We start from the raw sequence: 115,343 nt of genomic DNA, 5'->3' as shown, positions 1-115,343 counted from the left end.
ATCAAACCAATCTATGAAGCGTACCCACCTCGCCTTATGGCTCGCCCTGGCTGTATCGATCCCTGGCCTGGCTCAGCAGCACTCCGAGCAAAAGCATGATAAATACGTCTGGCCAACGGATGAGCAGGTCCGGGAAAAGCTCGATACCTGGCAAACGGCTAAATTTGGTTTGCTGATGCACTGGGGTACGTACAGCCAGCGGGGCATTGTAGAATCCTGGTCGCTGTGCCCCGAAGACGAAGGCTGGTGTGAACGAAAAGGCCCCACGGCCCAGAACTGGTTTGAGTATAAGAAAGGATACGAAGCGCTGCAGACGACCTTCAACCCCGTCCGGTTTAACCCCGACCGCTGGGCCGATGCAGCGCGGAAGGCGGGTATGAAGTATATGATCTTCACCACGAAGCATCACGACGGGTTCTGTATGTTCGATACGAAGCAGACCGACTATAAAATTACCAGTACCCAGTCGCCTTTCGCCACCAACCCGCGGAGTAACGTTACGAAGGAGATTTTGCAGGCCTTTCGGCAGCAGGACTTCATGGTGGGCACCTATTTTTCCAAACCGGACTGGCATAACGAGCATTACTGGTGGCCGTATTTCCCGCCCAAAGACCGCAACGTGAACTACGACCCCAAAAAATACCCCAAGGAATGGAGCCAGTTCAAAGAATTCACCTACAACCAGATTCAGGAGCTGATGACGGATTACGGGAAGGTGGATATACTCTGGCTGGACGGAGGCTGGGTGCGTCCGTTCAATACCATCGACTCGACCATCAGCTGGCAGCGGACCATTCCCTACAACCAGGATATCGACATGACCCGCATTGCCGCCGATGCCCGGAAGAAACAGCCCGGTCTGCTCGTCGTGGACCGAACGGTGTCGGGTGAGTTCGAGAATTACGTAACCCCAGAACAGCAAATCCCGGATCAGTACATGCCAATCCCCTGGGAGACGTGCATGACCATGGGCGATAGCTGGTCGTACATTCCTAAAGAAAACTTCAAACCAACCCGGAAGCTGGTGCAGACCCTGGTCGATGTAGTGGCCAAAAACGGAAACCTCCTGCTCAACATTGCCCCGGGACCCGATGGCGAGTGGCACGAGGAAGCCTATAGTCGCCTGGCGGAGATCGGGACGTGGCTGACGGTAAACGGCGAGTCGATTTACAATACCAAACCACTCGCTCCGTACCGGCAGGGCAAATGGGCGTTCACCCAGCGGGGGGCTACTACCTACCTGTCGTATCTGCCCGAAGAATCCGAAACGCAGCTGCCGGCCAGCCTGGCCCTACCGCTGGCCCCCGCAAAGTTACTGACGCTGCTGGGGGTTAAACAACCGCTAACCTGGAAAAAAAACGGACAGGAAGCACAAGTAACTATCCCGGAAAAAGTACGCCAGCAACTTGCCAACCAACCCGTATGGGTATTTAAGCTGGGCTGATTAACCCGGTCAACGTCGTTCTGCCGGGTAGTAGCCAGTCGCCTGTTCTGATTCATCACGAGTCTGTCTGATCGGCTGGTCGAGGGCTACCCGTATCCATTATTTGCCGATCAGGACCCTGAAATTGCTGTTTACAACCTGATAATAAATCGATGAAATCCATTAAACACTCACTGCTGGCGTTGCTGCTGGCGGTTCCCTGTTGGGGCCAGGCTCAGACCCGGTACGAGCTGAAAACCGGCTGGCAGTGTAGCCCCATGGCCAAAACGAAAGAGGACGGAACCGTTCTCTCGTCACCGGCCTACCCGCTGGCGGGCTGGATGCCCGCCGTTGTTCCCGGAACCGTACTGACGACCCTGCTGGCCAACAAGCAGATTCCGGATCCATTCTATGGGATGAACAACGAAAAAATACCGGATGTGTATCACGTTGGCCGCGATCATTACACGTACTGGTTTGCCACCGATTTTCAGGAGACCGCGAAACCGGGCGAGCAGGTCTGGCTGAACTTTCGGGGCATCAACTACAGCTGCGATGTGTACCTGAATGGGCAGAAACTCACCATCCGGCCCCATACGGGGATGTTTCTTCGCAAAACGTTTAACATTACGCCCTACCTCCAGAAAAGCGGCAAAAACCGGCTGGCCGTAATCGTACACCCGCCCGACCCGGTAGGCAACCCGAACGGCGGCCAGGGGGGCGACGGAACGATAGCCCGGAATTTGGCCCATCAGTACGTGGCTGGCTGGGACTGGATTCAGCCGGTTCGGGATCGGAATACGGGCATATGGGACAAAGTCACTATCGAAAAGACCGGGGGCGTCAACCTGAAAAATCCGCATGTGGTGACCAGCGTACCCGGTATACGCCAGCCCGACGGACCGCAGCAACCCGCTCTGGTCGGTACGTCGGCCGAGCTGGAAAACCCGACAACCGTCCGGCAGGAGGGGACATTACGGTTTACGATCAATGGCCAGACGGTGTCAAAAAAGGTAAGTCTGGCTCCTGGTACGACAACAACGGTTCAGCTTCCGACCCTCACTCTGGCTAACCCCCGGTTGTGGTGGCCGGCGGGCTATGGCAACCAGCATCTTTACCCGGCTACGGTTCAGTTCGTTAATGGAACGCAGCGGGTTCTGGACGAGGAAACGATGCAGGTCGGCGTTCGGGAAATCCAGACCGCCTGGAATAATACGACCCGGAGTCGGCAGATTAGCGTAAACGGGCAGAACGTATTTATCAAAGGGGCCAACTGGATTATCTCCGACGCGATGCTGAGGTTTTCGCCCGAGCGGTACAACGCCGAAATACGCTTCCACCGCGACATGAACCTGAATTTGATCCGGATCTGGGGTGGGGCCCTGACCGAGCGACCGGAGTTCTACGAGGCCTGCGACCGGTATGGACTGCTGGTGATGCAGGACTTCTGGGGGTCGGGCGATTGCAATGGACGATGGGTCGATCCGGCCAAGAAAGATGACCAGTGGACCCGAAGAAAATACCCCGACGATCATGGACTTTTTCTGACGTCGGCTATCGACCAGATCAAGATGATTCGGAATTACGCATCCCTCGCTATGTGGTGCGGAGGCAACGAGATCACCCTGCCCCAGGACATCATGACGCCCCTGCGCGATTCGATCCTGCCCAAACTCGACGGAACGCGCTGGTTCATCGACTATTCGAACTCCGACGAGATGTCGTATAATTTTCTGGGCGGCAACGGCGACGGACCCTATGGAATTCAGCCCATCGAGCGGTTCTGGTCGTACCGGACCTGGCCGTTCAACTCCGAAGTCGGTTCGGTTGGCGTCGGAGATTATACCTCTCTGGCGCGCTTTATACCGGCCGAGAATATGGTTTCTCCCGTCTATCGTCCGTCCGGGAAGAGCCAGGTCGACTCGGTCTGGAACTACCATAAATACATCGGCTACGATGCCTCGATCGACCCCTACGGCGCACCTGCCGACGTTCGTGACTTTGCCCGCAAGGCACAGCTTGTGAACTACGATCAGTACCGGGCGTTGATGGAAGGATTCAGCGCGCACATGTGGGACTGGTATACCGGCACCATTATCTGGAAAACGCAGAATCCCTGGACCTCGCTACGAGGGCAGATGTACGATTACTACCTCGATCCCAACGCAGGACTGTACGGTCTGCACAGCGGAAGCGAGCCCCTGCACATCATGTACAACCCCGTCGACAGTATGGTGATGGTAGCGAATAATACGTTCAGGTACCACCGGGATATGATGATGGTTATTCAGGTCTACGACATGACCGGCAGGGACTCCACCCTGACGCAGGTCTTCTCGGAGATAGGCCCGACGCTGGTTCGGCCGTACGTGCCCATTGGCCGCACCATCAAGGCCCTGACGAAGGAGAAAGGAGCTTTTCTAAGGCTCCGGCTCCTTGACCTGAACCGGCAGCCTCTCAGCGAAAACATCTATTGGCTGCCGGATGCGAAAGGAAATCATTCGGGTTTGCAGCAACTGACAAAAGCGTCTGTTCAGCTTTCAGCCCGACAGCTAGCCCCGGGCCGGGTAGAGGTGACGCTGGCAAACCCTGCCGGCGGGCCGATGGCATTCTTCAACCGAATCTCGCTGGTTGACGCGACCACGAAAACGAGGATGTTGCCGGTATTTTACAGTGACAACTACCTGTCTGTACCACCGGGAGAGAAGAAATCTATAACGGTAGAGTATACTCCCACGACCACCGCACCCCTGGTCTCGCTGGAAGGCTGGAATGTGCCGGAACAGTTTACCCCGATACAGCGGTAGCTCGTCGTTGATCGTAACCCTAAGTCGCCCGGCCGATCCCACAGGGTAGATCAGCCGGGCGACTTAGGGTTTTCCCTGAATTTGTGGTTGATAGGGTTTCCTATATGATCCAGGGGCGAACATCATCCTAGTTTTGCTTCGTAAAGTTCTATAAGCGGGTAGAGTGGTAATCAGATGGTCGTATAGTCGGGTACCGGGTAAAATCAGGGCACAGCCGAACGACAAGAAATGGGTTGTAGGCTGATAATCAGTTTTTACACCATGAGTAAAACCGACAAAACCAGTGGCTTTCCAGTAAGCCATTAACCTTGCCCACAAATTGCTGTTAACCTCCCCTATGCTCAGGATTTTAGTTGCCGTAAGCCTATTTGTAGGCAGTTTATTTCGGATCGAGCCCGTATCGGCACAAACCGTATCCGAAGCCATTCGCCTGAACCAAATCGGCTTTTACCCCAATGCTCCTAAAGTAGCCATTATCGTGGCAGCAACGGGTGGCCCGTTTCAGGTGACCACCGCCGATGGCCGCAAAGTCGTTTATTCCGGATCGCTGAGCGAGTTGCGTACCAACGCTATATCCGGCAAAACGGCTCGTTCGGCCGACTTCTCGGCCCTGCGCACACCCGGTACATACGTACTCGTGGTTCCGGAACTGGGCAAATCCTATCCGTTTGCCATCCAGGCCAATGTCCATCAGAAGCTGGCTGCGGGCGCGATTAAGGGCTTTTACTACCAGCGAACCGCTATCGATCTGCCCGAAACCTACGCGGGTATCTGGCACCGCCCGGCCGGCCATCCCGACACCCGGGTGCTGATCCATCCGTCGGCGGCATCGGCAACCCGCCCCGCCGGAACGACGATTTCGTCGCCCCTGGGCTGGTACGACGCCGGTGATTACAACAAGTACATCGTCAATTCGGGTATCACGATGGGGACCCTGCTGTCGGTATACGAAGATTTCCCGGACTTTTGCCGTTCGATGGCCGTTTCCATCCCTGAACGCACCAACCAACTTCCCGACCTGCTCGACGAGTCACTCTGGAACCTGCGATGGATGCTGACTATGCAGGACCCGGCCGACGGGGGCGTTTACCACAAACTGACCAATGCCCGCTTCGACGGAATGGTCATGCCCGACAAAGCCACCGCTGACCGCTATGTGGTGCAGAAAAGCGTAACGGCCGCGCTCGATTTTGCGGCCGTCATGGCGCAGGCCGCCCGGGTTTTTAAACCGTTTGCCCGCGAGCTTCCCGGGTTGGCCGATTCCTGTTCTGCGGCAGCTATCAAGGCCTGGCAGTGGGCCAAACAGAATCCCGACGCCCTGTATAATCAGGATGCCCTCAACAAGTCATTCGAGCCCGACGTCGTTACGGGTACCTACGGCGATCGCTCGGCTGCTGACGAATGGATCTGGGCCGCGGCCGAGCTGTACCTGACCACGAAAGACGATACCTATTACACCGCGGTGAACCTGTTTCCTGACGAAAACACACCGCTTCCATCGTGGCCCATGGTCCGGACGCTGGCCTATTATTCACTGGCTCGCCTGTCGAAAGAGTTGACGCCACGGGGTCAGCAGGACTTGCCCAACGTAAAAGCCCACATCCTGCGACTGGCCGATCAGCTCCGGCAGGATCGGGACAAGCAGGCCTTCCAGACACCCATGGGCAAGTCGGCCAGTGACTATATCTGGGGTAGCAGCGCCGTAGCGGCCAATCAGGGAATAGCGCTCATTCAGGCATATCGGCTCACCAGCCAGGTTGAATACCTCGATGCTGCGCTGGCCAACATGGATTATCTGCTCGGCCGGAACGCCGTCGGCTATTCATTCGTAACGGGCTTCGGGAGCAAAACGCCACTGCACCCGCACCACCGGCCCTCGGTAGCCGATGGGATCGACGCGCCGGTACCCGGCCTTTTGTCGGGGGGCACCAACGCCAACGCGGCCCGGCAGGACAAATGCCCCGGCTATACCACCACCGTAGCCGATGAGGTTTTTCTGGACGCCGACTGCTCCTACGCGTCCAACGAAATTGCCATCAACTGGAACGCGCCCCTGGTTTACCTGGCAACGGCGCTGGAAGCCCTGCAGAAAAAACGGTAAACTGGCTGGCAGAAGCGACTTTCAGGCTTATAGGTCTGCCATTATCTCTACATGTACGATGATGAATCGATTGGTGTTCTTTGTGCTGCTGCTGAGCAGCGTTCCGGGTCTGGCGCAGGTTCGTCTGGCGCGGCTTTTTTCCGACCATGTTGTTTTGCAACGGGGGCAGCCTCTCCCGGTATGGGGGTGGGCAAAGCCTGCCGAAGCGGTTACGGTGACTATGGCCGGTCAAACGCAGAAAGCAAAAGCAGGGCCTGATGGCAAATGGCGGGTCACTTTTTCTCCCCTTCAGGCCGGTGGGCCACATACCCTGTCCGTTACGGCCAAATCGGGCAAAGCTGCAGCCTCCGATGTGCTTATTGGCGAGGTCTGGATCTGCTCGGGACAGTCGAATATGGAATGGCCCGTACGGCAGGCCAACAACTACGCGGCTGAGAAGAAAATGGCGAACTTCCCCCAGATTCGTCACTTCCGGGTCGAGCATGAACTGGCCCTTACCCCGCAGGCCGACCTGACCTCCGGGGCGTGGAAAATCGCTTCGGCCGAGACCGTGGGTGACTTTACGGCCATTGGCTTCTTCTTTGCCCGGGAGCTGAACCAGTCTTTGCAGGTTCCGATCGGGCTGCTGCATTCATCCTGGGGCGGCTCTCAGGTAGAGGGCTGGATCAGTAAAGAGAGTATGCTGACCAGTGATGAACTGCGGAGCTACGCCCAGCATCTGCCAACATCCTGGCGGGAGGCCGACAGCCTGGTAGACGTCAAGCTGCGGACCCAGCTGCTCGGCACCGCCAAAAAACCCACCAGCGCCGATGAACAAAAGTACCTGACGCCCGACTACGACTTTTCGCGCTGGCGGAAGACCGACGCGCTGGGTCAGTGGGAGTGGAAAGACATGCGCGGTTTCAAAGGACAGGGCTACATGACCCGCGCCGTTGACATCACCGACGATATGGCCGCCACCGAAACAACCCTGGCTCTGGCCGAAAATGACAGTCCTGTCGAGGTGTTTATCAACGGCAAGTCCGTGGCCCGGGGAGTGGTAACGGGCGTTCGGAAAATTACCCTACCTGCCAACACCTGGCGGGCGGGTACGAACCGGATTCTGGTCAAACTGGGTAACATGGTCGATCCGGCCTGGTACGGCCCTGGGCTCAAGGGGTCGGCAACGGATCTGTACGTTGATGGGGCGGGTCAGCGAATTGGTCTGTCGCGCGACTGGCAGATCATGCCCGCCTTTGCCGAGCCGTATGAATACAAGCGGTTTATGAACAACGTGGGCGTAAGTATCTACAACGCCATGATTGCGCCACTGCTACCGTTTGCGGCAAGGGGGGTACTCTGGTACCAGGGCGAAACCAACGCGGGCCGAGCGTACCAGTATCGGCAAACATTTCCGTTGCTGATTCGGGACTGGCGGCAGAAGTTCAACCAGAATCTCTCGTTCTACTTCGTGCAGTTGTCGAGTTACGGTGCCAATCAAAGCAGCAACCAGGGCAGCAACTGGGCTGAACTCCGGGAAGCCCAAACGATGACCCTTAGCCTGCCAAAAACCGGCATGGCGGTAACGACCGACGTGGGCAACCCGAATGATATCCACCCGACCAACAAACAGGATGTTGGGCATCGCCTGGCGGTGCTGGCGCTCAGGAATGACTACGGACAGGCCGCGCCAGCGGGTTCTCCCCTTTACGATGCCGTCACCTTTGCCGACGGCAAGGCTACCGTCACCTTCAAACAGGCCGAAAAGGGGCTACTAGTGAAGGATAAGTACGGGTATTTGAAAGGCTTCGAAATTGCGGGCGACGACAAAAAATTCTATTATGCCCAGGCTCATATTCAGGGCAATACCGTTGTTGTATCGCATCCGGCGGTTCCGAAGCCCGTTTCGGTACGCTACGGCTGGGCCGACGCGCCGGAAGAGGCTAACCTCTTCAGTGCGGATGGGTTTCCCGTTAGTCCCTTCCGCACCGATACCTGGACGCCTATCACGGCCAATGCGACCTTTAACTGATAAGACTGGATCAAGAACAACTGTCCACACGACTAAACGGCATCGGCTGCCGTAGCCGGGCTGAAGGCGTGGCAACATCCGTACGCTGTACAATCGACGTATTTGCTTTTCTTTATGTATAAACAATCACTGCCCCAGCTGCTTTGCCTGCTGATCGGGTTTACCATGTCGTTCAGCGGCTTTGCCCGACCCCGGCCCGAGCTCATCGACAAAAAAGCGACCCCAGAAACCAACGCCCTGGTTCGAAATCTGCATAAACTGGCCAAAAAGCACATCCTGTTCGGTCATCAGCACGCTACCGAATATGGGCATGGCTGGGTGGGGGAGCCGAATCGGTCGGACGTAAAATCAGTCGTCGGTTCACACCCGGCCGTTATCGGGGTCGATTTCAGCGGATTGTCGGGCCGGCCACCCCAGGTGATCGAAAAGAACAAGGAACAGCTCCGCCGTCAGATCGTCGACACCTACAACCGGGGTGGGGTAACAACGGTTGCCTGGCATTTTTCTAACCCCGTAACTCCCCAAACCGGCTTCTACTGGAACGATTCGATCACGGCCCCGGCGGTCAGGCATCTGATTCCCGGTGGGTCGCATCATGCCGAATACAAGTCGATCTTACGGACGGTAGCCAGCCTGGCCGGTTCAGTGACGGGGGCCGACGGGAAACTGGCGCCGATGTTGTTCAGGCCCTACCACGAATTGGACGGGGGCTGGTTCTGGTGGGGTAAACCGCATTGTACCAGAGAAGAGTTCACTTCGCTCTGGCGCTTCACTGTCTCCTACCTGCGGGATAGCCTGCAGGTGCACAACTTCGTCTATGTGTTTTCGCCCGATTGTCTGTACAAAACCGAAGCGGAGTACCTGGATCGGTATCCCGGCGATGAGTGGGTCGATATGGTCGGGGTGGATAACTACGCTGATTTTGGCCGAAACGGACGGTATAACCTGGCGGCTGGCCTGGCCAAGCTCAAAATCGTGTCCGACTACGCCCGCAAGGCTGGCAAACTGGCAGCCTTTACCGAAACGGGGCTGGAGTCGATTCCGGATACCACCTGGTGGACCTCTGCATTACTGAAAACGCTTATCGCCGAGAAAATGCAGCTCGCTTACGTGCTGGTCTGGCGTAACGACAGCCGAAGTCCAACCCATTATTATGCGCCATACCCGGGTCAGGGGAGTGCAACTGATTTTACCCGCTTTTACCAGCACCCGTTCACCGTTTTTGAAACCGATTTGCCGAGGCTCTACCGCCGAAAGAAGTGGCTCATCTTTTGATAGTCAAGGGATAAGCCTGGGCGGAACGGGTTGATGAGAAGACAACCCTCGAGGGTAGTGTTGCGGAGGTAAGTAGGAGAAACTGAGATTAGCCCTTTATTGCTACATTGCCTGTCGACAAACCCTTATTAATTCCTCTCTATGCGTTTTCAACCTGCTCCAACCCGTTATCAGTCGATGACCTATCGGCGGTGTGGGCACAGCGGATTGCTTTTGCCGGCCATTTCGCTCGGGCTCTGGCAGAACTTCGGCCATGTCGACAGCCTCGAAAACAGCCGTCAGATGGTCCAGCGGGCGTTTGATCTGGGCATCACTCATTTCGATCTGGCCAATAACTACGGCCCGCCACCGGGTTCTGCTGAAGAAAATTTCGGGCATATCCTCTACCACGATTTACCCGGTTACCGTGATGAGCTGGTTATTTCGACCAAGGCCGGCTATGGCATGTGGAATGGTCCCTACGGCGACGGTGGTTCGCGCAAATACCTGATCGCCAGCCTGAACCAGAGCCTGAAACGGATGCATCTGGAGTATGTTGATATTTTTTACCACCACCGGCCCGACCCCAATACGCCCCTCGAAGAAACCATGTCGGCACTTGATCAGATCGTCCGGGAGGGCAAAGCCCTGTACATAGGCCTGTCGAACTACAAACCGGCCGAGACAAAGAAGGCTATCGACATCCTAAACCAGCTCGGTACACCCTGTCTGATTCATCAGCCGCGGTACTCGATGCTGGATCGGTGGGCCGAGGAGGGGCTGCTCGACGTCCTGGAGCAGGAGGGGGTTGGCTGCATTCCTTTTTCGCCCCTGGCGCAGGGTTTGCTGACCGACAAATACCTGAGCGGTGTACCTGCCCATTCACGCGCGGCCCGAAACGGTTCGTTACCCGAGCACAAACTAACCCCCGAAATTCTCGAGTTGATTGGCCAGCTGAATGAACTGGCCCAACAACGCGGTCAGACCCTGGCCCAGATGGCCATTGCCTGGTTATTGAAAGACGAGCGGGTAACCTCGGTGTTGATAGGCGCCAGCCGGCCCGAGCAGATTACGGATTCGGTTCAGGCGCTGGCCCATGTAGCCTTTACCAACGACGAGTTGGCCGTGATCAACGGGTTGCTGACGGTGGCCTGACCGAACAATACGTTTAACCGGTTTTATAACAGCACCGGTTAGTAGCGACCAGAGCATTCAGGCTTTTCTCCGAAATCAACCGACTGTCGGCCCTGAACCGACTACCGACAGCTGTACTCAATGACTAAACTCTTTGTGCGGGGACTGTTTTTGTTGGTCGTTCAAACGACGGCGCTAGCCCAAACTCCGCCTACCGCGCTCCGCACCGACCTTCTGTTGCATACCGACCGGGTTTGGCAACAGGGTTTCCTGACGAACCTGACGCTTACGACCGCCGATTCCATTCGTTTTCCGGGTCAGTATGCGCTCATCCGTAGTGAACGTCCGGCGTTTAGCTGGGTAGTGCCGTCGGGTGGCCAAACGGCCTACCAGGTGCAGGTTTCGACCACGCAGGCCGGTTCTGCCGACGTTTGGGACTCGGGCAAAGTTATAAGTCGTCAGAGTGTAAGCGTCGTACTAGGAGGAAACCCGCTCGATACCAGTCGGGTCTATTACTGGCGGGTTAAAATCTGGAATGAGCGTAATCAGGAAAGCAACTATTCAGCTCCGCGGGCGTTCCGAACAGCATCTCGCCTGGCTCCCTACGAAACACCGTACTACCCGCTCACCCGGACCGTTGACCAGCCCCGTCCACAGCCTACTACCACCGACCGGCGACGGTTGTACGATTTTGGGAAAGCTACCTTCGGTCAGGTCAGACTGACGGCTACGGCAGCCACCGATCAGGATTCGGTGCTGCTTCATATTGGCGAAGCCCTAACGCCCGACCGTCACGTCGATTCCAGGCCCCGCGGTACCGTTCGATACCGCCGAATCTGGCTACGATTGCAGAAAGGGACGCACGAGTACGCGGTTCAGTTTTTGTCGGACAAACGCAATACCGGACCCAAAGCCATACGCATGCCCGACTACATCGGCGAAGTGCTGCCCTTTCGCTATGTGGAGGTCGAGTTGCCGAACCTGTCCGTCAGGCTCGATCAGCTGGTGCGGCACACCATCACGTACCCGTTCGATGAAACAGCAACGACATTTACGTCTTCGGACTCGACCCTCAACCAGATCTGGGATTTATGTAAGCATACCATCCGGGCAACTACGTTTACGGGCTATTACGTTGATGGTGACCGGGAACGGATTCCCTATGAGGCCGATGCGCTGATCAACCAGCTCTCTCATTACGCTACCGACGCGGAGTTTACGATGGCCAAGCGATCGCTGAACTATCTGGTCTTTCATGCCACATGGCCTACAGAATGGTCGTTGCAGAACATCCTGATTGCCTGGTACGACTACCTCAACTCGGGCGATATCAGAACTGCACAGGCGTTGTACCCTGACCTGAAAGCCAAGCTGCTGCTGCCGCTGGCCAGGGCTGATGGGCTGATCAGTACCCGAACCGGACTGCAAAACGAGGCCTTTCGGCAATCCATACATTATGATACCTTCGATGGTCGTTCTACCATTCAGGATATTGTCGACTGGCCGCAGCAGGGCGTGCTGGGGCTCGGAAAAAAAGAAGCTGGCGAAACCGACGGATTTGTGTTTCGGGATTACAATGCGGTCGTAAATGCCTTCCATTACCAGGCTTTGGGTTATATGGCGAAGCTGGCCAGCGAACTGGGTAAAAAAGCCGATGCTGCCTTTTTTCTTGCCCGAATGGAACAGGTGAAGCGGGCTTTCCGGCAAACGTTTGTAGAACCCAAGTCGGGCCTGATCCGCGATGGAGAAGGAACCGATCACTCGTCGCTGCACGCTAACATGATGGCGCTGGCCTTCGGGCTGGTTCCTGAAAAGCATCAACGGGCCGTGCTGCATCATATCCGATCCCGCGGGATGGCCTGCAGCGTTTATGGGTCCCAGTTTCTGATGGACGCGCTGTACAACGCCGGCGAAAGTGCCTACGCGCTGGCGCTGCTGACCGCCACCGACGAACGGAGCTGGTATAACATGATCCGGACCGGGTCTACGATGACAACTGAAGCCTGGGATACGCGGTACAAACCCAACCAGGACTGGAACCATGCCTGGGGAGCCGCACCCGCCAACATCATCGTTCGTAAGCTAATGGGAGTCGAAGCCCTGAGCCCGGCCCATGAACAGATCCAGATCAAGCCCCAGCCCGATACGTTGAAACAGGCTGAACTTCAACTCACCACCCTGCGGGGGCCGCTGGCGCTCAGTTTCCAGAACGAGTCGGATCAGTTTGATTTGCGGCTTACCTTGCCCGGAAATTGCCGGGCTATCGTTTATTTGCCCCGTAAATCCGCAAAGGGGGAGGTCTGGCAGGATGGCAAACGGATCAAAGCCGTATCGGCCGGTAATTCCTGGAAAATCGACGATGTACCAGCTGGTGCGTATCATTGGGTCGTCAGGTAACCACTTCTTATGCCTGTCTGCGGCTTTGTGACGAAAGAAATAACTATGCAGCATACACACACACCAGAGACCGCCCCACAGACCGCATTCGAAAGCCGGTATGCCTCCTCGCCAGCTGAGGTACAGGGTATGAACACGGCGCAGCTCCGTCGGCAATTTCTTATACAGGACCTGTTCGTTCCCAACCAGTTTCGCTGGACACTCTCGTTCTTCGATCGATACCTGACGGGCGGAATACTACCCATCGATGGGTCCTGCCCGCTGGTAGCACCCGAACAGCTGAAAGCTGCTTATTTTCTGGAACGCCGTGAGCTGGGCGTAATCAACGTAGGCGGGCCCGGACGGATCATAGCCGACGGTACGATGTACGACCTCGGTTATAAAGAGGCCCTTTACCTGGGCAAAGGCACCCGCGTGGTTGAGTTTTCGTCGATGGATGATCAGGCGCCCGCGCGGTTTTACCTCAACTCGACGCCCGCTCACCAAACCTACCCCAGCCGAAAGATTGCCCGGGCCGATGCCAACCAGCTCAATCTGGGAAGTGTTGATACCGCCAACGAACGGACCATCAATCAAATGCTGATTAATCAGGTGTTGCCGACCTGCCAGCTACAGATGGGAATGACCGAACTGAAAACCGGGAGTGTCTGGAACACGATGCCCGCCCACGTTCATGACCGGCGGATGGAAGTGTATTTTTATTTCGAAGTGCCCGAGGGGCAGGCCGTCTGTCATTTGATGGGCGAGCCTCAGGAAACCCGGCATATCTGGGTGCATAACGAAGAGGCTGTAATCTCGCCAAACTGGTCGATCCATGCGGGCGCCGGTACATCCAATTACACCTTCATCTGGGGTATGGCCGGCGAAAACCTGGATTATGGCGACATGGATTTCTGCGCCATCAACGAACTGCGGTAAACCATCCGGCACCTGATGTATGGCAAAGCCAGCCGAGGGATGGCTGACTGGCTCTGCCGGTTGGGCTCAGTCGGGCATTTGCTGAAGGTACGTTTTCCTCGTTTTTTTCTTGGTATAAAACTGGGTGGTTTCGAGCGTTTCGTGACGCAGGTGCTGTTGCACGTGCTCAAGACTAACCCCTTCTTCGAGGAGGAGCTGACCCACCGTATGGCGCAAACTGTGGGCCGACATTCCGGTGCGTTTCAGGCCATGCTGATTCAGTTGTTTATCAACGATGTAGCGGATCTGATGGGTCTTTAAATCCTGAAAAAGGAACTCTCCGCGCTGGTCGGGCCGGATGGGCCATCGGCCGGCTTCGGTTAGGTATTCCTGCATAATCAGCCGGCAGCCGGCGAAGAACTTGATCGCCTTTTTCGTATTTCGGCCTTTACCCAGAATGTGTAACTGCTGCCGGTCGAAGTCCAGATCACTGAGCCGGAGTCGGGTTACTTCTACGGTGCGCAGGCCTTCCAGACCCAGCAGGGCCAGGATCGCTTTGTCGCGGGGGGAGGTTACGCCGGCCAGCAACTGCTCGCGTTCATGGGCCTCCAGACTGTCTTTATAAAACGTCCGCTCAACGGCCAGCCCCCGCACATCCTGAATATCGCGCAGGCTGTTGAGCTGGTCGGTGTTTAGTTGCAGCGGCTCCCGTTGCCGAATACACCATACCGCCAGTTGTTTCAGGGCCGACAGGTATACATTCACCGTAAACGCCGAGTACCCATTGTCTTTCAGGTACTGAACAAAGTCAGATACGGTTTGCCCGCTCAACGAGGCCGAGTGGCCGGATTGCTGCTGATTGTCGACGTACAAAAAAAAGGCATTCAGTGCTTTGGTGTAGGTTTCTTTCGATCGATCACCTCTCAGGTTCTTGGCTTCCCGGATGAATCGAAGAATCAGTTCGTTGGCAGCTGCGGGTAGTTTAGCGGTTTTGGGGTCGGCCATGACGGTGGGCTGACCCATCGACTGGTAAAACAACAGAAACTTCCGAATGGGCGAAACGCGGTTGGGAGGCAGATCGGCCGTATAACGGGCAAAACTCATTCCATCGATGCTAAAATCCTGCTCCAGACAATATAACAGGTACGATTTCGCGTGTCTGGGATAATTGCTGGAGGCCGGGAGGTCGGCCGCAAAATAGCGGATGAGCTGACTGACCGTATACCGGGTGCTGGCCTTCCCGGGCGCTGCACTGGCAGCCGCCCGCACTACCCGGACTGACTTCGACGATGGATCCGTCATAACCTCTTTTACCTGCGTTGACATCTCAGAAATGACCGGACGGGCGTCGGCTTCCACAAGCGGCTTCGGAACGGCGGGACAGCTTCAGGCCAACCGCCCCGTGAGCCATGCAACGCCCGTTCTGGACGAAGATACGGGTTGATTGTATACGGCCGTCACAGTCCGCAGAATCCCGTTACACCGCCGACTGACGGGCCGTTCCTGGTCCGGGCATCCTATGGCCCCATGCGCTAGTTTATTTCCCTCTTGCTGGCCTGCTTTGGCCGGCCCGGGTTGAATTCCTCACTTTGTACTGTATTCTCCGCTGTTTATACCGCTCCCGTCAGCCTGGCAGCCCGTAGGTTTGCTCCTGCAATTCGGGTTGTTTTAGTTGGTCTGGCTAACAGGCTGTTACGCTCTTAACCTACACTGCTGACGTAATGGGCTGTAGACGCCGACTTCTGGTTTCATTGAATTATCAACTTATAACCTCAAAAACATGAGCAAGATCACTGTGAGTGACGGAACCGAGATTTTCTACAAAGATTGGGGAACCGGTCAACCTATCGTTTTTCATCACGGCTGGCCGTTATCGAGCGACGACTGGGATATCCAGATGATGTTTTTCGTCAGCCAGGGCTTTCGGGTCATTGCCCATGATCGTCGGGGGCATGGCCGATCGTCCCAAACATCCGAGGGGCATAACATGAAAACGTACGCAGCCGACGTAGCCGAGCTGGTTCAGTTTCTCGATCTGAAGGATGCCATACACATCGGTCACTCGACGGGCGGGGGCGAGGTTATCCGGTATGTGGCTCAACATGGTCAGGGGCGGGTGGCTAAGGCTGTGTTAGTCAGTGCGGTAACGCCAATTATGGTACAAACGGAGACTAACCCCGAGGGTATTCCGATGTCAGTTTTTGATGAAATCCGGGAAGGTACGGCCAACCATCGTCCGCAGTATTTTCATGATTTTACCCTGCCTTTCTACGGCTATAACCGGGAGGGGGCTACGGTATCGGAGGGCATTCGGAACAACTGGTGGCGTCAGGGCATGATGGGCAGCGTTAAAGCGCATCACGACGGCATCAGGGCGTTTTCAGAAACCGACTTCACCGAAGACCTCAAAAGCGTGGACATACCGGTGCTGGTGCTGCACGGTGAAGATGATCAGATTGTTCCCTATGAGCAGACAGCCGTGAAAGCGGCTAAGCTGTTAAAGCAGGGCAAACTGATCACCTACCCAGGCTTTCCGCACGGCATGCCTACGACCGAAGCGCCTACCATCAACGCTGATATACTGGCCTTTATCAAGTCGTAGTGGGCCTGTACATCAAACAAAGCTGTCATGAGCGCCATGGCAGCTTTGTTTGTTTCCTGTTAAACGGATATCATCACCTGCACAGCTGCGAGACCGAACTTTGGCCGCGGCATGTTGCTGACCACACTTGAGGGTAAACAATTGATGACAATGCATAGCCACAAAACTGTCAATAAGCGTCCTGCAAACCCTGTATCTGTTTGAGGCTGACCCATAAGACAATGAGCAGGTATCGGCAAGTGGTTTGCCCCGACTGCCTACTCCTCTGAAAATGGAAGTAACTTCGCTGATTTTAGCCCCAATGCAGGTTACTTTTGTTCGTGAAGTTTGTTAGTGCTACAGGCAATGTAGCCTAATTGATCAGACGTTCATATCAGAACAACATGACAGCCATGCGGATATTTTTTACGGGGGGATCGGGAAAAGCAGGAAAACACGTAATTCCTTACCTGCTTGACCAGGGACATCGGGTAATGAATGTAGACCTGGTCCCGTTGAATCATCCGGGGGTCGACAACCTAATCGCGGATATAACCGACTCTGGGCAAATTTTCAACGCCATGAGTTCCTATGCGGGGCTCGACGAGCTGGAGCCGGGCAACGGCGTCCCCAGGTTTGATGCCGTCGTTCATTTTGCTGCCGTACCCCGAATCCTGATCAAGCCGGATAACGAAACGTTTCGGGTCAACACCATTGGCACCTATAACGTGATTGAAGCGGCTGTAAAACTCGGTATCCGGAAAATAATTATTGCTTCCTCCGAGACCACCTACGGCATATGTTTTTCAGACGGCAAAACCAATCCAGGCGTTTTGCCACTAGAAGAGGATTACGACGTCGATCCGATGGATAGTTACGGATTATCGAAGGTGGTCAACGAAAAAACGGCGCGGAGCTTCCAGCGACGGTCTGGTGTCGATATCTACGCACTTCGGATCGGGAACGTGATTGAGCCCCACGAATATGCTGAACTGTTTCCGTACTACCTGGCTAACCCTGAGGTGCGACGCCGGAATGCTTTCTGTTACATTGACGCGCGTGATCTGGGGCAGATTGTGGATTTATGTTTGCAAAAAGACAACCTGGGTTTTCAGGTGTTCAACGCAGGGAACGATCATAACGGGGCCGTTATCAGCAGCAAAGAACTGGCCGAAACCTATTTCCCGGGTGTACCGATTGTTCGGGAACTGGAGGAAAACGAAGCCTTATTTTCGAACCGAAAAATTCGGGAGGTGCTTGGTTTTAAAGAGCAGCACAACTGGCGTAAATACGTCAGGCAGAGCGACTAACGGTCAAACTGCATGTGTCGCCGTTGGTATTTCAGCGAACAGGCCATTCTTCTACTGCGCCACCCAGCCACCATCTACCGAAAAGCAGGCTCCAGTCACGTAGCTGGAGGCTGGGCTGGCCAGGAACAGCGCGATGCCACCAATCTCATGGAGCTCACCCCAGCGTCCCAGCGGAATTTTAGCGATGAAAGCCTGGTACTTCTCGGGGTCGTTCAACAGCGGGAGGTTTATCTCGGTGGCAAACGGGCCGGGTAAGATGGCGTTGACCGTGATGCCTTCTTTGGCTACTTCCATGGCTAAGGCCCGGGTCAGCTGTAAAATAGCGCCTTTGCTGGTGGCGTAGGGCGTTCGTTCGGCAAGGGCCGTTAGCGCCAGCATCGACCCCATATTGATGATGCGCCCGTAGCCGTGCTGTTTCATGATTGACGTCACCTCGCGGCAGAACAGCCAGGTGCCGGTTACGTTGACCTCCTGCACTTTTTTAAAATCGTCCAGTGAAAGGGTCTCAATGGCCCCCCGAATGTTGATACCTGCTGAGTTGACCAGCACGTCGATCTTGCCAAACTGGTCAATCGTTTGCGCCACAGCGGCTCGTACGCTTTCTTCATTCGTTACGTCACAGGACGTGCTTAAGCACTCAATTCCGTAAAGCGATCTGAGTTTTTCAGCTGCCTGCTGGTTGGTTGCTTCGTCGCGGGCCGCAATCATAATGTTGGCTCCGGCTTCGGCCAGCGCCTGGGCCATGGCCAGACCCAGACCGCGGTTGCCTCCCGTTACCAGCGCTGTTTGACCGTGAAGCCGGAAGAGGTTTAAGATGCTTTGTTGGGCAGAACGTTGTTCCATCGCTATGATTCAGGGTCAGGCTGGTTAGTCAATGCAGGTAAAGTCTGAAGAGTTGGGGCAGGGTTTCTGTTACCCATCGTCAAAGATACTCCGGCCAACTCACCCAAAGAGAACCTCGTAAACGAAAACAGCAACCTTTTATCCTGGGGATCCGGGATCCTGTTCAGTTCTGCTCATGTCAGCGCGGCATTACGGCTATTAGCTCTGCAGTAATGACCCGATCAACAGCCTGGAATTTGAGTAAAATCTGTACTCAATAATGTCCGGGAAAGGATAGAGGGCGCCCTACCAGCAATGTTACTTGGGGGTAATAGCGATGGCTATTTCTAGTCTTTTGGATCAAGCACTTTTACTATTATTGGTTGATAGTCAGCGTGTTTTATGGAAAGGTATGTGTTTGCCCCATATCAATTAGCTCAGCCGGTGAACAAAGCCAAATGGCGTTCGATGAAGTTTTATTCGGGGCTGTCTTAACCTTACACCAGTAGTAAAGGTTAGTATAGGCATAAACCAAACGAAAATGGCATCGGGTATTTTTGCAGTTCTGGATGATATAGCCGCCTTAATGGATGATGTTGCCCTGGCAACAAAGGTGGCAACCCGCAAGACCGCCGGTATCTTAGGCGACGATTTAGCTGTGAACGCAGAAAAAGCCACCGGCTTCCTGGCCGACCGGGAACTGCCAATACTGTGGTCGATTACGAAAGGGTCTTTAGTCAACAAGCTGATTATAGTGCCGATCGCTCTGCTGCTAAGCGCTTTTTTTCCGATTGCCATTACCGTTATTCTGTTGCTGGGCGGCTGTTACCTGGCCTACGAGGGGGCAGAGAAAATAATCCACTACTTTGGTAACCTGATTAGCAAACAACCACATCCGGTCGAGGAGGCCAAACAGGCCAAGCCAGCTCCTGATCAGGAAAAAGAAAAGGTAAAATCGGCCATCACAACTGACTTTATCCTCTCGGTCGAGATCGTCATTATTGCGCTGGGAACGGTTGCTGAAGAAGAATTATCGATCCGCATTATGACGGTGTCGGCAGTAGCGTTACTGGCTACCGTTGGCGTGTATGGTTTCGTGGCGCTGATTGTACGCATGGACGATGCGGGCTATAAGCTCATTAAAGGATCGTCGGGTAAGGGCTTATTGTTTACACTGGGTAAGGGGCTGGTTGGGGCGCTACCCATTATCATCCGGATATTGAGCGTAGTGGGTACATTAGCGCTCATCCTGGTTGCCGGCGGCATCTTCGTACATAATATCCATTACCTGCATACGCTTTTCCCAAACATGCCGGCAACCCTAAAAGAATTTGGGATTGGATTGGTGGTAGGGTTAATACTGGTGGGTCTATTCTCGATTGTCCAGTCATTTCGAGGATCCCCTAAACCAACCGCTCCGGAAAGGAAAGCTGAAAGTAACCTTCAGTAAGGCAGTAAGGACGTATTTACAGCGGGTAAAGCCCATTCGTCAATTTTACCGGGAAAAGTCGTACCCTCACCCGGGTAGCCGACAATGAACACTATCTCTGGTAGTTACTGATTTCCGTGGCCGTTTTCTGGGGGAACCAGCTTCTAGCCCCTAGCCCCGTGAGAGCTTGTTTGGGAAAGGTAGTTGTTAACTTTAGTCGGCTCGAGTGGAGGTGTTTCATACCCCTGCTATCAAGATAACTTATTGGTATTCAGATCTGAGAGCGTTTGGCTTTGGTTGGTTAGCCTCGACGGACATAAGGACAAACTACCCGTTTCGCCCGGTACCGATCATTTCTCCGCTAAATTTGTACCCGAGCAAGACGGCGTATATACGCTGGCAATCGGACACGCAGCCAAGGATCTGGGCGGCACCACCAAATACCAGTTCAACGCGACTGCAGCTGTCACGGTAGGCCAGCCCAAATCAGTTGCTGCAGCTACACCAAACGAACTCAATATCGCCGTTGGTCAACCCGGTGTCGGTTATAAAGTTGGGCAACCGGTTTCGCTGGCGGCTGTGTTCAAAACAAAACCAGCTGAAAAACTACAGATCGCGGTACACTCACCAACCGGCTGGAACCGCGCCATCCAAACCAATGCAAACGGACAGGCCGAGTTTACTCCGCTCTGGCCCGGTACCTATTACCTCGAAGGGAGCCAGAGTGAGAAAGAAGCCGGTGAGCAGGGTGGTAAGCCATACAAATCTGTTTGGCGCTGCGCTACCTACATTCTTGAGGTGTGTGACTAGTTGGCGATGAGCGACAGGATGCCTGTCTAAGGACCGGCCTGACCGACGGTAGGTCATCGGGTCTGGAGAAACCAGTTTGTACACCAGTTCTTCAGACCCGATGGTGAAATAACCTTTCTTACGTGGAAAATGGCTATTTCACCATTTGTCGCAAATCATCATTTACGAGACGGTGAAATAAATGGATTGACGTTTAAAACAACTGGCCGGATCGATCCAAAAAAGGAGCGCCCGCCCTCCGGTCAGGTTATGTCAGGAGGATAATCAGAGAGCAGCAGATTCAGGGGCGGGATAGTAGCTGAGCGATCGGAAGTACGTCGCCGTTCCGGATTACCTGATCCACGTTTAGTGCATCGCGGATATTACCGAGCGGGTCGCCGTCGACGATGACGAGGTCGGCCAGTTTGCCCGGCTCAACCGAACCAAGATCGTTGCTGACGCCCACCGTTTCGGCTGCCCAGAGGGTAGCGCACCGAAGGGCCTGATAGGGACTTAGCCCGGCGTCGACAAAAGACTGCAGTTCGGTATGCAGGCTGTAACCGTACGGAACAAACGGGCTATCGGTACCCGTGGTCATGTGCGCGCCGGCGTCAATCAACGCTTTAACCCCCTGTTGTAATTTGCCGAAATTGGCCAGATAGCCTGGGTTGATTTTAGCCATCTGAGCAGCTCCGGCCTGGAGGGCGTTGCTATAGTCTTCGGAATAAAACGCCTTGTATTGCCTGTTCTCGTAAAACGCCGGGTCTTTGGCCGCCATCGAGAAAAACCCACCCTGCAGGGATGCGGTCGGGGTAATGTTCATTCCTGACCTGGCAATCAGCTGGATCACGTCCTGGTAGCTTTTGTTCATGGCCGTGATCTTCGGTGAGTATCCCCGACGACTGGTGCCCCCAATGTGCTCGACCGCATCGACATCGTACCGCATGGCCGGGAATATCTCGTGGGAAGAAACCGGAATTCCGTTGGCGTGGGCAAAGGCCGTGATGCGCTGCTGCATGGCATCCGGCATACGGACGTAGGTTTTAATAAGGTCGTAGCCCAGTCGGACGGCGCGGGTAAGCTCCCGGTCCAGCTGCTCATCGGAGTTGATACTGGTTGCCGCTCCGTAATAAATGCGAGTGCCGTCGGTCAGACCACCAGTAAAAAACTGGCGCGGACCCGGTCGGATCCCGCTCGCCCACGATTCTTTACGTTCGAGCGCATCGTACGGGTCGGCGCCGGGTTCGCGAACGGAGGTGATGCCGTACGACAACCAGAGCCGCCCCATTTTTTCGCCCGTCATGGAGTGCTGGTGCGTGTGCATTTCGAACAGGCCGGGGATTACCGTCTTGGTCGATGCATCGATGAACGTACCGGGTCGATTGGCCTGATGAGGCAGTATGGCTTTGATCCGGTTGCCCTGAACAAGAATGTCAACGTTCCTGATGTAGCTGTTCGACCGACCATCAAACAGGTTGCCGGCGTGGATAACAAGCTGGCCAGTAGGTATTTTAGGCTGCCAGGTGAGGTCCATCGGGATCGTTTCTGTTTGTCCGGTTGCTACGGTCACCTGTTTCAACTCATCAGTGGCCAGATAGACCAGCTTTCTTGAATCGGCGGTCCAGCTGGGTACTTCGGCTTGTTCGGTCGTTAGTTGTCGGGGCTTTCCCGTGGGCGTACCGTCGGGAGCCACAGCGGTTACCCACAACAGGCCATCCAGCACATAAGCCATCTGCATGCCATCGGGCGACCAGACCGGCCCGTTTTTACCGCGGGTTCCCAGGCTATGACCCGGCGCGGGAGAAACATACCGGTCATTTTTACCGTCGAGGGAGATGAGCAGTACCTCACTTACGCCTTCCCGATACCGGGACGAATAGGGGTGCAGAGCCGAGACGGCCAGGGTTTTACCATCGGGTGACCAGCTCACCTGACTGGGCACAAACAACGATTCGTGGATCTTACGGGTTGTAGGCACCGTAACATCGGCCGTGTAGGTCACGTCGGCCGTGTAAAGGGTGCTGCGCCCCCACGCATTACGCGGATCAGCCTGGTAGAACGCTACTTTACTACCATCGGGCGACCAGGTTGGGTAATTTAAATCGTCGGCCATGTCGACCAGACATCGATCGGTGCCGGTTTTCAGGTCGCGGATCCAAACATCCATCGACCCGTTTCGGTCAGACACATAGGCCAGTTTGGTCCCGTCCGGCGACCAGCTGGGCTCCACATCGATGGCTGGTCCCGACGTGAGCGCGTGGGGCTTTTTGTTCCCTTTGGTCAATAACCACAGATCGCCCAGGGCTGCAAAGGCGATCTGGTTGCCATCGGGTGAGACCGCCGGTCCTTTGATGCCCTTAACCGGCTGCGGTTTGGGCGCATCGAAGTCGTACGTTTTCCGCTTGTAGCTCGTGCGGGGAAGGGTGATGACCACCTGAAACGGAATGGGTAGGGCGGGTCCGTCGAGTTTCCGCCGTTTTAGTAAGCCATCGGCCGTGTACAGGTATTCGTTCGCAGAAAACCAGCTCAATCGAAAAGGAAAAACATCTTCTGCCGGCGCTGTCTGCAAAGCTGGTTGACCCGTTGCCAGGCTTACTTTTTCGAGTCCGCTCTGAGAACGGGTCAGCGCGTTGTAAAAGAGATGAGAGCCATCGGGTTGCCAGGCCAGACCGGCCAGTTTTCCTTTCGACGCCGAGACAAGTTTTTCGGTCCCACCGGTTGCTGATACGGTGTAGATCCCAGGCGCATCGGTCCGATCGGAGATGTAAGCAATTTGTTGACCGTCAGGCGAATAGGCCGGATTGTAATCGTTGCCCGAATCGGTCGTAAGCTGCGTCAGTTTTCCATCGGCGAGCGTTAACTGCCATATGTCGTAATTGCCACTACGATCGGATGCGAACACGAGCCGTTTCCCATCGGGCGACCAGTGGGGCTCCCGGTCGTCATAGATACCGGACGTCAGCTGCCGGGGTTTACCGCCCGCTCGGTCAACAGTCCAGATATGATACCGACCATCCCAAAAAGCATGAAACGCAATCTGTTTTCCATCGGGCGACCAGCTCGGCTGACGGCAGTCGCCCAGCGCATCGGTCAGGGGTTTGGCGCGCCCTCCGGCGCTGGGTAGTAGCCAGATTGTGCCCTGTAAATCAATAGCGATCAGTGACTTGTCGGGCGATATATCAGCGGCCATGTTCGTTCCTTCGGTGACGGTTACCTGAATGGAGTCGGTCATAAACCACCCCGAAGGCCCGGCATAGGTCGCCATAACTCCAGACAGGAAAAAACCGGCCGTCAGCCATCGATGCAATAGGTTTTTCATTTATTTGGGATTACTGGCAATGGGCGAATATTCCTTGATCAGATCCAGCGGAGTGGCCTGTACTTTTTTGTAGTACTCAGCCCACTGTTTGCTGAAAAACTCATTTGTTTTCGCAATCGTCTCCCGGGTCAGCCCTTCTGCCTGGTCGGTTAGCTGGCTCTCCGTTTGGGTCGGTGGCGCGGTCCGGCGGCTAATATATGAACTGGCTTCCTGAATTTTCATGATGGGCGTAAGCATATATACCCGGCCAAAGCCTTGTCGTTCAGTTCGTTTCCCAACAATGCGTTCGCGAACTACCTTCAGCGAATCCTGTATTTGCGCGGTTGCTTTCCGTAGGTCATCGTATTGCGGGCCTTTCTTATCCTTTAGGCGTGATTTGATCGATTCGGTGGCTTCGGTGGCTTCCTGAATCTGACTCGTCAGCGCGCTTAGCTGGCGAATATTCTTGTTTAGCCGTTCCTGCAGGGCCCGGCGGGCCATAGCAGCTTCTTTGTTGAACGGAACCCGGGGATCGGGTAAAACCGTGACATAGGTCGAGTCGGCCGCCCCCCTGTAGGTGACTACCGCCTTGTACTTGCCGGGCATAACCGGATCGCCGGAGGGTTCGTTACCCCCGCGCCGTGGACCGGGCATACTGGGCATGGCCACAGCGGTTTCGGTCAGATTCCAGTTGATACGCTGCACACCCAGGGCCGTGTCGGGAGCCTGTTTCAGGGTGCGTACCAACCGGTTACTTTCGTCGTACAGACGCACAAAAACCGAATCTATTTTGCTGCGAGCCGCCACAGGACCAGTGGCTGACGCGGTCAGCGGCAGGGTAGTCGTGGGCTCGTCAGAAGCTGTAATGACGGCTGGTTTTTTCCCCTTTACGGCGGCTGTTGTCGGGGCCGGTTTGGCCGAAACGGCTTTTGGGGCAGGCTTGAGATAATACAGCAGGGTGGCGCCGGCCGGTCGGTTGGTTGCCTGGTACAGATCTTCGGCGTCTTTTCCATAGCCCTGAGGGCCTTGATAAACAGCATGATAAGCGGCCGATGGCTCGAAGGCCAGTACGGGTTTGTCGAGTAGGGAGCTGCCGGTGGCTGCCAGCTGGCGTAAGGGGCGGATGTTGTCCAGTACATAAATCGACCGACCGAACGTGCCAATGACCAGGTCGGCCTCCCGCTCCTGTATGGCCAGGTCCATCACGGGCGTTGCGGCTGGCAGGCCATTGTCCCATTGGGCCCAGGTTTGTCCGGCGTCGATGCTGACCCATAAGCCATGCTCCGTGCCCGCAAAGAGCAGACGTGGCTCGGCGGGATCCTGCAGGAAACAGAGTGCGTAGCCCTTCGCCTGCTTTTCGCTCAACAAGCGGGTCCATGTCTGCCCAAAGTCCGTTGTCCGGTATATGTAGGGCGACAAATCGTTGCCCATGCGGTACAAGTTGGCAACCACAAACGCTTCCCCAGCCTTGTGGCGGGATGCCGTAATCTGGGCAACCCAGGCTTCTTTGGGCAGGCCCGGCAGGCGGCTGCTGAGGTTGGCCCATGTTTTTCCTCCATCCTGCGTGAGCTGCACGTTCCCGTCATCGGTGCCAACCCAGATAACCCCCGCCTTCAGCGGGCTGGGCGCAATGGTCAGAATGGTATTGTGGTTCTCGGCCTGGGTGGCATCGATGGTTAACCCACCGCTATCGTCCTGTTTCTGGTGCGCCGGATCGTTCAGGGTCAGGTCGGGCGAAACGGTTTCCCAGGTCATGCCTTTATCGGTTGACTTGTGGAGAAACTGACTGCCCGCGTAGATCGTCTTTTTATCGACAGGGTCCAGCGCAAAGCCGGTGTTCCAGTTGAATCGCAACCGGGTATTCATGTCGCTGATAATGGGTTTTACGAAAGAGGCCCCCCCGGTTTTCTTATCATACCGGATGATGTTTCCTCCCTGCGACATGGCGTACCCGTACCGGGAGTCCTCGCCATCGGGGATCACATCGAACCCATCGGCCAGAATCAACGCCTGCCAGTGGCTGTTTCGGATACCGCCCGTCTGGAAGGTGTAGGCAGGTCCGGTCCAGGAGCCGTTGTCCTGTAAACCACCGTAAATGTTGTAAGGAACTTCATTATCGACGTTTACATGATAGAACTGACCGACCGGAATGGCCTCCGGATTGGTCCAGGATTTGCCGTGGTCGCGGCTGATGGCCAGGCCGCCGTCGTTACCTTCGATAATAATATCCGGATTGGTGGGATGAATCCAGAAGGCATGATGGTCAGAATGGACCTGATCGGGAGTGGCCAGCACGGTAAACGTTTTGCCGCCATCTTCACTGACCGACAGCGGGGCACTCAGTTTATAGATACGCGTTTCGACCAGCGGATCGACGTAAATTTCATTGTAATAAAACGGCCGATCGGTCGCTACCGTGGGGTCGTCAGTAACCAGGGTCCATTTCTCTCCCCCATCGTCGGAGCGGTACAGTCCGTTTTTTGGCGCTTCGACCAGCGCGTATATTTTGTTGGGTGAGCTGCGGCTGATGGCTAAGCCCAGCCGACCGAAATCTCCCTTTGGCAATCCGTCGCTCTCGCCTTTTTTCTTCCAGGTTTTGCCCCCATCGTAGGTGATGAACAAGCCCGAGCCGGGCCCACCCGACGTAAAATCCCAGGGCGTCCGGCGATGCTGCCACATGGCTACGACCAGCTTGCTTGGGTTTGTAGGGTCCATGACCATTTCGGCAACACCGGACTTTTCATTGGTGTACAATACCTTCTCCCAGGACTGACCGCCGTTCGTTGTTTTATAAACGCCCCGTTCGGGATGCTCGCCGAAGGGAAAACCGATCACGCCCGCGTAGACCACGTCGGGGTTTGTCGGATCGATGATCAGGCGATGGATGTTGAACGTCTTCTCCAAACCCATTGACTTCCAGGTCAGACCACCGTCTATACTTTTGAAAATGCCCCCGCCCATGTTTACCGAATTACGCGGGTTGCCTTCACCGGTACCTACCCATACCACGTTCGGATTATTTTGCTGGATGGCGATAGACCCAATGTTTAGGGTAGGCTGATCATCGAATACGGGTTTCCAGGTCCCCCCGGCATTGGTGCTTTTCCAGACGCCCCCGGAGGCTGCTCCGACGTAGATAATGTCCGGGTTACTCACCACGGCATCGATAGCCGTAATACGCCCGCCCATGACCGCCGGGCCAACGCTTCGGGCTTTCATCTGTTTCAGGGCCGCCATAGGCACCGGCTGCGACAGCGCCACACTGAGCGGGAGTAGGGCGGTCAGGAGTATATGGGTTATCTTCTGGTTCATGATCGATTGGGTTAGGTTAATTACTTGTAGATGGCCAGCGCATCGAAGGTGCCGGGTACCGGTTTAGGGCTGTTGGGATTCGAGTTGAGTTCGTTCTGCGAGTAGATAAAACGCCAGGGAAGCTGGGTGCCGTTGTTCGGCGTGAGCTTGATACCATAGGGTTCATTACGCGTACGGCGCTCATCGTTCCAGCCGATATGCTGGCCGTAAAAAGACACGTACCGCTCCTGCAGAATTTCACGCAGCAGGGCGTTGTCGGCGCTGATGTTGTCTTTATTTTCGATGCCACCTGCGGCAAAATCGGCCGCTACGAAGGGCTCATATTTAAAGTTTCCTGATGTCAGGTAGGTCGAGTTGATGTAGCCGCCGGTGTTTAGAAACGCCCGGTAGCGGTTCAGGTGGTCGAGCGCCACCGCAAACCCTTTGCCCGACCGCAACGCCATTTCGGCCAGCGTCAGCACGTTCTCCTGATATGTGACCATCGGGAAGCTGGCGTTACGGGCAAAAAAACCGCTGGCCGTGGCCGTACTGGAGGTATTTGGCTCAATGCGCCCGGGGGTGTTGACCCCGTTCTCGAGGTAATAGAACCGGAAACGGGCAGTCTCCACCGTTTTCGCATGGCCCCGATACGCAGTGCTTGTAGGATTGAGCAAGCCCACGTTATAGGCGCCAACGGCAAAGATGTCGCCCAGCCGCTGGTTAGTCAGAAACGAGAAATAATGATTTTCGTTGACGCTGGTCGTGATACCGTGCGGAGCATAGAGCGAGTTGGCAAAGACGCTGATGCCATTCTGAGCGGCCGTATAGGCGGCTTCGTATTGTTTGGTGTCGGTGAGCATTCGGGCCTTTAGGGTGTAAGCTACCTGTTTCCATTTGGTAGCATCGCCCCCGAAGTGGATATCCTCAGCCCCAACGGTGCCGATACCCGCGTCCAGATCGGCAATGGCTTCATCGACAAGCGTAAGTAGTTTGGTATAGACTTCGGCCTGGGGTTGAAACTTCGGATTTGGAAACTTGATGATGTCGCCTGCTTCGTCGTAGGGAATATCGCCCCAGAGTTCGGTGCCCGTTGCCAGGGCGTTGGCCCGGAGAATTTTGGTGATACCGACCATGCGCCGGTTACCCAGTTCGCCCGCTTTCTGAATGGCAATCAGGGCGTTGGCATTGGTGGCCTGAAAGACCAGGTTCCAGTCGGCGTCGTACACCCCGGCGCTGACGTTGTAATTAAAGTAGTCTTTCCACTGTCGGTCGGCGCCGGTGGTATAGCCACTCCAGATGGTTGTTAGCCGGCTGGCCATGCCCTCCTGGGTGGCGATGTTGGCTAGTTGAGTACCGGTGAACACCAGGGAGGCTGGAGCGCTGGTCGGGTTATTGGGGTCTACGTTCAGCCCATCGACAATAGACTGGCAGGAGACAAACAGCAAAAAGAAGAACAGGCTAAACGCGGAAATGAGTTTATAGATTCGATTCATGATCGTCGGAGTTAAGATGACAGGGAGGAAAAAAGGCGCAGCCGCTGTAGGCGATCCGTTCTTTCAGCCTAGTAATTGATCTTGATGCTGAACAGCAATGATTTGGTGTTCGGGCTGTTGAAGTAATCCTGGCCCCGCGAGTTGCCCGTGCCGTTAAGTCCGGTTTCGGGGTCGATCCCCACTACATTCGTCCACAGGATGGGGTTGCGGCCGGTCAGGGTAAAGTTGATCGACTGCAATCGGGTTTTCTGGCGGAAACTGGCCGAGTTGAGCGAATAGCCGACAGAGACTTCGCGCAGGCGGGTCCAGCTGCCGTCGGAAATAAACTGCTCAACCAGCGTGCTGAACCCGCCCCCAATCGAGGTATAGTAACTTTCGTCCAGCAGTACCGGGCCGGCACCAAAATCCTTGATGGCCCCCCGAACCGTTGTGCCGGCCGCAATGGTTTTGCCCGCGTAATTTTTGAGCGGCTGCCCCAGCGTTACGTCATACCCAACGTCCTGATGGGTACCGAAATGGTACATCACTCCGCGGGTACCGTTGTAGAAGTCGCCACCCTGCGAGGTTTCGAACAGGACGTTGAGCGATACCCCTTTGAAGGAGAGGTTGGTGCCGAAACCACCGCGCCAGTCGGGGTTAGGATCGCCCAGCACCCCAAACGAAGAGGCAATCTGTGGGAATCCGTTGGCGTTGAGGACGAGGGCGCCCGCTTCGTTGCGCTGGTATACGCCACCGTAGAGTGATGACATGGCGTAGCCCACCTTGGCAACGGTACTGGCCGTGCTGCTGAAACCACCCAGGGTGATATTATCCGTACCGGCCAGGTCGAGCACCCGGTTTCGGTTCCGGCTCAGGTTGGTGAACAGGTTCCAGTTGAACGAGCCGCGGCTCATGACGTTGTAGTTCAGCTCCAGCTCCAGCCCCTTGTTTTCCATGGTACCGGCGTTGGTGTATTTCTGGGTGAATCCGGTCGAGCCAGCCGTGGCTACGTCGAGGAGCAGGTCTACGATTTTGTTCTGGTAATAGGTGAACCCGACCGAAAGCTTGTCGTTCATGAACCGCAGATCGGTCCCCACCTCATACTCTGTTTTCCGCTCCGGACGCAGGTTTGGATCTCCCTGCCGGTTGCTCTGGACAAAGGCCCCGTTTCCGTAGCCGGTGCCGCTAACCGGACCACCCCAGCTCCCGAACGAAGCGTTGACGAAGGTAGTCGTGTTCCGGTAGGCGTCAGGCTGCACCCCAACAGTACCGTACGAGGCCCGCAGTTTGCCAAACGACAGAAGCTTGTTGCTGCTCAGGAGAGGCAGCTTGGTAAACTGCCAGGCTACATCGGCCGAGGGATAATAGAACGTCGACTGCGACTCGCTGCCGAAGGTAGACCCGGCCTCACCCGCCAGCGAGGCATTGACAAACAATTGATCGAAGAACCCCAGGTTCAGCGACGAGTAAGCCCGGGCCGTTCGGCGGTGGGTGGTGGTGTTGTACGGTACGCGGTTGGCGGCCAGTGCGTTGGTAAAGTTGGGTGGTGCGTCGGGAATGATAAAGGTGTTCAGTGTCCCGCCCAGGCTCAGGTATTTCCGGTCGTTGATGTTAAAGCCCAGGATTAATGTGCTGGTGATGTTTTTCCCGATGTCCTTGAACACGCGGCCGATGACGTCCATGTTCATCTCCGTCTCTTTCAGCATCTGTTGTTCAAGGCTTCCCAACCCGCTGTTGACGGCTGATGAAACCGGAGAGTTGGTAAGACGCAGATCGGTATAACTATCCAGCCCGCCCCGTGCGGTAATGTCGAACCAGCTGGCCGGGGTGATCAGCAACTCGGAGCTAAGAATGAATCGATCCACCTCGGTGGTGTTGGTCATTTCGTTGATAGCCCACAATGGGTCATTGTACACCGGGTTGGCGGAAGCGCCCAGGTAATTCCGGAACGAACGCTGGCGATTCGGGATGGGGCTGGCGGTGGGTGATGCGAAATAGTTCCCCTTATAGCCGCGGTTATCGTAGTCGGGGGGTGTTCGCAGCATACCGATATAGAGCCCGGCAACGCTGTTGCTGCGCTGTACCCGATTGGAGGTAGTCCGGGCGTAGGTGGCATTGGTAGTAGCCTTAAAGATGTTGTTGAAACGCCGTTCGGTATTGAAGCGGACCGTTGTGCGCTTATAGTCGCTCTGCCCGTTCAGAATTCCCTGCTGGCGCAGGTCGCCGACGCTCAGGTAGAAGTTACCCTTGTCGTTGCCGCCACTAACGCTCAGGTTGTTATCAATGTAGGTACCCGTCCGGAACACCTGATCCCGCCGAACGTCGTTGAATGTTTCTCTGGAGTTTTTCCGGATGATCGGGTAAAAGATCTGACCGTTATCCGCTTCAAAGCGGGGTCCGTTCTGGTTGACCTCATCCGCGGCACCCGACCGGTCAGCAATCCGGTCTCCCCAGGTAAACGAACCTGTTGGGCTGTAGACCCCGCCTGCTCCCTGGCCGTAGGTGCTTTGCATGGGGTGTAACAGATTGGGCTGGTCAAACGACACGGCCGAGGTCAGCGCAATGTTCACCTTATCGGTATTAGCGCCTTTTTTGGTGGTGATTACGATAACCCCATTGGCCGCTCTGGACCCCCACAGGGCCGCTGCCGATGCCCCTTTCAGGATCTGCATGGACGCGATATCATTCGGATTAATGTCGTTCAGGCGCGACTGCTGGGAGACTCCGGCTACCCCATCGCCCAGGGTGGAGTTACTGATAGGAATACCGTCGACGATAACCAGGGGCTGGGTCGACCCCGTAATGGTATTCTGACCCCGAATCTGGATGTAGGAACCGGCGCCCGGATCACCGGCCGAACGGGTGATCTGCACACCGGCTGCTTTACCGGCCATACCGTTGATCACCCCTGTTTCGCCCGAGCGCACAATGTCTTTCGCATCTATTTTAGCGGCCGTGGCACCCAGTTTATCGGCGTTTTCCTTAAAGCCCAGGGCGCTTACCACCACCTCAGAAAGGGAGGTTTCGCCGGGAATCAGTGAAACCGATATCGTGCTTTGATTACCAATGACCACTTCGGTCGTTTTCATGCCTATGAACGAAAAAACCAGCGTTCCGGCCGCATGTTCAGTGGGGATTGAGATGGAGTAATTGCCTTCGCTGTTGGTGGATGCGCCAATGGTTGTGCCTTTAATGGCCACGTTAACCCCAGGCAATGCGCTATTATCTTCGGTAGACAGGACTCGTCCTTTCACCACCCGACTTTGCGCAAGAAGAGGACTCGATAAACACGAGATAAAAAGCAATACAAAAAGTATGAAGACTTTTTTCATCGTAGAACAGGAGTTATAAGGTTGATTCAATGAAAACTGGAAGTTCCAGGGCAGGACCATGTGGGCTGGAAAAAGCACAAACCAGCCCTGTCCAAGCCGGATAGGCTTGGTAGCGGGTGAAAAAAAACGTAACGTAAGGGCAGACCAATCCCCGACCCCAATCGGCAACGCGAGCAGGGGTTTTGTCACGAACAAACCGGGCTATCAGCTCAACAGGATCGTCGTGAGAAGGGGCAATCGTTTGTGAATCAGAGTTTTGCTTTCTTCAGTGCGGCTAGAATAAAGCAACTGTCGTAAAAGGTGAAAGACGTATTCGACTAACAGTATGTCAAATATACTGTTCCCTATAGGCTTGTCAAGTACTTTCCGTATTTAATTTGTTTTTAATGCCAAAATACTATATATTATACTATTAAATTCGGTATTAGTTAAAATATAATTCTACGATGAGGTACTTACGCAGAATATAGTATTGTACATATTGACTCAGGTTCAGGTTTTGGTGACTACACCCCTGCTCGGGGCAAGCGGTTACAGCAGAGTACCCGGAGTTTGGTTCCGTTGCTGTAATCCAAACAAACGATGGGCGGTAGCGTATCGACGGTTAGAACCTGCCTCGTAGGGAGATAATCAGGTTGCGGCCCGCAGCGGAAATACCTGAGCTGTAGGGCCGGTAGCGCTGGTCGGTGATATTTTCGAGTCCTGCATTCACCGTGAGGTAGCGGTTAAGGCTATACTGCCCTTTTAGGTTAAGCGTATACCAGGCTGGTGTATAAGGCTTACCCATCGCATCGAGGGCGTACATATAGTCTTTACCTAGTTCTTCCTGGGGTAGCTCCGCATTCGTTACCGCATCATTATATACGGCATACACTTCGAGCCGTAGTTTCCGGGTTGTATAACTCAGGCGGGTTATGCCAAACCAGGGAGCCGCGTGGCGCAGGGGACTAGTCGTGCCATCGTCCAATTCCTCGTCGCCTTTCTGATACGTAAACTGGGACGACAGGCGGAGGCCAGCCGGTAAACTGAATTCCAGCCCGGCCTGCAGGCCATAGACCCGCGCTTTGGCTGCGTTCTGGATGGCCTGTACCTGGCTAAGTTCACCGTTATAAACGATGCTGTCCCGGCCGTTCAACCTGAAATTGCGCCGAACCAGGGCATTGTCGAGCAGGGTATAGTATCCCGTGACATCTACTTTCAATAGATTGCCGATGAGCTTAGCCGCACCCACTTCTGCGTTATAGGCATATTCGGCACTGAGCGACGGGTTGGGAATAACCACGACCCCGGGCGCAGAGTCGAACACTTTGCCAATATCATCGACATTGGGCGACCGGAACCCGGTTGACAGATTGGTGCTGAGCGTCCAGGTATCCGAGGGCAGATAAACCAGTCCCAGGCTGCCCGTTAATGCGCCGTTATTCAGCCGGGCGGAGGTAAATGGAAACGGATAAAAATCGGTTTTGAACTGGGAGTTCAGCTTGAACTGGTTGTAACGCAGGCCCGATTGCAGGGTTATCCGGTCGTTCAGTTTTAGCTGGTAGGTAAGATAAGCTGCGTAGGATGCCCAGTTTGACGCCGGATACCGGGGGGCGCCGGCCACGGTGCTGTTCGTTTTGATGTTCAGGGTGCTGGCCGTTGAGACGACGTCGTTGTACACGGCTTCGAGTCCGTAAAATACCCGCTGCCGATGGGTGATGCGTTTGTCAAAATCAAGGTTGGCCGAAAGCGCCTGTACCTGCTCGCGGGTGGTTCGTTGCTGCGCGTCGTTCAGATCCCGGTCGATCCGGCTTTCTTCGAAGTACTGATGGGCCAGCCGGACGGTCAGCTGGTCATATAGTGTATTGGCCGAGGTCTGACTGACCGTCAGATTGTTCATCATCCAGGTTTGGGGGCCGTATTTCCAGTCGGCCGAGCGGGGCAAACCCCGACGATAGCGGAGTAACCGGTCGTACCGGGCATAATCGGAGGTAGTTGAGTAATGAAATCCGTAGTTGATATCCCAGCGATCCGTTGGCCGGAAGCGAATTTTCTGCATGAGGTTGATCTGCGAATACCCAGTAGGCCGTTGAACCCGCGGGTCCGAGTTAAGAACAACCCGATCTTCGCCGTTGATCCGGTCAACGTATTCGGGGCGTAAATAATCGGCTGGTCCGTGGCTGCCCATGCGTAAATCACCGTAGGTGTTATGGGATACGCTGCTCAGTAAGGCCCATTTTTTCCAGCCGAGGCTAACATCGGCATGGCCCGTTTGCTCGCTGTTGGCCGACGAATACCGCAGGGCTGCCCCTCCGGAAACGGCAGGGGTGGTGCCGGCACCCAGCTGGGGCGTCAGGGTGTAAAAGCTCATCACTCCGCCGATGGCGTCGCTCCCGTACATGACCGAACCGGGGCCGAACAGTACTTCGGTATTGGCAATGGCGTAGGGGTCCAGGGAGATCACATTCTGCAGGTTACCACTGCGAAAAATGGCCGTGTTCATCCGCACACCGTCTACCGTAATCAGCAGTCGGTTCGTTGAAAACCCACGGATCATCGGACTGCCTCCGCCCTGCTGGCTTTTCTGGATAAAAACCTCTCCTGAAATACCCAGCATATCGGCCGCCGTTTGCGGATTCTGAAAAGCCACATCCCGGGCTGATATTCGGATGATGCGGGAAGGAACCTCCCGGCTCGGCTGCCGCCACCGGTTGGCGGTTACCACAACCTGTTGCAACGAAACCGGCGAAGCCTGCAGGTACAGGCTCGGGCCACGTTTCGCTAACTCATCGTAACTCAGCGTCTGCGTCGGATAGCCCAGGGTTCTGATCTCAATAGTAGAGGCTCCTTTGAAATCGGCCAGATCAACGCGGCCCGCGGCATCGGTAACGGCCGACGTTTTACGGTCGGTGCTGGATAGCGTTACGCCCTCCAGCGGTAAGGAGTCAGCCTGATCCCGTACTATGATTGCCTGTGCCTGGCAAAAGAAGGGAGCGCTAATGAGTAAACAACGAAGTAAAGGGTTCCGCATACACTGACCGGTCTAACGAGGAAGTTGAGGAGGGAAGTAGGACTTAAACCAATAAAATTTGGCTTTATTTAAAAATCTCATATTGTTAACCCTACTTTTGCAAAGTATACAAAATAATCATTGTATTGCGTGCGGTTTCCAGCAAAATGATACCGAAAATTACGTTCGCTTTACTAACCTAAGCTTTATGTATAAACCCTCTACTTTCCTCGCCGGAGCAGTTGTCAGCGCTTTGCTGCTCGTACAGCCGGTCATGGCCCAGCGAAAGGCTAAATCGAGTCCCGCAGTTAACAGACAGCTATCCGATAGTCTGTTCAATGGGCTTCGCTGGCGCAATATTGGCCCATTCCGGGGCGGGCGTTCTCTGGCAGCAGCGGGCCACCCCGATCAGCCGCTTACCTATTATTTCGGCGCTACAGGCGGGGGTGTCTGGAAAACCATAGATGGGGGCGCCAACTGGATGCCTGTTTCGGATAGTGCCTTTCAGTCCAGCTCGGTCGGGGCCGTAACGGTGGCTCCCTCCAACCCGAACATCATTTACGTCGGTATGGGCGAGGCCGACATCCGAAGCAATATCGCCAATGGGGACGGGGTCTATAAATCGACCGATGCCGGAAAAACCTGGAAGCATATGGGCCTGAAACTGGCCGATGCGATCGGGAATATTGAAGTACATCCGCAAAATCCGGACATAGCTTACGTGGCTGCCCTCGGCAATCCGTTTGCTCCCAACAAGGAGCGGGGTGTTTTCCGAACGACCGATGGGGGTAAAACCTGGAAACATATTCTGGCCAGAAACGACAGTACGGGGGCAGCCGTAGTAGAGCTTGACCCCAACAACCCCTCTATCGTTTATGCGTCGATGTGGCAGGCTTACCGAAACAGTTATAAGATGAGCAGTGGTGGGCCGGGCTGTGGGCTGTACAAATCGACCGATGGGGGCGATACCTGGACAAGTCTGCACACACGGCCCGGTATGCCGAAAGGGTTACTGGGGAAAATCGGTATAACCGTATCCCCAGCCAACTCGAACCGATTGTACGCCATGGTCGAAAACGCCAAGGGCGGACTGTACCGCTCCGATGATGCCGGCAACAGCTGGCAGCTGATCAATGAGGATAAGAACCTCTGGCAGCGGCCGTGGTATTACATGATGCTGGCGGCCGACCCGCAAAACGAAAACGGCCTTATTGTCCTGAACGTGAACGCGCTGAAGTCGTACGATGGGGGCAAAACCTTTCAGCGGATTGCGGTTCATCATGGCGACACCCATGATATCTGGTGGAACCCCAACAATCCGCAGAATTTCATCATTGCCGATGACGGAGGGGCCGAGGTAACCTACAATGGCGGGGCCACTTTTTCGGACGTCGATATCCCAACGGCCCAGTTCTATCACGTGTCCATTGATAACGATTTCCCGTATAATCTTTACGGTGCCCAGCAGGACAACTCCGCCATCCGGATTGCCAGCCGCACCACCGACAATGTCATTGGGCCTAGTGCCTGGTACTCGGTAGCCGGCGGAGAATCTGGCTACATCACGTCGGACCCGAACAACCCGCTGGTGACGTTCGGCGGCAGCTACGACGGGCTGATTACCCGCTACGACAAAGCCACCGACCAGAACCAGCGGATCAATGTCTACCCCGATTATAGCATGGGGGCTCCGTCGTCTGATCGGAAATACCGGTTTCAGTGGACCTTTCCAATTGTTTTTTCCCCGCACGACAGCAAAGCGCTCTACGTCACCTCCCAATATGTGCACCGCAGCATGGACTACGGGCATTCGTGGGAGGATATAAGCCCTGACCTGACACGCAACGACCCGAAAACCCAGGGCGACACGGGCGGCCCCATTACGAAAGACAACACCGGTGCGGAGACTTTCCCGACCATTTTTACCCTGGCTGAGTCGCCGGTAGAGAAGGGCGTTTTCTGGGCGGGTTCCGACGATGGACTGATGCACATCAGCCGCGATGGGGCCAAAACCTGGCAACCGATTACACCGCCCGGTTCGATGCTGCCCGACTGGGCGATCATGAGCATGGTTCACCCGTCCGATCATACCACCGGCAAAGCCTACCTGGCGGCCAAACGGTACATGTCGGGCGACCGGAAGCCGTATCTGCTCAAAACAACGGATTACGGTAAAACCTGGACGCTCATTACCAGCGGCATTCCGTCCGACGAATACTGTCATGTTGTTCGGGAAGACCCCAACAAGCCTGGGTTACTGTATGCGGGCACTGAACGGGGGGTGTATGTGTCGTTCAACGATGGCGGTTTCTGGCATAAACTGTCCATGAATCTGCCCGTTACCCCCGTCCGCGATCTGCAAATCCACAAGCGGGATAAAGACCTGGTGGTAGCTACTCACGGCCGGTCGTTCTGGATTATGGACGACATAACCCCCCTGCATGAACTGGCCGATCAGCGCGACGGACTAACCGGCAAGACGGTGCATCTGTACAAACCTCGCCCGGCTTATCGGATGGATGGCGGATCGCAAACAGCTGAGGAGGGGGAGCCCGTCGATCAGGGCGAAAACGCACCAAACGGTGTACTGGTCCGATACTACCTGAAAAACAAGCCCGATAAAGAGCTGAAACTGCTGTTCATGACCAATGCAGGCGATACAATTATCACCTACTCCAGCCTGAAAGACAAGCGCGGTCAACCCCTGAAAGTGGCTAAAGAGTTCTACGACGATCCCGGTCAGAAACGACCCGGAAGCGCGTCCGCACGGCCAGGCATGAACGTCTTCGTCTGGGATATGCGCTATCCGGATGCGACACCGGTTGAGGGAACGAATGTGATGTGGACAGGACGGGGGACAGGGGCTAAGGTCGTTCCCGGGGCGTATAAAGTTCGGATGCTGCTGGGCGACTCGCTGGTTGCCGAACAACCGATCGAAATACGGAAAGACCCGCGCTTGCCGATTACTGACGCCGATTACAAAGAGCAGTTTGAGCTATTGATGAAGATAAACAGCAAACTGTCCGAAACCCACAAGGGCGTCAATCAGATCCGTCAGATCAGGAGCCAGATTAACGGCTACATGAAAGACGTTAAAGACCCCAAAACGGCTGAGAAGTTCAAAAAAGTGACCAAGCCGATGCTCGAGTCACTGGATGAGCTGGAGTCTACCCTGATGCAGCCCAAGTCGAAAGCAATTCAGGATGCGCTGGCTTACCCGATTCGGTTAAATGACAAACTGTCGGGAGTTGGCTCGGTCGTTTCATCGGCGGAGACCAAGCCGACAAAGTCCTCCTACGTGGTATACGAAGCTCTCGAAAAGCAGGTAGGAACGGCGCTGGGTAAGTTAAAAACAATTATTGAGCAGCAGGTGCCCGAGTTCAACCGGATGGTAACCGAACAGCGAATCCCAGCCATAACACCCTAGCGGACCGGCTTATTTCTTCCGCATACAAGTCCTTTAGTATGGCGACCCGATACCGTGGAACCCGAGCGTCAACGGTGCCGGGTCGCCATACTTATTTGCTGCATAAGCTATTCGTAAGTTAGCCAGGATACCCATATTTGCGGTAGAGTTTTAACCATTCAAGCGTATGAATATGCCGCCAGCTCCTCTTCCCAGCTACTCCGATCACGAACCCATTGAGCTGTTTCGGTATCTACGGACTTTAGTCGATGCTGCCGAACAGGCCTCATCCCCTTTCCCGAAGTTCGCCTTAGTGGAAGCCTACTGGCACATCGGTCGCATCATCGTTGAGATTGAGCAGGCTGGGCAGGCGCGCGCTGACTACGGCATACACCTCATCGAATCCCTATCGGAACAACTAACGCAGGCGTTTGGTAAAGGGTACAGCTTGCCTAATATGTGGCGGTTCAAGCAGTTTTTTCTGGCGTTTCCAATTCTCTCCACAAATGGGAGAGAATTAATAAACCTCCGACAGCATCTTCGAACGGAATTAACCTGGTCACACTACCGGGTGCTAATGCAGCTGGAAAACCTCCAGGAACGGTCATTTTACCTCAACCAGGCGGCTGACGAACGGTGGACGGTGCGGTTTATGCAGCGGCTGATTCGTACCCGCTATTACTACCAGGTAGCTCTGGGCGACACCAGGTTATTGCCTGGCTCGCCCACTGGTAATACGATCGGGAAGACCAATACCCCTACCCTCTCGGCCGTTGGCGGAACGACCCGGACCCGACTGGCCAGCATCAAAAAAATTATGCTCGACCGCTACGTTGGCTTCGCTTTTGTAGGGCAGCGGCAGTTTGTTTCCGTCAACGGGCAGGACCACTGGGCAGAACTGGTCTTCTTTAACTACTTGCTCAATCGATTCGTCCTTGTTCAGCTGGGTGAGTTTGGGCCTGTCAGTCAGGCGGCCTTTGTCCAGTTGATCGATGCGTACTGTAGCAGACAACCGCCCGGCTTTACAAACCTGCCCATAGGACTCCTGGTCAATCAACAGGGGCAGATTAAGCACCTCACGAGTAGCCAGGAACAGGGTTTGTCGCAGGATGACAGCAGCCGCCTACCGGTCAGTTTTGCCTGATTGACACCAATCAAGGTCGGGCAAAACTAAGCCCTACTCCATTTTCAGGGTTTCGACCGGATTTGTTTTTGCTGCCTTCATGGTTTGAGATCCAATCATCAGCAAGGCGATTACCCACACCACCAGCAAGCCCCCCAATAGCTCGATAAGCCGGGTAGGGTTGTGATACGGGAAGTTGGCGAGCACAAACCGCTCGAAGAACAGGTACGTAATGGGCAGGGCGATAAGCGCGGCTATCGACAGCTGAACCAGAAAACCACGGCTTAGCAAATAGACAAGGCTTCCCGAACTGGCGCCCATCACCTTCCGTATACTGATTTCCTTGAGCCGGGTTTCTGTCGTGAAGGCCACCATGCCAAACAGGCCCATGGATGCGATCGAGATGGCCAGTATCGACAGAAAGCCAATAATCTTGATCATGGTCGAGTATTCACTGTACGCTTCTTCAATCGCTTCGTCGTACAACTCAGCCCGAAACGGATGAACCCGGTCGATTTTTTTCCAGGTCGACTCTATTTTAGCCCGGGTTGCCGGCAGGTCAGCACTTTGCAGTTTAACATTGATGATGGATCTGTCGCCGGGGGTCCAGGGCATGAATGCTACCGGCTCGATGAGATTGTCGACCTTACCGTAGTGAAAGTCCCGGATGACGCCCACGATTGTCATCCGGCGGGTACCGCTGAAATTGGTGAACGTGATCTCCTTCCCGATGGCCTGGTCCGGGTTGTCTGCAATTTTCAACCGCTTCAGCACCTGCTGGTTCACGATCACTTCCGTAGCGGCAGCGGCCGTTGCCGGTCGTGCCTTGAAGTTCCCCCCCGCCAGCAGCTTATGATCATGCAGCACCATATACTGTTCATCGACATGATTGGTCAGGACCAGCGCCGAGTCACGCGAATCACTGTATTTCATAAATCCGCCCCAGGCATTGCCCACGCTCGTCACGATCAGGGACCTGGATATGGCCGCTACCTCGGGCATTTCGCCCAGTTCCTTCATCAGCGCATCCGGTTGATTACCCTGCATATCGATGTTCAGAATGTTGTCGGTCCTGAATCCAAGGTCGAAAGCGAGGATATCTTTATACTGCACATAGCCAATGGCGGTTGCGGTGATAAAAATCAGGGTAAGCGTATACTGAGTAACAACCAGAGCGCGTCTGAGCGGTACGTGCCTGAAGAGGTTCACCGATGAGACATTACGGAGTGCGTTGATGGCGCTGACTTTGGAGAAGAACAGGGCTGGCAGAAAACCGGCTATAACCCCAACAGCAACCGAAAAGAAAACAAACGCCACGACCATAGACAGGGTAAGGTCAAGCTTTACCGTGCGCTGCATCTCCGGCGCCAGGCTGATCAGCTGTGGCCGCAACAGGAAAAACAGGAAAAAGGAAAGCAGCAGAGCGGCCAGCGAAATCAGGATGGCCTCGGTCAGAAATTGCTGCCAGACCTGGTCTCTGCCGGCACCGATGGCTTTGCGGATACCCACCTCCTTGAAGCGTCGCATGGCCCGGGCAATCGAGAGGTTGGTGTAGTTGAAACAGGCCGACAGGATTACCACCAGCGCCAGCCCGCCCAGTATCCACAGTACCGCCAGAGGCATGTGTGGACCCACGGAGCCCGGCCCCCCTTCGGACTGACGGAGGGTTTCACCAACCACGATGCTGTACAGGGGCAAAAGCTCAAGCTCGATGCGGGTGTTTTCCTGGGCGAGGTTTTCCGCCTTCGCCAGGGCGTCGAGCTGGGATTGGATAGAGGCCCTATCTGCATCCTCAGGCAGCAGCAGGTACACGTAATTCGACGACATGCTTGTCCATTTCCTGAAGTCAGCGTTGTTCCGGTTGAGTTGCTCGGCCGTTGACAGGGAGACCAGGGCCTCGAAGCTGATGTGCGAGAAAAAGGGGACGTCTTTCAGGATGCCGGTAACGCGATAACTCAGGGTATCGAACCGGATCGACTTGCCCAGGGCAGATTGGGCTCCGAACAGCTTTCTGGCCGCGGTCTCGGTAAGAACAATGGAATACGGCTCGTTCAGGGCGGTGGCAGGATTCCCCTCAATCATCGGCAGGGTGAAGATGTTGAATACCGATGGGTCAGCCCAGAACCCTTTGACGGGCAGCACATTGTCGCCAACCCGGGCATCCTGTGAGAAGTCGGTACGCAGGATCGCCACGTCGTCGACGCCGGTCACTTTCTGCCGAATCAGCTTGCCGGTCTTGATGGAGGTAGTACCAAACTTGCCAGCCTGTTCGCCGTTGAAGGTCGCCACGCTGGTAATCCGGTAGATGCGATCGCCGTTTTCGTGGAACCTGTCATACGACCACAGGTCCATCACAAACGCAATGAGCAGCAAGCCTACCGACATACTGATAGCGAGGCCAATGACGTTGAGGAACGAGAACAGCCTGTTGCGCAACAGGTTGCGGCTGGATGTTTTGATGTAGTTACCGATCATGCCAGCAAGATTACCGGGTAACTACATGCCAAATGAAAAAATGGGATGAAATGGGTTAAAAATGGGACGAAGGTCGAAACTCGTTTCTGACACGCACCCATTCGTGTCTGTCCGGCCAGGCCGAACCGGCCTGACTATTCAGAACAAGCCTGCATATTCGGTAGGCATTGCGGTTAACGGCCTGATCCGAATGTCCTTAAAAAACACTTCAGCCGCTTCACTCTGCAGCTGAATTCGCCCTTTTCGCATGGGAACATCCTGCCCATTCTCGTTGGTATACCGGGAGTCTTTGAGAACCATAACCACGTGCCCGTTCACAATGTGCAGACTTTTACCCGCGACGCAGATCAGCTCCAGCTTCGTCCATTCGCCGGGTGGGCTTTCGTAGTTACCAGACCGGAGGCAGTAGGCCTCACTTCCTTTTTTGAAGGCCACAAAGGGTTGTTTGTCATCAGCAACCCGATTCATCACCCCCTCCGATTGGTAGGCACGAATATCGATGGCGGAGTTAGCCTGGCACCAGTAATCGCCCATGTGTCCTTCCATAATCTGAAATTCCTGCGACAGCATCCAGGACCGCCAGTATTCTACGCCCGCTTCGCCGATAGAATGGTAGAGGATGCCCGAATCCCGCAACTTGGTGAGCCGGGGTTCGTGTTTCTGACTACCCCACTTGACCTGCAGTATGAGATGATAATTTTCATACGAGTCCCGGGTGAACAGGCAACCATACTTCTCCCCGCTTATCCGTAGAACAGGCCCGCCGGGGTCATTGATGATCGAGAAAACCCGGTTGTCGTCTTTATTGTAACCAATGGGTTGGATAGGTGATCCCGACGCGTCTTTTGGTACATTTCCATTATAGTCGGGTCGATGCGCAAAGCTTAGGTAATTCTCCCACCTGGACAGGTTTTTATCCAGCAAGGGCACCCACTCATCGCGTGTATTCAGAGACGGCAAAGAGCCAAGGGCACAAAGGCCGATAAGCAGTGTAGTCAAAAATTTCATAAGCATGGAATCGTAGCGGGCGATCTGCAGACGATACGGCAAACCTACGCCCGGCCTTAGTTGGGGTTATGGTAAAAATCCATGCTTTATTGGTAGGTTTACGTCTACCCCCGACCTGCATGAAACGCTACATTCTTCATACCCCGTTTAACATCTATCATTTTGAGGCAACTACCTGGCAGCATGCGGTCCATAAGCATACCTACTTCGAGATCATTTTTATAATCAGGGGGAACGGCATTCACACCATCAACGGCAATACCTTCGACTATACCGAAGGGGATGTCTTCTTACTGGGCCCCGAAGACTACCACGGTTTCGTCATCCGGGAACCTACCGAATTCTGCTTTATTCGCTTCAACGAATCGGTATATCGACACTCCTCCGGCGAAAAAGACAACGGCTGGCAATCCATCGTAAAGACCTTGCTCTCCACTTCTTCCCAGAGTCGCGGCACCCTCGTTGCCGACAAACAGGAGAAGCAAAAATTACACAACCTGCTGGCTGTTCTGGAGGAGGAAAACAAACGGGATCAGGCGCCCTACTTTACCATCATACGAGATAGTCTGTTACGGAGTATGCTGATGATCCTGGCCCGCAACCTGTTCAGCCAGACACCCGCCAGAACCCAGACCAACGACTCGGCAGAAGCGATCCTGATGTACATCCGCCAGCATATTTACCAGCCTGATAAACTAACCATCGACCACCTGGCCGATGTGTTCATTACGCTCCCGCATACATCAGCCTCTTTTTCAAGAAACAGACGGGCGAATCCCTGAAGCAGTACATTGTGAAACATAAAATAAAACTCATCGAGGCCCGCCTGCTATACAGCCCGTTGACACTGGCCGAGATAGCCGATGAGTTTGGCTACACTGACGAAAGCCATTTTTGTAAGCAGTTCAGGAAGTATACGGGCCAAACACCCGGCTCTTTCCGGAAACGAACCTGACGGGAAGCCCCAAAAAGAGTTTGTCAGGCCAGAACGATTCGCCGGGGCGCCATGTACTCGCCATAGTCTTTGATGACCTGGCGTAAGATGTCCATATCACGCGGACACAGATGGGCAAACTCGTTCCAGTTGGTCAGGATTAGCTCGGCCGGCATATCGACCACGGCGACAATGCAATCCCAAAAAGCGTCCCAGCTCACGCCATACCAGTCCGGGAAGCCCAGTCTTTCTTTGACAAGCCGGTGAAAAGCGGATTTAGTATGTATACCTGTTAAATCTATAATCATGATAGATATGTAGAATTGCGTCGATCCATTCTGTCGACGCCATAATTGGTCCGGCGTTTAAGAATCAGGTAGGGTTGACGATGATAAAACAATACAGACCTTTTTTAATCTCACACGTTGGCTCGTTGCTATCAACTTACCGCTTGTCGGTTGGAGAGCACCGGCCTAAGTCGCTGGATCTGTATTAGCAACTGCAGATGGTAAGGCCGGGCTCGCTAGCGAGGTCAGCAGAGCTCTTCACCGGGAAAAGCATCTGATCAACTCCGGCAGGCAAACTATCGCGCTACGGTTGGTTTTGACCCGCGCTAACGGCTAATTGACTGTAGCCAAACCGATAATGATAAAGTAATCCAGATAAAAAAGTAGGCAGTAACGAGCTTTTCGGTTAGTAATGTATCAAAACTTACGGATCACCGTTGGGTTGAAAAACAAAAAATCACACTAGGTAAACTGACTCTATTCTCTGGATATCTATTTAAATGGAGTGAGTAATAGCCAGATCGATAAATACAGCACAACAGGCTTATCTAAACAAGTCTATTGTTCTGTATTTACACAATAAAACCAACACGAAAGTAAGGCAATTATCTAGGTTAACATGTAAAGTGAAAATAAAGACAATACATAATACCGCTCTTGCTTCTTAGTATATTCACAATAGGTTACCATTTTATTTTTAACTGAATGTGTCAGTTTTTAACAACACTACTGTAGCAGGACCGATTATCGGATGAGCTTACCTGCGGCACAAAATTTATCTACACTTTAGCTTATACTTTTTCAGCGCAATTATAATGAGCATAACTATACGCAACCATCGCCTGATCGAGCAGACTGATCAGAAAGAGTAAAGCGGCTCTATCTCCCTACTTGTTCAGGGACTTGACCAGGTTGTCACTGAACAGACCCGATTTCGTTACCATGGGAACAAGGCATCTGGTTAACTAATCTGTTGCATTCCCCTTGTAACAACGCCATCGTATTGCCGAAAAGCGAGTTTGTGTCTAGTAGAAAAACTCTTAAATGGCTTAAAAAGGCACTTTATATGATTAATTTTATAAGAATGTAACATAGCCAATTGAACGTGTAACATGCACGTGTCTCATATAGCACTATGCTAATATACTTTTGACCTCGGGTTTCGGGCAGGATAGTCTGACAAGCCAGCGAAATAAGGTAATAGTAAGATTTTGTAAGACTTACCCGATTCGTTAGCCTCCACATTTTATAGACAAGGGTTGTGCTGCTCCATAATTGTGTCATTTCAACACATAACCAGACAGACCTGTATTGCTGTACCCTAACTACAACCCGGAAAAACCATTGAACTGGATTTTTTTTTGTAACGACTATCTAATTAACTGCGCTACTTATTATTTGTTTTTGATAGAAAATTGACCTGTCAAAATATCGCATACATGAATTAACTACCCGGTTACATGTAGCTTCCTATTCCATTACTACATAATCGTTCCAAACCAATAAACCGATCGCCTGACAGTCATTTATTTCTATGACTTTGTGTATTATTTAATTTATTAACTCCTAAACCCAACCTCTTCTATGCGACTAATCAGCCTTACCATCAGATGCATCGTTCACATTGAACAGAGCAGAAAAAAGTCACAGAGTTCTGTTTGAATTAATCAATATATCCGATCACTGTAATTCAACGGAAGTGAAATGATCAAAACTATACAGTACGCAGTCCGATTTCCAAGAAATGGAGTGCAGAAAACCCGACTGATCGCTTTTTTAGCCTTGTGGATCGGCTTGATTCTGGGCAGCCAGGTAGCGCTGGCGCAGGAAAGTCAAACGGTTAAAGGGGTCGTTCTGGATGAAAACCAGAAGCCGCTCTTTGGCGCCTATGTGATCCTGAAGAATACGATGACCGGAACCACTACCGATGTCAATGGGGAGTTCAGCCTCAGGATTCCGGCGGGTAAACAAACCCTGGCGGTCTCTTACCTGGGATCGAAAGCGCAGGAAGTGGCTGTAGATAAAGGGAGTAGCCTGAAGGTCGTACTGACCGGGAGCGACATCACCCTCGATGAAACGGTTGTGGTCGGCTACGCTCAGCAAAAAAAACAAAGCGTTGTCGGAGCCATCTCCCAGACCACGGGTAAGGTGCTTGAGCGTGCGGGAGGTGTCTACAGCGTAGGGTCTGCCCTGACGGGTAACGTACCGGGTGTCATCACCACCTCCAGCACGGGTATGCCCGGCGAGGAAGACCCGCGTATCCTTATTCGGGGGTTGAGCTCCTGGAACAATAGTTCGCCCCTGATTCTGGTCGATGGGATCGAGCGGCCCATGAACAGCGTGGATATCTCATCGATCGAAACGATTTCTGTCCTGAAAGACGCGTCGGCAACGGCCGTTTTTGGGGTAAAAGGTGCCAATGGGGTTATTTTGATTACCACCAAGCGGGGTAAAGAAGGCAAAGCGACCATCAACGTGCGGGCCGATTATACCCTGAAAGTACCCTCGGCATTGCCCAATAAGTATGACTCCTACGATGCCCGAAGCATCCGGAACCGGGTTATCGAAAACGAGCTGGGGCTGGAGTCGGCGGGCTGGGCTACCTACACGCCGTACGAGATCCTCGATAAATACCGGAACCCGGCCAACCTGGCCGAAGCCGAGCGCTACCCGAACGTAGACTGGGCCAAGGAGATGTTCAAGCCGGTTACCAAGTCGTACAGCGCCAACCTCAACGTGTCGGGGGGTACGTCGTTCGTCAAGTATTTTGCATCGGCGGATGTGCTGATGGATGGCGACATTTTCAAGGAATGGAACAATAACCGGGGCTATCAGGCAGGCTACGGGTTCAACCGAGTCAACGTTCGGACCAACCTTGACTTTCAGTTGACGCCCACTACCCTGCTCATCACCAACCTGTCCAGCTCAAACGGGGTGAAGAAGAGTCCGTGGGGCGCTACCGGTGGGGAGTACGATATGTGGCAGGGGGCGTATGGCGTAGCACCCGATGCGATGCTGCCCCGCTACTCCGACGGCACCTGGGGGTACTACGCCCAGGACCCGGTAGCTGCCACCAACTCCGTGCTGAACCTGGCCCGCAGCGGGATCATGAAGCGGACTACCAGCCGGATCACCACTGATTTTACCCTGAATCAGGATTTGAAGATGGTCATGAACGGTCTGAGCACGTCGGGTACGGTTTCGTGGGACAACACCTTCGTGGAAAGCCAGCGGGGTATCAACGATCTCTACAACGATCCGCAAACCAAGTGGATCGATCCCGCTACCGGCGAGTCGCGCTACCGGTTCACCTACGATGCGGCCAATATGTTCGACTTTCAGGAAGCCATCCGGTGGGCTCCCCAGGCGGGCACGATGGACAACGGGGCTACGTACCGACGGTTGTTTTACCAGCTCAAGCTGAATTACAACAAGACCTGGGGTAAGCACACCGGCACCGCCATGGGGCTGTTCAGCCGCGAGGACCGGGCGGCCGGCAGTGAGATTCCCAACTACCGCGAAGACTGGGTATTCCGTACCACCTACGACTATGCGGGTAAGTATTTCGCCGAAGTGAACGGCGCCTATAACGGATCGGAAAAGTTCGGCAAAGAAAACCGCTTCCATTTTTTCTCGTCGGGTGCGGTCGGCTGGCTGTTGTCTGAAGAGGCTTTTTTCAAGCGGGCCAAGTTTCTGGATCTGCTGAAACTACGGGTGTCGTACGGGAAAATCGGGGATGACAATATCAACCAGCGGTGGCTGTACATGACCCAGTGGGCCTATACCGGACAGGCCAAAATCGGGGAGAACAACTCCGACGTGAGCCCCTACGTCTGGTATCGGGAGTCATCGGTAGGGAACCCATCGGTACACTGGGAAACGGTAACAAAAACCAACCTGGGAGCTGACTTCTCCCTGTTCAACGGCACCGTTTCGGGTAGTGTCGATTATTTCAACGACTACCGAACCGATATCCTCATCGCTGGCGGGTCGCGCGCGATACCATCTTACTTCGGCACCAACGCCCCCGTCGCGAACCTGGGTAAAGTTCGGGTGAAAGGGTACGAGCTGGAAGTAAAGGTCAATCACCAGCTCACCAACGGCATCAGACTCTGGGCCAATGCCAACATGACCCACGCCAAAGACCGGATCATCGAAGCCGACAACCCGAGCCTGCTGCCTGACTACCGCAAGAGCGAGGGCAAACAGATTGGTCAGACCTACTCGTACGTCAGCCACGGGTACTACAACAACTGGGATGAGCTGTATGCCAGCACCGAACAGAACACCAACGACCGGCAAAAGCTACCGGGCAACTTCCAGATCGTCGACTTCAACGGCGACGGCCGCATCGACACCTACGACAACATCCCGTACGGGTTTCCCGAGCGACCACAGAACACCTACAACGGCACCGTTGGTTTTGAGTGGAAAGGATTTAGCGCCTTCGCGCAGTTCTACGGCGTCAATAACGTAACCCGCCAGGTCGTTTTCACCAGCTTCGGCTCCCGGATGAACACCGTCTATGACCAGGGTGAATACTGGTCGAAGGAAAACCCGACGGCCAACTCGCCCCTGCCGCGGCTGATGACCGCCACCGACCCATCCACCTACGGCAATTTCTACATGTACGACGGGTCGTACCTGCGGCTGAAAAACGCCGAAGTCGCCTACACCTTCAACCGGGGCTGGATCGAACGGTTTGGCATGCGCTCGCTGCGCGTTTACGCCAACGGAAACAACCTCTGGCTCTGGACCCGGATGCCCGACGACCGCGAATCGAACTTTGCCGGAACGGGCTGGGCCGCCCAGGGTGCGTACCCCACGGTAAAGCGATACAACTTCGGACTAAACATTACCCTGTAACTCACGGCTGACTCATGAAACGAATAACAAAAACGATTGGCTGGCTCGGATTGGCCGCGATGCTCTTCGTGCTGCCCTCCTGTAGCGATTATCTGGACCGGGAAAATCAGTCGACAGTTTCGTCTACCGACGCCTTCAAGAACTTTATCAATTTTCAGGGCTTCGTCGAAGAACTCTATTACTGCATACCGGAGTCGTCTAAGTTCTACTGGCAGAACTCGTTCAACTGGGGCGAAGACGAAATCATTGTGGCTGGCGCGACCTGGTTCTACGGCTACAAGATCGACAACGGCGATTTCTGGGGCTGGCAGCGCGAAAACGACGGCTGGGGTGCGGGCTGGATGGACGGTCCCGGCAATACGCTCGATCAGACCAACCGCTTCAATAAACGGTTCTGGCCCCTTGCCTGGTATGGTATCCGGAAAGCCAATATGGGTCTGGAGAATATCGAACGGCTCTCCGATGCTACCCCGGAAGAAAAAAACCTGGTGAAAGGTCAGCTGCTCTTTTTCCGGGCCTGGTTCCACTTTCAGCTCATGACCTACTTTGGGGGCCTTCCGTACATCGACAAGGTACTACCCGCCGACCAGAAGCTGGACCTGCCGCGCCTGACCTATCAGCAAACCGCCCTTCGGGCTGCCGAAGATTTCAAGGCAGCCGCCGAACTGCTGCCCGTAAACTGGGACGATACGGATGCCGGTAAACGAACGCTGGGGAAAAATCAGCTGCGTATCAACAAAATTATGGCTTACGGGTATCTGGGCAAAAACTACCTCTATGCGGCCAGTCCGCTGATGAACTGGTCGTCTACGGGTAGCAAAACATACGATGCGGACCTGAGCAAAAAGGCCGCCGAAGCCTTTGCTACCCTGCTCCAGATGAGCGAAAGTGGTAAGACACACCACAAACTCGCTAATTTCTCGGAGATGTCGAGTGTGTATTACACGCTGAACCAGGGTATGCGGGTGCCGGGCTTTCCCGAAGCCATCATGCAGTCGCCGGCCTATGATGGTGGCGCTACGCGCTGGGGTCTGAACGAGCAATACGTAGCGGGGGTGTTGTTCAATGGCGGCAGTACCTGTTTCTCGCCAACGGCTAACTACGTAACCTACTACGGTATGGCCAACGGGCTTCCCATCAGGAATGCCGAGCAGGCCGATCCTGAGTCAGGCTACGACCCGACCGATCCCTGGAAAGGGCGCGATCCGCGTTTTTACAAAGACATCATCTATGACGGCGTGAAAATGATACAGGGTATTTCGGCCACCCGCGAAGCCCACCGGTACGCCAACCTGTTTACCAAAGGCAGCTACCGCGACGAGAACAACGGCAGCCGCACCGGCTATCTGAACGGTAAGTTCATTCCCCGTACGACCAACTACGACGATAACGGGCATAACCAGTCGCACTTCATTCACCTGAGTTATATGCGCCTGGCGGATGTTTATCTGATGTATGCCGAAGCGGCCCTGCATGCCTACGGAAACCCGCAGGGTGCTTATCCGGGCTACATTTCGGCCGTCGAAGCCGTCAATAAGATTCGGCGCCGGGCGGGGGTTGCGGATGTGAACGCCAAATTTCTGGGCTCGAAAGAGGCTTTCATGGGCGAACTGATCCGGGAGCGGGCCGTAGAGCTGTCGTTCGAGGGGCATCGCTTCAATGACCTGCGTCGCTGGCTGCTGCTCACCGAGCGTCCATATACGCTGAAAACGGCCCACGATTTCGATCGGGCGCCCAACGGGAAGGTGGCCAACCTGAAAGAGCGGATCATTCTGGAACGTCGCTTCAACAGCAAACACTACTGGCTACCGCTGAAGGTCGTCGACGTGAGCATGTACCTGGCTTTTCCCCAAAATCCAGGCTGGTAAACCGCAGGCTCTACCGCCTGATTGATAAAACTTTTCTAAGCCGCGTATCACCGCCAACATCCGTTTTTGTGTCTCCGGAAGGGGACACAGCAGGCCGTGCCATGACTCGAATCAGGTATGGCGGTGTTGGCAGGCTTTCCAAACCATCCTCATGAAACAGTTAGTCTACATCACAACGGTTTGTTCGTTGCTGGCACTCTACAGTGCAGGCGCCAGGGCGCAGACCAATCCGAAAGTCGAGGTCAGGTCGGTTGTTCGGAATGCAGAGGGTAAGCCTTTGCGGGGTGCCTTCATCAGCGCCAATGCCGGCCAGGTGAAAACCAAGACCGATAGTCTCGGTGCATTTTCGCTGACCCTGGCGCCCAAATCGACCGTGCTCGTATCGGCCGAGGGCTACCAGGACCAGGTTGCCCAGGCCGACACCAACATGCAGGATATCGTGCTGGCCGGTATTGACGACAACGCCAGCCTGGTTAATGTGGCCTTCCGCACAGTGCCCAAAAAAGACCTGCTGGGCGGGGTAGCCGTGGTTAATCTGCCGGGCTTGCTGCAAAAGAACTACACAACCGGCGCGCTGGACAACCTGAGTGCCTTTGCGGCCGGGTTCAACGGCAACATCTGGGGCATGGGCGAGTATCTGGTGCTGATTGACGGGGTACCCCGCTCGGCCACCACCGATATTCACCCGACCGAAATTGAGCAGATCACGGTCCTGAAAGGCGCGGCTGCCCTCGCCCTGTACGGAAGCCGGGCGGCCAAAGGGGTTATCCAGATTACCACCAAACGGGGCGTTGCCAACGAGAAACGGATCAACGTTCGGGTCAATACGGGGCTGCACGTGCCCAAGGGTTACCCGGATTACCTCGGTTCGGCCGAGTACATGACCTTGTACAACGAAGCCCGCCGGAACGACGGTCTGGAGCCCCTCTATAATCAGGAGACCATCTGGAACCATTATTCCGGTACCAATCCCTACCGCTACCCGGACGTCAACTATTACTCGCCCGAGTACCTCCGGAAAGCGTATAACCGAACCGACGCTTTCACCGAAATATCGGGTGGCAACAACCGGGCCCGGTTCTATACCAACATCGGATTTGTTCACTCAAACTCCCTGCTGAACGTGGGCGAGGCCAAAAACGACAACAATACCCGGCTCAACGTCCGCGGAAACATTGACGTACGGCTCACCGACTACATCAGTACATCGGTAGACGCCACGGCCATCTTCGGCAACAACCGCTTTGCGCATGGCAACTACTGGAGTAGTGCCGCAACCTTACGCCCCTACCGCTACTCGCCGTTGATCCCGATCAGCATGATCGAAGAAAGCGATCAGCTCACCCAGCTTCAGGTGCAGAACAGCAACTACCTCATCGATGGCAAGTACCTCCTGGGCGGCACCCAGCAGCACCTGACGAACCCCTTCGCCGACATGTACGCAGCCGGGTACAACAAGGGAACCACGCGCCAGTTCCAGTTCACGAACGCCATCAACGTAGACCTGCGTAAAGCCCTGCCGGGGCTGTCGTTCGGTACGCGCATCGGGGTCGACTACTCCACCTCGTACAACCTGTCGTTCAACGATCAGTACGCGATTTATGCGCCGACCTGGAACAGCTATGCCGGGAACGACATGATCAGCAGCCTGCAGAAGTTCGGCGAAGACCGCAAAAACGGGGCGCAGAACGTCAGCAATAGCTGGCGGCAACAGACGATCTTCTTCTCGGGTCAGTTCAACTACCTCAGACGAATCAACAACGTCCATAACATCAACGCCATTCTGGTCGGCACCGGCCACCAGCGGGCGGAGACCAGCGTATACCACAAATCACAAAGCCACGTGAATCTGGGCTTACAGCTGGCCTATAACTATCGGCAGCGGTATTACCTCGACTTTAGCGGGGCCGTGCTGCATTCGGCCAAACTGCCCCCGGGCAACCGGCAGGCCTTCTCTCCTACCCTGTCGGCGGGCTGGCGGATCAGCGATGAACCCTTCATGGCAGGGGCGTCGTTTGTCAACAACCTGAAACTGACCGCATCGGCGGGTATCCTGCATACCGATCTCGACATTCCGGGCTATTACCTCTACAAGGGCCTCTTTACCCATGCCGACGGGACCTGGTACAGCTGGCGCGACGGCACCCTGACCCGCACTACCGATTCGCGCCGGGGCGAGAACAACGACCTTTTCTTTGCGCAGCGGAAAGATATCAACGTCGGGGTCGAAGCCTCGCTCTTCCGACAACTGCTGACGCTGGAAGCCAATTACTTCATCAGCCGGATGGATGGCATCGTGACCCAGGCGGCTTCCATCTACCCGAACTACTTCGTGACCGGTTTCCCCCAGAGCTCATTTATTCCGTACATCAATTACAACAACGACCAGCGCAACGGCCTGGATGTCAACCTGAGCCTGAACAAGCAGCTGGGTCAGGTGGCCTGGACGGTCGGCTTGACCGGAACCGTTTACAACTCGAAGGTGATCAAGCGCGCCGAAAACTACGAGAACGCCTATCAAAACCGGGTGGGCAAGCCGCTCGACGCCATTTTTGGGCTGCGGAGCAACGGCCTTTTCGCCGACGAAAGCGACATAGCCAGTAACCCCACCCAAACGTTCGGCCAGGTTAAACCCGGCGATATCAAGTACGTAGATCAGAACGGCGACAACCTGATCGACAGTCGCGATGAGGTGTACCTGGGCCGGGCGGGCTGGAATGGCTCTCCGTTTACTTTTGGTCTGCACCTGACGGCCAGGTGGAAAAACTGGACGGTATTCACCATCGCTACCGGCAACAACGGGGCCTTCTCGCAGAAGAACAGTTCGTATTTCTGGATCCGGGGCGACGACAAATATTCGGCAGCCGTTCGTGATCGCTGGACGCCCGACACGAAAGAAACGGCCACCTACCCCCGGCTCACCAGCCTCAACAACGATAACAACATTCGCACGTCGGACTTCTGGCTCTATCGCAACAACCGCTTCAACCTGGCTAAAGTACAGGTTACCTACGCCTTACCCGGCCAGGCGCTGCCCGTCAGGTTCATCCGCGATCTGACCATTTATGCCAGCGGGTCTGACCTGCTTACCCTGGCCAAAGCCCGGCAGATTATGGAAATGAACATCGGCGGCATGCCCCAGACCCGCTTCTTCAACATTGGCTTAAACGCAGCGTTCTGACCAGCTTCTTACTTTCTGGCTAGCAAAACTTATGAAAAGATACCTACCCATCCTGCTCGCTGCGAGCTTGTCGCTGACGGGCTGCGCCGATCTGCTGGAACCTGAAGTCGAGAACCTACCCGGCAAAGATGCCATGTACAAAGAGGTGACCTTCGCCCAGGGATTCCTCCTGAATGGATACACGCGGCTACCCGGTCTGCCGTTCAACGATGTGGCCACCGACGATGCCGTCAGCAACGACAAAAACAACGCATTCCTCAAGATCGCAACCGGCCAGTGGACGGCCAACTATAACCCAACCGACCAGTGGGTGAACAGCATGTCGGCCATTCAATACCTGAACACCATGCTGGCCGAAGTCGACAAGGTTACCTGGGCCACGGACCCCAGGGCAGCTCAGATGTTCAGGGACCGCATCAAAGGGGAAGCCTACGGCCTGCGCGCCTTTTACATGTTTCAGCTGTTGCGGGCCCATGGCGGCTGGGCCAGCAGTGGTGAGTTGCTGGGGGTTCCCATTCTGACGAAACCCCAGGATACGAACTCCGACTTCAACCAGCCCCGCGCTACCTTCGAAGCCTGCATGCAACAGCTCTACAGCGACATTAAACAAGCCGAAGACCTGCTGCCCCTCGATTACGAAGACGTTACATCGGCCTCGCAGATTCCCGCCAAATACAGCGGCATCAGCCCGGAAGAGTACACCCGGGTATTCGGGCAGTACTCCCGGCTTCGGCTAACGGCCCGGATCGCCAAAGCCATTCGGGCACAGGCGGCCCTGCTGGCGGCCAGCCCAGCCTACAGAACCGGCACCACCACGACCTGGATCGATGCCGCCAACCACGCGGGCGAGGTTCTGAAACTGGTGGGAGGACCGGCCAGACTAGCCGCTAACGGAGGCACCTGGTACGACAACCGCACGGAGATCAACAACCTGGGCGCGGGTATCAATCCGCCGGAGATTCTCTGGCGGGGCGATGCATCCAACAGCCGCAACCTGGAGGAGGACAACTATCCGCCGTCTCTGTTCGGTCGGGGTCGTGTCAACCCGACCCAGAACCTGGTCGACGCGTTTCCGATGGCGAATGGGTACCCCATCACGGCAGCGGCCAGCGAGTACCGGGCGCAATCGCCGTATACTAACCGCGACCCCAGGCTGCAGCGGTATATCGTGGTCAACAACAGCACCCTGGGGCCGTCGAACACGGTGATCAGAACCGAGACCGGCGCGGGTAACGATGCCGTCAATCAGATCGAGACATCCACGCGCACCGGCTACTACCTGCGCAAACTACTGCGTCAGGACGTGAACCTGAACCCGATTGGCGCCAACCAGCAGCGGCATTACACGGCCCGCATCCGCTACACCGAAATCTTCCTGATCTACGCCGAAGCGGCCAACGAAGCCTGGGGCCCCGACGGACAGGGCTCATTCGGGTTCTCGGCGCGCGACGTAATCCGGGCCATTCGTCAACGGGCGGGTATCGGTGCCAACAACGGAGATGCGTATCTGGCTTCGGTCCAGACCCAGGCCGATATGCGGCAGCTCATTCGGAATGAGCGTCGGCTGGAGCTGTGTTTCGAGGGCTTCCGCTTCTGGGACCTGCGTCGCTGGAATGAAAAGCTCACCGAGAGCGCTAACGGCATCCGGATAACGAATGGCAACTACTCCATTTTTCCGGTAGAAAACCGATCCTTCACGGCGCACATGAACCACGGGCCTATTCCGTACGGTGAAATGCTCAAATGGAAGTCACTCGTCCAAAACAAAGGCTGGTAAACGCTCCTCATAACCAATCATTTACGAAGGTGAAGAAATTACATACACTCTTACTACTGGCAGGAATGGCTGTTTTCAGCGCCTGTGAAAACCAGGAATGGGTATTCCCGGACTTCAAGTACACGACGGTCTATTTTGCCTACCAGTCTCCGGTTCGCACCATCACCCTCGGCGAAGACCTCTACGATACCTCGCTCGATAACGCACGCAAATGCAGGATCATGGCAACAAAAGGCGGGGCCTATACCAACAGCACGGACATCACCGTCGACATCAAGATCGACAATTCGCTCTGTGACAGACTGTTGTTCGGCACCAATGGCCAGAAGGTATTGCCGATGCCAGCCAACTACTACAGCCTGGCCGCCAACCAGATCGTTATCCCTAAAGGCAGCATTACGGGCGGAGTAGAGGTGCAGCTGACCGACGCCTTTTTTGCGGACCCGGCCGCGATCCGGAATACCTACGTCATACCGGTGGTGATGAACCAGGTGCAGAATGCCGATTCGTTGCTGCGGGGGAAGAGCACACTGCCGTCGCCCCGCCGGACGGTGGGTAGTGACTGGGACATTACCCCTAAAGATTATATCCTTTACGCGGTGAAATACGTGAACCCCTGGCATGCCACCTACCTGCGCCGGGGTAAAGATGTCATTGCCGGTAAGGACGGGAATACCGCCATCAGTAAAACCCTGGTGCGCCGGGGCAGATACGTCGAGAACAGCGAAGTCTGCAACCTGTCAACCCGCTCGCTGAATCAGGTTGTGTTCAGCAACTCCATCAAAGCGACCAACGGAACCGACATGCCGTTCCGGCTCATCCTGAATTTCGACGAAGCCAGTAACTGCACCATCACCACCGACGCCACCGACTATACGGTGAAAGGAACGGGGCGGTTCGTGAAGAAAGGTGATCTTAAAAGCTGGGGCAATCAGGATCGCGACGTGCTGCACCTCAACTACGAAGTCAACTTCAAAGATGCGGTCCTGACCACCACCGATACCCTGGTCGTACGCAACCGGGGTGTCGTTGCCGAAACGTTCATTCCGGTGTACCAGTAAGCCACCCTCAACCTCATAGAGCCCGATGACACCTTTGAAAACGACCACCTGCCTGGCGCTCCTGACGGTGCTTTCGGCTGCCTGTAGTCCCGACGAAACCGAATTCGTTCTGGAAAGGCCCGAAAGTGTAGCGACCATGGCACCCATCAACCGGTATAATGCCCTGAAATCATACGTGGACCCAACGGCGAACCCCAACTTTAAGTTAGGCGCCGGTGTGAGCCTGGCCGATTATATGGCCCGGGGCGTGGTTTACCGGATGATCAATAGCAATTTCAACGATATTACCCTGGGTTACGAGATGAAGCACGGCGCCGTCGTGAAAGCCGATGGCAAGCTGGATCTGACCAACGTGACCAATCTGCTCAAGGCCGCTCAGGCGGCCGGGGTCAGCGTCTATGGCCACACACTGGCCTGGCACGCCAACCAGAACGCGGCCTACCTCAATAGCCTGCTGCTGACGGGCGTCGACTTCGACCCGGCCGACAAGCGCGTAAACTACGTCAATGGCTCCTTCGAGCAGAACCAGACCGGCTGGAACTCCTGGGGCGGCTCCAGCACCCGCGATATTGTCAATACGGGACTGGTCGGCACGAAAAGTCTGCGTTTCACGCATACGTCCAAAGCAAACCCCTGGGATGCCCAAATCGCGCTGGACTTCTCCCCGATGCCCGTACCCGTGGGCGAGTACACCCTGTCGTTCTTTGTCCGGTCCGACGCGCCGGGTAAGTTTCGCTGCTCAACGGTGGGAACGGGCCCCGACGTGCAGTACCAGGCCGATGTCATTACGTCGACCACCTGGCAGTACGTAGAGTGGGATATCAAGTCGGCGGGTTCGTTACAGGCCTTGCGCTACGACATGGGCACCACGCCCGGCACGTATTACCTCGATGAGGTCCGGCTGAATCCAAGATCCACGCTCTATAAAAAACCGGTTATCCTGCAGCTGAGCGACCAGGAAAAAGGGCGGATTATCGGCGGTGCCATGGACAAGTGGATCTCCGAAATGGTTACCCAAACCAAGCCCTACGTGAAGGCGTGGGACGTGGTGAACGAACCCATGGACGATGCCAAACCGACTACGCTGAAGACAGCCGCCGGCCGCGCCCGAATTGCTACGGATGAATTTTTCTGGCAGGACTATCTGGGTAAAGACTATGCGGTCAGAGCCTTCAAGCTGGCCCGGCAGTACGGGAACGCCGACGATGTGCTGTTCATCAACGACTACAACCTCGAATACGACCTCAACAAGTGCCGGGGCCTGATCGACTACGTCAGCTACATCGAGGCCAATGGCGCCAAAGTAGACGGCATCGGCACCCAGCTGCATATGAGCCTGGATACGAAGCGGGAAAACATCGATCAGATGTTCCGGATGCTGGCCGCTACCGGCAAGATGATCAAAATATCCGAGATGGACATAGGCATCGGTACGGGTATCAAAACCCCGGCTACGACCCCCGCGCAGTACAAAGCCCAGGCTGACCTCTACGAATACGTGATCTCGAAATACATGGAACTGGTGCCCGCTAAACAGCGCTACGGCATTACCATGTGGAGCCCGATGGACAGCGCCGAAGGGTCGACCTGGCGAGCCGGTGAGCCGATCGGCCTCTGGAAACGCGACTACAGCCGCAAACAGGCCTACGGTGGTTTTGCCAACGGTCTGGCCGGTCGAAATGTGAGTGCTGATTTCAAATAACGAAACCGCGGCCGAATACCCCGGTAAAACCATAGATTTCGTCGTTCCGCCCCATGGGTGGGATGACGAAATCCTTTATTTTAGCCGATTGTATGGCTCCTTGCCCCAACCGGAAACCAGTCAACCGCTTCCGGTAAAGTGCGTTGTTCGGCGTTGGTCCTTTAGGTCTTCTTTCCACTCGCTGTCAGCAGCAAACTCAGCGTATTGTACATGGTTCGTAAGCTTTTACTCTTCGTTCTCTGGTTTATGTGGCCGTGTGTTGCGCAGGGCCAGCTGGGCAAGCTCTTCACGGTCGAAACCGGCCTGTCGGGCAGCCTCGTTACGGACATACATCAGGATCGGAGTGGGTTTGTCTGGATAGCCACCGAAGACGGGCTCAACCGGTTCGACGGGATAAAATTCACCGTATACCGCCATACCAAAAAAGACTCGACGAGTCTGCTGAACAACCAGATCCATGTGCTCTTTGCCGACAAAAACGGCCGCATGTATGTCGGTTGCATCGAGGGGCTTCAGTACTACGACCCGGCTACCGACACGTTTCACGCCATCCCCCTTATTTTGCCCAATGGCCACGCCGTCAGCGCCAGTGTATCCACGATCTGCCAGCGAAAAAATGGGGACATACTGGTGGGTACCTCTGGCCACGGCACCTTTAAACTAACCCGGCAAGGGCCACAGCTGGTTGGCCATAAGACCCAGACAAACGCCCCCAGTGAACTGATCATCCGACTGCTGGAGGATAACGAACAGAACCTGTGGGTATCCACCGAGGATAAAGGCCTCTATCGCTTCAGCGGTCAGACGGTCAACGCGTACTTTGTATCGAAAAAGTCGCAGAACAACATCATCAGCAGCATCTGCCAGGACCGATACGGGCGTCTGTTTGTGGGTAATATGAGCAGTGGTCTGTATCGCTACGACCCGGCCGGCCAAACCTTTGTTTCCATACCCTACAATGGGCAATCCGACCTGCCGGTAGCCGATCTGCTGGTCAACCAAAGCAACCAGATCGTGGTGGCCACCAGCGGTAAAGGAATGAAGTACTTCGACCCGGTTTCCAATAAAATCCTGGACCTCGAACCCAGCGTAACCAGTTTCGATTTCTCCCGGTCCAAGGTGAACACCATGCTCGAAGATCAGGCCGGCAATGTCTGGATCGGGATCTACCAGAAAGGCCTGTTGCTGCTGGCGGGCAACACCAACCGATTCGGCTACATCGGGTACAAGTCGGTCAGCCGGAAGTCGATCGGGTCGAGTGCAATCATGGCGCTGGAGCAGGACGAGCAGGGAACTGTTTGGGTAGGCACCGACAGCGACGGTCTGTACGCGCTACCGGCCGGGGGTAATGCCAGCGTTCATTACCCCACGGATAAGGAAGGCGGCACGGTACCGTCCAACATCCTGACGATTCATCAGGACTCCCAAAAAAACCTCTGGCTGGGGTCCTACCTCAGTGGCCTGTCCCGGTTTGATCGCGGCACGGGTAGAAGCGTCCCGATAGCCAAACTGGTCGACAAGCGGGGTGACAACGTACAGCGTGTGTTCAGTATTCAGGAAGACGCGCGGCAGCGGCTGTGGATCGGTACGATGGGGTCGGGTATTTTCCGGATGGATCTGCGGTCGGGGGCGGTCAAAAACTACGACGCCCTGCCCGGTCACCTCTACCGGCCCGAGTATAACAATCTGCTGAACAGCTGGATCAACTGCCTGTATATTACCAAAGATAACAAGCTCTTCATCGGTACGTTCGACGGGCTTGGCTGTCTGGACCTCGACACGGAAAGTTTTATTTCCACCCTGGGTACAAACCGGCTCATGGCCGGTACGGTCGTGTACTCGCTCTTCGAAGACAACCGGGGTATTCTGTGGATAGGTACCTCGCAGGGGCTGAAAAAGATGAACCGCTCCACGAAGGAGATTACCATCTTCGACGCCGATCGTGGCCTGCCCGGCAACCAGATCTGGTCGATCCGGGGCGATAAGATGGGCGACCTCTGGATAAGCACCAACCACGGCCTGTCGAAGATGGACGTGGAAACCAACACCTTTACCAACTTCTACTCCTCAGATGGCCTGCAGGGTAATGAATTCAGCCGGGGAGCCTCGCTGATCAGCGAGGCCGGCGAGCTGTATTTTGGTGGGGTAAACGGCATCACTCATTTCAAACCCGATGAAATCCGCGTGGCCAGCAAGCACCTGGCGGTGCAGATTGTCGACCTTTACATCCGCAACAAACCCGTCAGGAAAGGGACCCGGTCGGGCCGTTTTCAGGTGGTCGATACCACCGTTACCAACGCCCGTGAATTTAATCTGGCTCATCACGATAACTCGTTCACCCTCGAGTTTTCGACCATGGATTTTATCGACGCGGAACGGGTGGCCTACCAGTATTCGATCAACGACAACGTCTGGGAAGAACTACGGCCCGGCACGAACCGACTCACCTTCGACAATCTGTCGACGGGCAGCTACCAGTTTCGGCTCCGGGCCAAATTCAGCAACGCCGTTTCGGCCATTCGCCAGGTAACCGTCATCGTGCATCCCGTCTGGTACCTCTCAACCTGGGCCATGCTGGTCTATGCCCTGCTGACCCTGATCGGAGCCGTATTCGTGGCCCGAACGGTCAGACAACGGCGACGGGTAAAAGCGGAATCACTTGCCCACCAGCGCCAGGAGGAGATTAACGAAGCCAAGCTTCAGTTCTTCATCAACATAGCCCACGAAATCCGCACGCCCCTGACTCTGGTTGTCAGCCCGCTGCAAAAACTCATTACCCACGATCAGGATGAGGAACGCAGCCACCTCTACAGCATTATGGGGCGTAACACTAAACGGATACTGGATTTGGTGAACCAGCTGATGGATATTCGAAAAATTGAAAAGGGGCAAATGACGCTGCAACTCGAAACCGTCGAGATGACTCAGTTTACCAACGAGATCTGCCAGCTTTTTGAAGAACGAATCCATGCCAAACCGATTCAGTTCATCACCGATTTTCCGACGGCATCCATCTACGCCTGTATCGACCCGCACCACTTCGACAAGGTATTGATCAATGTACTCGCCAACGCCTTTAAGTTCACTCCGGCGGGTGGCCTGATCCGGGTTGTGCTGCGGGTCGATGCGGACGGAGCCGCCAGCGAGCAGCCGGTTTTACTATTGGCTATCGAGGACTCGGGGCAGTGCATCAGCGAACTGGAGACCGAGCGTATTTTCGAGTGTTTCTACCAGTCGGAAGACCATCGCGGCTATAACCAGCAGGGTACGGGCATCGGCCTTCACCTGGTAAAACAGCTGGTTGAACTGCATGGCGGCACGATCAAAGCCGAAAACATGGACCCGGTCGGTTGTCGGTTTCTGATGAAGCTCCCCCTCGAATCAGTCGTTAACGAAGTACACGTACCGGCGGTAGCGCCTGTCAGTACCCCTCAACTGCCGGAGCTGGCAGCGCATAGCCCGGCTATAGCAAAAGCCCGAAAGCGAGCCCGGCGCATAGCCATTGCCGATGACGACGCTGAAATCTGCACGTTCCTCTCCGATGAGTTGTCGGATGAATTTACGGTATTGACCTACGCCAACGGGGAAGAAGCCTACAAAGGCATTGTCAAAGAAAAACCCGATCTGGTGGTCAGTGATGTGATGATGCCGTTGATGGATGGCATGACGTTGTGCCGTAAGCTGCGGGCCAACCCGCTCGTCAATCACATCCCCATCATCTTGCTGACCGCCAAAACCGAAGAGTCGAGCAACGCCCTGGGCTTTGAACTGGGTGCCGACGCGTACATTACCAAACCCTTCAACATGGAGATACTGTCGAAAACGATCAGGAGCCTGATCCGCAACCGGCAGATTATCCTGAACAATGAGCACGAACAGCAGTACCAGGATGAGTTCATTGCCAAAGTCAGTCTAAAATCTGCCGATACAAAATTGCTGGAAAAGGTACACGCGCTGATTAGTAAAAACCTGGCAAATCCGGAGTTGAGCGTAGAAATGATCGCCAGCGAGATCGGCATCAGTCGGGTTCACCTTCACCGTAAACTGAAGGAACTGACCAACTCCACCACCCGCGACCTGATCCGGCAGATCCGTCTGAAACAGGCGGCAGACCTACTGACTACCAAAGGACTAACGGTATCTGAAGTTGCTTTTGCCACGGGCTTTGCAAACGTGAACAACTTTTCGGTTTCGTTCAAGGAAATGTACGGGGTATCCCCTGCCCATTACGCCGAACAACACCTGGTGTAAGGGCAGGATTGACCGTCGGGGTATACAACGACCAGCGGTTCAGCCTTTGGCCCCGTTCTGGACGTATAGCGAATCCTGAAACTGTTTCAGCCGGTTTACCGTGACCGCGATGTAGTCCGGCTTCATCAGGGTAGCTTTTCGGTCACTCCAGTCGGCAACAGCCTGGGATAACTGATCAGTATCGAAACGGATTTCAGGTTGCTCGGTCAGGATCATGTCGATGGTGGCCAGCAGCTCCATACCGAGGGGCGATTCGAAACCACTGATCAGATTGTGGAGAATCTGTTGGGCTTTTATCTCCTCGGGCGTACAATTTTCCTGAATGTAGTCGCGTATCTGACCGATCTTTTCCGGATTTATCTGCAGTACGTCAAACGAGCGGGCTTCGTTCTGCTTCATACCTGTCAGGTAATGACCATCCAGGTCATTCAGCACATAGCGTAGTTTATGTGCATAAGGGCCATACTTATGCCGCTCGAAGGTCAGACCGAAGTCCAGACCCAACCGTTGCAGCAGGTAAACGATCTTCTGAATTTCGAGCAGGGTCAAATCGTACCCTAACTCTTTATAGCGGAGTAGCCCATTGAGCACAATGGCGCGAAGAGTCGTTAAGGCAGGGGCTGGTTTAGTCCGGGTGCGGGGAGTTTGATAGGCAGCGTCCGACGGTTCGTAAATAACGAACTCAACTGCCGGCAGCACGGCAATCTTTTTCAGAATGAGTGGCTTAACGATACTCCACTGCAAACCACCATTGCCGCTACCCAGGGGGGGCATGGCGATTGACCGGATTTGCAGACGGTTGATAGCCTCAACCAGGTTATCGAGCCCTTCGTCGATATAACTTAGTTTGGAAAAGCCTTTCCAGTGCTCTTTGGTTGGAAAGTTGATGATGTACTTTGGCGTAACCAACCCAGTCTCGGTGATGAACATCTGCCCCACCCTCACGTCACCGCGATCACAGGCTGCTTTATAAAGGCGATAGTTTTCCGGGTACTTTTCCTTGAATTGCAGCGCCACACCTTTGCCCATGACCCCCACCGTGTTAACCGTGTTGACCAGCGCATCGACTGTTTCGGAAAATAGATTTCCCGCTTTGTAAGTGATCTGCATATGGGCTTAAAAGTACCATTCCGGTTGAATTCTAACCGGTATCTGTCCTGCAAAATTAATCAATTTCAGGCGGACAGCCTGAGCAACTGATTCATTGGCGACGACAATAGCCCGGATACAGAGGGCGGGAAAGTGTTGATGGACCATAAACTCGGCCATGCGTCGGCGTCGGCGGTCGTTGTCCTCTTCTGTAGAAAACCAATACTTAGCCTTCATAATTTGCCAGTCAATTATGGTCAGGTCAGTTAATTGATTACTGAACCGGCTAAACTGCATCAGTGCATGGCCATCCGTGAAAACAAACGGTATACCTGAGTCAGCAATCAATGATACCTGGCTGACAAGATAGATGATTTCCTCCTGTACACGTGGATTCGTACGCGTTATGCTGGCCAGCATGGGCGAACGTGGCGCAAAGTAGAAAGGTATATAATCAGCTAAGACACCAAATGGCGCACAACTGACGCTGGCCAAATCGCGTTTGGTAATGATGTCGTCTTCCCCAATGGTTATGAAGTTAGGCTGCTGAGTCAAATGATGACAGTTCCGGCAGGCAATACCATGCTCCAGTACATGGGCCAGGTTGTCTAGCGCCATAATGCGGAATAAGTAGCCATTTTCGGGGGTCAGCCAAGGAAACATGCGGATAAATATAGGGGAACGAAGCCTGTTAGTATTAGGCCACCATCCACAAAATAAGTCCCACAAACCCGAAAACGAAACCCAACTTGACGACCATAGTAATCGTTTCTAAACGCTTTAGTGCTTTATAGGCTCCATCTACCCCCCGGCTTTCGACTAGGCTTCTTAACTTTTGCCGTATGATTGTGTCGGCTTCGTCCAGATTGCCACTTTCATAGGCCCGGAAGAATTGTTTCTTCCAGATTTTTTCTTTTTTTCTTGCGCGATTCAGCCGCTTCATCTGCGCTTGTTGGGCGTTACGCTTCGCCTGCAGAGCGCGTGCGACTAGGTCCCACTTATGACCACAGGATAAGCAATAAATGTCCAGTTTATCGCTGCCGTGGAAACCCGCTAATGCCCCAACACCACCGGTCAATACCGCACCGGCAACGGCTTTACCTCCACTAAATCCACGCTTTTGGGCTGTAATCTGATCTGAACTGCACTTTGGACAACGTACTGAATTACTCATTACTGCACGTAACTTTTTTGATAGGTGTGGTATGAAACCTAACTGGTTTGTAAAGCGCTGAAGTCCTGTTTACTCCTCCATAAACGCCAGCGCCGTTTGCCCGGATTTCCGGCCTTTTTTACCGACGGCGGCCGTAGCGGCTTTGATTTTCTCCAGCATCAACGAAGCCGGTTCATCGGCAGGGTCCTGCGGCACCAACTCGCCCCGAAAGGCTTTAGCCAGTAAGGCCTGCGGCAGCTTGTCAATCCTGGCTTTTAACGACTGGTACTGCGCTTCGAGGGCATCGGCTTGTGCAAATAAGGCTTCCACGCGTTTGACGATTTCTTGCTGCTCTTCGAGGGGTGGGACTTGAACAGCAATTTGTCGTATAGTTTCCATTGACAGACTAGGCTGAGCAGTTGCTTTAACAAATGACATTGTATTGTTGAAGCCTACTGGGGATTGTAAATAATAATTCAAATATTTTACATCTATCCAGTCAACGTCAATCTTGGCAACGTTGGGTGCTAAATGCCATCTTTTATCACTTGGAGCCAAACAAACGTTTCCAGTTCCAGCACCTATAAATACCATTAAAACTTCTCTTCCATGAAGTTGAGAACGTTCGAGATAATCTGAAACAGATTTATCGATATAGGTAATATTATCCTCAATAAACTCTCCCATATGTACATTCTGCGCCCTAACTACAGGTATTTCGCCATTTTCCTTAAAGACGATATGATTCGTATACTCAAATCCTGCCAACTTAGTAACGAAGGCCAGAAATTCAATAGTTGTAATCGCCCACGATTCTGGAATATCAGTTGTTAGTCCATTAGGTAATTCTGGAATTTCTTCTAAATATACTTTCCTTGGCTTTTTCTTTCCTTCCTTTTGTGCTTCAATGCATAGTTCAATATACCTTTCCTTTCTATCAAGAATTAGTTTATCAAAATTTGTTTTTACATCTGAAATCTCAGGATTCTCTTCCCGCCATTCCTCCGTCAACTTCCCCGTGACGGCTTGTGTAAGAACGGTTTGGCGGAATTTTTTAAGCAATTCAGGAATGCGGGCTAAACTGGTTTTCAGCGTCTCCAAATGACCAAAGGCCGCATCTAATTTGGCAACAATGCGGGTTTGCTCAGCAAGGGGGGGGAGTGGAATTTCAATAGCGGAGTATTCCTTGAACTTAAGATTTCTTAAATTATTACTCCCTCCCTGATATTTAACTACCTCACCGGAGTAATAGAAAAACTCTAAATATTTGTGTACGAATATTTTGTCTACAGTTTCTTTAAGCCGAAGCAACCTCAAAAAATTTGAGCAAACTTTTGGTAAATCCGGGTTTAATAAGAGGGATTCTTTATCAATAAGTAAAACTCTGCCAACTGGCTGCGTCGGACCACCCCCAGAAATTTCAAGTAATATATCACCAAGTTGAAGTTGGCGTACTTTAAGACTTGAGCTTTTAACCATGCGCAATGCCGCAGTTGCACCTTTCTCTTTACTCCAGTTTTTAAATTCGCTTCCTCTGATGCAAATTACTTTTTCATACTCTTCATTTAATTCGGGATCAAAAACATCCTTTCCCCAATCTCCTCCAATAACATGGTCAGTAATGTCAATTAAAGATGCTGACTCCCACCCTTCCGGTAATTCATTTTCCATCATCCCAGCAATTCAATAATTTTCTCTAATTCAAGGTGCATCGCCTTCAGTTCGTTGGCGGCTTCGCGGGCAATGTCGAGCGGCTCGTCGTCGTGGGCGCTGCTGGCGTGGCTGTCGTCGGCAATGAGGCCGAGGTCGAGTGAGTCGTTTTTGGCGGTGATCTGCTCGCGGGTGAGGCAGCTAAAGCGTTCGTCGGCTACAGCAGCGCGTTTGGCGTGGTCGATGGTGCCGTCGTATTGCTCGTTCAGGTCGGCCAGGTCGATGCCGCCCGTGTAGGCCCGCGCAAAATCGGCAAAGGCGTTCCGGGTAAAGGGGGTGCGCTTGCCGTAGCTGGGCGCGTTGGTCCGCATGTCGTAAAACCAGACCTGCCGGGTGTTGCCCGTTTCGGTCGTGCCCCGCTCAAAAAACAAGACGTTGGTTTTTACCCCGGCTGCGTAGAAAATGCCGGTGGGCAACCGCAGAATGGTATGCAGGTTGCACTTGTCCATCAAATCGCGCCGGATTTTGCGGCCGTCGCCATCCTCGAACAGGACGTTATCGGGCAGCACCACCGCGGCCCGCGCCCCTCCCCGCTTGTGGAGCGATCGGTAAATATGCTGCAGAAAATTCAGCTGCTTGTTGCTGGACAGATACGTCAGATCATCGCGCGAGGGGCGCTCACCGCCCTGTTTGGTGCCAAACGGCGGATTGGCCAGCACCCCGTCGTAGTTGCGGAAGCTCTTGCCCAGTTCGGAGAGCGTATCGCCCAGTTCGATGCGCGATTCCAGCCCGTGGAGTTTGGCGTTCATCAGGGCCAGTCGGTGCGCATCCTGCACCAGCTCGCAGCCGCTAAACGCTTCGTTGACCTGAAACGCCCGCTGGGTCGTGTCGAGGGCGTAATAGTCGGACGTTTTTCGGTACAGATATTCTTTGGCGGCAATCATAAAGCCGAAGGTCCCGGCGGCTGGGTCGTTCCAGCGTTCGCCAATTTTAGGGGCCATCAGTTCAACCATCACGTTGATCAGCGGGCGGGGGGTAAAGTACTGCCCGGCGCCGGATTTCTTCTCCCCGGCGTTTTTCTCCAGCAGTTCTTCGTAGATGGTAGCCAGCTTATCCTGCTCGTGCTCATCGTACCAGTTCAGGGCGTTGATGCTGGTGATGAGCGTTTTCAGGTTTACCGGCTTGCGCAGCGTGGTGGAGGCATTGGTGTAAATCTCCTTCACGGCGGCATTGTCGGACTTGGCCGAAATGGTCGCCAGCAGTTCGCGGTAGGTATCGAACAGCTCTTTATTATCGGAAATAGCGGTCAGCTTCGACCAGCGGTATTCCTCGGGAATATCGGCTTCAAACCGTTTCAGCTCCGACAGGCGCAGGAAAAGAATGTAGGTTAGTTCGTTGAGGTACTGGTGGTAGGTAACGCCATCGTCGCGCAGGAGGTTACACAACCCCCAGAGTTTATTGGCAATGTCTTCGGCACTCATAATTACGCTGATTGCTGGTACAGGTTCTGGTTAATGGTCTGGATCACCTGCCCCAGTTGGTTGTTAAAGATTTTGTTCAGCTCCCGAATCCCGCCCGCGTCGGTAAAGGGGTCCCGGTCGAGGTCTTCGAGCTGGAGCACGGTTTCGGCCAGGAGCTGCTTCTCAAACCGGTCGATCCACTTTTGCTGCGTCCTGTTCCAGGTCTGCATGGCCCGCACCTTGTTAACCGCTTTCCTGATGCGTTCTTCGTGCGGTTCCAGCGCACTGCCCACGGCCAGCGTCCGGATCATCGAAATGATATCGGCGCCAATATCCTCGTTGCGGGCCTGTTTCCAGGCCGTCTGCACCGTTTTGGGTTCGTAGCCTTTTTGGGCCAAAGCTATCAATAATTCCTTTAGCGACCGTCGGTCCAGTTCGGCCGGGCGGGTACAAACCACGTTGAGGGCCGTCAGGGTATTCTGGTTGTCGCGAATAAACTGCGCGAAACTATCCAGGTAATCGGCTGGCTTACTGGCAATGCCGTAGCCGGTTTCCATCGCCAGAAACGTATCCGCATGGTGCGAAACATAGACCGGTGTTCCCTCAAATTTTAATTCATCCAGGTACCGCCAGAGCGTCGACAATTGCGCTACCTGGTTCATACTCTCGGCAAGGGGTTGCTGCTGCAACGACTGAATCAGCGTTTCGGGGCTTTTTCCGCCTGCGTTGTACATAAATCGCTGCTCGTGATCGGTGGTCATCCTGCGCTTTTTGCGTTGCATCTTCGCGATGATCTGATCAAGCTGCGCCCTGGCCCGTTCGTCGGAGTCGATCCGGGGAATTTCAGCGGCCAGCTGTTCAAAGGTAGTGGCGGGATTGACGACCACGGGTTTCATCTGGGTATAGTCTTCCAGCGCTTCGTAGAGCCGAACGGCGTCGTAAATCCGGAACGTTTCTTTACCAATGTCATCGCACCGGCGGGTGGCGCGGCCCAGCATCTGCTCGTACAGGATGCGCGACTTCACCCGGCGCATAAAGACAATGTTGCAGATAGGCGGCACATCGATTCCCGTGGTGAGCAGATCGACCGTAACGGCAATGTTCGGAAATTTCTCGTTTTTGTAGCGGGTTAGCAGCTGCTGCGGGTTGTAGGACTTCCCCGTTATTTTCTCGATGGCATCGTTGGGTACCGACACGCCAATGGCGTTAAACTCTTCCTTGAGCAAACTAACGATCGTATCGGCGTGCTCATCGGTGGCGGCAAAGATCAGCGTTTTTTCGTCGCCGTCGGGGTCGAGTTCCTTTACCAGCTGCTGTACCACAGTGCGGTTGAAGGATTCGCTCAGCACGCGTTTGTTAAAGCCCTCGATGTCGAACTGAAGCTCGTCTTCCAGCTCGTTCAGCTCCACCAGCGTGTTGGTTTCAGCATCGAACACCGTTGGTTTCTCCCCTGCTTTCCACTTGATCCCTTCGGAACCAAGCTGCGTTTTTATGAGGTAGGGCGGATCGTGGTCAATGAGGTACCCATCAATGACAGCCTCCCGGTACGAATAGGTGTAGACGGGTTTGCCAAAGATTTCGGTAGTATGCAGAGCCGGCGTGGCGGTGAGTCCAATGGCATAGGCGTCGAAGTAGTCGAGCACCATCCGGTACCGGCTCACGTACTCCTGCTGGTTTTTAAAGGTCAGCCCCTCCTCATCAATTTCTTTGTCCAGCAAATAGCCCCGGTGGGCCTCGTCGATGATGATGCAGTCATACTGATCAACAGCGGGAACGGCCTCGTCGCCATCGGTCTCGAACAGCCGTTTAACCATGGCCTGGACCGTAGCAAACTGCAGGCGCGTTTCATCGGCGGGCAAGGCGTGCTTCAGCTCTTTTACCCCATAGATGTCGGCAAACGTGTTGAGGCCAACCACTTTGTTGTCTTTGAACGCATTGATTGCCTGCGTCCCGAGCAACGTTCGGTCAACCAGGAAAAGAATTCGGTTAAAGCGGTTGGTCTGAATCAGATGATAGCATAACCCAATTATGGTCCGGGTTTTTCCCGTACCGGTTGCCATCGCGATGAGGGCTTTGCGGGTGTGGGGCTGCTGAATGATATGGTCTTCCACCGCCCTGATGGCGTTGGTCTGGTAGGTTCGCAGACTCAGGCCACTTTTGCTTTCCAGAAAATCGAGGGGGTAGCGGCCAGCTTCCGGTTCGACTCCTCAACATCTTTGGCCCGGAGTTTAACCAGCCCTTCGGGCGAGTACCAGCCCTGCAATGGCCTGGGTAGATTGGTGGATTTGCGTACATCCAGAAACCAGATGCCACTTTTGGTTTTGATCTGTTCCAGATAAGGTCGGCCGTTGGTTGAAAACAGAAACGGCACCCGATACGTCCCCCACTGCCCAGGCAGGGTGGTTCCGTTCATGGCCTGCACCTGTTCGGCGTAGACTTTCGTTTGCCAGAGGTCGGTGGAGATATCCTGCGCATACTTTTTCGCTTCCACAAAGCCGTACAACTCCGTCCCGATAAACAGCGCATAATCGGCCCAGAGCGACCCGGCCGGCCATTCGGCAATGGCTCGATTTTTACCTTTTTGGGGTAGCGTGCGGTGCGCTTTATAGTTAAGAGCAGTCGTATCGACCTCCCAGCCCGCTTTTCGGAGCCCATCATCGATCAGCTCCCGGGTCTGTGCTTCCGACATCTCAATGTTTCGGGCGGCCTTTTCGGAGCGCTGCTGAATACGTTGCTGGTGTTCGTCCGAAATGCCGTTGGTCTGCCGTTCGGCCAGCAACGCGTTCAACGTTATTTCCAGCGCTTTGTACTCTTCTTCAAGGGTCTGCCGGGCCAGTTTATCATTTACCGGGACTGGCTCCCTAAACACAAGCATGTACACGTTCTGATTTTCCTGCGAGTACGTCTCGTAGAACCATTTGGCAATGGTAAAGGCCCCACTCAGTACTTCTCTGGCCTCCTGAAGCGTGCCCAAATTGTCGTGTACGGCACTGTTGCCCTTCTTTCTGATCAGGAAAAACAGGTCCTTGATCGCAACAGGCAATAGTTTTTCATCAGCCAGGGTTCTCAGCCGATTATGAAATGAATTCTCAGATGGAAATTCCAGCCCGTGTTCGGTGAAGAGAAGCTCAGTCACTTTTTCGCCAAACGAGCGTAATCGGGTCAGGCAATAGACCGGGTCCTGATGAAAATAGAGCTCGGCTGTATTGCCGATATTATAGAGAATGGGAAACTCGCGCTCTAAAAAAGTAAAGTTAGAAGGCATACTTGATCGTGCATGTGGATATACCTCCCTAAGGTAATAAGTATGAATTAAATCTCATTAGTATTTTTCCACAAACGAGTATCAATCCGCAAAGCTACCCTACATATCATGTATGAGCATTATGCTCAATCGAGGCCGGTGCCGGGTGAAGCCGGTACTTAAACGAGTCCGGGCATGTTGGTCGGTACCGGCAACGGAAATCTTGGGGTGTTCCTGTAAAGCCGTTTACTAGCCCACACCATCCATTTACCGGGTCAGCAGGGCTACTAGCGGTCCAGCCAGGCTTTAAAGGCCGGTGCTTTCTCGCGGCTGACGAGTACTTCCTGGGGTGTTTCGGGCCGCAGGTCAACTTTAAGCTTGCCGTTGAAATAGGTATGTATTTTCTGGATCGCCGTCACCTGCGCGATGAACTGCCGGTTGAGCCGAAAGAACTGATTCGGGTCTACGAGCGCTTCCAGTTCCTCCAGCGTGTAATCGACCAGATACTGCCGCCCATCGCGACCGACGAGGCAGGCCAGCTCATTGGCAGTGTAGAAATACGCCACCTGGTCCTGCGACAGGGGAATGAGCTGCTCCCCATTTTTCACCAGAAAGCGTGTTTTGTGCGGCCGGCGGCTCATCTCCAGGCTGTCGAGGAGTGATTCCACTTTTTTAGCGTAGGCCAGTGGGGAAAACTCCAGTTTCAGCGCTTCGTATTTCTGGATAGCCGCTGCCAGCTCAGGCAGCTTGATCGGTTTCAGCAGATAATCGATGCTTTTGACCCGAAAGGCTTTGATGGCGAATTCATCGTAAGACGTCGTGAAAATGATCGGACTATGGGCCGGGAAAGCCTCGAAGATCTCGAAGCTTAAGCCGTCGGAAAGCTGAATATCCGATAGAATCAACGCCACCGTCTGCCCCGCTGCAAACCATTGTTTCGCCGAAGCCACACTATCCAGCACGCCCACAATCTCGATACGGGCATCCAGCTTACGGATCAGTTTCTCGAGTCGTTCGGCGGCTGGGTACTCGTCTTCGATGATCAGTACTTTCATTTTTTCCAATGAATGAACGTGCAACTTACTGATTGAGTGAATGTAGATGAGCAGGGCCAGCCAGTCACCATTCGCTCAATCAATGATTCGCTAACTTAGCAGGAGCGGAATCTTAACGGTAAACAGGCCACCAGTCCGGATAATCTCCACCTGCCGATCGGTAAGCAGACTGTATCGATTGATGATGTTCTGCAAACCTACCCGGGTCGACTCGTCCCGGCCGTCGCTCCGGAGAATGGTTTTCTCCTGAATCGTATTTTCAACGACCAGATACTGATCGCCTTCCTGCTGAATACTGATTTTCAGGGGGTTTTCTTTCGACACAACGTTATGCTTAATGGCATTCTCGATGAGCATTTGCAGACTGAGGGGCGTAACGTACTGACGATAGGCGGTTGGCGAGAGCTGTTTGTCAACCTGTAGATTATCCCGGAAGCGAATTTTGTTCAGATACACGTATGCATCCAGGAAAGCGATTTCCTCTTCCAGAGGCACCGTGTTCTTGTGGCGGCTGACCAGCACATAGCGGTATACGTCGGAGAGCCGTTCGAGGTACTGCTGGGCGTCGATGTTCTCGTCATCAATCAGGGCCGCCAGTGTGTTCAGGCTGTTGAACAGAAAATGGGGGTCGAGTTGATTTTTCAACACTTCCAGCTGCGACTGTACGCTCTCCCGGGCAAGCGACTCGGTCTTCCGGACGTTCTCCTTCCAGGCCTCAAAAAAGTAGATGGCTTCGTAAATCAGATACACCAGTATGGTAGGAACCAGGCTCCTGCGAAACCCGATGAGCAGTTCCTCTTTATGGAGAATACCTTTACACAAAATCTGATCCAGCAGAAACGTGGCCACCAGCGTGAACAGGAGCCCAGCGGCTGCTTCAGTCAGTAGCCGCTGGGTCGTCTGGCTATAGCTTGGGAAAGCGCGACGGGCCTGGGTAATAATCAACCGGTTACCTTCCCATAACATCAGCGTGGTACAGACGGAAATAAGCAGATACATACCGAACGTAGTATTCAACTGCCGGAAATCGTCGAAGTGCTGGATGGCTGGAACCACACAACTGATGAGCGGAATACCAATCAGTCGGAATTTGCCGTCATTCAGTCTGTAGGGAGTCGCTTCCATTGACTGTCGCTGGATTAGTCTGCACAAGAAGGTGTTGAAAGATACGATTTTCTCCCCTATCGATTCGGTTTATGCAGTCCGAAGGTGTAGCCAACCGTCACGTTGGCCAGCAGCCCATTCGTACCGGGAAAGCCCTGGGGAGCCGCTTTATAGGTTTCGGTTCGGTTCGTCGCTTTGTTCAGGTAGGTTAATTTGTTATCGTCCAGCGAACTCCAGACGTTGGGCCAGAACCGAAGGCTGGGCATAACCAGGATACCCGCCAGGGCATTGTTTTGTCGGCGGAATGGGTAGTAGCGGTAATAGGCCCCCAAGCCGAGCGTAACGGTTTTGTACGAGGTCAGTAACGCGCTGCCGGCATCGGACTCTCCGTTGTAGTTTACCTCGTAATAATGCAGCTTCGGTTCAAACCGAATATCAAGCGTGGGGGTCAGCCGATAGCCGATGCCGATACCCAGCGTTGAGGTCAGGGTTTCGTTGAGCTTCTGATCCTGCGCGACCAGTGACGCTGCCTGGCCGCTTAGCCTGATATTGAAGCCGTGCGAATAATCGAAAACCAGGCGTTTGGTGGTGTATTCGGCCTGCACGTTAAAGCCGCCCAGTAACAGTTGGCTGACTCCGCCCCCCAGCGTTAGCCGATTGGAATAGGGGAAGTTAACCCGCTGCGTATCCTGAGCCCAGGCCGATGCGCTAAATGCCAGAAATGCGAGGAAGGTAATCGTCCGGTTTTTCATGATCTTTCTCTGTTTTGGTTATCGTCTTTTTCCTTATTGACGGCTCAAAACTGGTGAAAGAGCAAAGGCACCAAAAGTGGTTCGGGGGCGAAACGTCGGTAACGAGGGGGCGAAGCGTTTTCAGAAAGGGGTAAGCTGAACCGTCAGCGCAACTGCCCTACGGCTGGCTGAAGTAACGCCCCTGAACACCACGGTGGATATGAGCGGCCATAGGTATAAACCTCGTCTTGTTCGGTGGTATCCCAGACCCGTTTGTCTGATCGGCCAAACCGGTTAGTCACGAATGATTTCACTCCGATGCAGCAGGCCCCACTTGTGCAACTCATCCAGCACGGCCGCTAACGAGCGGCCATGTGGCGTAATCTCGTAATGGACTTCCGGCAGGGGTGTATGCGTTACCGTACGCGTCACGAGCTGATTCATCTCCAGAAGTTTTAATTCTTTAGAGAGTGTTCGATCCGAAATGCCCTTGATCTCCCGACTCAGCTGGCTGAACCGTTTGGGACCCGAGGAGAGCACAAACAAGATTAGGAGCTTCCATTTCCCCTCCAGCACTTCCAGCGCATCTTTGATGGACAGCAGGCTCGCCGGGCACGTTGTTCCGTTCAGCATAAGTATCGATTACTATCTTAATGGATAGCACTATCTGTTGGTATAGTGCCATGTACTGCCTGGCAAAGGTAAATAGATTTGTAGCCACCAACCTCTGTTAGCTATGCGTCCCTTACAATCATCTGTCCGGCTTCTGCACATCAGTTTATGGCTTGTCCAAATCGTACTGGCCAGCAGCCTAATTTGGGCTGCTTACCTGAAGCTGTTTTCGCCCACCGCCCAATTGGCCGCCATGTGGCCCTGGACGGCTCAGCTCCCCAAGGCCTTTGTCAACTTGACGGCTTTGCTGGATGGATTAGGCGCCATCGGGTTGGTTCTACCCTCCTTGCTCAACGTCCGCCCGCGGGTGACATCCCTGGCAGCAGTTGGAATAATCGGGCTGATGATTGGAGCAATTGTCCTTCACCTTTCCCGGGGGGAGGCCTCCCTGATTGGCGTCAATCTGGTTTTTATGGGACTGGCCGCGTTTGTGGCCTGGGGCCGTGCAACCTAAACCCACGTGGTGGTCAACTGGGCTCATGGGTTCGAAGGTGTTTTCGGTACTCCCCAAATGGGTAAATTACACGCCACGGTACTAGCTGTCCCGCTAGTATTTCCGGGCCTGTTTTCGCGCCTTGTATTCCTGGAACCGGTTGCGGTATTCGTCCAGCTGTTCAGGCTTATACTTTTTCTGGTAGTCGACGGGAAGGCCAGCAGGTGTTGCAGAACCTGGCCGCCATTGGCGTACCCGTAATCGCAGCCATTAACGGCCCAGCCACCGTACACTCCGAATATGCCCTGACAGCCGACGTGATTCTGGCTTCGGAATCGGCTTACTTCCAGGACTTTCCACACCTGACCTTCGGCATTGTTCCGGGCGACGGCATCCAGACAGTCTGGACACGGGCCATCGGTGACTACTGGGCCAGGTATTTTCTCTACACCCAGCAGTCCCTTTCGGCTCAGGAAGCAAAACAACTGGGGGTAGTAGCCGAGGTGCTGCCCCCAGTTGTTTTGCTGATGGAACGAGCCAGGACGCTGGCTGAACAGTTTTTGCGTATACCGCAACTGACCCGCTCAACGACTGACCAGGCTACTTTCATCAAATAGGTAAACCAACTGGTCATCAGGCTTTACATCCTATTTTTCTATGAGGATGATGGGAGAAGCCGGTTTACAGCCCGAGCCCCAACAGAACGCACATCGAATCGATACGCTCTTACAAAGTGATACAGGTGATTGGATCAAGCAGGACGTATCATTACTTAAATAGCTGTAACATACGTGAACACCAGTACTAACAATCTGGGCTGTCAGTATAGCGCTAATGGCCTGCATTTACAGATGGAGCACCGAAAAAGCACTCGAAACAAAATTTAATTTTTTTGGGAGATAATTTAACTATTGTCGGTCAGAGGAGGCTGAGTTTTGGGAAAACGTTATTCCCATGAAAACCTCTACCCTTTCTCTGCTGGTCGGTAGCCTGGTGAGCGGGTTGGCCTCGGCGCAAACGCCGGTGCTGCACTTCGCTTACAACGAAGCCACCGGCACAACCACGACCGTCAATGCCGCCAACAGCGCATCATTTTCGGTCGTCAATCAGTTCAACAAACCGGAACGAGTCGCGGGCATCAACGGCAACGCACTCCGGCTCGATGGCTTTTCGACCTGGGTGACGGGTAATTTCACCCACAACTTCACCAAACAGTTAACGGTCGAGACCTGGGTGAACCTCGAAAGTTATCCGTCCGACGCCGAAACGCCCTACGCCAACCTGACTCCTTCGGCACTGATCAGTCAGTTCAGCGGGGCCAACGGGTACCAGCTCAGTCTCAATGCATTCGGCGTCTGGGCCTTTACCGTGAGCCTGAATGGACAGATCTACGCCTGCCAGGCCCCCAAACCGTTTCCGCTCTACGAATGGACACACGTAGTCGCGGTGGTGAACTCACCCGGCGGCACCCTGAAATTATACCTGAACGGCGCAGAGGTAGCCAGCACGGCAATCCCCGTCAACAGCGACGTTACGGAAGCGAATGTGCCCATGTTTGTCGGCAAGAGTAATGTGGACAAACGCGACGGTATCTTTTTGCTCAATGCCCTGAGCGCGGCTGTTGATGATACCAAGCTGTACGCCGGGGCCCTATCAGCCTCCACCATTCAGACGAACTACCAGCAGGGTGCTGCCACGGCCCGCGCGCTGGGCACCCGCTCGCTGGATGTACCCCTCTCCCGTTTTGCCAATGACCCTAATCGGCCCCTGTTCCATGCCCTGCCCCCCGCCAACTGGACCAACGAACCGCACGGACTGGTAAAGCATAACGGGGCCTACCATCTGTTTTATCAACGAACACCCAACGGCCCGTTCAAAACGCTTATGCACTGGGGCCATACCGTCAGTCGGGATCTCGTCAACTGGTATCACGCTAAAGACGCGCTCTGGCCCACACTGGAATGGTCGGCTACCAACGGCTACGACATGAAAGGCATCTGGTCGGGGGACGTGGTGATGGACGGTAATAAAGCGTACGCGTTTTATACCAATGTCAACCACGGCGGCTCGTACAACCCCGGCATTGCGCTGGCCATCAGCGACGACGCGAAGCTCGAAAACTGGCGCAAAAGTGGCCCCGTCATCAGCAAAGAGAATGTCAACGACCTGCGCGACCCGTTCGTCTGGAAAGACGGCAGCACCTGGCGAATGCTCATCGGCGCGGCCCTGAACGGCTACGGCGGACTGGCGTATTACACCTCTACCGACCTCGTCAACTGGACCTATCAGCCAACGTTCTCGACGATACCGTACAGCCAGATGGACATCGGTTCGGCCATCTGGGAGATGCCGGTGTTCGAGTCGCTCGGCGGGGGCAAATACGCGCTGGTGGTTAACCCCATCGGCGGCAACGTGGGCAAGTACGGCCCGACCAACTACACGCGGGCCGTCTACTGGACAGGCACCTTCCAGAACGGGCAGTTTACCCCCGACTACGCCCAACCGAAATTTCTGGATGTGATTCATGGCCACCTGTCGCCCACTACCGAGCGCGATTACAAAAACCAGCTCGTCGGCATCGGAATTGTCGATGAACGGCGGTCGTCGCAGGCTCAGCTGGATGCGGGCTGGTGCCACCTGTTCACGCTGCCCCGCGTCTGGTACCTGCGCCCCGACGGCAAAACGCTTGGCCAGAAACCCCTGCCCGACCAGGCCAACCTTCGTAAGCCCGACACCTACCAGAAATACACCGACCGGACGGTTACCGGCACGTCAGCCCTGGCGAACACCCGCGGCAAGCAACTGGAAATCATTGCCTACGTGGATACGAATACCACCGCCACGAAATACGGGCTGAACTTCCGAATCTCGACCAACCGCAACGAACTGACGGGCCTGTATTACGATGCGCAGCAGCAGAAAATCGTGCTCGACAAAACAGCCTCGACCACGGCCACGAACGACGAAGAAAAGGTAGTGTTACAGGGCAGTTACGACGTAGTGGCTTTCGGCAAGCCGCACAAGTTCCACATCTTCCTCGACGGGTCCATCATGGACGTATTCATCAACGACGCGGCTGCCTTCTCTAACCGGTTTTACCCGACGATGGCCAGCAGCGAGGGCGTCGAGCTGGTGGCGCAGGGCGGCCCGGTCACGTTTCGGACGGTGGAAAGCTGGGGCATGAAGCGCGCCGTTCCCGACACGACCAATGGCGCCCCCCGACCCGATTACTGGCGCTATGATTTTGAAACGGGCGGCCTGCAGAACCTGACCACAACGGGCACAGCCTTCACCGTCGCCGACCTGACCACCGACAATAGCTGGGGCTGGGGCGGACCGTTTCAACAACAGGGCATCCGGCACCTGTGGGGCTTTAAAGACGGCGGAGATGCTCAAACCGGCGAACTAAAAACACCTAACTTCGTCCTGGGGGGCGACGGTAAAGTGAGTCTATTGCTGGGGGGTGGTAACGATCTCGCCAACCTCTACGTGGCACTCGTTCGGGCGTCGGATGGTGTCGTGCTGACGAAAGCCACCGGTCAGAACGACGAAGCGTATCAGCGGGTTGTGCTCGACGGATCGGGGCACATCGGCACGACCTGCTACCTCAAAATGGTCGACAACGCCACGGGTGGATTTGGCCACCTCAACATCGACGACATCGTGATTCCCGTGCGGGTAGCCGTAACGGGTGTTACCCTCGACAAGCAGAGCCTGACCTTACCCGCGGGCGACAAAGCCACTCTCTACGCCACCGTGCAGGCTCCCAACGCGACCAACCCGGCCCTGACGTGGCAGTCGTCCAATACGGCCGTGGCAACCGTGGATGCGTCGGGTAACGTGACGGCTACAGCAGCGGGTTCCACGACCATTAAGGTTACGACCCAGCAAGGCAATTTCACCGCCCAGTGTACGCTGACCGTTACGGCGGCTATGCCCACGACCTATCGAAAGTACACCTTCGAGCAAATCAGTTTCGACGACCTGATCGTAACCGGACAGGCGTTTAGTCTGGGTGATATCGCTACCGAAACCGGCTGGGGCTGGGGTGGTCCGTTCAACCAGCAGGGGCTGCGACATCTTTGGGGCTTCAAAGACGGCGGTGACACCCAGACCGGCGAGCTGAAAACGCCCAACTTCGTCCTGGGGGGCGATGGAAAAATCACGTTTCTGCTGGGGGGCGGTAAGGACCTGAACAACCTGTATGTGGCGCTGGTGCGGGCCTCCGACAACGCAGTCCTGATGAAAGTAACCGCTCTGAACGACGAAGGCTACGCCCCGAAACTGCTGGACGCCAGCGCGTACATCGGCACCAGCTGCTACCTGAAAATCGTCGACAACGCCACGGGCGGCTTCGGCCACCTTAACATCGACAACATCGTGATTCCCATCCGCGACGGAGGCACGTCGGGACAAACCACATCACCCGGCATCATCATGTCGACCGATGAACGCGGGGCAGTCATTCGGGCTTACCCCAATCCCATCCGCGAGCAATTCACGCTGGCTCTGGGCGGATTTGCCGATGAGGAAGTAACGGTAGAAATCATCGACCTGAACGGACGGACGGTAGACCTTCGCTCGTTCCGGGCCGTACCCACGTACCAGTACGCCACCAAAGGCATGATGCAATCCGGCCAGCTTTACGTCGTAAAAGTATCCGGCAAAACCCGGGTCATGACAACCAAGATTGCCGTGGAGTAACGGGGTTCGCACAACAAAACGCCCGACCTGTTCTGACAGGCCGGGCGTTTTTATATCAATACTATATTTTGATTACCATACATTATGCCTTTTTGTCATCCCTTCGGTAGAACCGTGCCGCCTGGATGACAACATCGAATTCTTGACATAACCAAACCGTTGACAGGTTTAGACTTGTCTCAACGAACTCTCCTTCATTGGGCCTGCCGATGGTAAGCCGATGGTTCGAATGTAATGGGCGGGGGTATCCCGCCGGGTAAGAACTCCTATATAAACCTCTTGTACTCAGCCCCCCTTGTTTAATAGCGTAAACTCCCCCACCCCTAAACGCAATGCTTCCGTCCTTCCATAACGGGCCGGTTGTATGGCCTGCTATCGAAAGACGGAAGCGGGTTATTGACGGGAGAAACCGTTACCGGTAGAACTCATTCTGCACATAAATACCTTTGCTGCGGTCGATTTCGCTCTGCGGCAGGGGCAGGTACTCGTGCTTGTTTTTGAGAAACTTAGCGCCAGCTAAGAATGGGCGTGTTCTGGTTTCTTCCTGCAAATAACGGTTTAGCACGGCATCGGCTTCGCCCCAGCGCACGAGATCGTAGAACCGGTGTCCTTCGAGGCAAAGCTCCAGCCGACGCTCGAACCGGACGGCCCGGCGGGCATAGTCCTGCGTCCAGCCCGATGTTGGGTACAACCCAATTTTATACGTAGCAGCCGGGCCGCTACCGTCGAGTTTGAGCACGTTGGGGGCATCAGCGGCTCTTTTGCGAATCTGGTTTACGATCTGCCGGGCCTCTTCCAGCTGGTTTAATTCAACAAGGGCTTCAGCCTTCCAGAGAAGCAGGTCGGTGTACTTGATCAGCGGGAAGTCGAGTGCACCCAGCGCCCAGGGGAAGCCGATGGCCGCCCGCAGGGGTGAGTTGGGCGAAATAATGTTCTTCTTTTTCGAGAACGGCCCGTAGACCTCAGCCCCCCGCGCCCAGCTCAGCGTATAAACACCCGCTTTGTAGTCCTTCCAGGGAATGGTCGGCCGACCAATGGCGTGGTCGAGACGGGGGTCAACGGGCGTCGTTACGTCGCTCGGGGCGAGATTGGTCTGGTTGAACGTATCGAACAGAGGCAGGCCATTCGCGTCTACCTTGAATGCATTGACCAGGTTCTGGCTGGGGCGGTGGAATCCGTCGCCAGCGGTATAGGCGGGCGATACCGGCGAGTTGAGCAGATCACCCCAGTTCAGGTTACCCACCGGCGACCCGTCGGTAATGGAATGGGCAATGGAGAAGATAAACTCCGGCCCGTGTTCAAACTCGGGCAGCGAATATACTTTCTCGAAGTTGTCGAGTAGTCCGTACAGGCCCGAATTGGTCACCAGGTTGGCCTGCTCCAGCGCTGGCTGCCACTTCCGCTGGAACACGTAGGCCTTGCACAGAAAGGCATGGGCGACAAACTTGTTCGCCCGGCTTTTCTGCACCTGCGTGGCGGGCAGGTCGGCGATGGCCAGCCGGAAATCATCTTCGATTTTCTGCCAGAGCTGCTCTGAGGTCAGCGTGTTGCCCACCGTACCCAAATCCGCGTCGGCTACCGTTTCATCGATATACGGGAAGGTGTAGTAGTGCTTCTTCAGGTCGAAATAGAAGTAGCCCCGCAGCACCCGCATCTCGGCCAGCTGGGCCTTTTTATTGGGAAATTGGCTGTCGGCGATGCCATTCAGGGCCCGAATCGCCTTGTTGATGTTGGCGATGCCGATGTAGTTACTGCGCCACTTCTTCTCCAGCGTCATGTTGTTGGCGCTGATCTCCCCGATTTCCAGCTGGTGGTATTCGATGATGTCGCCCGTGCCGCCCCCGCCTTTGTAGGCATCGTCGGAGCGCATGTCGGCGAAGCTCCAGTTGGAGGGCGGGTGGAAAAAGTCGGGCCACATGCCTTCGAAGTGGGTATCGAGCGACGAATAAGCCATCGCAACCAGGCCATCGACCCCTTCTTTCGAAGTCGTCAGCAGGGTCTCGGCTAAGACGCCCTGGGGTTTTGGGTCCAGAAAATCGGTATCACAGGCCGAGCTGACCAGCAACAGGCCGCTAAAGAGCCAATAGGTATGTGTTTTCATAAGTGTCTTTTGTTAGAAGGCGAGGTTCAGGCCGAAGTTGATGGCACGCGAGTGCGGGTAAAGCTGGGTATCGACGCCCAGGTCGAGGGGCCCCCGAGCCCCTACCTCGGGGTCCATGCCCTGGTAGTTGGTGATGATGAACAGGTTCTGCCCCTGCACATACAGCCGCAGCCGGTCGATGTTCAGGCGCTTCGTAACGGGCGCGGGCAGCGTATAGCCCAGCACGAGACTTTTGAGGTTCACGAAGGAGCCGTTCTCTACGAAGTAACTCGACGCCCGCAGCTCGTCGTTGGGGTTGTTGATGTTCACCGCCGGAACCGACGCACCGGGGTTTTCGGGTGTCCAGGCGTTGAGTGTCTGCCGGCCGAAGTTGAACGGGAAGTAAGCAAAGTCGGTCAGTTTGCGGAAGGTGTTGTATACGTCGTTACCAAACGTACCGCTGGCGAACACGCTGACATCGAAGCCCTTGTACTGGGCCGAGAGGTTCATACCGGCCAGCAGTTTCGGGTGCGGGTTACCGATGTACGTCCGGTCCTGGTCATTGATGGTCCCGTCGCCGTTCAGGTCTTTGTACCGAATCCGACCGGGGGCTTTGCCTGGTTGGGTAGCGTGGGCATCTACGTCGGCCTGCGACCGAAACAGCCCATCGGCTACCCAGCCATAGAACACCGACAGCGGCTGACCCGGCACGATGCGGTTCGCTTCCGCGCCCAGGAAGAACTCATTACCTTCGCCCAGGCTCAGCACCTGGTTGCGGTAGGTCGACGCGTTCAGATCGACGCTGTAGCTGAAGTCGCGCACGTTGCCCCGGTAGGTTACCAGCGCTTCAAAACCCCGGTTCCGCATCTGGCCAGCGTTGATGAACGGCGGGGCGCCCTGCCCGTAAACCGCTAGCAGCGTCGGGTTGATCAGCATCCCGTCGGTGCGTTTGTCGAAGTAATCGGCCGTGAGCGACAGTTTGCCGTTGAACAGCGACGCGTCCAGACCGATGTTGGTTTGGGTGTTGCTTTCCCAACGCAGGTTGTTGTTGCCGATCTGCACGGTGTAGTAGCCCGGCACGGCACTGGTGTTGCCGCCCCCCAGGTCGTAGTTCCCAAATTCACCGCTCGTGCGGTAGAAGTTCAGCGTGGTAAAATCACCGATTTCCTGGTTGCCCGTCCGGCCCCACGACGCCCGCAGCTTCAGGTCGCTGACGTAGCGATTGTCTTTCAGGAACGATTCATCGCTGATGCGCCAGCCCGCCGAAAAAGCCGGGAATACGCCGTATTTATTGTTGGCTCCGAACCGGCTGGACCCGTCGCGCCGGATGGTGGCCGAGAACAGGTACTTCTCCCGGTAGCTATAGTCGAGCTTGCCAAACTGCGAGAGCAGGCTGTAGCGACTTCCGCCCCCGTCGGCCGCCTGCAAATCCGTACCAGCGCCCAGGTACGCGTAGTCGTAATCCTGCACGAGGAAGTTCTTCCGGCGTGCCGAGAAGCTCTCACTCTGGCTTTGAATGGCTTCGACACCCGCCAGAAAGCCGATGTTGTGAGCCTCGCCAACGGTCTTTTGAAAATTCAGCGTGTTCGACCACGTTCCCACCAGGCCCTCGCTGTAGGCGGTTGTCAGAAAGTTTTCGACGATGTTGAACCGGCCTTCCTTAAAGCGCGGCTCGAAGTTGCGGGCGTACCCATTGTTGTAATCCACGCCGTAGGAGGTGCGCAGGTTCAGCCCTTTCATAAGATTCAACTGGGCATAGACATTACCCAGAATGCGCCAGTTGCGCGACTGGTTATCGCGGTTGCGCGATAAAATGCCCAGCGGGTTCAGCTTGTCGCCCAGGCCGTCGGTGGGGCCGCCAAAGTTACCGGCATTGTCGTAGAGCGGAATCAGCGGGTGCTGAAAAATGGCGTCGTGGGTCACGTTGGCTTTTACTTCTCCGAAGCGGGCCACCTGCAGGTTTTCGCCGATAGTCAGCCGGTTTTTCACCGTGTAATCGCTGTTCAGCCGCAGCGTCAGCCGGTTATAGTTCGTGTACTGCTGAATGCCGTTGTCGCGCACGTAGTTCAGGCCGGTGTACAGCTTGCCTTTGGTGCCGCCCATGCTCAGCCCGAGGTTGTACGACTGTATCTGCGACGGTTTGAAGACCGCACCCAACCAGTCGGTATTACTGGCCGGGATGGTGTTTTCGGCATCGATAAACGGGGGAATTACCGGCTGGGCGCCGTTGCCGTACTGCGGATGAGAGGGTGTCAGGCCGGAGTTGCGCTGCGCCTGCCAGTAAACCTGACCCCACTCATTGGCGTTCAGCATCTCGATGCGGTTGCGCAGCGTCTGCACGCCGTAGAACGTGTCGAAGGTAATCTTTGGCTCGGGCGAGGAGGCCCGCTTGGTCGTGACGACGATAACCCCGTTGGATGCCCGCGACCCGTAAATCGACGCAGCAGCGGCATCTTTCAGTACCTGAATCGACTCGATATCGTTGGGGTTCAGCGCACCGGAGTAGGTTGTCGGTACGCCGTCGATGACGAATAGCGGCCCGTTGGCGCCGATGGTCGAAAAGCCCCGGATCCGGATCGCCGTGCCCGATCCGCCCGGCGTTCCGTCCGACTGAATCACCACACCCGGCACCCGGCCCTGCAGGGACGAGAGGATGTTGGCGTTCGACTCCTGAAGCGTCTGCTTCAGGTTCACCACGGCCACCGCCCCGGTCAGGTCGCGCCGACGTTCTTCTTTATAGCCCGTGACAACAACTTCGCTAAGCTGAGCGGGATCTTCTTCCAGCGATACGCTGACGGGTGAGGTAAGCCCCTTCACATTGAGGTCATACGGCTTCATACCGACGAACGAAAATCGCAGTGTCGCATTCGGCGGGCTCGTCAGCGCGAAGCCGCCGTTGATGTCGGTGGTGGTGCCGTTGTTGGTGCCCACCTCCAGGATGGTTACGCCGGGAATGGGTTTTCCATCTGTTCGGCCGGTTACGGTACCACTCACGCGAACCTGCGCCCATAGCGCATGGCTCAGGCTCAGCAGTACCAGCAGTAAGCATAGTCGTTTTTGCATAGTCTGAAAAAATTAAGGGTTAAACGGTAGTTGTTTGGTGCATAAACTGGTGTAGGGCGGCCAGCGACAGGTCGGGGGTAGCTCCCCGGCAGGTGGCCACCAGCGACCCGGCCGCACAGGCTACCGGCAGCCAGGTTTCAGGGGCGGTTTGGGCCAGGTAAGCCCGCAGCAGGCTTGCCAGAAAGGCGTCGCCACTGCCGATGGTGTCTACGACCTCGACCGGGTAGCCATTGTGTTCGTAGAACTGGCCATTCACGAGCAGGGCCGCGCCGTTTTCGCCCCGCGTTACGCAGAGGATCGACAGGCCAAACTGATCGGTCAGGGCCCGCATGGCCGCTTCGCCAGTCAGTCCCGGGGTAAACCAGCCTGCGAGGTCGGCCAACTCGTGGTGGTTCATCTTGGCGATGTGGGTCCGCTCCAGCAAATAGCCGACGGTCTCGGCCGTGTAATGCGGAGCCCGCAGGTTGACATCGAAGACCGCCAGCCGGGCGTGGTCGAGCAGGCGGTAGAGCGTTTCGCGGGAGACAGGCAGGCGGGCGGCCAGGCTACCGAACACGAAGGCGTCGGACGCGGCTACGAGCCGGGCCAGTTCATCGTCGTACTGGATGTAGTCCCAGGCAACGGGTTGCACGATCTGGTAGGTGACCTCGTTGCGATTGCTGACGTTCGCCTTTACGACGCCCGTCAGGTGCGTTTTACCCCGCTGGATGAGGCTGAGGTCAACCCCTTTTTCCTGTAGAAAATCGAGCAGTTCGTCGCCCAGGGCGTCGGAACCCAGGCGGCTGATGAGCCGGGCGTCAAGGCCGATATGGCGGCAGTGGACCGCCACGTTCATCGGCGCACCTCCAGCCTGTTTGCCCGTTGGGAGCACATCCCAGAGCGTTTCGCCGAAACAGAGTATAGTGGGTGTCATAGCGTAAATCAGTGAACAACTAAGGTTTTTTCGATCTGCTCCAGGCTGGTGCCTTTGGTTTCGGGCATGTACTTCCAGACGAACAGGAGTTGCAGCACCATCATGGCGCAGAAGAACAGGAACGTATGCCCACCACCCAGTTGCTCGGCGAAGTAGGGAAACGTAAACGCGATGACGGCGGCCATGAGCCAGTGGGTAAAGCTGCCCAGCGCCTGACCCTGCGCCCGCACCGAATTGGGAAAGATTTCGGAGATAAACACCCAGATGACGGCCCCCTGCGAGAAGGCGAAGAAGGCGATGTACACCAGCAACAGCGCCGGGACGGTATACCCACTGAACTGCATCTCGTAAAAAGCCTGCGCCACCAGCGCCAGCGTAACTACGATGCCCACCGAGCCGATCAGCATGAGCGTCCGCCGACCGAAGCGGTCGATGAAGTTCATGGCCAGCAGGGTAAAGGCAAAGTTGACCACCCCCAAGCCCGCCGTCGACAGCAGGGCCGACCCGACACCCAGTCCGGCCATTTCGAAGATGCGTGGCGTGTAATAGATGATGGCGTTGATGCCCGACACCTGGTTGAACATGGCGAAGATGATGGCCAGCAGCACCGGCCGGCGGTGTTTGGCCGAGAAGAGTGACTCCGACGCATCGGTGTCCAGCGCCTGGGCGGTCAGGATGGCCGCCACGCTGTTTTCTACCGTTGCCGGTTCGATGATGCGCAGAATTTCGCGGGCCTCGTCGACCTTTCCTTGTTTCAGAATCAGCCAGCGCGGGCTTTCGGGTACCTTCAGCAGCAAGACCAGGAACGCCAGCGACGGCAGCGCCTGTACGCCCAGCATCCAGCGCCAGGCGAACTCCCCGCTCCCGTCGAGCAGGTAGTTGGACAAGTAGGCGATCAGAATACCGAAAACGACATTGAACTGAAAGAGGGCCACCATACGGCCGCGCGAACGGGCCGGTGAAATCTCGGAAATGTAAAGCGGGGCGGTAACCGACGATGCTCCGACGCCCAGCCCGCCCAGAAAACGAAAAATCAGGAAGAGCGGCCAGTCGGGTGAGAGGGCTGAGCCGACCGACGAAATCAGGTACAGCACCGCGATACCGAGCAGCGTTTTGCGCCGACCCAGCCGATCGGACGGAATGCCGCCGAAGAGCGCCCCGACGACGGTACCCATCAGGGCGATGGAAATGGTAAAACCGTGTTCAAAAACGTTGAGATCCCACAGGCGCTGGATGGACTTTTCCGCGCCGGAGATGACGGCCGTATCGAAGCCAAACAGGAACCCGCCCAGCGCCACGACAATCGACCAGAATACTACTTTACTATTTTGCATAGGGATGAATTTTGACCCAAAATTGGCCCATCACTCACCCGGCAATAATTAAAAAGTATCTCAAAAAAATTAAAGTTTGATACAGCAGCTAAAATCCGGGTTTAAGAACGGATTGCCTTTTTTTGGGCCCGTTCAGGTCTGTACAGGCCGCTTTTCACCTTCAATTTTGATACAGGCTATACAGAATTGTTTCAGTCGGCTACAGCTACGTTACCCAGTTTGAACTCTGACGGCGAGATTCCGTATTTGGCCTTGAACGTGGTGGAGAAATAGGTAGGCGACGAGAACCCGACGCGATAGGCTACATCGGCCACGGTAACGCTTTCGTGAAGCAGGATGTACCGGGCTTTGGTCAGGCGGATGTTCTGGATATAGTCCGTGACGTTGCAGTTCAGCAGCGCCTTCACTTTCCGATACAGCTGCACCCGCGAGACGCCCATGATGCGGGCCAGTTCGTCGACGCTAAGGTCGGTACGGGTATGGTGTTCCTCGACCAGCGCAGCCAGCTCCTGCACAAACTTCCGGTCGATCCGCTGCGGTGACATGAGGGTGGTGTCGACGGACAGCTCGCGTTTGTAGTGTTCCCGCAGGTAAGCGCGGTTGCGGAGCAGCGTTCGGATGTTTTCGAGCAGCAAATCGGCGTGGAAGGGCTTGGCCACGTAGAGGTCGGCGCCAGCCTGCACGCCCTCCAGCTGGTGTTCGATGGCCTGCCGGGCCGTCAGCATAATAACGGGAATATGCGAGGTGCGCCAGTCGTTCTTGAGTGCCGACACGATCTCCAGGCCGCTTTGTCCGGGCAGCATGACGTCGCAGACGATGACGTCGGGGATGGTATCGAAGGCCATGCGCAGGCCCGCATTCCCATCGGCGGCTTCCAGAATCTGGTAATGTGGTTGTAATTTCTGCCGGACAAACGCCCGCAGGTCGGCATGATCCTCGATCACCAGCACCGAAAAACCGGAGGGTTTGCCGGCGTTCTCTACCGGGCTTTCATCGGCTATGTCGGTTTCCTCTTCGGTCGGTTTACGGGCGGCTACGGGCAACGGCAGCGGGAGGAGCGCGGTCTCGGTCTGGCCAAAATGCGCGTTTCCCAACGGCAGCCGCACATCGAACGTACTGCCCTGGCCGGGTTGGCTGCTCACGCTGATATCGCCGTGGTGGAGCCGGACCAGCTCCATGGCCAGGGCCAGTCCAATGCCCGACCCCGACGAGCTGCGTTGCTGGCTCCCCTGGTAAAACCACTCGAAAACGTGCCGGCGTTCTTCGTCGGTCATGCCCTGTCCGCTGTCCTCTACCCGCACCCGCACCACGTTTTCGGCCGGGAGCCGCTGTACCGATACGGTGATGTGACCGCCATCGGGCGTGAATTTGAAGGCGTTGGACAGCAGGTTGTAAAACACCTTGTCGAGCAGGCCCGCGTCGAACCAGACGTTTAGTTCCGGCTCGGCGGTGAGCATCCGTAAACTGACATTCCGCTGCCGGGCGGGTTTCTCGAAGCCCGTCATAATCTCCCGCAGCAGGGTGATCATGTTCTGCTCCGTGGCCCGGATCGGCATTTTACCCCCTTCAATCTTGCGGAAGTCGATCAGTTCGTTGACCAGCCGCAGTAACCGCAGTGCATTCTGGCGCACAAAGCGAACATCCCGCTGCTGGGCCGATGTCAGGCTGGCCTTCATTAATTCCTCGATAGGCCCCAGAATCAGCGTCAGGGGCGTACGTAACTCGTGCGAGAGGTTGGTAAAGAACCGAAACTTGGCTTCGGACGCTTCGCGGGCCTGCTCGGCCATATCCATGATCTGGTTGCGCTGGGTCAGAATCTCACCGTTCTGCCGTTCGAGCCGCCCGTTTATTTCGCGGTTTTCGCGGAGGGAGATAAACGCCACCGCCCCCAGCAGAATAGCCCCCACCAGCGATACAACCAGGATGTAGAGTACGACTTTCTGGCTTTTGTACAGCTTCATCTGCTCGGTTTGCAGCACCTGCTGCCGCCGGATGTCCTGCTGCTGGCTCAGGATCTTGTCCGACTGTACCTTGAGCATATGCACGTTGGTCGGGTTGATGACCATCGTTTCGAGAATGTTTTCTTTCTCGTAGGGCTCCTTGCGCAGGATTTTTAACGCCGTCCGGATGGCCTCTTCGCCCCCTGTTGAATACAGCACCGTGGCATTCAGGATGCCATCTTCAACGAGCTGAATACCGCCTTTTGGTCCGGCCAGCCCATCGACGCCCACTAACTTGATGCGCTGGTCGAGACCGAGCTGCTTGCAGACCTGATAAGCACCCAGCGCCATCCGGTCGTTGTGCGCGAAAATAAGGTCAACCTCGGGGTGTTGCTTCAGCACGGCAGGCAGCCGCTTCAGTACGTATTCCCGCTCCCAGTCACCCGACACTTCGGCCACAACCCGGATGCCCGGCTTAAGTGTCTTACCGAAACCCATGTGGCGGTCGGCGGTGGGCGAGGCTCCCCGTGCCCCTTTGATTTCCAATACGTTACCCTGCCCTTTCAGCAAATCGCTTACATACTGCCCCGCCGTCTGGCCAACTTCCGTGTTGTTTGCGCCTACATAGGCGGTGTACAGTTTCGAGGTTGTCCGGCGATCGACGATGATAACGGGTATGCCCCGGTGGAAGGCTTCTTCCACAACGGGTGTGATGGGTTCGGCTTCGTTGGGCGAGACGATCAGCAGGTCGACATTGGCCCGCAGCAGGTCGCGAATCTGTTCGACCTGACGGGCGCTGTTATTCTGCGCATCGCGAGTCAGCAGGGTAACGTTCGGGTAGAAACTCAGTTCGCGTTCCATACCTTCCTGCATGGCCCGGCGCCAGTCGTCACCGCCTGTACACTGGGCGAAGCCAATGCGGTAAGTTGGCTGGGTAGGTGCGGAGCAGGCTGCCAGAAAGCAGCTTATGCAAATACAGGTCAGGGTGAGCAACCCAGTATACCGGCGGATCAACAAGCCAGTAGAATTTTCCATAACGTAGGTGAAATAAAACTATTCGCAGGTCAAATATAGCTCTTCTAAGCACAGTTTTTACCGATCTGAGCCATCCATATTTGTGTCCTCCAAACAACTCTAATCAACACCTATTGCACGTTGTGAGAAGACGGTGAATTCCGATAGCGCCAAAGTAACCAGTAAGATACATCCCGACAGCCCGGGTATTCTACTCCCGGAAAACCTCCCTTGACACAACCTATACCCCCGAGTAGCCGTAAAAACGGGCGACCGGTTTGGGTAAAAAGCACGATTAAAAACAGGCCCAGGTTATCCGTTACCGTAAAAAACAAGTCGCCCTCCGGCTTCCTGTCATTTCGGCGAAGGAGGGAGCTAAGACCTTCCTGACTCTCTGGTAAAGACAGGCTTAGATCCCTCCTTCGACGGAATGACAAAACAATAGCTTACAAGCCAATTCATGTACTGTCGTCCTACCCGTTGTCCAGGCATAGCGCCTTAGGCTCACCAGCTACGAGCGGTCCCAGAAAGCAGGGGGTTCGATGCCCAACGTGCGCAGATAAACGTAGGCCTGCGCCCGGTGATGAATCTCGTTGTCGATCAGGTACAGGATGAACCAGTACATCGTGCCTTCGTACAGGCCAAAGGCCAGATCTACTTCCTGATACCGGCTCGTCGGAATCTGGGGCCAGATGGTATCGATCTGGGCCGTAACCTGGTCCCACTGGGCCAGCACCTCGTCCTTACTGCTGGCATCCATCGTCTGAAAGGCATCCCACCGGCCCGACCGAACCCCCTCCATGCCGGCTCCGGTCATCCCCAGGATTTCGGCAATCAGTTCGGAACAGGGACGCATGCCGCCCAGCGAATAGGTGAAAAACTGATCGGCGGGGAAGGCCTCGATCAGCCGCCGGGTGAGCCGCCGGTGCGCCTGCCAGTGATCGAGCAGTTGCTGTGATGAGAGGAACGCCTGATTCTGTGCTGGTTCAATTTGGGTTGTGTTTTCCATGTCTGCGTTGCTGGAGGTTTATCCGTTAGTTAACCCTACAAAGGAACGGCCCACCCATGACAGCCCTATGTCAGCAGTGAATCTCCGCAGCCGGAAAAGATCTTCGTCAACCAACCGTCGGTTGTACAGTCCCGCATTTGCCCAGGGCATTCCTAAAAAAACGTCGCCCTGGCAACAGCTTGGCCAGGGCGACGTGACAACCTAATAGAAAGCAGCCAATGCTCAGGCCGTATAGGAATTGGGGGCAAGGGCACTCGCTTCGATCTTCTCCAGCACCTGCCAGCACTGGTACAATGCCCGCGGAATGTGAAAACAGCCTTTCCATTTACCCCCCTTCAATGGGAGCAGTACCTCGCCCTGGCGGTTCAGGTAGCCGAACCACTCTCCGTATTCGGCATCGCGAAAGTGGTTGAACGTATAGTCGTGCACCTTCTGGAACCAGGTCAGGCATCGTTCATCTTTGGTAAAATAGTATCCCTTGAGCAGCGCCACCAGCGTTTCGACGTGGACCCACCAGAGCTTCTGGTCCCATTCAAGGTGCTGCGACGGATAGCCTTTGCTGTCGAGGAAATAGAAGATGCCGCCATGGGTTTTGTCCCAGCCGTACTCCAGATGCTGAAGGGTCAGCTCTTTGGCCTTTTCGATCAGTGCGGGCCTATTGAGCCGCTGCCCCAGATCCATGATGAACCACATGGCTTCGATGGCGTGTCCAGGATTCAGATGCCGCCCCTCAAAACTGTCGACTACGGAGCCATCCGGCGCCACGTTTTCGCGGATGAGCCCCAGCGATTCATCATAGAATACCTCCATCACTTCGTGGATACACTCGTCGATCAAGCCGCTCACCAGCGACGCATCGAGTAAGTGCTCCAGCTCGAGCGACAGATTGCAGAGGATCATCGGTAAGGCAAAATTCTTCAGCGGCCGCGTGCCTGCCACACTTTTATCCCAGCCCCGTTTCGGCTGATGCCGCCGATCGAGAATCTGGTGAAACGTTGTTTTGGCTATGTCGGCATGGCGATCCGTATTCGTGGCTTTGTAAAGTTGCCCAAACCCCATGGTGGCGAAACAATCCGAAAAAATGTTGTAGGGCTGCACCAATGGTTTGCCCGACCGGGTGGTCGAAAAATACCAGGACCCATCGGGAGCACGGCCGTGCTTTTCCAGGAAATCGGCCCCGTGCAGCGCCATGTCGAGCCATTCGGGCTTTTGGCTGACGAGGTTGTAGAGCATTGAAAAGGTCCATACCTGACGACCCTGTAACCAGGTAAACTTGTCCGTGTCGAAAACCGACCCATCGCGGTTGAGGCAGGTGAAATACCCGCCCTGTTCGGTATCAACAGCATGCTCCTGCCAGAAGGGAATGATATTGGTCAGTAATTCGCGCTTGTACAGGTCGGCGAACCGGTCTAAAACAGTCATGTGAAATAATGGTGTAAAATGAGAATGAGGCCTGTGTACTGGTCAGCGTCGTCAACGCGCAGGAGAGAACGGGTCGCCAGTATCCAGTTTACATTCAGTCAGTTAGTTGAGTAGGTTTTAAAAAAGTCAGGTTGCTCGGTAAGGCCTTCGTAATAGAAAAAGATTTCATGATTGAGTTTATGCAGTCGGTTTTCGCGAATCATGGCCTCCAGAAACTGACGGGTCGGCTTGTAACTTCCGACCTTGAGCAGCACCCCCGGAGCCAGGATGGGCAGTTTGTCGGCCGAAATCTGCTGGGTCGTGATTTTGTCGAGTTCATTCCGGTAGGCATCGATGTTGTACCGATACACCTGTGGGGAAATCAGATCGACCCATCCGTTCTGCACCCAGGTTGGCCAGTCCTGCAAATATTCAGTTTTTGCAAAGGGGTAAATGCTGGGGGCCATTGCAATCTGCAAAGACGGCCGGATGGCTTTCAGTTCGGTATACAGGCGTTTCGCAAACTGATTAAGCCGATCGGCCCGCCAGTTTACCCACTTCGTGTCTGTTTTCGGGTCCAGCGGTGTCGAGCCGTTCGTTTCCTGTTTGTAAGCCGCCAGTATTTCCGGATTGTAGCCACATTCGGTGGGTAGGGCCGGCAGTCGGTCGTCACCCTGAATACCGTCCAGGTCGGGGTAGTTGGTAGCCACTTCTTTCAGCAGCGACAGCATAAACTCCTGCACGTCGGGGTTGAGGGCGTTCATCCATTTGAACCCATTTTTAACCACCACCCGCCCATCCTGACCGAGCGCGGCCCATTGGGGTTTCAGCCGGAGAATGTGTTCACCGAAGCCATTGTTTTCGGCAGCAAAGCCATACTCCATCCAGGCCGATACCCGGATCGAATCGGCATGAGCCGCATCCAGCAGTTCGCGGAGCGGATCACGACCGCTGAGCGTTTCGTCGATTTCGATACCGAAGGTATTTTTCATCACACGCGAGGGGTACAACGTCCGGCCTTTGTTCCACATGACCACGAAGATGTGGTTGATGCCGTTTTGCCGACAGGTTGCTACGGCCTGCCTGATTCCGGCAGGGGTACTCAGGACCTGGCTGCCCACATTGGTGAGCCAGACACCCCGCAAATGGGTTGATACGGGTGGGCGGCCCGGACCAGCCTCGACCGCTGCCGTCTGCCTGCACTGCCCCAGTAGGGCAGGCAGGACAAACAGCAGGGTGAAAAGAACAAATTTTTGCATGAGACGTGAGCGTACGTTAACTACTTGGACAAGGTCATTACCAGCCTGAATTCTGTTTCAGAGCCTTATTTTTATCGATTTCACCCTGCGGAATCGGCCAGAGCACGTGTTTATCCACGTTCTGCCGGGTCTCGTTGCGGCTTTTAATCCGCTGGGCAATGCTGGCCGAATAATCGGGAATATCGTTCAGATCCTGCACCGACCCTTTGGCCCCGAATGACGGAATGGCCGGCACGTTGGCGGGGTTGATGGCCGCTCCGACAATAGGTCCGTTCAGTACTTCCTTGACGATCTCCCAGCGCCGGATGTCGAACAGCCGGAGTCCTTCGGTAGCAAACTCAACCGCACGCTCCCGACGCACCAGCTGCCGCAGTCTGGCCTGATCCGTTACTGTAGCCGCCGGTTGACCCGCCCGCCGACGAACCGCGTTGATCGCGTCGGTAACGGATGCGTCGATCTGGTTCTGTTCGATTTTTGCTTCGGCATACGTCAGCAGGATTTCCGCATAACGCATCAGTATAAACGGCGTCTTCAACTCCCACACGTATTGGTCGGGATCGTTGTATTTCCGCCAGACGTAACCAACGCCACCCACGGCCCCCGTGGCCCCAAACTGCCAGACGCTGTTGGATGAGGTCACAAAATCGGGGTTGCCGTTGATGACATCATAGCGCTGGGTGTTCCAGTTATAGCGAAAAATCTGGTCGCTGTGGATGTTGTAGATAAACCGCTGATTGGGGTTCTGATACGGCAGGCTGGCGGCTTTCACCATCCTGACCTCAATGGTATCGCCGGGCATGTAGAGCGTCCAGCGGAGTCGGCGATCGCGGTTACGGCTCGGATTGGCCGGGTCGTACAGGGGCGATTCATCGATCCGCTTGCCGTCAATGCATTCGAACTTATCGACCATGGCCTGGGTGGGGAAGTTGTTACTTTGGGCACCCAGGGTCTGCCGGGGCGTGTACCCAACCACCTGCCACGACGCGATATTCGGGTTCTCGGCCGGGTACATCATCTGCCCCATCACTTCGCGGCCCACGTTGGCGGTTTGTCCAGCCAGGGTGAACAGTGCCTGATAGTTGGGGTTCAGGCTGTGGTTGCCACTTTTTATGATGGTGTTGGTAGCCTCAGCCGCCGTGGCGTAATCCTTGATCAGCATGGCCAGCCGGGCTTTGATTCCGAGCGCCATGTGCTTGCTCATGCGGCCCCGTTCGGCGGGGTTCAGATCCAGCCCCGTGTAGGCTTCGTCCAGGTCTTTGTAAAGCGCGCGGGCAATTTCTTCTTTAGGCGTCTGGGTCTGCGTTTCGTACTGGTCGGGCTGGAGCGGCTGGGTGTAATATACTACGTTGCCGTACCAGGTCATCAGGTTCAGATAGGCCCAGGCCCTCAGGGTTAGCGCTTCGCCCCGCATCCGGTCGTAGCTGGCCTTACTGGTTCTGGCCTGGCCCCGTTTCATGCCCTCCAGCAGGTCGTTGGCCCGGGCAATCAGGCGGTAGCCCTGCTGCCAGCCGGTTTCAGAGATGGCGTTGCCAATCACGAAGGGCCCCTGGTTTCCCATGGCCACCAGCGATTCGGGGTCGGTTTTGCGGGAGATGATCAGATCGGTAGTACCCTCAATCCGTTTCAGGTCGGGTACGTTGCCGCGGCTGTTCCAGAAAGCCGCGTTGTAGACACCCGTCAGGCCAATCCGGATTTCGGCTTCGTTGGCGTAGAAGGTGGCACTGGAGGGGGTATCTAAAGGCTGTCGGTCCAGAAAATCCTTACAACCCAGGGCCAGGAGGGCCAGCGCAATAATCGAAACTGTCTTTTTCATGGCGATGTCTAGAATTTCAGGTTTAGGCCAACCGTATAGGTTTTCATGAGCGGGTAAAACTCAGCCGTGTTGTTGTTGATTTCGGGGTCGAATCCTTTCCAGAATGGGGTCAGGGTAAACAGGTTCTGCGCACTCACGTAGAACCGGGCCGACCCGACGCCCAGCTTGCGGATCAGGTTATCCGGTACGCGAACACCCAGGTTTACGTTTTTCAGCCGGAAGTAGGCCGAGTTCTTTACCCAGAACGACGAGTTCGTTCCGTTGACGCCGATGGCCGGCAGCAGCCGCGGGAAGGCAGCGTTGGGATTTTCGGGGGTCCAGTAATCTTTGTGAAAAGACAGCAGCGACGGGATGAAATCCCCCGCAAAGAAAGGCCAGGCTCCGGTGCCGGAGATGTAGTTTTCCTTTCTGGCAACGCCCTGCCCGAACAGATTCAGATCAAACAGCCCGTATGCCAGGTTGGCGTTGATGCTGTATTCGTAGCGGGGGAAGTTATTGCCGATAAACGTACGGTCGTCGTTGTTCACCTTGCCGTCGCCGTTCAGGTCAGCATATTTGATGTCGCCGGGCGCCGGGTTAAAAAAGTGCGTCGGGCTGCTGGCAATATCTTCTCTCGACTGAAAGTAGCCGATGGCCTGGTACCCAAAATACGACCGCAGCGCATACCCTTCGGCCGACCGGAGCAGCCCTTCGTCGATGTAAGGAACGCCGGGCAGTTCGGTTACTTTGTTTCTGACGTCCGACAATACCCCCGTTACGTCGTAGCGTAATCCGCCGATGCGGTTGCGGTACGTTGCTGAGACCTCCCAGCCCCGGTTCTCCATTTTGCCCAGGTTCAGCAACGCCGGATTCAGACCCACATAGCCCGGAATAGGCCGGCGCATCAGGATGTCCGAAATCTTGCGGACGTAGTAGTCAGCCGTAATGGTCAGTCCCTTGAGCAGTTGAAAATCGACGCCCAGGTCGAACTGGGTCGATTTTTCCCAGGTCGTACCGGCGTTGACTGCATCGGTGAGTGCCAGACCCTGGTTGATGGCGTTGTTAAAGTAATAATCGTTACCCGAGTTATAGGTACCGGCAAAGGGGTACAATTCCGGTACGCCCTGGTTCCCCAGCGTTCCGTACGACGCCCGGATTTTGGCAAACGAGATGACCGAGCTTAGGCCCGAGAAGAACTTCTCGTTGCTGAACACCCAGCCCGCCGATGCCGATGGGAAGAAGCCCCACTGCCGATTGAGCGCCTGCGAGAAGCGCGACGATCCATCGTACCGCCCGTTCACTTCAAGCAGGTATTTGTCCTGAAAGGCGTAGTTGACACGGCCGTAAAAACCGGCCAGCGCATACTCGTTGGCCCCACCCGAGTTATCGCGGTTGGCGCCACCCAGCGACAGATACGGCAATTCTTCGTTGATAAAGTCCGACCGGGACGCACTGAGGGTTCGGTTTGTCCCCTCTTCCGTCTGTGCTCCTACTAGAAACTTGATTTCGTTTTTGGTATCCCGATAGGTGTAAGTGGCCTGCGCCAGCAATGTTGTCCGGTAACTCGTGGTATCCCTTTCCGACAAAGCGTTGGTGCCGGGATAAGGCGCCACCAGGTCATAGGATCTGTTGGCTATGTTGGGGGCGTATACATTGTAGTTCTTCTGGAACCGCTTTGCATACGGATGCCACTGTTCACGGGCCGCGCTGGCTTCAATTTCCAGGGATTTGATGGGCGTGTACAGGAATGTAACCTTCCCCATCATGTTAGGCCGGGTTACTTGAAACAACCCGCTGGATTCAGCCTGGCCCAGCGGATTTCGGCGGTTCGACTGGCCCGCGTCGCCGTACATACCGTCGCCAAATTTAGCCGGTCCCGTGGCGGGCAGACCAATGGCCTGACGGATGATAAACTCGGGGGTTCCGCCAGCGGGTTCGGTCCGGGTCGACTGGTTGTAAAACAGGACAGACGTAACCCGGAATTTGTCGTTGAACCGAATATCGGGGTTGAGCCGCAGGTCGAAGCGGTTGAAGCTGTTGTTCGGAATCAACCCCTGCTGGTTCAGGTACGAGACCGAGGCAAACAGGCTGGCTTTTTCACTGCCTGCTTCGACGGTAATGTTGTGGTTCTGCATCAGACCGCTGTTGGTGAACAGCAGCTTGACCCAGTCGTTGTCAAATACTTCGAGGTTGTCGGGGGCGGTATTTTTGTATTTGTCGATTAACGCCTGCGAAAACACGAACGCGTTGGGATTACCAGTCTGGTTGCGCTGGGCCACGTTACTAAGTTCCATGTGTTCAACGGCGCTGACCTTTTCGGGAATGTTGGTGGCTTCCTGTTTGGTGACAAACACATTATATCCGACCTTAATCCCACCGGTGCCACCCCGTTTGGTTCTAACGAGAACAACCCCGTTGGCAGCCCGCGACCCATAAATAGCCGTAGACGCAGCATCTTTCAGTACGGTTATACTCTCGATGGCATTGGCATCTACGTTATCCAGACTCGATACAATCCCATCGATCAGAATAAGCGGAGCCTGGCTGGAGAAGATGGACCCGATACCCCGGATCCGGATGGCGGGCGAGTCGGCACCGGGTTTACCCGACCCCTGAAACACGGATACCCCGGGGGCCAGGCCCTGCAGCAGGTTGCTGGTGGTGCCCACCTGCCGTTTCAGCAGATCGGCCGACTTCAGCTGGGTGACGGCCCCGGTCAGGTTAGCCTTCTTCTGCACCCCGTAGCCCACTACGACAACCTCGGATAAGGTGCGGTCGTTGGGCCGGAGCCGAATGGTCAGCTCTTCGGTACCGGCCACAACTTCGGCGTTGTCATACCCAATACTGGAAACAATCAGGGTAACCCCCTTGTCGACAACCAGCGAGAAGTTGCCCGATGCGTCGGTGGAGGTTCCTTTGGTGGTGCCCTTAACGGCCACGTTAGCACCCACTACGGCTTCGTTGGTCTCGCCGTCGTTGATTTTACCTTTAATCGTGATCGACTGAGCCATGGCCGTGGCCCATCCGATCGTCAGCAGGATGAGTGGTAGAATTCGTTTCATTGGGAGTATTAGGTAAAGGACTATTGACTGGATTTGATGCAAACATATTCTTTTTAAATAAATTACTAAAACTTTTATTAATTTTTTATATAAGTTTATTTGGATGTACCGGATTTATTCAGACTTTTGTTTCGTCCTTTACCTGAAAAGTGCTCAATTCTTATGCGTAGCTGGTTACTCTCGTGCGTACTCCTGTTGCTCTCCTGGGGGGCTAACTCCCAGAGCCGGAGCCAGGCAACGACCCGTATCTTACTGATCCCGCTCGACGAACGACCGCCCTGCCTGCAGTATCCGGTACAGATGGGTAAGATTGGCGATGTGGAGGTCGTTGCGCCCCCCCGCCACCTGCTGGGCCGGTTTACCGAAGTCGGACAGTCCGACGAAATCATCCGCTGGTTGCGGGCGCAGTCGCTGAGCCGCTTCGATGCCGCCATTATTTCGGTCGATATGCTGGCCTACGGGGGTCTGGTAGGATCGCGGATTCACGGGGTTCCGGCCCAGAAAGCCCTCGACCGGGTTCAGATTGTACGCGAGCTACGCCGTAAAGCCCCCGGGCTCAAAATCTACGGCTCCAGCGTAATCATGCGGCTGGCGCCCACCGCCGACGGCAAAAACGAGGGGTACCGCGAAAAACTGGCCAGGTGGGCCGAGGTGTCGCCCGATACGAACCTGCGGGACCAGACCCGCCAGCTCGAACAAGCCATTCCGTCAGCAGCCCTGGCCGATTATAAACAGGCCCGGCTGCGCAACCTGCAGGTCAATCAGTTTGCCATCGGGCTGGCCCGGGAAAAGGTGTTCGATTACCTGATCGTGTCGCAGGACGATGCGAAACCCCGCGGGGTGCATATCCGCGATCGGGAAAACCTGACAAACACGGTAAAACAGGCAAACCTAACCGCGCAGGTCGCTATTCAGCCCGGGGCCGACGAGGTATCCATGCTGCTGCTGGCGCGGGCCATGACCGACCGCTATAACTACCATCCCCGCATCAAAGCCATCTATTCGTCCGAAACGGCCGCCCATACGGTGATGCCGTTTGAAGACCGGCCCTTGCGGCAAACGGTCAGTTTTCATCTGAATGCCGTTGGCGCCCGCGAAGTGAACGACCCCGGCGAGGCTGATCTGCTGTACTATGTATTCGCATCCCGCTTTGACGCTGGTAGCGCCCGCCAGTTTGCCGATCAGATCATTCGCAGCCCGGACAAGGGAATCATTATTGCCGACGTTGATCCCAAAGGGGATGTACAGGGAGGAGATATTCCATTTACGGAAGCCCTGAAAGAGGCATCGGTATTTGCCCGAACCTACGGTTATGCCTGCTGGAACACCGCCGGTAACACCATCGGCACCGCTCTGCCCCATGGTATCCTGGCGGGTGTATCGCGGGTGGTGGCCCAATCGAAACCAGCTGCTGCGCCCCGCATGAATCAGGCGCAGGTGTGGTTTATGCTGAACCGACTCCTCGACGATTACACCTACCATTCCCTGGTGCGGCCCGAGGCCAACAAACGATGCCGGGCCAGTCAATGGAACCCGAACCGACTGACCGCTGAACAGACCAGGACCATTGAAGCCTATTGTCTGACCGAACTGCAGCCGATAGCCACCCGGACAGCCGCTGGTTTTTTCCCGAAAACCAGTGGTCAGCGCTGTACGATCACCAACCTGCGTTTCGATCTACCCTGGGACCGCACCTTTGAAGCCGAAATTGATTTCGATCTGAAACTGACCAAGTAATATAACCCGTTCGATGACAGAAGTGCAGTAGCCCGCCTACTCATCGTCTACCCTTACTCACGCCTATGATAGCCATTGGTTTACTGATCATATTCCTGGTGTTTGCCACCCTGATGTTCCTGCGGAAGATGCCGGCGCTGATCGCGCTGCCCGCTATGGCCGTACTCATCGCCGTACTCGCCCGGCTTGGCGCTACCGACATCCTGAACGAGATTGTGGCGGGTGGTGCGGTGAAGCTGGCGCCTGTCTACGTGGCGGTCTTTGCCGGAGCCATGATGGGTCGGGTCCTAATCCAGACCGGTATTGCCGAGGAAATCATTAAGCGAGCCGCTGAGTTCGGGGGCGAACGCCCACTGGTAGTGGCTTTCGGGCTGATGCTGGTAACGGCCATCCTTTTTACGACCCTGCAGGGGTTGGGAGCCATCATCACGGTAGGATCGCTGGTGCTGCCGATCATGATGAGTCTGGGCATTCCGCGCAAGCTGGCGGGGGTGCTGTTTCTGCTCGCTTTTGCCACCGGCTTTATATTCAACCCCATCCTGTTTACCCTGTACCGGCAACTGTTGCAATTGCAGGACAATCAGCCGATGCCGCCGGAGGTGCTACAATTCGCCTTTATCATGCTGGGGCTGATGGTTGTATTCGTAATTGCCTACGCCCTGATTGCCGCCAAACGGTCGGGGGAGGTGTTGCTGCTCTCGGCGGTAGTGGCTGATCGGGTAACCCAGTCCGAAACAACCCGTCCCGTAAAACGCAAGACCGTCCGGCCCATCGCGCTGCTGACCCCCATTGTGCCCCTCGTTCTGTTCATCGGCTTCAACGCCTTCGGCATCAAACTCGACTTCATCGCGGCTTTCCTGATCGGTTCGCTCTACGGGGTCGTCACAACCAATCTGGGCACGGCCATCCAGACGCTGACAGCCTCGGCCATCAAGGGGATTGAAGATGGCGCTCCGGCGGCTATTCTGATGATGGGCATCGGTATGCTGCTCAACGCGCTGAATCTGGGGCCCATCAAAACGGCGCTCGAACCCCTGATCGTGTCGCTCCCGTTTCAGTCGGCCCTCTTTTACGTCGCTTTCTTCGGACTGCTGTCGCCCCTGTCGCTCTACCGGGGGCCGCTCAATATTTTCGGGATCGGCATTGGCTTGTTCACGATCATGTTCGGCACGGGCATCCTTCCGGCGCTGGCGTTGCTGGCGGCCATTATCTGTGTGGTTCAGGTACAGAACATCTGCGACCCAACCAACACCCACAACGTATGGATCGCCAATTTCGTCGGGGTTCCGGTCGAAGGGCTCACCAAGGAAACCCTGCTACCGGCCATGGCCGTCTGCTTGCTGGGATTGATCATAGCCGTTGTGCTGTTTTTCTAAAACTACCCCAACCGAGGCTGTAGCCGCTACTGGCTGAGCCTGATTACCAACGAGACGACTAACTCCCATGAAACGACAAGTACGGGTAGGCATTGATGTTGGCGGAACGTTCACCGACGTTGTGGTTGTCGATCACACCACGCGCGAGGTCATATCCCAATTGAAGGTTCCCACCACCCACCACGCTACCGAGGGCGTTGCGCTGGGTATCATTAACGCCATCGCCCGCGCGCTGGCCGAACTGGCCGTTGATCCCGAAGACGTTGTGTTCATTGCCCATTCAACGACACAGGCTACCAATGCCCTGCTCGAAGGCGACGTGGCCAAAGTCGGCATCATCGGCATAGGTAGTGGCTGGGAGGCCTTTAAGGCAAAGTCGGATACGAACGTACCGGCCATTGAACTGGCGCCCAGCCGCTGGCTCCAGACCGAACACGTTTTCTGCCAGGGCCGGGAGCTGACCGGCGATTATGTTGACCGACAGGTCGAAACGTTTCGGCAGAAAGGGGTCGAGGTGATCGTCGCATCCGAAGCGTTCGGGGTAGATCAGGACGAAAACGAAATCTTCGTCAGCGAACGGGCCCGGAAAGCGGGATTGCTAGCCACCAGCGGCCACGATGTGTCTACCCTCTACGGCCTGCGCACCCGCACCCGTACGGCCGTGATAAACGGAGCCATTCTGCCCAAAATGATTCACACCGCCACCATGACCGACGAGTGTGTGAAGAAAGCCGGCATCACAGCCCCGCTGATGATCATGCGGTCAGACGGCGGGGTTATGAGCGTCGATGAAGTGCATCGCCGACCCATCATGACCATGCTGTCGGGGCCGGCTGCGGGCATTGCCGGCGCACTCATGCACGAGCGGGTATCCGACGGTATTTTTATTGAAGTAGGCGGTACCAGCGCCGATATTTCGGTCATCCGCGATGGTCAGCCACAGACCAAAAACGCCCGGGTGGGCGGCCATCGAACCTACCTCAACACCCTCGACGTACGAACCCTTGCCATTGCCGGTGGCAGCATGATTCGGGAGTCGGACGGCAAACTCGTGGATGTGGGAACCCGGTCGGCGCACATCGCCGGTTTGTCCTACGCCTGTTTTCAGACGCCCGAACGCTTTATCGACGCCCGGCTGGTACACCTGCGCCCGACCGAGAAAGATGCCGACGACTATACAGCCATCGAAACAACCGACGGCCAGCGCTTTGCCCTGACACCTACCTGCGCGGCCAACCTGCTCGGCATCATTCCGGACACGGCGTTTGCGAAAGGCAACACCGAAGCGGCCCGACTGGCGTTCAAACCCCTGGCCGATAAACTAGGCAAGACCGAGCTGGAAACCGCCCGGCTGGTGCTCGACATATCGTGCCAGAAGGTAGCCCGCCAGCTCGAGGAACTCATCACCGAATACCACCTCGACCGGAACACCGTCGAGTTGATCGGGGGTGGGGGCGGTGCTGCATCGCTGGTACTCTTCACGGGCCAGCTGATGAACCTGCCCGCGCGACTGGCCAGGAAAGCCGAAGTCATTTCAACCATCGGGGTAGCTCTGGCCATGGTGCGGGATACCGTAGAACGCAACCTGGTCGACCCCACGCCCGAGGATATCCTGGCTGTCCGGCGCGAAGCAACCGAGGCCGTTATGAAAGTCGGGGCCCTGCCCGAAACCATCGAAGTACAGATTGAAGTAGATACGCGCCGAAATCTGGTACGGGCCACCGCCTTCGGCACCACCGAACTGCGCAAGGAAGACAACGCCAAAGCCAGTACGCCTGACCTCTGCCGGGCGTCGGCGGCTCGTTCCCTACAGGTCGACGAAGGGGAGGTCAGGCTGTTGGGTCAGACCAGCGGTTTGTATGTGTTCGGTGTGGAGCGGGAATCCAGTCCGTTTTTTGGTTTGTTTAAAAAGCGTCAGCTGGCCGTCCGAATTACCGATAAAACGGGAGTGGTTCGGCTACAGCGAACCCAGGCGGGTGTGTATGTGACAGACATACGGCAGGTAGCCGCTGAACTGGACCAGGTCATAACTAATTTGACAGATTTTGGCGATGCCGGCCGGAGCCTGCCCGACATTCACCTGCTGGCCGGTAGCCGCATCATCAACCTCTCAGGCCTGGCCGAGCTGGAACAGGTCCTGGCCCTGGCCCAGACCGAACTTGAAAACCGGCCCGGCGACGAACCCATTGTGATTATAGCCTCCAGAAAGTAGCAGCAGAATCAGACAACGAATGCCAGTTTTAACAACAGATATTCTCATTGCAGGCGGGGGTGTGGGCGGATGCGCCTGCGCGCTGGCGGCCTGCGAAGCGGGCTTAACCGTCATCCTGACCGAGGAGTCGGACTGGATTGGCGGCCAGTTTACTACCCAGGCCACCCCACCCGACGAACACGGCTGGATTGAACAATTTGGCTGCACCCAGACCTACCGACAGTTCCGCGAAAACGTTCGGGACTATTACCGAACCCATTACCCACTAACTCCCGAGGCCAGGCTCAACCCGACCCTGAACCCGGGTAACGGCTGGGTATCGCCCCTCTGTGCTGAACCCATCGTATTTCTGCGGGTGTTGCAGGCCATGCTACAGCCGTACATTGACCGCCAGTGCCTGACGATCTTGTACGAGTACGAGGCAACTGAGGCTGTTTATGAGGCAGATACCATTCAGTCGGTCACCCTGCAGCATACCCAGACGTCCGAATCGGTATGGGTGAACGCCCGATATTTTGTCGATGCTACCGAGTTGGGGGATTTGCTGCCCCTGACGGGAACCGACTACGTGACGGGCTCGGAAAGCCAGGCCGAAACCGGAGAGCTCAGTGCTGCACCCGTTGCCAGACCCGGCAACGTGCAGGCGTTTTCGGTATGTTTTGCCATGAGCTATCACGAGGGCGAAGACTGGACCATCGATAAGCCAGCCCGCTACGACTACTGGCGAACGTTTGTGCCTCCCCTGTTGCCCGCCTGGTCGGGTCCGCTACTGAGCCTCACCGGTCTTAGCCCGCGCACCCTACAACCTGTTCAGTACAATTTCCAGCCTAACCGCGAACCCAACCGAGCCTTCGCCGGCCTATGGACCTACCGGCGGATACTGGACAAAAATCTGTTTCAGGAGGGTGCTTTTGAGTCGGACATTACCCTCGTCAATTACCCACAGATCGATTATCTGGGGGGTGATCTGAGCGAGGCTAGTCCAGCCGAGCGCGCCCGCTACGTACAGGAAGCCAAGGAGCAAAGCCTTTCGTTTTTGTACTACCTGCAAACCGAACTGGGCTTTCGGGGGCTAAAACTCCGCCCCGATGTGGTTGGCACTGCCGACGGCCTGGCCAAACGACCCTACATCCGGGAATCGAGACGAATCAAAGCCGAGTTTACGATTCGGGAACAGCACGTGTCGGCTCATCTTCGACCCGGCTCAACGCTGGCGGAACCATTCCCTGATTCGGTCGGCCTGGGTTTTTACCGGATCGACTTGCATCCAAGCCTGGGTGGCGATAACTATATCGATGTAGAGAGTCTGCCTTTCCAGATCCCGCTGGGCTCGTTATTGCCTGAGCGGGTTGAGAATCTGTTGCCCGCCTGTAAGAACATCGGCACCACCCACATTACCAATGGCTGTTACCGACTGCATCCGATCGAGTGGAACATCGGTGAGTCGGTCGGCCATCTGCTGGCCTACTGTCTGGAAAAAGGCGTGTCGCCCCGGCAGGTTCGGAATACGCCCACGCTGCTAATCGATTTTCAGGCCGCGCTGACCCGACGGGGCATTCCCATTGAGTGGCCCGATAATCTTGTGCTGTCCGAAGGCGACCCGCACCGTCATGCCCTGTAAACGTATCCGTTCATGACCGGCGCCGAGTTAGCCCATCAGATCAGCCAGCGATATGGCACTACCGAAGCAACCGAAATTGCGCAGCGGGCAGGCGTAGTCGTGCGGTACGAACGATGGCATCCGGCTACTATGGGTGAATACCACAAAAAGGATCGGACCATCTGCATCAACCTGGCCGCTCCCCTGGAGCCGACGCAGATACTGGCCCATGAGTTAGCGCATTTTTTTATTCACGAAGCAGCCATCCTGCTGCCCCGTCTGGAAGAAGAAAAACTAGCCGAGTCCTTCGCCGACGCGTTGATTAAAGCCAATCACCCCTGAATGAATTGGTCGCAGATTACTCTCCGGCTCGCTAAAGGAGGTGTTTGTTTACCCCCCAGCCCCGCGACGGCGGCCCGGCCTAAGAGTTGTTAGGGGAAGGAATTGATGTGAATCCTAATAGCCCGAATCGCTACCTTTTCGCCCCCCAGCCCCCTAAAGGGACGGTCGGCCGCTCATATCTTTGTTTTGAGTTGAGTCTGTCAGAAAAAGTGCAATTTATGAGCAAGACCTGACACGGGTAGCCAGTACCTCGGGTCGGCCGCTGAGACACCCTCCGGTGATCTTGATCAGGCTGGTTGTGCTGGCTCCCCTGTCCCCTTTCCAATCAGCTCCGACAGTACCCATAGAAGTGGTTGTAACTACTATCTCCAATCGATGTGCCAGAGCCAGGAAAGCCGTCAGGTGGTTTCTGTTTCACTTTTCCCCCGCTTGGTTATGCAAACCTTCTTACGCCATTGTGTTGGGCTGGACGTCAGCAAAGATACCCTCCAGGTAGGCCTGTCAGTGATTGACCAGACCGGCAAAGTCACCCTTAAAGCCACCACCAAAGTAGCCAACAAGCCAGCGGGCTTTCTTACCCTACTCAGTTGGGTGGCCCGCCATCGTAAGCAAGACTTACCGCTTACCTACCTGATGGAATCGACCGGCGTCTACCACGAAGCGGTGGCTTGGTTTCTCCATCAGCAGGATCAACCGGTCAGTATCTTACTGCCCAATAAAGCGAAATACTATCTTAAGAGCTTAGGCTATAAGTCCAAGAACGACAAAATCGATGCCCAGGGCTTGTCTCGCATGGGCCTTGAGCAGCGAGTACCACTCTGGAAACCTCTCTCCAAGAACCTATACGCCTTGCGGCTATTGACTCGCCAACACCAACGCCTGCAAGAACTGCGAACCCAGTCCACCAATCAGCAACATGCCCTGAAACACAGTGCCTTTGACAATGGCTTTATCACTAAACAACTGACCAACTTGGTCAAGGTATACGACCAACAACTAACCGCCTTAGAGCAAGCCATTACCCAACTCATCAACGATGATGCTGTGCTCAAACCACGCATCGAGCAGTTGGTCAAGATTAAAGGCTTGGCCTTACTATCGGTAGCTGTCCTGGTGGCCGAGACCAACGGCTTCGAAGGCTTCACCAATCAGCGCCACCTAGTGAGCTATGCGGGTTATGACGTAGTGGAGAATCAGTCTGGCAACCACTCAGGCAAAACCCGTATCTCTAAAAAGGGGAACAGTCGCCTGCGTCGTATACTGCACATGCCGGCCTTCAATGCCGTTCGCTTCAACGAGCCCACCTGTAAAGCCCTTTACGAGCGGGTCTATGAACGGAGCGGCATCAAGATGAAAGCCTACGTGGCGGTTCAGAAGCGGTTGCTGCTGATGGCCTACGCCTTGTGGCGTCACGGGGTCGCTTACGACCCTTTGTATTTAGCGAACCGAACTGGTCAGGCAAAAAAAATAGTCCCGACCGGCGGGACTACCCAGGATCAAGTGGCCGAAGCCGAGTTGTCCTACTTGTAGTCCAAAGATATGAAAATAATCCTAACGTAAAACTTGACTTTCACGACAGTACCAGCCGGAGAAAAAACGGCGGGGTTAACTCCCCCTTTAGGGGGCTGGGGGGTGTGAAATCCGGTCTCTGCATAGCTTTGCTTGCTTAACCACCCTTCCCCCAACAATTCATCTGAATGGACTGGGGGGTATAAACCGGTCTCCCCCTGCAATATCATGATGCATGTAGGGTTAACAGGATTGACCTTTAAGCCGCTACGGCTCGAAAACCTTTTCGATGACCAGCGCATAGGCGCCCAGCATCTCTGCTTTTTCGCCCAGCGGGGAAACCTGAAACTCGCAGTCGGCCAGGAGCTGGGGCAGGCTGTGCAGGCTCAACCCGCGGATGACCTGATAGGTTAGGTACTCACCTACGTCAATAAACCGCCCACCCAGAATGAGCAGTTCGGGGTTAAACACCTGAATCAGCATAGACAGGGCTTTGCCGAGTTGTTCGCCCAGGTCAGACAGCAGTTCGTTAACGAGTCGGTCGCCTTGTTTCGAGAGGGCCAGTAAATCGCGGTAGGGCAGATACCGGCCCGTTTTTTCGGCGTAGCTTTCTTCGAGAGCGGCCCCCGACACCACCGTCGACAGGCAGCCTTTCTTGCCGCAAATGCACAACTTATCGTTGTCGAAAAAGGTGACGTGCCCAAATTCCCCGGCAAAATAGGAATGCCCGTTGTGGATGTGCCCGTTCGAGATCAAGCCGACGGCCAGCCCCCGGCTCAGGTTTACATAGACCACGTTTTGTTTGTCGCGGGCCAGCCCGAACACCTGCTCACCCATGGCCATGAAATGGGTATCGTTATCGATGTAGACTGGGTATGGCCAGAGTTTTTCCAGCCGCTCGGTCAGGGGTTCGTCGAAGTTCAGGAATGAATAACTGATGCCTTTGGCGTGGTTGACCCGCCCGGTGATCCCGATGCCCACCCCCAGAATCTTGTCCTCGGCAATGCCCTTATTTCGGATAAGGGCCGGCACCGTGCGGGCCACAAACTCGAACGATTCGTCGCGCTGGCTGATATCGAAATTGTCGGTTTCGTAATCGTAAATGACTTCGTGATGCAGGTTGATAATACTCATCCGAAACGACTTGAGCAGTAACTCAACCCCCACGATATAGCCCTGGTCCGGGTTCAGATTGTACACGGTTGGCCGACGCCCCCCCGACGACTCTTTCTTACCCGACTCGATCAGGATGTTCTTGTCGACCAGGTCATTGACGAACTTGATGGTGGTGGGTAGACTGAGCCCGCAGAAGTCACGGATTTCGAGCACCGTTTTCCCTTTTTCACGCAACAGATACTGGATGATTTTTCGGGTCTGCAGACTATGGTTATTGCCGAAACCCAGACCCTCAAGAAAGCTTCTCATTCAATGTGCCTCTACAGAACCCTCCGAACGTGGTTTCGGAAGCCCTGACAAATATAGAGTTCTGCCATCAAATAATGCGGTCGACCAGTCCGGGTAACGTTCTGAACAGATGCTCGCTACCGGGCTGAACGCACGCCAGATCGGTAGCTGGTGTAGGTCTACAGAATGCTTTCGACCGGTGACTCAAAGGATTAGTTACTCAACCGTTCATACGGATTATATTCACCAGTCCGCTTGATGTGTGACTTTCCAAACGACTACCCTTACCCTCATCAATCGTCCTCTTATGAAAACCACAATCCTTTATTCCTGTCTGGTCGCATCGCTTCATCTGCATGTTCCTGTGAATACCCTCTGGCGAGCCGCTCCGCAGGCCCCGGTTCCGTGCACCATGTCGAACGGGCAGACCCGCCCCTACCCCTGCGAATTCAAGATCCAGGCGATGTATTTGCTCGGTAAAAACAACGAAGTGGTGGGAACCCTCACGCCCGCGAATACCAGCGTCAAGTTGCCCAGGAGCAAGGCTGTTCAGGTTATAAAGTCATCCAGTGGCGAGTCTTTTATCTACAACGTATCGCTGGATATTCGCCGGATCAACACCGCCAGTTTCCCGCCCAAGCCTTCTCCCATTCCGGGTCTGAAAGTCGGATTTTACGAAGTGGGAACGTCTACCGTCACCAGCCCCATTTCGCCGGGCGAGGTAAAACCCGTCAAGCGGGTCGACATCGCTCAAGCGCTGCCCAAACCGGGCGTCCGCCCTACCCGCATCAGCTTTACCCTGCAGCTAAACTATACCACCGGTGCCGGGGCTACGATCGTGGCGCCCGTTCAGTACGTACAGGTTAAAAACCCGATTACGTTCACGAAATTCCCGGCCTCGATCAACCAGTACCGCGACCGCGCCGAAGCGTGGCTGGCTTTCAATACCAGCGTAGATATGACAAAATAGGTGGCCTTTCCCCTTACTTGTACTGAAGGGTTCGATACTCGTTGGGCGATTGCCCCACCCGTTGCCTGAACAAACGGTTGAAATGCTGCGGATACGTGAACCCCAACTCGTAGGCGATCTGGCTGATCGATTTGCCGGGGTCAAAGAGTCGTTCCTTAGCCAGATCGATGAGTTTCGTCTGGATGTATTCCTGCGCGGTTTTACCTGTTTCTTTCTTGATGAGGTCGCCAAAATAGTTGGCCGACAGGTTTAGCTCGGCGGCACAAAAGGCTACCGTTGGTAAGCCGGTGGTCTGGGGTTTGTCGGACTGAAAATACGCGTTCAACAACGTCTCAAACCGTTCCAGTATCCCTTTATGCACCGTTTCCCGGGTGATAAATTGCCGATCGTAAAACCGGCTGCAATAGCCCAGAAACAGCTCAATCGTGGCGACGATCAGTTTTTTGCTGTGCTTGTCAATGGCGTGTTGTAATTCAAACTCGATTTTAGCGAAGCAGTCCAGCACCAGCTGACGCTCCCGCGCCGACAGGTGCAGGGCTTCGTAGGACTGGTAACCGAAGAACGTGTATTCATGTATGTGCCGACCGAGTGACGTACCATGAATCAGGTCCGGATGAAAGACCAGCGCAAACCCTTTCGGCTGGTAGGTTGCCCCGTTGCTGCTAACGCCCGCCACCTGTCCGGGCGCCATGAATACCAGTGTTCCTTCCTGGTAGTCATAGGTATGCCGCCCGTACACCAGGTCCCCGCAGTTGACATCTTTCAGGAATATGGTATACAGGCCAAAATACATCCGCGAACCCTGACGCGGAGCGGCCTTCGACAGATCAACGACGCTGACCAGGGGGTGAAGCGTTTCATGATTGTTGAAGATGTTGTAGTCGTTTACCGTTTCAAATCGCTGCAGGGTATCCATAGCGTGGATCAGTTTCATCGACAAAAGTAGGGCATTCCCCCTCTCCCCACTTTACCCGTGAACCCGGATCGGTAATAATGGTAAGAAAGTCCGTAATCCGTATACCTGGCCGAAGCAGAACAAGCCAGACCTTTGCCAGAGAGAAGAGTGAAAGCCAGGGTAACGGTTGGTTACCATATTGGCGAATAGTTCCACAAAACAGGCAACGTACATGCACGCAGAAAATCACCTCCGCTCCCGTTCTATCAGTCAGCCGACGACAAAATTGAGTATGATCCCATTTTTTCTCGCCCTATGTTGTCTCTCGTTAGGTGTGCCGGGAGTTATGGCTCAGGTAACCCACCTAAGCGCCGGTATAACCAGCCGGCCCCCTGCCGAACAGGAACTCATTGCGCTCTCGAAACAGAAATGGCAATGGATGGCCGACAAGCAGATCGACAAGCTGGCCCTGCTTTTCGATGACAAAGCGAAGTTCGTTCACATGAGTGGAACCTGGAAAAAAGACGAAGAACTTGACATCATTAAAACCGGCAGCATCTGGTATAAGAACGCCGAGGTGCATGATGTAGCGGTAGAGCTGTTCGACAACACGGCTATTGTCTGGAGCCGCCTTAGGCTGGATGCCATCGTTCGGGGTGCCGAGGTCAGGACCGAGTTCACAGCGACTGAAGTCTACCAGAAACAAGCCAGTACCTGGAAAATGACAGCCCTAACCTTTTCCAGTGTGCGCGACACCCATCAAATAAAGCATTGACGCGACATACGGTCGGTTATGTGAAGATCGGTAGGCGTATGGCGAACAGGAAAGCAGAGAAATCTGATTATCTTTAACCAAATTTTTTCTTCCATCGATCTGACTATCAGCCCATACGACACGAACTAACGTTCAGCCTGCATGCAAATGTCCGGTCGGACGGCCGCTGTCGGGCCAGACCAGATTCCGTTCAAACGATGACGAATCGAGCGGCAGTACGGTTATCCCCTTGTTCCTAATCATCCTTACGTTTTAAACATGGCAAAGTACAGTCTTAAAATCAACGGTAAAAGCAGGCTGGTGGACGTAGACCCATCCACGCCTGTGTTGTGGGTACTGCGCGACCACCTCGACCTGACCGGCACCAAATACGGCTGCGGTATGGCCCAGTGTGGCGCCTGCACCATCCATCTCGACGGAACGGCCGTCCGCTCCTGCCAGCTGCCGGTTTCGGCGGTTGGCAATCAACCCCTTACCACCATTGAAGGCTTATCGGCAAAAGGTGACCATCCGGTGCAAAAAGCCTGGCAGGAACATGACGTGGCCCAGTGCGGCTATTGTCAGGCGGGGCAGATTATGAGTGCGGCTTCGCTGCTGAAGGTGAACCCGAACCCGTCCGATGCGGATATCGATACCTACATGAGCGGGAACATCTGCCGGTGTGGTACCTACGTCCGCATTAAAGAAGCCATCAAATCTGTTGCCAGGAAGTAAGCTGGTTATTGGTAACCCCTAAACAAAACCGACCATGAAAACCAGCCAAACAACCTACAACCGACGTTCTTTCCTCAAAGCCTCCCTCCTATCCGGTGGCGGCATGATGCTCAGTGTGAGCTGGCTCGCCAACGCCAAAGCGGCCGACAAACTCCAGGCGCTCAACCTGCCCCAACAGTGGACCCAGCTGAACGGCTACATCCAGATTACCCCCGATAACCAGATCAAACTCATTTGTCCCAACCCGGAGTTCGGGCAGAACGTAATGACGTCGCTGCCGATGATGATCGCCGAAGAACTGGATGCCGACTGGAAAAACGTGGTCGTTGAGATGGGTCCGCACGACAATGCGAAACTAGGCCCTCAGTTCTCGGGCGGCAGTAACTCGGTTCGCATGTACTGGAAACCCCTGCGCGAAGCAGGTGCCGCTGCCCGCCAGATGCTGTGCGAGGCCGCTGCCCAAACCTGGAATGTGCCGGTTGGGGAAGTGACAACCAAAGCGGGGGTGCTGTTGCATGCGAGCGGGAAGTCCGCGAAATACGGCGAAATGGCCAGCAAAGCGGCTACCCTTCCCGTGCCCAAAGGGATGAAACTGAAAGCCCCTAAGGATTTTACCATTGTCCGAAACTCGAAGAAAAATGTGGAGGGGTTAAAAGTCGTTACCGGCAAACCCCTGTTCGGCCTGGACTACCGGGTAGACGGTATGCTGATTGCCATGATCCAGCATCCACCCGCCTTTGGCATGAAGCTTAAATCGTTCGATGCCACGCAAGCCCTCAAAATGCCGGGGATCAGGGATGTGTTCAGCCTGAAGTTGTACGAAGATGGTTTTGAGCAGGGCGGTTTCGATACCCGCTCGTTCAACGATATGGTAGTTGTAGTGGGCAAAACCACCTGGGAGGTAATGAACGCCCGCAAAAAACTGCAACTGGACTGGGAGCCCATTGGCGATACCAAAGACACGATGATGGGCCGGGGCGGCAAACAGGAAGTTGTGGTTCCAGGTGAGCTGGAAAGCACCAGCGCCCAGCTTGAAAAAATGGCCGCCTGGGCCAAAAAGCCAGCGAAACAATTGCGGAAAGACGGAGATCCCGAAACGGCGTTCAAAAATGCGGCTCAGGTTATCGAACGCACCTATAACGCACCCTTTCTGGCCCACAACTGCATGGAGCCGATGAATTTCTTTGCCCATGTGACCGACGAGAAGGCGGTAGTAGCCGGACCACTACAGGCACCGGGCTGGTCGGAGCCGACCCTGTCAAAGCTGCTGAACCTTCCTGCCGACAAGATCGAGATTCAGATGACGCGCATGGGTGGCGGGTTTGGTCGTCGGGCCTATTGCCAGTATATGTACGAAGCGGCCCTGATCTCAAAACGAACCAAGGCCCCCGTCAAACTCATATACACCCGCGAAGATGACATGACCTATGGCATCTACCGGCCTATGTACACCGCCACCTACCGGGCAGCTCTGGATGCCAACAAGAACCTGATTGCTTTCCATGTGAAAGGGGGCGGCATACCCGAACATCCGATACACGCCAACCGTTTTCCGGCGGGCGCTGTCGATAACTACCTGGCCGAGGGCTGGGAGATTCCAACCAATATCACGATTGGCGCTTTCCGCGCACCGCGTTCCAACTTCAACGCGGCCGCCGAGCAGTCGTTCCTCGACGAAGTAGCCGAAGCCATGGGCAAAGACCCCATCGAGTTACGGCTGGAGTTGCTGAAGCGGGCCAAGGACAACCCGGTTGGTAAAAACAACGAATATGATCCCGATCGGTACGCGGGCGTGCTCAGGCTGGTTCGCGATAAATCGGGCTGGAACAAACCTGGCAACGAGACGTATAGCCGGGGGGTAGCTGCTTACTTCTGTCATAACTCCTACGCAGCCCACGTCGTCGATATGGTCAGCCGGGATGACCAGCCCTACGTAGAGCGCGTGTTTAGCGCCATGGACTGCGGCATCGTGGTGAACCCGGATTCGGCTAAAAACATGGTGCAGGGAGCCGTAGTCGATGGGATAGGCAATGCGCTTTATGGGTCACTGACGCATAAAAACGGGGCCGCTGAGCAAAATAATTTTCACAATTACCGCCTGATTCGGCACAACGAGGCTCCCAAACAAATTGAGGTCTACTTCGTCGACAACGACCTCGACCCTACCGGCCTGGGCGAACCCCCATTCCCGCCGGTGTTTGGGGCGGTGGCCAACGCGCTGTACAAAAAAGAAGGAAAACGGTTTTACAACCAGCCGTTCCAGCCTGACATCAAGAAACGGGCCTAACCCGGCTGAACCGTTTTTTTGCGCCGGAATCGATTGGTTCGATACCGGCGCTTTCCGTTAATAGCGGATAACCTGTAAACCCAG

The 115,343-nt window shown here is 55.2% G+C and carries 69 protein-coding genes; 36 read left to right on the top strand and 33 right to left on the bottom strand.

Translation table 11 applies throughout. From position 1 onward, the window contains the following. Window positions 1-13 precede the first annotated feature (13 nt). The 8 genes from B1C80_RS19980 (at window position 14) to kduI (ending at window position 14,045) form a co-directional block, all read left to right on the top strand. Window positions 14-1,444 (top strand): alpha-L-fucosidase, encoded by a 1,431-nt coding sequence (locus B1C80_RS19980; RefSeq protein WP_077922978.1) that lies wholly within the window; start codon window positions 14-16, stop codon window positions 1,442-1,444. 152 nt (window positions 1,445-1,596) lie between these two features. Then, entirely contained in the window at window positions 1,597-4,230 is a 2,634-nt protein-coding gene (locus B1C80_RS19975) for a glycoside hydrolase family 2 TIM barrel-domain containing protein (protein WP_077922977.1), read from the top strand. 337 nt (window positions 4,231-4,567) lie between these two features. Beyond that, window positions 4,568-6,331 carry a glycoside hydrolase family 9 protein gene (locus B1C80_RS19970; RefSeq protein ID WP_077922976.1) on the top strand — a complete coding sequence of 588 codons (1,764 nt, stop codon included), beginning with the start codon at window positions 4,568-4,570 and terminating at the stop codon, window positions 6,329-6,331. 58 nt (window positions 6,332-6,389) lie between these two features. After that, window positions 6,390-8,342 carry a sialate O-acetylesterase gene (locus B1C80_RS19965; RefSeq protein ID WP_369822719.1) on the top strand — a complete coding sequence of 651 codons (1,953 nt, stop codon included), beginning with the start codon at window positions 6,390-6,392 and terminating at the stop codon, window positions 8,340-8,342. 165 nt (window positions 8,343-8,507) lie between these two features. Further along, window positions 8,508-9,617, top strand: coding sequence for a glycoside hydrolase family 26 protein (locus tag B1C80_RS19960; protein WP_139361697.1), 1,110 nt, complete (start codon window positions 8,508-8,510; stop codon window positions 9,615-9,617). 141 nt (window positions 9,618-9,758) lie between these two features. Beyond that, the gene (gene mgrA, locus B1C80_RS19955) at window positions 9,759-10,751 is read left to right on the top strand and encodes an L-glyceraldehyde 3-phosphate reductase (RefSeq protein ID WP_077922974.1); all 993 of its coding nucleotides are present in this window, start codon (window positions 9,759-9,761) and stop codon (window positions 10,749-10,751) included. Window positions 10,752-10,871: 120 nt separating this feature from the next. Beyond that, entirely contained in the window at window positions 10,872-13,127 is a 2,256-nt protein-coding gene (locus tag B1C80_RS19950) for an alpha-L-rhamnosidase C-terminal domain-containing protein (RefSeq protein WP_077922973.1), read from the top strand. Between the two features lie 45 nt (window positions 13,128-13,172). Beyond that, complete coding sequence (kduI, locus tag B1C80_RS19945) at window positions 13,173-14,045, top strand: 5-dehydro-4-deoxy-D-glucuronate isomerase (RefSeq protein ID WP_077923005.1); 873 nt, start codon at window positions 13,173-13,175, stop codon at window positions 14,043-14,045. A gap of 66 nt (window positions 14,046-14,111) precedes the next feature. Here the strand turns inward: kduI and B1C80_RS19940 are convergent, their stop codons facing one another. Then, complete coding sequence (locus tag B1C80_RS19940) at window positions 14,112-15,350, bottom strand: tyrosine-type recombinase/integrase (RefSeq protein WP_236648853.1); 1,239 nt, start codon at window positions 15,348-15,350, stop codon at window positions 14,112-14,114. A 454-nt stretch (window positions 15,351-15,804) separates the two neighbouring features. On the opposite strand from B1C80_RS19940, the gene B1C80_RS19935 reads away from it, so the two are divergent. Together B1C80_RS19935 and B1C80_RS19930 are read left to right on the top strand one after the other, a co-directional pair. Further along, a complete protein-coding gene (locus tag B1C80_RS19935; RefSeq protein ID WP_077922972.1) occupies window positions 15,805-16,626 on the top strand; it encodes an alpha/beta fold hydrolase in 822 nt (273 codons plus the stop codon). A gap of 383 nt (window positions 16,627-17,009) precedes the next feature. After that, a complete protein-coding gene (locus tag B1C80_RS19930; RefSeq protein WP_077922971.1) occupies window positions 17,010-17,915 on the top strand; it encodes an NAD(P)-dependent oxidoreductase in 906 nt (301 codons plus the stop codon). Window positions 17,916-17,966: 51 nt separating this feature from the next. On the opposite strand, the gene B1C80_RS19925 is transcribed toward B1C80_RS19930, so the two are convergent. After that, on the bottom strand, window positions 17,967-18,758 hold the full coding sequence (locus B1C80_RS19925; protein WP_077922970.1) for an SDR family NAD(P)-dependent oxidoreductase: 792 nt from the start codon (window positions 18,756-18,758) through the stop codon (window positions 17,967-17,969). Window positions 18,759-19,278: 520 nt separating this feature from the next. Between B1C80_RS19925 and B1C80_RS19920 the strand changes: the two genes are divergently transcribed. Continuing rightward, window positions 19,279-20,187: a DUF808 domain-containing protein gene (locus B1C80_RS19920; RefSeq protein WP_077922969.1), complete on the top strand. Its 909-nt coding sequence runs from the start codon at window positions 19,279-19,281 to the stop codon at window positions 20,185-20,187. Between the two features lie 243 nt (window positions 20,188-20,430). Beyond that, window positions 20,431-20,976, top strand: coding sequence for a DUF4198 domain-containing protein (locus B1C80_RS19915; protein ID WP_139361691.1), 546 nt, complete (start codon window positions 20,431-20,433; stop codon window positions 20,974-20,976). 280 nt (window positions 20,977-21,256) lie between these two features. Here the strand turns inward: B1C80_RS19915 and B1C80_RS19910 are convergent, their stop codons facing one another. The 5 genes from B1C80_RS19910 to B1C80_RS19890 all read right to left on the bottom strand — a co-directional run bounded on the left by B1C80_RS19910 (window position 21,257) and on the right by B1C80_RS19890 (window position 35,358). Continuing rightward, window positions 21,257-24,274, bottom strand: coding sequence for a DPP IV N-terminal domain-containing protein (locus B1C80_RS19910; RefSeq protein ID WP_236648852.1), 3,018 nt, complete (start codon window positions 24,272-24,274; stop codon window positions 21,257-21,259). Beyond that, complete coding sequence (locus tag B1C80_RS19905) at window positions 24,275-27,565, bottom strand: hypothetical protein (protein ID WP_077922967.1); 3,291 nt, start codon at window positions 27,563-27,565, stop codon at window positions 24,275-24,277. Window positions 27,566-27,585: 20 nt separating this feature from the next. Next, a complete protein-coding gene (locus B1C80_RS19900; RefSeq protein WP_077922966.1) occupies window positions 27,586-29,037 on the bottom strand; it encodes a SusD/RagB family nutrient-binding outer membrane lipoprotein in 1,452 nt (483 codons plus the stop codon). A gap of 68 nt (window positions 29,038-29,105) precedes the next feature. Next, entirely contained in the window at window positions 29,106-32,348 is a 3,243-nt protein-coding gene (locus tag B1C80_RS19895) for a SusC/RagA family TonB-linked outer membrane protein (protein WP_077922965.1), read from the bottom strand. Window positions 32,349-32,952: 604 nt separating this feature from the next. Then, the gene (locus B1C80_RS19890) at window positions 32,953-35,358 is read right to left on the bottom strand and encodes a TonB-dependent siderophore receptor (protein WP_077922964.1); all 2,406 of its coding nucleotides are present in this window, start codon (window positions 35,356-35,358) and stop codon (window positions 32,953-32,955) included. A 187-nt stretch (window positions 35,359-35,545) separates the two neighbouring features. Here B1C80_RS19890 and B1C80_RS19885 point away from each other — a divergent pair, with 187 nt between their 5' ends. Together B1C80_RS19885 and B1C80_RS19880 are read left to right on the top strand one after the other, a co-directional pair. Continuing rightward, window positions 35,546-38,764 (top strand): sialidase family protein, encoded by a 3,219-nt coding sequence (locus B1C80_RS19885; RefSeq protein WP_077922963.1) that lies wholly within the window; start codon window positions 35,546-35,548, stop codon window positions 38,762-38,764. A gap of 166 nt (window positions 38,765-38,930) precedes the next feature. After that, window positions 38,931-39,887: a DUF1016 N-terminal domain-containing protein gene (locus B1C80_RS19880; protein WP_077922962.1), complete on the top strand. Its 957-nt coding sequence runs from the start codon at window positions 38,931-38,933 to the stop codon at window positions 39,885-39,887. Window positions 39,888-39,920: 33 nt separating this feature from the next. Here B1C80_RS19880 and B1C80_RS19875 read toward each other — a convergent pair whose 3' ends face one another. Further along, a complete protein-coding gene (locus B1C80_RS19875; protein ID WP_077922961.1) occupies window positions 39,921-42,341 on the bottom strand; it encodes an ABC transporter permease in 2,421 nt (806 codons plus the stop codon). 138 nt (window positions 42,342-42,479) lie between these two features. Next, window positions 42,480-43,349: a DUF1080 domain-containing protein gene (locus tag B1C80_RS19870; RefSeq protein WP_236648851.1), complete on the bottom strand. Its 870-nt coding sequence runs from the start codon at window positions 43,347-43,349 to the stop codon at window positions 42,480-42,482. A 119-nt stretch (window positions 43,350-43,468) separates the two neighbouring features. Between B1C80_RS19870 and B1C80_RS19865 the strand changes: the two genes are divergently transcribed. Further along, window positions 43,469-44,131 (top strand): AraC family ligand binding domain-containing protein, encoded by a 663-nt coding sequence (locus B1C80_RS19865; RefSeq protein WP_236648850.1) that lies wholly within the window; start codon window positions 43,469-43,471, stop codon window positions 44,129-44,131. Next, window positions 44,092-44,304 carry a helix-turn-helix domain-containing protein gene (locus tag B1C80_RS28755; protein WP_369822721.1) on the top strand — a complete coding sequence of 71 codons (213 nt, stop codon included), beginning with the start codon at window positions 44,092-44,094 and terminating at the stop codon, window positions 44,302-44,304. Before B1C80_RS19865 ends, B1C80_RS28755 begins: the two co-directional genes overlap by 40 nt. A 23-nt stretch (window positions 44,305-44,327) precedes the next feature. On the opposite strand, the gene B1C80_RS19860 is transcribed toward B1C80_RS28755, so the two are convergent. Further along, a complete protein-coding gene (locus B1C80_RS19860; RefSeq protein WP_077922960.1) occupies window positions 44,328-44,591 on the bottom strand; it encodes a barstar family protein in 264 nt (87 codons plus the stop codon). Window positions 44,592-46,319: 1,728 nt separating this feature from the next. Between B1C80_RS19860 and B1C80_RS19855 the strand changes: the two genes are divergently transcribed. The 7 genes from B1C80_RS19855 (at window position 46,320) to B1C80_RS19825 (ending at window position 63,276) form a co-directional block, all read left to right on the top strand. Next, window positions 46,320-49,436 (top strand): TonB-dependent receptor, encoded by a 3,117-nt coding sequence (locus B1C80_RS19855; RefSeq protein ID WP_139361690.1) that lies wholly within the window; start codon window positions 46,320-46,322, stop codon window positions 49,434-49,436. A gap of 14 nt (window positions 49,437-49,450) precedes the next feature. After that, on the top strand, window positions 49,451-51,304 hold the full coding sequence (locus B1C80_RS19850) for a RagB/SusD family nutrient uptake outer membrane protein (RefSeq protein WP_077922958.1): 1,854 nt from the start codon (window positions 49,451-49,453) through the stop codon (window positions 51,302-51,304). 151 nt (window positions 51,305-51,455) lie between these two features. Further along, window positions 51,456-54,485 (top strand): SusC/RagA family TonB-linked outer membrane protein, encoded by a 3,030-nt coding sequence (locus B1C80_RS19845; protein ID WP_077922957.1) that lies wholly within the window; start codon window positions 51,456-51,458, stop codon window positions 54,483-54,485. 31 nt (window positions 54,486-54,516) lie between these two features. Beyond that, window positions 54,517-56,262, top strand: coding sequence for a RagB/SusD family nutrient uptake outer membrane protein (locus B1C80_RS19840; protein ID WP_077922956.1), 1,746 nt, complete (start codon window positions 54,517-54,519; stop codon window positions 56,260-56,262). A 29-nt stretch (window positions 56,263-56,291) separates the two neighbouring features. Further along, window positions 56,292-57,323, top strand: coding sequence for a DUF5627 domain-containing protein (locus B1C80_RS19835; protein WP_236648849.1), 1,032 nt, complete (start codon window positions 56,292-56,294; stop codon window positions 57,321-57,323). A 25-nt stretch (window positions 57,324-57,348) separates the two neighbouring features. Beyond that, window positions 57,349-59,025 (top strand): endo-1,4-beta-xylanase, encoded by a 1,677-nt coding sequence (locus B1C80_RS19830; RefSeq protein WP_077922954.1) that lies wholly within the window; start codon window positions 57,349-57,351, stop codon window positions 59,023-59,025. Between the two features lie 246 nt (window positions 59,026-59,271). Next, window positions 59,272-63,276 carry a two-component regulator propeller domain-containing protein gene (locus B1C80_RS19825; RefSeq protein ID WP_236648848.1) on the top strand — a complete coding sequence of 1,335 codons (4,005 nt, stop codon included), beginning with the start codon at window positions 59,272-59,274 and terminating at the stop codon, window positions 63,274-63,276. A 39-nt stretch (window positions 63,277-63,315) separates the two neighbouring features. Here the strand turns inward: B1C80_RS19825 and B1C80_RS19820 are convergent, their stop codons facing one another. The 11 genes from B1C80_RS19820 to B1C80_RS19775 form a co-directional block, all read right to left on the bottom strand. Continuing rightward, window positions 63,316-64,386 (bottom strand): macro domain-containing protein, encoded by a 1,071-nt coding sequence (locus B1C80_RS19820; RefSeq protein ID WP_077922952.1) that lies wholly within the window; start codon window positions 64,384-64,386, stop codon window positions 63,316-63,318. Window positions 64,387-64,392: 6 nt separating this feature from the next. Beyond that, on the bottom strand, window positions 64,393-65,028 hold the full coding sequence (locus B1C80_RS19815; RefSeq protein ID WP_077922951.1) for a DUF4433 domain-containing protein: 636 nt from the start codon (window positions 65,026-65,028) through the stop codon (window positions 64,393-64,395). Between the two features lie 34 nt (window positions 65,029-65,062). After that, window positions 65,063-65,539, bottom strand: coding sequence for a hypothetical protein (locus tag B1C80_RS19810; protein WP_077922950.1), 477 nt, complete (start codon window positions 65,537-65,539; stop codon window positions 65,063-65,065). Between the two features lie 69 nt (window positions 65,540-65,608). Continuing rightward, window positions 65,609-67,192 (bottom strand): restriction endonuclease subunit S, encoded by a 1,584-nt coding sequence (locus tag B1C80_RS19805; protein ID WP_077922949.1) that lies wholly within the window; start codon window positions 67,190-67,192, stop codon window positions 65,609-65,611. Further along, entirely contained in the window at window positions 67,189-68,649 is a 1,461-nt protein-coding gene (locus B1C80_RS19800; protein ID WP_077922948.1) for a type I restriction-modification system subunit M, read from the bottom strand. The genes B1C80_RS19805 and B1C80_RS19800 overlap by 4 nt, the downstream gene beginning before the upstream one ends. A gap of 2 nt (window positions 68,650-68,651) precedes the next feature. Then, on the bottom strand, window positions 68,652-70,739 hold the full coding sequence (hsdR, locus tag B1C80_RS28750) for a type I restriction-modification system endonuclease (RefSeq protein WP_236648847.1): 2,088 nt from the start codon (window positions 70,737-70,739) through the stop codon (window positions 68,652-68,654). Window positions 70,740-70,774: 35 nt separating this feature from the next. Continuing rightward, the gene (locus tag B1C80_RS28745; protein WP_236648846.1) at window positions 70,775-71,893 is read right to left on the bottom strand and encodes a DUF4145 domain-containing protein; all 1,119 of its coding nucleotides are present in this window, start codon (window positions 71,891-71,893) and stop codon (window positions 70,775-70,777) included. Window positions 71,894-72,159: 266 nt separating this feature from the next. After that, complete coding sequence (locus B1C80_RS19790) at window positions 72,160-72,927, bottom strand: LytTR family DNA-binding domain-containing protein (RefSeq protein ID WP_077922947.1); 768 nt, start codon at window positions 72,925-72,927, stop codon at window positions 72,160-72,162. Between the two features lie 90 nt (window positions 72,928-73,017). After that, window positions 73,018-74,052, bottom strand: coding sequence for a sensor histidine kinase (locus B1C80_RS19785; protein ID WP_077922946.1), 1,035 nt, complete (start codon window positions 74,050-74,052; stop codon window positions 73,018-73,020). Between the two features lie 56 nt (window positions 74,053-74,108). After that, window positions 74,109-74,783, bottom strand: a complete 675-nt coding sequence (locus B1C80_RS19780) for a hypothetical protein (protein ID WP_077922945.1) — start codon at window positions 74,781-74,783, stop codon at window positions 74,109-74,111. 273 nt (window positions 74,784-75,056) lie between these two features. Continuing rightward, on the bottom strand, window positions 75,057-75,395 hold the full coding sequence (locus B1C80_RS19775; protein WP_077922944.1) for a helix-turn-helix domain-containing protein: 339 nt from the start codon (window positions 75,393-75,395) through the stop codon (window positions 75,057-75,059). Between the two features lie 103 nt (window positions 75,396-75,498). Between B1C80_RS19775 and B1C80_RS19770 the strand changes: the two genes are divergently transcribed. The 3 genes from B1C80_RS19770 to B1C80_RS19760 all read left to right on the top strand — a co-directional run bounded on the left by B1C80_RS19770 (window position 75,499) and on the right by B1C80_RS19760 (window position 80,571). Then, window positions 75,499-75,888, top strand: coding sequence for a DoxX family protein (locus B1C80_RS19770; RefSeq protein ID WP_077922943.1), 390 nt, complete (start codon window positions 75,499-75,501; stop codon window positions 75,886-75,888). 203 nt (window positions 75,889-76,091) lie between these two features. Next, window positions 76,092-76,484 carry an enoyl-CoA hydratase/isomerase family protein gene (locus B1C80_RS19765; protein WP_236648845.1) on the top strand — a complete coding sequence of 131 codons (393 nt, stop codon included), beginning with the start codon at window positions 76,092-76,094 and terminating at the stop codon, window positions 76,482-76,484. A gap of 337 nt (window positions 76,485-76,821) precedes the next feature. Next, window positions 76,822-80,571, top strand: coding sequence for a GH32 C-terminal domain-containing protein (locus B1C80_RS19760; RefSeq protein ID WP_077922941.1), 3,750 nt, complete (start codon window positions 76,822-76,824; stop codon window positions 80,569-80,571). 412 nt (window positions 80,572-80,983) lie between these two features. On the opposite strand, the gene B1C80_RS19755 is transcribed toward B1C80_RS19760, so the two are convergent. The 10 genes from B1C80_RS19755 to B1C80_RS19710 form a co-directional block, all read right to left on the bottom strand. After that, the gene (locus tag B1C80_RS19755; protein WP_077922940.1) at window positions 80,984-82,672 is read right to left on the bottom strand and encodes a RagB/SusD family nutrient uptake outer membrane protein; all 1,689 of its coding nucleotides are present in this window, start codon (window positions 82,670-82,672) and stop codon (window positions 80,984-80,986) included. Window positions 82,673-82,684: 12 nt separating this feature from the next. After that, entirely contained in the window at window positions 82,685-85,714 is a 3,030-nt protein-coding gene (locus tag B1C80_RS19750; protein ID WP_077922939.1) for a TonB-dependent receptor, read from the bottom strand. A 19-nt stretch (window positions 85,715-85,733) separates the two neighbouring features. After that, window positions 85,734-86,627, bottom strand: a complete 894-nt coding sequence (locus tag B1C80_RS19745) for a carbohydrate kinase (RefSeq protein WP_077922938.1) — start codon at window positions 86,625-86,627, stop codon at window positions 85,734-85,736. A gap of 8 nt (window positions 86,628-86,635) precedes the next feature. Then, window positions 86,636-87,961: a sugar porter family MFS transporter gene (locus B1C80_RS19740; RefSeq protein ID WP_077922937.1), complete on the bottom strand. Its 1,326-nt coding sequence runs from the start codon at window positions 87,959-87,961 to the stop codon at window positions 86,636-86,638. Between the two features lie 191 nt (window positions 87,962-88,152). Continuing rightward, window positions 88,153-90,936 (bottom strand): substrate-binding domain-containing protein, encoded by a 2,784-nt coding sequence (locus tag B1C80_RS19735; protein ID WP_077922936.1) that lies wholly within the window; start codon window positions 90,934-90,936, stop codon window positions 88,153-88,155. Between the two features lie 490 nt (window positions 90,937-91,426). After that, window positions 91,427-91,924, bottom strand: coding sequence for a DinB family protein (locus B1C80_RS19730; RefSeq protein WP_077922935.1), 498 nt, complete (start codon window positions 91,922-91,924; stop codon window positions 91,427-91,429). Window positions 91,925-92,146: 222 nt separating this feature from the next. After that, a complete protein-coding gene (locus tag B1C80_RS19725; RefSeq protein ID WP_077922934.1) occupies window positions 92,147-93,346 on the bottom strand; it encodes an AGE family epimerase/isomerase in 1,200 nt (399 codons plus the stop codon). A gap of 98 nt (window positions 93,347-93,444) precedes the next feature. Continuing rightward, window positions 93,445-94,584, bottom strand: a complete 1,140-nt coding sequence (locus B1C80_RS19720) for a glycoside hydrolase family 10 protein (protein WP_077922933.1) — start codon at window positions 94,582-94,584, stop codon at window positions 93,445-93,447. A 37-nt stretch (window positions 94,585-94,621) separates the two neighbouring features. Then, complete coding sequence (locus tag B1C80_RS19715; RefSeq protein ID WP_077922932.1) at window positions 94,622-96,397, bottom strand: RagB/SusD family nutrient uptake outer membrane protein; 1,776 nt, start codon at window positions 96,395-96,397, stop codon at window positions 94,622-94,624. Between the two features lie 8 nt (window positions 96,398-96,405). Continuing rightward, entirely contained in the window at window positions 96,406-99,438 is a 3,033-nt protein-coding gene (locus tag B1C80_RS19710) for a TonB-dependent receptor (protein WP_077922931.1), read from the bottom strand. Window positions 99,439-99,600: 162 nt separating this feature from the next. On the opposite strand from B1C80_RS19710, the gene B1C80_RS19705 reads away from it, so the two are divergent. The 6 genes from B1C80_RS19705 (at window position 99,601) to B1C80_RS19680 (ending at window position 108,235) form a co-directional block, all read left to right on the top strand. Then, window positions 99,601-101,175 carry a DUF4127 family protein gene (locus B1C80_RS19705; RefSeq protein ID WP_077922930.1) on the top strand — a complete coding sequence of 525 codons (1,575 nt, stop codon included), beginning with the start codon at window positions 99,601-99,603 and terminating at the stop codon, window positions 101,173-101,175. A 65-nt stretch (window positions 101,176-101,240) separates the two neighbouring features. Beyond that, window positions 101,241-102,551 carry a citrate transporter gene (locus B1C80_RS19700; protein WP_077922929.1) on the top strand — a complete coding sequence of 437 codons (1,311 nt, stop codon included), beginning with the start codon at window positions 101,241-101,243 and terminating at the stop codon, window positions 102,549-102,551. A 67-nt stretch (window positions 102,552-102,618) separates the two neighbouring features. Next, window positions 102,619-104,763 (top strand): hydantoinase/oxoprolinase family protein, encoded by a 2,145-nt coding sequence (locus B1C80_RS19695; protein ID WP_077922928.1) that lies wholly within the window; start codon window positions 102,619-102,621, stop codon window positions 104,761-104,763. 19 nt (window positions 104,764-104,782) lie between these two features. Then, the gene (locus B1C80_RS19690; RefSeq protein WP_077922927.1) at window positions 104,783-106,384 is read left to right on the top strand and encodes an FAD-dependent oxidoreductase; all 1,602 of its coding nucleotides are present in this window, start codon (window positions 104,783-104,785) and stop codon (window positions 106,382-106,384) included. 12 nt (window positions 106,385-106,396) lie between these two features. Continuing rightward, window positions 106,397-106,705, top strand: a complete 309-nt coding sequence (locus B1C80_RS19685) for an ImmA/IrrE family metallo-endopeptidase (RefSeq protein ID WP_077922926.1) — start codon at window positions 106,397-106,399, stop codon at window positions 106,703-106,705. 435 nt (window positions 106,706-107,140) lie between these two features. Continuing rightward, window positions 107,141-108,235 carry an IS110 family transposase gene (locus tag B1C80_RS19680; RefSeq protein WP_077923001.1) on the top strand — a complete coding sequence of 365 codons (1,095 nt, stop codon included), beginning with the start codon at window positions 107,141-107,143 and terminating at the stop codon, window positions 108,233-108,235. A 246-nt stretch (window positions 108,236-108,481) separates the two neighbouring features. Here the strand turns inward: B1C80_RS19680 and B1C80_RS19670 are convergent, their stop codons facing one another. After that, a complete protein-coding gene (locus B1C80_RS19670) occupies window positions 108,482-109,639 on the bottom strand; it encodes an ROK family transcriptional regulator (protein WP_077922924.1) in 1,158 nt (385 codons plus the stop codon). Window positions 109,640-109,925: 286 nt separating this feature from the next. Between B1C80_RS19670 and B1C80_RS19665 the strand changes: the two genes are divergently transcribed. After that, entirely contained in the window at window positions 109,926-110,588 is a 663-nt protein-coding gene (locus B1C80_RS19665) for a hypothetical protein (protein ID WP_077922923.1), read from the top strand. Window positions 110,589-110,601: 13 nt separating this feature from the next. Here B1C80_RS19665 and B1C80_RS19660 read toward each other — a convergent pair whose 3' ends face one another. After that, entirely contained in the window at window positions 110,602-111,504 is a 903-nt protein-coding gene (locus B1C80_RS19660) for an AraC family transcriptional regulator (protein ID WP_077922922.1), read from the bottom strand. Between the two features lie 325 nt (window positions 111,505-111,829). Here B1C80_RS19660 and B1C80_RS19655 point away from each other — a divergent pair, with 325 nt between their 5' ends. From B1C80_RS19655 to B1C80_RS19645, 3 genes are all read left to right on the top strand, one after another. After that, a complete protein-coding gene (locus B1C80_RS19655) occupies window positions 111,830-112,258 on the top strand; it encodes a nuclear transport factor 2 family protein (RefSeq protein ID WP_139361689.1) in 429 nt (142 codons plus the stop codon). A 258-nt stretch (window positions 112,259-112,516) separates the two neighbouring features. Then, complete coding sequence (locus tag B1C80_RS19650; protein ID WP_077922921.1) at window positions 112,517-112,972, top strand: (2Fe-2S)-binding protein; 456 nt, start codon at window positions 112,517-112,519, stop codon at window positions 112,970-112,972. A 34-nt stretch (window positions 112,973-113,006) separates the two neighbouring features. Beyond that, a complete protein-coding gene (locus B1C80_RS19645) occupies window positions 113,007-115,259 on the top strand; it encodes a xanthine dehydrogenase family protein molybdopterin-binding subunit (protein ID WP_077922920.1) in 2,253 nt (750 codons plus the stop codon). The last annotated feature ends 84 nt before the right edge of the window (window positions 115,260-115,343 follow it).

The organism is Spirosoma sp. 209 (assembly GCF_002006735.1).
Lineage (GTDB): Bacteria > Bacteroidota > Bacteroidia > Cytophagales > Spirosomataceae > Spirosoma > Spirosoma sordidisoli.
The sequence above is the reverse complement of the archived record's forward strand: the minus strand, read 5'-3'. Positions and strand labels throughout refer to the sequence as shown.

Excerpts from the sequence above, each read along its gene's own strand:
- B1C80_RS19980 (WP_077922978.1), top strand. The coding sequence starts at position 14 with ATGAAGCGTACCCACCTCGCCTTATGGCTCGCCCTGGCTGTATCGATC.
- B1C80_RS19975 (WP_077922977.1), top strand. The coding sequence starts at position 1,597 with ATGAAATCCATTAAACACTCACTGCTGGCGTTGCTGCTGGCGGTTCCC.
- B1C80_RS19970 (WP_077922976.1), top strand. The coding sequence starts at position 4,568 with ATGCTCAGGATTTTAGTTGCCGTAAGCCTATTTGTAGGCAGTTTATTT.
- B1C80_RS19965 (WP_369822719.1), top strand. The coding sequence starts at position 6,390 with ATGATGAATCGATTGGTGTTCTTTGTGCTGCTGCTGAGCAGCGTTCCG.
- B1C80_RS19960 (WP_139361697.1), top strand. The coding sequence starts at position 8,508 with ATGTCGTTCAGCGGCTTTGCCCGACCCCGGCCCGAGCTCATCGACAAA.
- mgrA (WP_077922974.1), top strand. The coding sequence starts at position 9,759 with ATGCGTTTTCAACCTGCTCCAACCCGTTATCAGTCGATGACCTATCGG.
- B1C80_RS19950 (WP_077922973.1), top strand. The coding sequence starts at position 10,872 with ATGACTAAACTCTTTGTGCGGGGACTGTTTTTGTTGGTCGTTCAAACG.
- kduI (WP_077923005.1), top strand. The coding sequence starts at position 13,173 with ATGCAGCATACACACACACCAGAGACCGCCCCACAGACCGCATTCGAA.
- B1C80_RS19940 (WP_236648853.1), bottom strand. The coding sequence starts at position 15,350 with ATGTCAACGCAGGTAAAAGAGGTTATGACGGATCCATCGTCGAAGTCA.
- B1C80_RS19935 (WP_077922972.1), top strand. The coding sequence starts at position 15,805 with ATGAGCAAGATCACTGTGAGTGACGGAACCGAGATTTTCTACAAAGAT.
- B1C80_RS19930 (WP_077922971.1), top strand. The coding sequence starts at position 17,010 with ATGACAGCCATGCGGATATTTTTTACGGGGGGATCGGGAAAAGCAGGA.
- B1C80_RS19925 (WP_077922970.1), bottom strand. The coding sequence starts at position 18,758 with ATGGAACAACGTTCTGCCCAACAAAGCATCTTAAACCTCTTCCGGCTT.
- B1C80_RS19920 (WP_077922969.1), top strand. The coding sequence starts at position 19,279 with ATGGCATCGGGTATTTTTGCAGTTCTGGATGATATAGCCGCCTTAATG.
- B1C80_RS19910 (WP_236648852.1), bottom strand. The coding sequence starts at position 24,274 with ATGAAAAACCTATTGCATCGATGGCTGACGGCCGGTTTTTTCCTGTCT.
- B1C80_RS19905 (WP_077922967.1), bottom strand. The coding sequence starts at position 27,565 with ATGAACCAGAAGATAACCCATATACTCCTGACCGCCCTACTCCCGCTC.
- B1C80_RS19900 (WP_077922966.1), bottom strand. The coding sequence starts at position 29,037 with ATGAATCGAATCTATAAACTCATTTCCGCGTTTAGCCTGTTCTTCTTT.
- B1C80_RS19895 (WP_077922965.1), bottom strand. The coding sequence starts at position 32,348 with ATGAAAAAAGTCTTCATACTTTTTGTATTGCTTTTTATCTCGTGTTTA.
- B1C80_RS19890 (WP_077922964.1), bottom strand. The coding sequence starts at position 35,358 with ATGCGGAACCCTTTACTTCGTTGTTTACTCATTAGCGCTCCCTTCTTT.
- B1C80_RS19885 (WP_077922963.1), top strand. The coding sequence starts at position 35,546 with ATGTATAAACCCTCTACTTTCCTCGCCGGAGCAGTTGTCAGCGCTTTG.
- B1C80_RS19880 (WP_077922962.1), top strand. The coding sequence starts at position 38,931 with ATGAATATGCCGCCAGCTCCTCTTCCCAGCTACTCCGATCACGAACCC.
- B1C80_RS19875 (WP_077922961.1), bottom strand. The coding sequence starts at position 42,341 with ATGATCGGTAACTACATCAAAACATCCAGCCGCAACCTGTTGCGCAAC.
- B1C80_RS19870 (WP_236648851.1), bottom strand. The coding sequence starts at position 43,349 with ATGAAATTTTTGACTACACTGCTTATCGGCCTTTGTGCCCTTGGCTCT.
- B1C80_RS19865 (WP_236648850.1), top strand. The coding sequence starts at position 43,469 with ATGAAACGCTACATTCTTCATACCCCGTTTAACATCTATCATTTTGAG.
- B1C80_RS19860 (WP_077922960.1), bottom strand. The coding sequence starts at position 44,591 with ATGATTATAGATTTAACAGGTATACATACTAAATCCGCTTTTCACCGG.
- B1C80_RS19850 (WP_077922958.1), top strand. The coding sequence starts at position 49,451 with ATGAAACGAATAACAAAAACGATTGGCTGGCTCGGATTGGCCGCGATG.
- B1C80_RS19845 (WP_077922957.1), top strand. The coding sequence starts at position 51,456 with ATGAAACAGTTAGTCTACATCACAACGGTTTGTTCGTTGCTGGCACTC.
- B1C80_RS19840 (WP_077922956.1), top strand. The coding sequence starts at position 54,517 with ATGAAAAGATACCTACCCATCCTGCTCGCTGCGAGCTTGTCGCTGACG.
- B1C80_RS19830 (WP_077922954.1), top strand. The coding sequence starts at position 57,349 with ATGACACCTTTGAAAACGACCACCTGCCTGGCGCTCCTGACGGTGCTT.
- B1C80_RS19825 (WP_236648848.1), top strand. The coding sequence starts at position 59,272 with ATGTGGCCGTGTGTTGCGCAGGGCCAGCTGGGCAAGCTCTTCACGGTC.
- B1C80_RS19820 (WP_077922952.1), bottom strand. The coding sequence starts at position 64,386 with ATGCAGATCACTTACAAAGCGGGAAATCTATTTTCCGAAACAGTCGAT.
- B1C80_RS19815 (WP_077922951.1), bottom strand. The coding sequence starts at position 65,028 with ATGTTTCCTTGGCTGACCCCCGAAAATGGCTACTTATTCCGCATTATG.
- B1C80_RS19810 (WP_077922950.1), bottom strand. The coding sequence starts at position 65,539 with ATGAGTAATTCAGTACGTTGTCCAAAGTGCAGTTCAGATCAGATTACA.
- B1C80_RS19805 (WP_077922949.1), bottom strand. The coding sequence starts at position 67,192 with ATGATGGAAAATGAATTACCGGAAGGGTGGGAGTCAGCATCTTTAATT.
- B1C80_RS19800 (WP_077922948.1), bottom strand. The coding sequence starts at position 68,649 with ATGAGTGCCGAAGACATTGCCAATAAACTCTGGGGGTTGTGTAACCTC.
- B1C80_RS28745 (WP_236648846.1), bottom strand. The coding sequence starts at position 71,893 with ATGCCTTCTAACTTTACTTTTTTAGAGCGCGAGTTTCCCATTCTCTAT.
- B1C80_RS19790 (WP_077922947.1), bottom strand. The coding sequence starts at position 72,927 with ATGAAAGTACTGATCATCGAAGACGAGTACCCAGCCGCCGAACGACTC.
- B1C80_RS19785 (WP_077922946.1), bottom strand. The coding sequence starts at position 74,052 with ATGGAAGCGACTCCCTACAGACTGAATGACGGCAAATTCCGACTGATT.
- B1C80_RS19780 (WP_077922945.1), bottom strand. The coding sequence starts at position 74,783 with ATGAAAAACCGGACGATTACCTTCCTCGCATTTCTGGCATTTAGCGCA.
- B1C80_RS19775 (WP_077922944.1), bottom strand. The coding sequence starts at position 75,395 with ATGCTGAACGGAACAACGTGCCCGGCGAGCCTGCTGTCCATCAAAGAT.
- B1C80_RS19770 (WP_077922943.1), top strand. The coding sequence starts at position 75,499 with ATGCGTCCCTTACAATCATCTGTCCGGCTTCTGCACATCAGTTTATGG.
- B1C80_RS19760 (WP_077922941.1), top strand. The coding sequence starts at position 76,822 with ATGAAAACCTCTACCCTTTCTCTGCTGGTCGGTAGCCTGGTGAGCGGG.
- B1C80_RS19755 (WP_077922940.1), bottom strand. The coding sequence starts at position 82,672 with ATGAAAACACATACCTATTGGCTCTTTAGCGGCCTGTTGCTGGTCAGC.
- B1C80_RS19750 (WP_077922939.1), bottom strand. The coding sequence starts at position 85,714 with ATGCAAAAACGACTATGCTTACTGCTGGTACTGCTGAGCCTGAGCCAT.
- B1C80_RS19745 (WP_077922938.1), bottom strand. The coding sequence starts at position 86,627 with ATGACACCCACTATACTCTGTTTCGGCGAAACGCTCTGGGATGTGCTC.
- B1C80_RS19740 (WP_077922937.1), bottom strand. The coding sequence starts at position 87,961 with ATGCAAAATAGTAAAGTAGTATTCTGGTCGATTGTCGTGGCGCTGGGC.
- B1C80_RS19735 (WP_077922936.1), bottom strand. The coding sequence starts at position 90,936 with ATGGAAAATTCTACTGGCTTGTTGATCCGCCGGTATACTGGGTTGCTC.
- B1C80_RS19730 (WP_077922935.1), bottom strand. The coding sequence starts at position 91,924 with ATGGAAAACACAACCCAAATTGAACCAGCACAGAATCAGGCGTTCCTC.
- B1C80_RS19725 (WP_077922934.1), bottom strand. The coding sequence starts at position 93,346 with ATGACTGTTTTAGACCGGTTCGCCGACCTGTACAAGCGCGAATTACTG.
- B1C80_RS19720 (WP_077922933.1), bottom strand. The coding sequence starts at position 94,584 with ATGCAAAAATTTGTTCTTTTCACCCTGCTGTTTGTCCTGCCTGCCCTA.
- B1C80_RS19715 (WP_077922932.1), bottom strand. The coding sequence starts at position 96,397 with ATGAAAAAGACAGTTTCGATTATTGCGCTGGCCCTCCTGGCCCTGGGT.
- B1C80_RS19710 (WP_077922931.1), bottom strand. The coding sequence starts at position 99,438 with ATGAAACGAATTCTACCACTCATCCTGCTGACGATCGGATGGGCCACG.
- B1C80_RS19705 (WP_077922930.1), top strand. The coding sequence starts at position 99,601 with ATGCGTAGCTGGTTACTCTCGTGCGTACTCCTGTTGCTCTCCTGGGGG.
- B1C80_RS19700 (WP_077922929.1), top strand. The coding sequence starts at position 101,241 with ATGATAGCCATTGGTTTACTGATCATATTCCTGGTGTTTGCCACCCTG.
- B1C80_RS19695 (WP_077922928.1), top strand. The coding sequence starts at position 102,619 with ATGAAACGACAAGTACGGGTAGGCATTGATGTTGGCGGAACGTTCACC.
- B1C80_RS19690 (WP_077922927.1), top strand. The coding sequence starts at position 104,783 with ATGCCAGTTTTAACAACAGATATTCTCATTGCAGGCGGGGGTGTGGGC.
- B1C80_RS19685 (WP_077922926.1), top strand. The coding sequence starts at position 106,397 with ATGACCGGCGCCGAGTTAGCCCATCAGATCAGCCAGCGATATGGCACT.
- B1C80_RS19680 (WP_077923001.1), top strand. The coding sequence starts at position 107,141 with ATGCAAACCTTCTTACGCCATTGTGTTGGGCTGGACGTCAGCAAAGAT.
- B1C80_RS19670 (WP_077922924.1), bottom strand. The coding sequence starts at position 109,639 with ATGAGAAGCTTTCTTGAGGGTCTGGGTTTCGGCAATAACCATAGTCTG.
- B1C80_RS19665 (WP_077922923.1), top strand. The coding sequence starts at position 109,926 with ATGAAAACCACAATCCTTTATTCCTGTCTGGTCGCATCGCTTCATCTG.
- B1C80_RS19660 (WP_077922922.1), bottom strand. The coding sequence starts at position 111,504 with ATGGATACCCTGCAGCGATTTGAAACGGTAAACGACTACAACATCTTC.
- B1C80_RS19655 (WP_139361689.1), top strand. The coding sequence starts at position 111,830 with ATGGCTCAGGTAACCCACCTAAGCGCCGGTATAACCAGCCGGCCCCCT.
- B1C80_RS19650 (WP_077922921.1), top strand. The coding sequence starts at position 112,517 with ATGGCAAAGTACAGTCTTAAAATCAACGGTAAAAGCAGGCTGGTGGAC.
- B1C80_RS19645 (WP_077922920.1), top strand. The coding sequence starts at position 113,007 with ATGAAAACCAGCCAAACAACCTACAACCGACGTTCTTTCCTCAAAGCC.